General features: G+C 60.4%; 84 protein-coding genes, 6 tRNA genes, 3 rRNA genes, 1 other RNA gene and 22 pseudogenes (2 of these 116 cut by a window edge). 70 read left to right on the forward strand and 46 right to left on the reverse strand.

What is annotated here, in order from left to right; genetic code table 11:
- Positions 1–1164: the 5' portion of an argininosuccinate lyase gene (argH, locus tag ACZZZP_RS00545; RefSeq protein ID WP_463384518.1), read on the reverse strand. The gene continues 231 nt to the left of window position 1, outside the view; 1164 of the gene's 1395 nt are visible here — the first part of the coding sequence; it begins with the start codon at positions 1162–1164; the stop codon falls past the left edge of the window.
- Between the two features lie 258 nt (positions 1165–1422).
- Between argH and ACZZZP_RS00550 the strand changes: the two genes are divergently transcribed.
- The 8 genes and pseudogenes from ACZZZP_RS00550 (at position 1423) to rsd (ending at position 8897) form a co-directional block, all read left to right on the forward strand.
- Positions 1423–2508 (forward strand): sensor histidine kinase, encoded by a 1086-nt coding sequence (locus ACZZZP_RS00550; RefSeq protein ID WP_463384519.1) that lies wholly within the window; start codon positions 1423–1425, stop codon positions 2506–2508.
- Complete coding sequence (locus tag ACZZZP_RS00555) at positions 2505–3251, forward strand: LytR/AlgR family response regulator transcription factor (protein WP_122497493.1); 747 nt, start codon at positions 2505–2507, stop codon at positions 3249–3251. The genes ACZZZP_RS00550 and ACZZZP_RS00555 overlap by 4 nt, the downstream gene beginning before the upstream one ends.
- A 107-nt stretch (positions 3252–3358) precedes the next feature.
- On the forward strand, positions 3359–4300 hold the full coding sequence (gene hemC / locus ACZZZP_RS00560) for a hydroxymethylbilane synthase (protein WP_463384520.1): 942 nt from the start codon (positions 3359–3361) through the stop codon (positions 4298–4300).
- Positions 4297–5070, forward strand: a complete 774-nt coding sequence (locus ACZZZP_RS00565; protein ID WP_463384521.1) for a uroporphyrinogen-III synthase — start codon at positions 4297–4299, stop codon at positions 5068–5070. Before hemC ends, ACZZZP_RS00565 begins: the two co-directional genes overlap by 4 nt.
- A gap of 16 nt (positions 5071–5086) precedes the next feature.
- A pseudogene (locus ACZZZP_RS00570) lies at positions 5087–6254 on the forward strand (uroporphyrinogen-III C-methyltransferase).
- The gene (locus ACZZZP_RS00575) at positions 6251–7492 is read left to right on the forward strand and encodes a heme biosynthesis HemY N-terminal domain-containing protein (RefSeq protein WP_463384523.1); all 1242 of its coding nucleotides are present in this window, start codon (positions 6251–6253) and stop codon (positions 7490–7492) included. The pseudogene ACZZZP_RS00570 and the gene ACZZZP_RS00575 overlap by 4 nt, the downstream one beginning before the upstream one ends.
- Before the next feature lie 185 nt (positions 7493–7677).
- Complete coding sequence (locus tag ACZZZP_RS00580) at positions 7678–8172, forward strand: disulfide bond formation protein B (protein ID WP_122497483.1); 495 nt, start codon at positions 7678–7680, stop codon at positions 8170–8172.
- A gap of 251 nt (positions 8173–8423) precedes the next feature.
- The gene (gene rsd / locus ACZZZP_RS00585) at positions 8424–8897 is read left to right on the forward strand and encodes a sigma D regulator (RefSeq protein WP_122497481.1); all 474 of its coding nucleotides are present in this window, start codon (positions 8424–8426) and stop codon (positions 8895–8897) included.
- Between the two features lie 31 nt (positions 8898–8928).
- Here the strand turns inward: rsd and ACZZZP_RS00590 are convergent, their stop codons facing one another.
- Positions 8929–9585 carry an FKBP-type peptidyl-prolyl cis-trans isomerase gene (locus ACZZZP_RS00590; RefSeq protein ID WP_463384524.1) on the reverse strand — a complete coding sequence of 219 codons (657 nt, stop codon included), beginning with the start codon at positions 9583–9585 and terminating at the stop codon, positions 8929–8931.
- Between the two features lie 113 nt (positions 9586–9698).
- Here ACZZZP_RS00590 and ACZZZP_RS00595 point away from each other — a divergent pair, with 113 nt between their 5' ends.
- Positions 9699–10805, forward strand: coding sequence for an AlgP family protein (locus tag ACZZZP_RS00595; protein ID WP_463384525.1), 1107 nt, complete (start codon positions 9699–9701; stop codon positions 10803–10805).
- Here ACZZZP_RS00595 and ACZZZP_RS00600 read toward each other — a convergent pair.
- Entirely contained in the window at positions 10802–11251 is a 450-nt protein-coding gene (locus ACZZZP_RS00600) for a TIGR02444 family protein (RefSeq protein WP_463384526.1), read from the reverse strand. The two genes, ACZZZP_RS00595 and ACZZZP_RS00600, sit on opposite strands and share 4 nt — an antisense overlap.
- Before the next feature lie 49 nt (positions 11252–11300).
- On the opposite strand from ACZZZP_RS00600, the gene ACZZZP_RS00605 reads away from it, so the two are divergent.
- From ACZZZP_RS00605 to ACZZZP_RS00625, 5 genes are all read left to right on the forward strand, one after another.
- Positions 11301–13211: an ATP-binding cassette domain-containing protein gene (locus ACZZZP_RS00605; protein ID WP_463384527.1), complete on the forward strand. Its 1911-nt coding sequence runs from the start codon at positions 11301–11303 to the stop codon at positions 13209–13211.
- 48 nt (positions 13212–13259) lie between these two features.
- Positions 13260–14027: a TerC family protein gene (locus tag ACZZZP_RS00610; protein WP_122497473.1), complete on the forward strand. Its 768-nt coding sequence runs from the start codon at positions 13260–13262 to the stop codon at positions 14025–14027.
- Between the two features lie 97 nt (positions 14028–14124).
- Complete coding sequence (rhtB, locus tag ACZZZP_RS00615; RefSeq protein WP_122497471.1) at positions 14125–14757, forward strand: homoserine/homoserine lactone efflux protein; 633 nt, start codon at positions 14125–14127, stop codon at positions 14755–14757.
- Between the two features lie 174 nt (positions 14758–14931).
- On the forward strand, positions 14932–16848 hold the full coding sequence (locus tag ACZZZP_RS00620; protein ID WP_463384528.1) for an FTR1 family protein: 1917 nt from the start codon (positions 14932–14934) through the stop codon (positions 16846–16848).
- Between the two features lie 75 nt (positions 16849–16923).
- Positions 16924–17385 carry a YaiI/YqxD family protein gene (locus tag ACZZZP_RS00625; protein ID WP_463536186.1) on the forward strand — a complete coding sequence of 154 codons (462 nt, stop codon included), beginning with the start codon at positions 16924–16926 and terminating at the stop codon, positions 17383–17385.
- Here ACZZZP_RS00625 and ACZZZP_RS00630 read toward each other — a convergent pair.
- The 11 genes from ACZZZP_RS00630 to elbB form a co-directional block, all read right to left on the reverse strand.
- Entirely contained in the window at positions 17370–19511 is a 2142-nt protein-coding gene (locus ACZZZP_RS00630) for a putative bifunctional diguanylate cyclase/phosphodiesterase (RefSeq protein WP_463536187.1), read from the reverse strand. The genes ACZZZP_RS00625 and ACZZZP_RS00630 overlap by 16 nt on opposite strands.
- Before the next feature lie 140 nt (positions 19512–19651).
- A complete protein-coding gene (locus ACZZZP_RS00635) occupies positions 19652–20122 on the reverse strand; it encodes a thioesterase family protein (RefSeq protein ID WP_463384530.1) in 471 nt (156 codons plus the stop codon).
- 83 nt (positions 20123–20205) lie between these two features.
- The gene (locus tag ACZZZP_RS00640; protein ID WP_463384531.1) at positions 20206–20655 is read right to left on the reverse strand and encodes a type IV pilin protein; all 450 of its coding nucleotides are present in this window, start codon (positions 20653–20655) and stop codon (positions 20206–20208) included.
- A complete protein-coding gene (locus tag ACZZZP_RS00645) occupies positions 20642–22291 on the reverse strand; it encodes a pilus assembly protein (protein WP_463536188.1) in 1650 nt (549 codons plus the stop codon). The genes ACZZZP_RS00640 and ACZZZP_RS00645 overlap by 14 nt, the downstream gene beginning before the upstream one ends.
- 40 nt (positions 22292–22331) lie before the next feature.
- Complete coding sequence (locus ACZZZP_RS00650) at positions 22332–22655, reverse strand: hypothetical protein (RefSeq protein ID WP_463536189.1); 324 nt, start codon at positions 22653–22655, stop codon at positions 22332–22334.
- Positions 22652–23200, reverse strand: coding sequence for a hypothetical protein (locus ACZZZP_RS00655; RefSeq protein WP_122497458.1), 549 nt, complete (start codon positions 23198–23200; stop codon positions 22652–22654). The genes ACZZZP_RS00650 and ACZZZP_RS00655 overlap by 4 nt, the downstream gene beginning before the upstream one ends.
- Positions 23197–23751, reverse strand: a complete 555-nt coding sequence (locus tag ACZZZP_RS00660; RefSeq protein ID WP_463536190.1) for a hypothetical protein — start codon at positions 23749–23751, stop codon at positions 23197–23199. Before ACZZZP_RS00660 ends, ACZZZP_RS00655 begins: the two co-directional genes overlap by 4 nt.
- Positions 23723–23974 carry a PilW family protein gene (locus tag ACZZZP_RS00665; RefSeq protein ID WP_463536191.1) on the reverse strand — a complete coding sequence of 84 codons (252 nt, stop codon included), beginning with the start codon at positions 23972–23974 and terminating at the stop codon, positions 23723–23725. The genes ACZZZP_RS00660 and ACZZZP_RS00665 overlap by 29 nt, the downstream gene beginning before the upstream one ends.
- A 12-nt stretch (positions 23975–23986) precedes the next feature.
- Entirely contained in the window at positions 23987–24535 is a 549-nt protein-coding gene (pilV, locus tag ACZZZP_RS00670) for a type IV pilus modification protein PilV (RefSeq protein WP_463536192.1), read from the reverse strand.
- Positions 24536–24713: 178 nt separating this feature from the next.
- Positions 24714–25244, reverse strand: a complete 531-nt coding sequence (locus ACZZZP_RS00675) for a GspH/FimT family pseudopilin (protein ID WP_463384535.1) — start codon at positions 25242–25244, stop codon at positions 24714–24716.
- Positions 25245–25314: 70 nt separating this feature from the next.
- The gene (gene elbB / locus ACZZZP_RS00680; RefSeq protein WP_122497451.1) at positions 25315–25980 is read right to left on the reverse strand and encodes an isoprenoid biosynthesis glyoxalase ElbB; all 666 of its coding nucleotides are present in this window, start codon (positions 25978–25980) and stop codon (positions 25315–25317) included.
- Between the two features lie 317 nt (positions 25981–26297).
- On the opposite strand from elbB, the gene ACZZZP_RS00685 reads away from it, so the two are divergent.
- Positions 26298–27536, forward strand: a complete 1239-nt coding sequence (locus tag ACZZZP_RS00685; RefSeq protein WP_463384536.1) for a sterol desaturase family protein — start codon at positions 26298–26300, stop codon at positions 27534–27536.
- On the opposite strand, the gene ACZZZP_RS00690 is transcribed toward ACZZZP_RS00685, so the two are convergent.
- Positions 27537–28091, reverse strand: coding sequence for a DedA family protein (locus tag ACZZZP_RS00690; RefSeq protein WP_122497447.1), 555 nt, complete (start codon positions 28089–28091; stop codon positions 27537–27539). It abuts the gene before it with no gap.
- Between the two features lie 155 nt (positions 28092–28246).
- Between ACZZZP_RS00690 and hemB the strand changes: the two are divergent.
- Positions 28247–29315 (forward strand): annotated as a pseudogene (gene hemB, locus ACZZZP_RS00695) (porphobilinogen synthase).
- Positions 29316–29334: 19 nt separating this feature from the next.
- Positions 29335–31719 (forward strand): polyphosphate kinase 1, encoded by a 2385-nt coding sequence (gene ppk1 / locus ACZZZP_RS00700; protein WP_463384538.1) that lies wholly within the window; start codon positions 29335–29337, stop codon positions 31717–31719.
- A 130-nt stretch (positions 31720–31849) separates the two neighbouring features.
- Here the strand turns inward: ppk1 and ppx are convergent, their stop codons facing one another.
- Positions 31850–33352, reverse strand: coding sequence for an exopolyphosphatase (gene ppx, locus ACZZZP_RS00705; protein WP_463384539.1), 1503 nt, complete (start codon positions 33350–33352; stop codon positions 31850–31852).
- A gap of 356 nt (positions 33353–33708) precedes the next feature.
- Here ppx and trxA point away from each other — a divergent pair, with 356 nt between their 5' ends.
- The 4 genes and pseudogenes from trxA (at position 33709) to ACZZZP_RS00725 (ending at position 38115) form a co-directional block, all read left to right on the forward strand.
- Positions 33709–34035, forward strand: coding sequence for a thioredoxin TrxA (trxA, locus tag ACZZZP_RS00710; protein WP_122449690.1), 327 nt, complete (start codon positions 33709–33711; stop codon positions 34033–34035).
- A 261-nt stretch (positions 34036–34296) separates the two neighbouring features.
- Positions 34297–35557: pseudogene (gene rho, locus ACZZZP_RS00715) on the forward strand (transcription termination factor Rho).
- 123 nt (positions 35558–35680) lie between these two features.
- Entirely contained in the window at positions 35681–37147 is a 1467-nt protein-coding gene (ubiD, locus tag ACZZZP_RS00720) for a 4-hydroxy-3-polyprenylbenzoate decarboxylase (RefSeq protein WP_463536193.1), read from the forward strand.
- Complete coding sequence (locus ACZZZP_RS00725; protein ID WP_463384540.1) at positions 37147–38115, forward strand: CDP-6-deoxy-delta-3,4-glucoseen reductase; 969 nt, start codon at positions 37147–37149, stop codon at positions 38113–38115. Before ubiD ends, ACZZZP_RS00725 begins: the two co-directional genes overlap by 1 nt.
- Here the strand turns inward: ACZZZP_RS00725 and ACZZZP_RS00730 are convergent.
- Positions 38112–38588 carry a sn-glycerol-3-phosphate transporter gene (locus ACZZZP_RS00730; RefSeq protein WP_463384541.1) on the reverse strand — a complete coding sequence of 159 codons (477 nt, stop codon included), beginning with the start codon at positions 38586–38588 and terminating at the stop codon, positions 38112–38114. The genes ACZZZP_RS00725 and ACZZZP_RS00730 overlap by 4 nt on opposite strands.
- Positions 38589–38754: 166 nt before the next feature.
- Positions 38755–39733 (reverse strand): annotated as a pseudogene (locus ACZZZP_RS00735) (NADPH:quinone oxidoreductase family protein).
- Between the two features lie 142 nt (positions 39734–39875).
- On the opposite strand from ACZZZP_RS00735, the gene ACZZZP_RS00740 reads away from it, so the two are divergent.
- A complete protein-coding gene (locus tag ACZZZP_RS00740; protein WP_122497712.1) occupies positions 39876–40295 on the forward strand; it encodes a flagellar basal body-associated protein FliL in 420 nt (139 codons plus the stop codon).
- 13 nt (positions 40296–40308) lie between these two features.
- Here ACZZZP_RS00740 and ACZZZP_RS00745 read toward each other — a convergent pair whose 3' ends face one another.
- From ACZZZP_RS00745 to ACZZZP_RS00770, 6 genes are all read right to left on the reverse strand, one after another.
- A complete protein-coding gene (locus ACZZZP_RS00745) occupies positions 40309–42180 on the reverse strand; it encodes a sensor domain-containing diguanylate cyclase (protein WP_463384543.1) in 1872 nt (623 codons plus the stop codon).
- An 18-nt stretch (positions 42181–42198) separates the two neighbouring features.
- Complete coding sequence (locus ACZZZP_RS00750) at positions 42199–42648, reverse strand: EVE domain-containing protein (RefSeq protein WP_463384544.1); 450 nt, start codon at positions 42646–42648, stop codon at positions 42199–42201.
- A gap of 339 nt (positions 42649–42987) precedes the next feature.
- Positions 42988–43626, reverse strand: a complete 639-nt coding sequence (locus ACZZZP_RS00755) for a 5-formyltetrahydrofolate cyclo-ligase (RefSeq protein WP_463384545.1) — start codon at positions 43624–43626, stop codon at positions 42988–42990.
- A gap of 79 nt (positions 43627–43705) precedes the next feature.
- A non-coding RNA gene (ssrS, locus tag ACZZZP_RS00760) (6S RNA) lies at positions 43706–43884 on the reverse strand.
- Positions 43885–43917: 33 nt separating this feature from the next.
- Positions 43918–44229 (reverse strand): cell division protein ZapA, encoded by a 312-nt coding sequence (locus tag ACZZZP_RS00765; protein ID WP_108097941.1) that lies wholly within the window; start codon positions 44227–44229, stop codon positions 43918–43920.
- A complete protein-coding gene (locus ACZZZP_RS00770) occupies positions 44229–44435 on the reverse strand; it encodes a TIGR02449 family protein (RefSeq protein ID WP_122449701.1) in 207 nt (68 codons plus the stop codon). Before ACZZZP_RS00770 ends, ACZZZP_RS00765 begins: the two co-directional genes overlap by 1 nt.
- Positions 44436–44615: 180 nt before the next feature.
- On the opposite strand from ACZZZP_RS00770, the pseudogene ACZZZP_RS00775 reads away from it, so the two are divergent.
- The 8 genes and pseudogenes from ACZZZP_RS00775 to gcvH all read left to right on the forward strand — a co-directional run bounded on the left by ACZZZP_RS00775 (position 44616) and on the right by gcvH (position 53617).
- Positions 44616–45174: pseudogene (locus ACZZZP_RS00775) on the forward strand (YecA/YgfB family protein).
- A gap of 36 nt (positions 45175–45210) precedes the next feature.
- Positions 45211–46545, forward strand: a complete 1335-nt coding sequence (pepP, locus tag ACZZZP_RS00780) for a Xaa-Pro aminopeptidase (RefSeq protein WP_122497427.1) — start codon at positions 45211–45213, stop codon at positions 46543–46545.
- An 8-nt stretch (positions 46546–46553) separates the two neighbouring features.
- On the forward strand, positions 46554–47762 hold the full coding sequence (gene ubiH / locus ACZZZP_RS00785; RefSeq protein ID WP_463384547.1) for a 2-octaprenyl-6-methoxyphenyl hydroxylase: 1209 nt from the start codon (positions 46554–46556) through the stop codon (positions 47760–47762).
- Between the two features lie 52 nt (positions 47763–47814).
- On the forward strand, positions 47815–49035 hold the full coding sequence (locus ACZZZP_RS00790; protein ID WP_463384783.1) for a 2-octaprenyl-3-methyl-6-methoxy-1,4-benzoquinol hydroxylase: 1221 nt from the start codon (positions 47815–47817) through the stop codon (positions 49033–49035).
- Between the two features lie 145 nt (positions 49036–49180).
- A pseudogene (locus tag ACZZZP_RS00795) lies at positions 49181–50139 on the forward strand (extracellular solute-binding protein).
- Positions 50140–50255: 116 nt separating this feature from the next.
- Positions 50256–51869: an ABC transporter permease gene (locus ACZZZP_RS00800; protein ID WP_463384548.1), complete on the forward strand. Its 1614-nt coding sequence runs from the start codon at positions 50256–50258 to the stop codon at positions 51867–51869.
- 178 nt (positions 51870–52047) lie between these two features.
- The gene (gene gcvT, locus ACZZZP_RS00805; protein ID WP_463384549.1) at positions 52048–53130 is read left to right on the forward strand and encodes a glycine cleavage system aminomethyltransferase GcvT; all 1083 of its coding nucleotides are present in this window, start codon (positions 52048–52050) and stop codon (positions 53128–53130) included.
- A 97-nt stretch (positions 53131–53227) separates the two neighbouring features.
- A complete protein-coding gene (gene gcvH / locus ACZZZP_RS00810; RefSeq protein WP_122497420.1) occupies positions 53228–53617 on the forward strand; it encodes a glycine cleavage system protein GcvH in 390 nt (129 codons plus the stop codon).
- Between the two features lie 94 nt (positions 53618–53711).
- On the opposite strand, the gene ACZZZP_RS00815 is transcribed toward gcvH, so the two are convergent.
- The 6 genes from ACZZZP_RS00815 to ACZZZP_RS00840 all read right to left on the reverse strand — a co-directional run bounded on the left by ACZZZP_RS00815 (position 53712) and on the right by ACZZZP_RS00840 (position 59254).
- Positions 53712–53936 carry a hypothetical protein gene (locus ACZZZP_RS00815; protein WP_463384550.1) on the reverse strand — a complete coding sequence of 75 codons (225 nt, stop codon included), beginning with the start codon at positions 53934–53936 and terminating at the stop codon, positions 53712–53714.
- Positions 53937–54028: 92 nt separating this feature from the next.
- Positions 54029–54349: a DUF2388 domain-containing protein gene (locus ACZZZP_RS00820; RefSeq protein WP_463384551.1), complete on the reverse strand. Its 321-nt coding sequence runs from the start codon at positions 54347–54349 to the stop codon at positions 54029–54031.
- Between the two features lie 104 nt (positions 54350–54453).
- Positions 54454–54903 (reverse strand): NfeD family protein, encoded by a 450-nt coding sequence (locus tag ACZZZP_RS00825; RefSeq protein ID WP_463384552.1) that lies wholly within the window; start codon positions 54901–54903, stop codon positions 54454–54456.
- 13 nt (positions 54904–54916) lie between these two features.
- Positions 54917–55843, reverse strand: coding sequence for an SPFH domain-containing protein (locus tag ACZZZP_RS00830; RefSeq protein ID WP_122449711.1), 927 nt, complete (start codon positions 55841–55843; stop codon positions 54917–54919).
- Between the two features lie 41 nt (positions 55844–55884).
- Positions 55885–57669, reverse strand: coding sequence for a type IV pilus assembly ATPase TfpB (tfpB, locus tag ACZZZP_RS00835; RefSeq protein ID WP_122497404.1), 1785 nt, complete (start codon positions 57667–57669; stop codon positions 55885–55887).
- A gap of 214 nt (positions 57670–57883) precedes the next feature.
- Positions 57884–59254, reverse strand: a complete 1371-nt coding sequence (locus tag ACZZZP_RS00840; RefSeq protein WP_463384553.1) for a CYTH domain-containing protein — start codon at positions 59252–59254, stop codon at positions 57884–57886.
- Between the two features lie 184 nt (positions 59255–59438).
- On the opposite strand from ACZZZP_RS00840, the gene argE reads away from it, so the two are divergent.
- Both argE and argA read left to right on the forward strand, forming a co-directional pair.
- Positions 59439–60602 carry an acetylornithine deacetylase gene (argE, locus tag ACZZZP_RS00845; RefSeq protein WP_463536194.1) on the forward strand — a complete coding sequence of 388 codons (1164 nt, stop codon included), beginning with the start codon at positions 59439–59441 and terminating at the stop codon, positions 60600–60602.
- Positions 60603–60705: 103 nt separating this feature from the next.
- Complete coding sequence (argA, locus tag ACZZZP_RS00850; RefSeq protein ID WP_463384554.1) at positions 60706–62004, forward strand: amino-acid N-acetyltransferase; 1299 nt, start codon at positions 60706–60708, stop codon at positions 62002–62004.
- A 453-nt stretch (positions 62005–62457) separates the two neighbouring features.
- Here the strand turns inward: argA and rmf are convergent, their stop codons facing one another.
- The 4 genes and pseudogenes from rmf to ACZZZP_RS00870 all read right to left on the reverse strand — a co-directional run bounded on the left by rmf (position 62458) and on the right by ACZZZP_RS00870 (position 67256).
- The gene (gene rmf, locus ACZZZP_RS00855; RefSeq protein WP_122497397.1) at positions 62458–62670 is read right to left on the reverse strand and encodes a ribosome modulation factor; all 213 of its coding nucleotides are present in this window, start codon (positions 62668–62670) and stop codon (positions 62458–62460) included.
- Between the two features lie 109 nt (positions 62671–62779).
- Positions 62780–64363 carry a glutamate--cysteine ligase gene (gene gshA, locus ACZZZP_RS00860; protein WP_463384555.1) on the reverse strand — a complete coding sequence of 528 codons (1584 nt, stop codon included), beginning with the start codon at positions 64361–64363 and terminating at the stop codon, positions 62780–62782.
- Positions 64364–64534: 171 nt separating this feature from the next.
- A complete protein-coding gene (locus ACZZZP_RS00865) occupies positions 64535–64939 on the reverse strand; it encodes a PaaI family thioesterase (protein WP_463384556.1) in 405 nt (134 codons plus the stop codon).
- Between the two features lie 4 nt (positions 64940–64943).
- Positions 64944–67256 (reverse strand): annotated as a pseudogene (locus ACZZZP_RS00870) (Tex family protein).
- A 163-nt stretch (positions 67257–67419) separates the two neighbouring features.
- On the opposite strand from ACZZZP_RS00870, the pseudogene ompR reads away from it, so the two are divergent.
- From ompR to trpC, 17 genes and pseudogenes are all read left to right on the forward strand, one after another.
- A pseudogene (ompR, locus tag ACZZZP_RS00875) lies at positions 67420–68150 on the forward strand (osmolarity response regulator transcription factor OmpR).
- A 157-nt stretch (positions 68151–68307) separates the two neighbouring features.
- On the forward strand, positions 68308–69621 hold the full coding sequence (locus tag ACZZZP_RS00880; RefSeq protein WP_122497387.1) for an ATP-binding protein: 1314 nt from the start codon (positions 68308–68310) through the stop codon (positions 69619–69621).
- A 195-nt stretch (positions 69622–69816) separates the two neighbouring features.
- Positions 69817–71799: a PAS domain S-box protein gene (locus tag ACZZZP_RS00885; RefSeq protein ID WP_463536195.1), complete on the forward strand. Its 1983-nt coding sequence runs from the start codon at positions 69817–69819 to the stop codon at positions 71797–71799.
- Positions 71747–72430, forward strand: a pseudogene (locus ACZZZP_RS00890) (PAS domain S-box protein); the annotation flags it as partial. The gene ACZZZP_RS00885 and the pseudogene ACZZZP_RS00890, both read left to right, overlap by 53 nt.
- Positions 72431–72443: 13 nt before the next feature.
- Positions 72444–73715 carry a putative bifunctional diguanylate cyclase/phosphodiesterase gene (locus ACZZZP_RS00895; RefSeq protein ID WP_463536196.1) on the forward strand — a complete coding sequence of 424 codons (1272 nt, stop codon included), beginning with the start codon at positions 72444–72446 and terminating at the stop codon, positions 73713–73715.
- 80 nt (positions 73716–73795) lie between these two features.
- The gene (locus tag ACZZZP_RS00900) at positions 73796–75769 is read left to right on the forward strand and encodes a PAS-domain containing protein (RefSeq protein WP_463536197.1); all 1974 of its coding nucleotides are present in this window, start codon (positions 73796–73798) and stop codon (positions 75767–75769) included.
- Positions 75762–77222, forward strand: coding sequence for an ATP-binding protein (locus tag ACZZZP_RS00905; RefSeq protein WP_463536923.1), 1461 nt, complete (start codon positions 75762–75764; stop codon positions 77220–77222). The genes ACZZZP_RS00900 and ACZZZP_RS00905 overlap by 8 nt, the downstream gene beginning before the upstream one ends.
- Positions 77223–77450: 228 nt before the next feature.
- A complete protein-coding gene (locus tag ACZZZP_RS00910; RefSeq protein ID WP_463384560.1) occupies positions 77451–78563 on the forward strand; it encodes an ABC transporter ATP-binding protein in 1113 nt (370 codons plus the stop codon).
- Between the two features lie 62 nt (positions 78564–78625).
- Entirely contained in the window at positions 78626–79657 is a 1032-nt protein-coding gene (locus ACZZZP_RS00915; RefSeq protein ID WP_463384561.1) for an ABC transporter substrate-binding protein, read from the forward strand.
- A 200-nt stretch (positions 79658–79857) separates the two neighbouring features.
- Positions 79858–81090, forward strand: a pseudogene (locus tag ACZZZP_RS00920) (ABC transporter permease).
- Positions 81091–81104: 14 nt separating this feature from the next.
- A complete protein-coding gene (locus ACZZZP_RS00925) occupies positions 81105–81932 on the forward strand; it encodes an ABC transporter permease (protein WP_122497368.1) in 828 nt (275 codons plus the stop codon).
- A 193-nt stretch (positions 81933–82125) separates the two neighbouring features.
- Positions 82126–82829, forward strand: a pseudogene (rpe, locus tag ACZZZP_RS00930) (ribulose-phosphate 3-epimerase).
- Positions 82826–83662 carry a phosphoglycolate phosphatase gene (locus ACZZZP_RS00935; protein ID WP_122497364.1) on the forward strand — a complete coding sequence of 279 codons (837 nt, stop codon included), beginning with the start codon at positions 82826–82828 and terminating at the stop codon, positions 83660–83662. Before rpe ends, ACZZZP_RS00935 begins: the two are co-directional and overlap by 4 nt.
- 165 nt (positions 83663–83827) lie before the next feature.
- Positions 83828–85330: an anthranilate synthase component I gene (gene trpE, locus ACZZZP_RS00940; RefSeq protein ID WP_463384563.1), complete on the forward strand. Its 1503-nt coding sequence runs from the start codon at positions 83828–83830 to the stop codon at positions 85328–85330.
- 12 nt (positions 85331–85342) lie between these two features.
- Positions 85343–85939: pseudogene (locus tag ACZZZP_RS00945) on the forward strand (aminodeoxychorismate/anthranilate synthase component II); the annotation flags it as partial.
- Positions 85935–86987: pseudogene (gene trpD / locus ACZZZP_RS00950) on the forward strand (anthranilate phosphoribosyltransferase). The pseudogenes ACZZZP_RS00945 and trpD, both read left to right, overlap by 5 nt.
- Positions 86984–87813 (forward strand): annotated as a pseudogene (gene trpC, locus ACZZZP_RS00955) (indole-3-glycerol phosphate synthase TrpC). Before trpD ends, trpC begins: the two co-directional pseudogenes overlap by 4 nt.
- Positions 87814–87969: 156 nt before the next feature.
- Here the strand turns inward: trpC and crp are convergent.
- Entirely contained in the window at positions 87970–88614 is a 645-nt protein-coding gene (gene crp, locus ACZZZP_RS00960) for a cAMP-activated global transcriptional regulator CRP (RefSeq protein WP_108099316.1), read from the reverse strand.
- Positions 88615–88851: 237 nt separating this feature from the next.
- Between crp and ACZZZP_RS00965 the strand changes: the two genes are divergently transcribed.
- The gene (locus ACZZZP_RS00965) at positions 88852–89274 is read left to right on the forward strand and encodes an OsmC family protein (protein WP_108099318.1); all 423 of its coding nucleotides are present in this window, start codon (positions 88852–88854) and stop codon (positions 89272–89274) included.
- Between the two features lie 265 nt (positions 89275–89539).
- Positions 89540–90333, forward strand: a pseudogene (speD, locus tag ACZZZP_RS00970) (adenosylmethionine decarboxylase).
- 126 nt (positions 90334–90459) lie between these two features.
- Here the strand turns inward: speD and coq7 are convergent.
- The 3 genes from coq7 to ACZZZP_RS00985 all read right to left on the reverse strand — a co-directional run bounded on the left by coq7 (position 90460) and on the right by ACZZZP_RS00985 (position 92328).
- A complete protein-coding gene (gene coq7 / locus ACZZZP_RS00975; RefSeq protein ID WP_463384567.1) occupies positions 90460–91107 on the reverse strand; it encodes a 2-polyprenyl-3-methyl-6-methoxy-1,4-benzoquinone monooxygenase in 648 nt (215 codons plus the stop codon).
- Positions 91108–91189: 82 nt separating this feature from the next.
- Complete coding sequence (locus tag ACZZZP_RS00980) at positions 91190–91990, reverse strand: formylglycine-generating enzyme family protein (protein ID WP_463384568.1); 801 nt, start codon at positions 91988–91990, stop codon at positions 91190–91192.
- Positions 91990–92328 carry a histidine triad nucleotide-binding protein gene (locus ACZZZP_RS00985; protein WP_122497348.1) on the reverse strand — a complete coding sequence of 113 codons (339 nt, stop codon included), beginning with the start codon at positions 92326–92328 and terminating at the stop codon, positions 91990–91992. The genes ACZZZP_RS00980 and ACZZZP_RS00985 overlap by 1 nt, the downstream gene beginning before the upstream one ends.
- Positions 92329–92423: 95 nt before the next feature.
- Between ACZZZP_RS00985 and ACZZZP_RS00990 the strand changes: the two genes are divergently transcribed.
- Positions 92424–93905 carry an AAA family ATPase gene (locus ACZZZP_RS00990; protein WP_463384569.1) on the forward strand — a complete coding sequence of 494 codons (1482 nt, stop codon included), beginning with the start codon at positions 92424–92426 and terminating at the stop codon, positions 93903–93905.
- On the opposite strand, the pseudogene ACZZZP_RS00995 reads toward ACZZZP_RS00990, so the two are convergent.
- From ACZZZP_RS00995 to hemJ, 6 genes and pseudogenes are all read right to left on the reverse strand, one after another.
- Positions 93902–94694: pseudogene (locus tag ACZZZP_RS00995) on the reverse strand (SDR family NAD(P)-dependent oxidoreductase). The gene ACZZZP_RS00990 and the pseudogene ACZZZP_RS00995 sit on opposite strands and share 4 nt — an antisense overlap.
- Positions 94695–94736: 42 nt before the next feature.
- Positions 94737–95849, reverse strand: coding sequence for a DUF805 domain-containing protein (locus ACZZZP_RS01000; protein WP_463536198.1), 1113 nt, complete (start codon positions 95847–95849; stop codon positions 94737–94739).
- A gap of 93 nt (positions 95850–95942) precedes the next feature.
- Positions 95943–96278, reverse strand: coding sequence for a hypothetical protein (locus tag ACZZZP_RS01005; protein WP_463536199.1), 336 nt, complete (start codon positions 96276–96278; stop codon positions 95943–95945).
- The gene (locus ACZZZP_RS01010) at positions 96242–97207 is read right to left on the reverse strand and encodes an alanine racemase (protein WP_463536200.1); all 966 of its coding nucleotides are present in this window, start codon (positions 97205–97207) and stop codon (positions 96242–96244) included. Before ACZZZP_RS01010 ends, ACZZZP_RS01005 begins: the two co-directional genes overlap by 37 nt.
- Positions 97204–98165 (reverse strand): annotated as a pseudogene (locus ACZZZP_RS01015) (NAD(P)H-dependent flavin oxidoreductase). Before ACZZZP_RS01015 ends, ACZZZP_RS01010 begins: the two are co-directional and overlap by 4 nt.
- 65 nt (positions 98166–98230) lie before the next feature.
- Positions 98231–98656 (reverse strand): protoporphyrinogen oxidase HemJ, encoded by a 426-nt coding sequence (hemJ, locus tag ACZZZP_RS01020; protein ID WP_463384574.1) that lies wholly within the window; start codon positions 98654–98656, stop codon positions 98231–98233.
- A gap of 196 nt (positions 98657–98852) precedes the next feature.
- Between hemJ and argC the strand changes: the two are divergent.
- Positions 98853–99888 (forward strand): annotated as a pseudogene (gene argC / locus ACZZZP_RS01025) (N-acetyl-gamma-glutamyl-phosphate reductase).
- A 127-nt stretch (positions 99889–100015) separates the two neighbouring features.
- A pseudogene (gene erpA / locus ACZZZP_RS01030) lies at positions 100016–100367 on the forward strand (iron-sulfur cluster insertion protein ErpA).
- Positions 100368–100421: 54 nt separating this feature from the next.
- On the opposite strand, the pseudogene ACZZZP_RS01035 reads toward erpA, so the two are convergent.
- Positions 100422–101514, reverse strand: a pseudogene (locus tag ACZZZP_RS01035) (anhydro-N-acetylmuramic acid kinase).
- Positions 101515–101517: 3 nt separating this feature from the next.
- Positions 101518–102939 carry a peptidoglycan DD-metalloendopeptidase family protein gene (locus ACZZZP_RS01040; RefSeq protein ID WP_463536201.1) on the reverse strand — a complete coding sequence of 474 codons (1422 nt, stop codon included), beginning with the start codon at positions 102937–102939 and terminating at the stop codon, positions 101518–101520.
- Positions 102940–103151: 212 nt separating this feature from the next.
- Here ACZZZP_RS01040 and tyrS point away from each other — a divergent pair, with 212 nt between their 5' ends.
- The 16 genes and pseudogenes from tyrS to nusG all read left to right on the forward strand — a co-directional run.
- Positions 103152–104351, forward strand: coding sequence for a tyrosine--tRNA ligase (gene tyrS / locus ACZZZP_RS01045; RefSeq protein WP_463384577.1), 1200 nt, complete (start codon positions 103152–103154; stop codon positions 104349–104351).
- A gap of 544 nt (positions 104352–104895) precedes the next feature.
- Positions 104896–106431: ribosomal RNA gene (locus ACZZZP_RS01050) — 16S ribosomal RNA — on the forward strand.
- Between the two features lie 128 nt (positions 106432–106559).
- Positions 106560–106636 (forward strand) — tRNA-Ile (locus tag ACZZZP_RS01055).
- 26 nt (positions 106637–106662) lie between these two features.
- Positions 106663–106738, forward strand: a tRNA-Ala gene (locus tag ACZZZP_RS01060).
- Between the two features lie 249 nt (positions 106739–106987).
- A 23S ribosomal RNA gene (locus ACZZZP_RS01065) occupies positions 106988–109877 on the forward strand.
- A gap of 142 nt (positions 109878–110019) precedes the next feature.
- A 5S ribosomal RNA gene (rrf, locus tag ACZZZP_RS01070) occupies positions 110020–110135 on the forward strand.
- Together the 16S, 23S and 5S rRNA genes with 2 tRNA genes alongside form the textbook arrangement of a ribosomal RNA operon.
- 177 nt (positions 110136–110312) lie before the next feature.
- Positions 110313–111266: pseudogene (gene birA / locus ACZZZP_RS01075) on the forward strand (bifunctional biotin--[acetyl-CoA-carboxylase] ligase/biotin operon repressor BirA).
- A complete protein-coding gene (locus ACZZZP_RS01080; RefSeq protein ID WP_463536924.1) occupies positions 111256–111999 on the forward strand; it encodes a pantothenate kinase in 744 nt (247 codons plus the stop codon). Before birA ends, ACZZZP_RS01080 begins: the two are co-directional and overlap by 11 nt.
- Positions 112000–112006: 7 nt before the next feature.
- Positions 112007–112687, forward strand: a complete 681-nt coding sequence (locus tag ACZZZP_RS01085; RefSeq protein ID WP_463384578.1) for an SPOR domain-containing protein — start codon at positions 112007–112009, stop codon at positions 112685–112687.
- A 141-nt stretch (positions 112688–112828) separates the two neighbouring features.
- Positions 112829–112912 (forward strand) — tRNA-Tyr (locus ACZZZP_RS01090).
- 24 nt (positions 112913–112936) lie between these two features.
- Positions 112937–113010 (forward strand) — tRNA-Gly (locus tag ACZZZP_RS01095).
- 29 nt (positions 113011–113039) lie between these two features.
- A tRNA-Thr gene (locus tag ACZZZP_RS01100) sits at positions 113040–113115 on the forward strand.
- 83 nt (positions 113116–113198) lie between these two features.
- Positions 113199–114392: an elongation factor Tu gene (gene tuf, locus ACZZZP_RS01105; RefSeq protein ID WP_122453844.1), complete on the forward strand. Its 1194-nt coding sequence runs from the start codon at positions 113199–113201 to the stop codon at positions 114390–114392.
- 52 nt (positions 114393–114444) lie between these two features.
- Positions 114445–114520: transfer RNA gene (locus ACZZZP_RS01110), tRNA-Trp, on the forward strand.
- Positions 114521–114569: 49 nt separating this feature from the next.
- Positions 114570–114938, forward strand: a complete 369-nt coding sequence (secE, locus tag ACZZZP_RS01115) for a preprotein translocase subunit SecE (RefSeq protein WP_463384579.1) — start codon at positions 114570–114572, stop codon at positions 114936–114938.
- A 9-nt stretch (positions 114939–114947) separates the two neighbouring features.
- A pseudogene (nusG, locus tag ACZZZP_RS01120) lies at positions 114948–115013 on the forward strand (transcription termination/antitermination protein NusG) (it continues 467 nt past the right edge of the window).

Consider the following 115013-nt stretch of genomic DNA (forward strand, 5'->3'; position numbering starts at 1 on the left):
ATCACGGAAGGGCAGGCCCTTGCGAACCAGGTAGTCGGCGAGGTCCGTGGCCGTGGAAAAACCACGCAGGGCAGCTTCACGCATGACGGCGGTTTTCGGCTTGATCGCCGGCACCATGTCGGCGAACGCACGCAGGCTGTCGCGCAGGGTGTCGGCGGCGTCGAACAGCGGTTCTTTGTCTTCCTGGTTGTCTTTATTGTAGGCCAGCGGCTGGCCTTTCATTAAGGTCAGCAGGCCCATCAGCGCGCCGAATACGCGCCCGGATTTGCCCCGTACCAGCTCCGGCACGTCGGGGTTTTTCTTCTGCGGCATGATTGAGCTGCCGGTGCAGAAGCGGTCAGGCAAATCGATGAACTGGAACTGCGCGCTGGTCCACAGCACCAGCTCTTCGGAGAAGCGCGACAGGTGCATCATCGCCAGCGAAGCTGCTGCGCAGAATTCGATGGCGAAGTCGCGGTCAGACACGCCGTCCAGCGAGTTGCCACCTACCGCATCGAAGCCCAGCAGTTCGGCGGTGACTTCCCGCTGAATCGGGTACGTGGTGCCGGCCAATGCGGCCGAACCCAATGGCATACGGTTGGTGCGTTTGCGGCAGTCGACCAGGCGCTCATAGTCACGCGAGAGCATTTCGAACCAGGCCAGCAGGTGGTGGCCGAAGGTGACCGGCTGGGCGGTTTGCAGGTGCGTGAAGCCGGGCATGATGGTGCCGGCTTCGCGTTCGGCCTGCTCCAGCAAACCCTGTTGCAGACGGGTAATTTCGCTGAGGATCAGGTCGATTTCATCGCGCAGCCACAGGCGGATGTCGGTAGCGACTTGGTCGTTGCGCGAGCGGCCGGTGTGCAGTTTTTTACCGGTGACGCCGATGCGGTCGGTCAGCCGCGCCTCGATATTCATGTGCACGTCTTCCAGGTCCACGCGCCACTCAAAGCTGCCGGCCTCGATTTCGCCCTGAATCTGTTTCAAGCCATTTTCGATGGCGTCGCGCTCATCCGCCGTGAGCACGCCGACCTTGGCCAGCATGGTGGCGTGGGCAATGGAGCCCATGATGTCGTGGCGGTACAGACGCTGGTCGAAATTGACCGAGGCAGTAAAGCGGGCAACAAAGGCGTCGACAGGTTCGCTGAAGCGGCCGCCCCACGATTGGTTGGTCTTTTCGGTGCTCATGGCAATGACTCGGCTGGTGCGCAAAACGGGAGGCCACGGGAAGCGGCCGGCGTAAAAAGTGTGCGGATAATAGCAGGGTAAACAGCAGTTTCGCGGCAACGGTTAGTCGTGCCGGCGCGCGCGACGCCGTCAGGGAATGGCCAGAGCAATGTAGGACTGATCACAGTTTTGCCGACGCGATGGCCATTTGCTGCTTTATTTAGTCCGTGCAGCGCCCGCCCGCTTGCTGCCACGCAAGCCGCCCCGGAAACTGTGTCGATGCGTATCTCATGGCTTAAATCGAAAAAAACCGAACCCGGCGAATTCTTCTTGCCCGAGCTGTGCCTGCCCGAAGCGTTGCTGGTCCTGGTGCTGCTGGCCGAGCTGCTAGTGCTGGTGCTGGTATTGGCCGAGCCGATGCAGCCGGGCTTCAACTGGATTCGTCTGGCACTCACCTCGCTATTCGTGCAATGGATCGTGCTGCTCTCAGCGGGCCTCATGTGCCAGTTGCGGCCGCTGTTGGCGCGCTTGCCGGCAGCCCTGGCGGGGTTGCTGTGCTGCCTTTTGGTAGTAGGGCTGACGCTGACCTGCACGGCCATTGCCGACTTTTACAGCCTGGGCGGACCGTTGCCACGTACCGGCGAGGTGAACCTGTATCTGCGCCATGCGCTGATTAGTCTGATCATGTCGGCGCTGCTGCTACGCTACTTCTACCTGCAGAGCCAATGGCGGCGACAGCAGCAAGCGGAACTGTCAGCAAGAATCGAGTCATTGCAGGCACGGATCCGTCCGCATTTCCTGTTCAACAGTTTGAATAGCATCGCCAGCCTGGTCGTAATTGATCCCTATAAAGCTGAACAAGCGGTGCTGGATTTATCCGATCTGTTTCGCGCCAGCCTGGCCAAGCCCGGCAGCCTGGTGACGTGGAGTGAGGAGCTGGAGCTGAGCAAGCGCTATCTTTCTATCGAACAATATCGTCTTGGTGAGCGTCTACAGTTGCAGTGGCAGGTCGACGATGTTCCGCCCGACCTGCCAATTCCGCAGCTCACCTTGCAGCCATTGTTGGAGAACGCTTTGATCTACGGTATTCAGCCGCGCATCGAAGGGGGCGTGGTACGCATAGAAGCAGATTACAAAGACGGGGTGTTCGAGCTGAGTGTCAGCAACCCTTATGACCCGGAGAAGGAGGGCAGTGAGCACAAACCCTCTCGTGGTACACAGCAAGCGTTGGTGAATATAGATGCGCGTCTTGCGGCACTTTTTGGCCCTCGCGCGAGTCTCAGCGTGGATCGCCGTGACGGGCGCCACTTCACCTGTCTACGCTATCCTTGTGCGAGACTCACGCAGGAAGCCCGAGCAATATGAATGTCCTGATCGTCGACGATGAACCCCTAGCCCGCGAGCGCCTCAGCCGTATGGTCGGTGAGCTCGATGGTTACCGAGTGTTGGAGCCCTGTGCCAGCAATGGCGAAGAGGCGTTGACCCTGATCGATAGTCTTAAACCCGATGTGGTGTTACTCGACATTCGCATGCCGGGTCTGGATGGCTTGCAGGTGGCCGCCAAACTCTGCGAGCGCGAGGCGCCGCCGGCGGTAATTTTCTGCACCGCGCACGATGAGTTCGCCATCGATGCGTTTCAGGTCAGCGCCGTGGGTTATCTGGTCAAACCGGTGCGCCCGGAAAGCCTGATCGAAGCGCTGAAAAAAGCCGAACGTCCCAATCGCGTGCAGCTGGTGGCGCTGACCCGGCCGGCCGCCGAGAGCGGTAGCGGTCCGCGCACCCATATCAGCGCCCGCACCCGCAAAGGCATCGAGCTGATTCCCCTGGACCAAGTCATTTATTTCATCGCCGACCATAAGTACGTGACCCTGCGTCACGAGGGCGGTGAGGTGTTGCTGGACGAACCCCTTAAAGCTCTGGAAGACGAATTCGGTGACCGCTTTGTGCGCATTCACCGTAACGCGCTGGTGGCCCGTGAACGTATCGAGCGTCTGCAGCGCACCCCGCTCGGTCATTTCCAGCTGTACCTCAAAGGCTTGAATGGCGATGCCCTGATCGTCAGCCGCCGGCACGTGGCCGGTGTGCGCAAGCTAATGAACAGCCTCTGAGCTAACCCACCCGAACGGCTGCTGCGGCAGCCCGTCACCCTGACGGCGGGTGCACCACCTGCGCGGCTGCCTTACTATGCGCGGGTTAATTCCGTTCGAGAGCCGTCATGTCGTCCCGCGAAATCCGCATCGCTACCCGCAAAAGTGCCTTGGCCCTCTGGCAGGCCGAATACGTTAAAGCTCGCCTGGAAGCGGCGCACCCAGGGCTCGTCGTCAGCCTTGTGCCAATGGTGAGTCGTGGCGACAAGCTGCTTGATTCACCGCTGTCGAAAATCGGCGGAAAAGGCCTTTTCGTCAAAGAACTCGAAACCGCGTTGTTGGAAAACGAAGCCGACATCGCCGTGCATTCGATGAAGGACGTGCCGATGGATTTCCCCGAAGGCCTGGGCCTGTACTGCATTTGCGAGCGCGAAGATCCGCGTGACGCCTTCGTTTCCAACACCTACGAAAGCATCGCCGCCTTGCCGCAAGGCGCCGTGGTCGGCACCTCCAGCTTGCGCCGTCAAACCCAACTGTTGGCGATGCGCCCGGACCTGCAAATCCGCTTCCTGCGCGGCAACGTCAACACCCGTCTGGCCAAGCTTGATGCTGGCGAGTACGACGCCATCATCCTCGCGGCGGCCGGTCTTATCCGTCTGGGCTTCGCCGACCGCATCCGCTGCAGCATCAGCGTCATCGACAGCCTGCCGGCCGGTGGCCAAGGCGCGGTTGGTATTGAATGCCGCAGCGCTGACAGCGACATCCACGTGCTGCTCGCCGCCCTCCATCACCATGAAACCGCACTGCGCGTGACCGCCGAACGAGCCCTGAACAAAACCTTGAATGGCGGCTGTCAGGTGCCCATCGCCTGCTATGCCGAACTGCAGGGCGAGCACATCTGGCTGCGTGGTCTGGTCGGCCAGCCCGATGGTGGTTTGTTGCTGCGGGCCGAAGCCACGGGCACGGTGAAAGACCCTAACGCCCTGGGCGTCAGCGTCGCGCAAGACCTGCTGCAACAAGGCGCCGCCGCCATTCTGCAAGCCGTCTACGGTGAGGCTAAGCCCGAGTGACCCGCTGGCGGTTGCTGCTCACCCGCCCGGCTGAAGAGTGCGCGGCCCTGGCCGTCACGCTCGCCGAGCACGGCGTATTCAGCAGCAGCCTGCCACTGCTGGATATACAGCCGCTTGCTGAATCGCCTGAACAGCACCGCTTGATGGAACACCTGGATCGGTACTGCGCGGTTATCGTCGTGAGCAAGCCGGCTGCTCGACTGGGGCTGGCCTTGCTCAACCGCTACTGGCCGCAGCCGCCCGCGCATGTCGCGTGGTTCACTGTTGGTGCCGCCACTGGCCAGATACTGACCGAGCATGGCTTGACCGTAAGCTATCCCGCCCGGGGTGATGACAGCGAAGCCTTATTGGCGTTGCGGGAATTGCAAGCCGCATTGGCCACTAGCGCCTCACCACGCGTACTGATTCTGCGTGGAGAGGGTGGCCGTGAAGCCCTGGCTGAATGCTTGCGCGGCCAAGGCGTAGCGGTCGATTATCTGCCACTGTATCGCCGCTCGCTGCCGCACTATGCGGTGGCGGCCTTGCCAGAGCGTGTTTACGCTGAACGCTTGAATGGTCTGGTGGTCAGCAGTGGGCAGGGTTTTCAACACCTGCTGACCCTGGCTGGCGCCGAATGGCCGACACTGGCGCGGCTACCCTTGTTTGTACCGAGCCCGCGGGTTGCCGAAATGGCGACTGCCGCCGGGGCTCGTGCGGTTGTGGACTGCCGTGGTGCGAGTGCCGCGGCGTTGCTGGCAGCTTTGCGGGACCATGCCCCGGCTGCCCTCTGATGCACAGGACGGATACGTGAGCGAAGCAACCTCCCCGAAAGATGACACTCAACCTGCGCTTACTGCGCCCACTTCTCCCCGCACCGAACCGGTTGCCCCGCCGCCCGCAAAAGGACGGGGCACGGGGTTGGCAGCCCTGGCGCTGTTGATTGGTGCTGCGGGTATAGCGGCCGGCGGCTGGAGCGTCTGGCAGGTTCGAATGCTGCAAAGCCATGATCGGGAGCAACTGTCGCAACTCGAACAGGCTCGCAGCCAAACCCAATTGTTATCGCAACGTGAGCAGGGCCTGACCGACCGCGTCGCGGCGCTGCCCGACCCTCAAGAACTCGAAAGTCGCCGCCGTTTGTTGGCCCAATTGCAAGGCGATCAACAGCAGCTCAGTCAGCGCGTCGAAAGCGTGTTGGGCGCGAGTCGCCAAGATTGGCGTCTGGCCGAAGCTGAGCACTTGCTGCGTCTGGCCGCGTTGCGCCTCTCGGCATTGCAGGATGTGGGTAGCGCCGCCGTCCTGGTACAGGGCGCCGACGAGATTCTGCGTGACCAGGACGACTCCGGCTCCTATGCCGCTCGCGAACAGCTGGCCAAGGCCTTGGTGGCATTGCGCGGCATTACGGCGTTGGATCGCACCGGCCTGTTCTTGCAACTGGACGCCATGCGCGAGCAAGCGGCGGAGCTTAATTCGCTGGTGCCGGCTTTCACCAGCAAAGGCGAGCAATTCAATTTTGCCGCCGAAGGCGACGGCCAAGGGTGGTGGTCGGAGTGGCTGGAAAAACTGTCCCGCTACATCCGCATCGACTTCCACGCCGACCAGAATGTACGGCCATTGCTGGCCGGCCAGAGCCTGACCCAAGTTCGCCCTCGCCTTGACCCTCGCCCTGGAACAAGCGCAATGGGCCGCCTTGAATGGCAAACCTGAGGTTTATCGCCAAGCCATGACCCAGGCGCGCAACGTGCTCGACAGCTACTTCAATACGCAGAATCCCGACAGCCAGGCGCTGCTGGCGCGGATCGACGAGCTCATCGGTCAGCCAGTGGCGGTGACGATGCCGGACCTCACGCCGGCCACAGACGCCGTGCGCGCCTACGTGCAGAAACGTCAGAACGCGAGCCAGAAACTGCAAGAAGAGCGGCAGTCCCAGAGCGATCAGCCGGCGGCTGATAACGAGCTGGAGGAAGTCAGCCCATGAGACGTGCGCTGCTGATTCTGCTGTTGCTGGTCGCGACGGCCGTGTTGATTGGCTTGGCCGTGGTTGAAGACCCCGGCTACGTGCTGATCGCCTACAAAAACTTCCGCTATGAGTCCAGCTTGTGGGCTGCTGTTGCGCTGATCGCCGTGGTGTGGCTGGCGGTTTACCTGATTCGCTTGCTGCTGAGTTTGGTGTTTGTGTCGGGGGGTGTGGTCAACCCATGGTCGCGGCGCAACCGCAAACGCCGCGTGCAACTGGCCAGCGAACAGGGTCTGCTCGACCTCGCCGAAGGGCGCTGGGCACGCGCCGTGCGACACCTGCAACGCGCGGCCGAGGGCGAGCAACAACCGCTGATTTATTACCTCGGTGCGGCGCGTGCCGCCAACGAATTGGGCGACTACGAACAGAGCGATGGCTTCTTGGAAAAGGCCTTGGAGCGCCAGCCCCACGCCGAGCTCGCGATTGCGTTGGCCCATGCCGAGTTGCAGCAAGCGCGCGGGCAAACCGAAGCTGCATTGGAAACGCTGCAGGTCATGCGCGACCGCCACCCCCACCATCGCCAAGTGCTCAAACATCTTCAGCAGGTGCACCAGCAGCGCGGCGATTGGCCAGCGGTGATTGCCCTGTTGCCGGACCTTCGCAAAGACAAAGTGCTCGGTGATGCCGAACTCAGCGCCCTCGAACAACAAGCCTGGAGCGCGCGATTGGCCAGCGCTGCCACCGACGGTTTGAACAATGGCGAGATCGCGCTGCAGCCGCTGACCCAGGCGTGGCAGCACCTGTCCAAAGCGCAGCGCAGTGAACCGCAATTGGTGGCCGTGTACGCCGAGCAGTTGCGTGTGCTGGGTGCGCCGGAGGAAGCCGAAGAGGTTCTACGTGCGGCCATCACACGGCAATACGACAGTCGCCTGGTGGAGCTTTACGGGCAGGTCCGCGGTCGCGATGCCGCCAAGCAAGTGCAAACCGCTGAGGGCTGGTTGAAGACTAATCCGACCGACCCTGTGCTACTGCTCTGCCTGGGGCGTCTGTGTTTGCACAACAACCTGTGGGGCAAGGCTCGCGAGTACTTTGAAAGCAGCCTGAGCTTCGCCCGTACGCCGCAAACGTGCGCAGAGTTGGCGCGCCTGTTGGCGCAGCAAGGTGAGTTGCAACGCAGCAACGAGCTGTACGAAGAAGGCATGGGGCTGCTGGATCGGCGGCTCACTCCCGCTCCTGTTCCAGCCACTGCCGGCACCTGAAGCCGCGACGATTTGTCTGCGGGCAAAAACGCTTGAGGCTCGCGGCGCCGCGACGTGACTGACGCGGCGACCCGCGACTGGACGTGCGGTGCCAGCAGGGCGATGGTTGCACTGCGGTGCCGGCTTGTATCGGCGAGGCGCTTTCCACTAACGTACCGCCTTTCCTCGCCTCCTCCGGAGTTGTCATGTCGCTGGCTAGCCCGCGTTCGCTGTTCTTCCTCGCCTTTCTTGCCTGCGTCGCCATGATGGGCGGCGCGCTGTATCTGGAACATGTCGTGGGCCTGGAGCCCTGTCCGCTGTGCATCGTGCAGCGCCTGTGCGTGATGGCGTTCGGCGCCTTTGCGTTGCTGGCCGCCTTGCACAACCCCGGCCGTGGCGGGCGTCGGGTATATGCCTCGCTGACATTCTTATCCGCTGCGGCCGGCGCGGCTGCTGCCTGCCGGCAGATTTGGATTCAGAACACACCTCCCGATCCCATGGCATCGTGCATGCCGAGCAATTTCGACTACATGCTGCAAAACCTGCCCTTTCAGGAATTCGTCTCCCGCGTGCTCCACGGCACCGCCGACTGCGCCGAAGTGACCTGGACACTGTTCGGCATGAGCCTCGCCGAATGGTGCCTACTGGCGTTTGTCGGCATGGTGATCTTCTCGGCGTATCAGTTCCTGCGTCGCGCCTGACCCCACCCTTCTCAGCGGCTCAAGGCCGCTGTGTTCCCGGCCTGGGCGATTGCTCAGGCCAAGCCGCATGCGGCATTGCGATCAAACGGGCGTATGAAACTTTCTCCTGTGGCGCCTTGTAGGGCGTAGCGGGCGGGCATAATCTGGCCAGCACAAAGCGTCGGTTAAATGCCGTTGTTAAGCGCCGAATGACAAAAAACCGTCTCGGAGCAGACGTAGAAACAGCATTGAATCAAGGGGAGTGAGTCATCATGCTCGAGAGCTGTCAGAACGCCCAAGAACGCTGGGGTGGGGTGCATCTACTAATCGACCGCTGGCTGCAAGAACGCCACGAATTGGTCCGTAGTTTTGATGTATTGCACGACGAAGCCGCTTCGAAGGAAGCCAACGAACAGGCCCTGCAACGGTTTTGTGAAGTGTTGGTAGATTACGTGTCGGCTGGTCACTTCGAGGTCTACGAACAACTCACCAATGAAGCCAAGGCGTTCGGTGATGATCGCGGGCTGGAGTTGGCCAAGCAGATTTATCCACGCATTGAAGCCATTACCGAAGTGGCGCTGGCCTTCAATGATCGTTGCGACAAAGGCGACTGCAGCGACGCCGCTCTGGTGAACGCTGAATTGAAGCGTTTGGGGCAATTGCTTCACGAGCGCTTCGAGCTTGAAGACTGTTTGATTGAAGTGCTGCACAACGCGCATCAGCAACAAGCGGCGCCAGTCGTCTAAGCCGTTGTTGAGTGATTAACGGGGCCGTCGCTCAGTCGGCGGTTTCAAGCAATTCCAGTTCAAATACCAAGGGCGAATAGGGCGCAATCAAATCGCCGGCCCCTTCGGCGCCATAGGCCTGGGCAGACGGAATCACCAAACGCCACTTGCTGCCCACCGGCATTTCCCGCAGCGCAATTCGCCATCCGGTTATCACGCTGTCGAGCTTGAACCACACTGGCTGCGCACTCTCGTCAAACACGCTGCCATCGGCAAAACGCCCCACGTACTTCACTCGCACGCGACCGTTTGCATTTGGCACACGTCCCTGGCCGCGATGCAGTTCGTTGTACAGCACGCCGCCTGGTAATTCTCGTACCCCATTCTTGGCCTTTTCATTGACCATAAAACGCGTTTCCGCCTGCCGCGCTTTTTGATCATCGACAGGTGCTTCGGCGAGTTGGGTTTCGTGCTCGGCCAGTAGCTGTTCCATGCGCTTGGCATCGAGCTGCAACGGCTCGCCGCGATAGGACTGGCGCAGTCCATCGAGCAACGCTTGCAGTTGCAAATCGGGCACTTCTTCGCGCAGACGCTGACCTAGTTTTACGCCCAGGCTGTAAGCCAGGTCGTGCTGGTTTTCCTGCGCCGGTGTGGCGCTGACTGCGAGCGGCGCGAGCAGGAAAAACAGCGGTAAAAGATAACGCGACATGGGCGTTCTCCGAGCGACGAGTGCGGCGATTATGCCAGCACTCATCGCGGAACTGGCGAGCGGCGAAACGGCCGGCTAGTATGGCCGCACCAACGTTCGCCAGGAGGCGCGTCATGTCGGCCAATAAGAAATCGGTAACCACTCCTTTGCATCTGCTGCAGCAGCTTTCTCAAAGCCTGCTGGATCATCTCGAAAGTGCTTGTTCCCAGGCTTTGATCGACGCTGAAAAGCTTCTCGCCAAACTGGAAAAGCAGCGCGGCAAAGCCCAGGAAAAACTGCACGACGCGCGCAGCTTGCTGCAAGCCGCGACCACCGCAGGCAAGAACAAAGCACAGAACAAAGCCAAGCAAGCCGTCGCCGAACTGGAGACGCTGCTCGACACCCTTAAAGCCAGCCAGGCCGAAACGCGTAACTACATCGTGCAGCTCAAGCGCGATGCCCAGGAAAGCCTGAAATTGGCCCAAGGCGTTGGCAAGGTTAAAGAGTCCGTTGCCAAAGCGTTGAGCGCACGCAGCGCGGCGCCAAAACCAGTGGCCGCTAAACCCGCAGCCAAAGCGCCTGCAGCCAAAGCGGCGGCCAAGCCTGCTGCCAAACCAGCCGCCAAAGCGCCGGTAAAAGCCGCCGCCAAGCCCGCCACCAAAGCACCCGCAAAAGCCGCTGCTAAACCAGCTGCCAAAGCACCGGCCAAACCCGTTGCGAAAAAAGCGCCCGTGAAAGCTGCCGCGAAACCGGCCGCGAAGGCCGCGTCGACCGCCGCCAAACCTGCCGCCAAAGCACCGGTGAAAGCCGCCGCCAAACCGGCTGCTAAGCCAGCAGCAAAACCTGCTGCTAAAGCACCCGCCAAGGCAGCCGCCAAACCAGCGTCGAAGGCCGCCGCCAAGCCTGCCGCCGCCAAGCCTGCCGCCGCCAAGCCTGCCGCAGCTAAACCAGCAGCCAAACCGGCCGTTGCCGCTAAGCCTGCAGCTGCCAAAGTCGCCGCAAAACCGGCTGCTAAACCAGCGGTAAAAGCGCCGGCCAAAGCGGTCGCTAAACCTGCTGCGAAGCCCGCTGCCAAGGCGCCGGCGAAACCTGCCGCAGCCAAACCTGCTGCCAAGCCGGTCGCAGCCAAACCAGCGGCACCGGTAAAACCGGCCGCGGCGCCTGCGCCAGTGGCTGCTCCGGCAGCACCCGCTGCCGCAACACCTACTACCAACGGTAGCGGCGTGCCGAGCCTGTCCTAAGTGTGAGTGGCCGCGACGCGCAGCAAAGCCAGCGCGTCGCGGTCATGCTGGCCGGCCACGGCAGTCAGCCAATCGTCCTCTGTTTCCCCTGTTGGCCATTCGCTCGCTAATTGCTGCAAGCGTTCGAGCAGCTCACGCTCACTCTGCAATTCCAACTGTTTAATGTGCTCGCGCAGGTCGGCGACGGCATGATCGTGGGCGGCTGTTTCGCGCCAGCGTTGCCGTAGATGGCGCAGTGGCGTGATTACGGTTTGCTGCCAGGGCGTGGCCAGATCCGTTAACGCCCGAATACGTAATGGTGTGCAGGCGACGCGGCGTCGTTCCAGCCATGCGGCGCACAACACCAGGCACACATCGGCACCTTGCGCTTGCAAACGCAGGCACGCGGTTTCGACGCCAGCGCCGGCGTACAAGGTACTGGCAAAACTCCACAGGTCAGAGGGCATGGTCTTTCCAGGCGATGTGCGAACGAAGCTGGTAGACTCCGCCGCCATTATGATTCGACTACAAAACCTCACTTTACAGCGTGGCCCGCAGCGTTTGTTAGAAGACGCCGAGCTCACGCTGCACGCCGGCCACAAAGCCGGCTTAATCGGTGCCAACGGCGCCGGCAAATCCAGCCTGTTCGCCTTGCTGCGCGGCGAGTTGACGCCCGATTCCGGCGACTGCTTCCTACCTGCCGATTGGCGCATCGCGCACATGCGCCAAGAGGTCGATACCCTTGAGCGCATCGCCGTGGACTATGTGCTTGATGGCGATGTGCGTTTGCGCCAGGTACAAACCGACCTGGCCGCCGCCGAAGCCTCGCATGATGGCGCTGCGCAGGCGCGGCTGCACGCCGAGCTGGACGCTGCCGACGGCTACACCGCCGATGCCCGCGCGCGCAAATTGCTCGCAGGCTTAGGCTTTAGCAATGAACAGATGGATCGCCCGGTCGGCAGTTTTTCCGGCGGCTGGCGTATGCGCTTGAACCTCGCCCAGGCGCTGATGTGTCCGTCCGATTTGCTTTTGCTCGACGAGCCCACCAACCACTTGGACCTCGACGCCATTCTCTGGCTTGAAGAGTGGCTGAAGAGTTATCCCGGCACGCTGCTGCTGATTTCCCACGACCGCGACTTCCTCGACGCTGTGGTCGATCACGTTGCCCATGTCGATCAGCGCAAACTTGTGCTGTATCGCGGCGGCTATACCGCGTTCGAGCGTGCCCGGGCTGAGCGTCTGGCGCAGCAGCAACAGGCGTATGAGAAGCAGCAGGCGCAGCGCGCGCACATGGAAAAGTACATCGCCCGCTTCAAAGCGCAGGCGACCAAAGCGCGTCAGGCACAGAGCCGAATCAAAGCGTTGGAGCGCATGGAGGAGCTGTCGGCTGCCCATGTCGACTCGCCGTTCGACTTCACCTTCCGTGAGGCCGACAAAATTTCCAGCCCGCTGCTTAACCTCTCCGATGGCCGCCTGGGCTATGGCGACAAGGTAGTGCTGGAAAAAGTAAAACTCGGTCTAGTGCCGGGCGCGCGCATTGGTTTGCTCGGGCCAAACGGTGCGGGCAAGTCGACGTTGATTAAAACCCTGGTCGGCGAATTGCCGGTGATTGGTGGGCGGCTTGTGCGGGGCGAGAACCTGGTGGTTGGCTACTTCGCCCAGCACCAGTTGGACTCGCTGGACAACAAAGCCAGCCCGCTGTTGCACCTGCAACGCCTGGCACCGACTGAGCGTGAGCAAACGCTGCGCGATTTCCTCGGCGGCTTCGACTTCCGTGGCCCGCGCTGCGACGAACCGGTAGTGAATTTCTCAGGCGGCGAAAAAGCACGCTTGGCCTTGGCGCTGATCGCCTGGGAAAAGCCTAACCTGCTGCTACTCGACGAACCCACCAACCACCTCGATCTGGAAATGCGCCTGGCCTTGACCATGGCCTTGCAAGAGTTCGAGGGCGCCGTGGTGGTGGTGTCTCACGATCGCCACTTGCTCAAGAGCACCACCGATGAATTCCTGCTGGTCGCCGAAGGGCGCATTCAGGAGTTCGATGGCGATCTAGAAGATTACGCGCGTTGGCTCGTCGACTACCGTGCGCGCCAGGCGCCCGTCAGCAGCAGCGCGCCGGCCGGTGACAAGACCGACAAGCGCGCCCAACGCCAAGCCGCTGCTGCGTTGCGTCAGCAACTGGCGCCGCACAAGCGTGAAGCAGAAAAGCTGGAAAAAGAGCTGGGGCTGCTGCACGAAAAGCTCGCTAAGGTTCAAGAGCGACTCGGTGATGCGGCGATTTATGAAACATCGCGTAAAGACGAATTGCGCGATCTTCTTGCCGAACAAGCCAAAATGAAGGTCCGTGAAGGCGAGCTGGAAGAGGCTTGGATGCTGGCGCTGGAACACCTGGAAAGCCTCGAGCAACAACTGGCCCAAGTCGACTGAAAGCAAAGAACCTGACGGACCACCACTTACCCCTTTTGAGGCAACACTATGGAATGGCTAATGAGTCCAGAGATCTGGGTCGCGTTTCTGACCTTGACCGCTTTGGAAATCGTCCTTGGCATCGACAACATCATCTTCATCTCGATTTTGGTCAGCCGACTGCCGATCGAGCAACAACCCAAAGCACGCTTCTTCGGCCTGGCCCTGGCCATGGGCACCCGAATTCTGTTGCTGCTTTCGATCACCTGGGTGATGCGCCTGACCACGGATCTGTTCACCGTGTTCGAGCAAGGCATTTCCGGGCGTGACCTGATTCTGTTCTTTGGTGGTCTGTTCCTGCTGTTCAAAAGCACCGCCGAGATTTATCACGGCCTTGAAGGCGCTGAAGAAGAGGCCAAAGCCGGCGGCAAGGTGTACGGCTTTATGGGGATCATCACGCAGATCGCCATCATCGACATCATCTTCTCCCTCGACTCGGTAATCACCGCCGTCGGCCTGGTGCAGCATGTACCAGTGATGATCGCGGCCATCGTGATTTCCGTGGGCGTCATGATGCTGGCCGCCAGCACCATCAGCGAATACATCGACAAGCACCCTTCGCTGAAGATGCTCGCGCTGTCGTTCCTGATCGTGGTCGGCACCGTGCTGATCGCCGAAGCCTTCGAAGTGCATGTACCAAAAGGCTACGTCTACTTCGCCATGGCGTTCTCGCTGGCGGTAGAAGCCATCAACATCAAAATGCGCACCGCCCGGGCTCGGGCGGCCAGCAAGAATGTTGACGCCGTGCAACTGCGCAAGAACAGCCCGGACGCCTAAACGGCGCTGTGCTTCCTCAACTGTGTGGTGACTGTGCTAGTCAGTCATCACACAGCGCGTTACCGTAAGCGCCCCCCTATCTCTGAGGTTCGCAGCCATGTTGCTCGAAACCTGGTTGGCGTTTTTCGTGGCCTGTTGGTTAATCAGTCTTTCCCCTGGCGCAGGCGCAATCGCCTCGATGTCGGCCGGCCTGCAATACGGGTTTTGGCGCGGCTACTGGAACGCTTTGGGCTTGCAGCTTGGCCTGGCCGTGCAAATTGCTATTGTCGCTGCGGGCGTCGGTGCGATTCTCTCGGCATCGGAATTGGCCTTTAGCCTGATCAAATGGTTCGGCGTGATTTACCTGGTGTACCTGGGAATCAAACAGTGGCGCGCGCTGCCAAGCGACCTGGCGGATGAAGCGGCGGTGCGTCCTTCTGGTCGCCCATTGACGTTGGTGCTGCGCGGGTTTCTGGTGAACGTCAGCAACCCCAAGGCCGTCGTGTTCATGCTGGCGGTGCTGCCGCAATTCATCGACCCCAAAGCCCCGCAGCTGATGCAGTACCTGACCATGGGCGCGACCATGATTACGGTCGACCTGATTGTCATGGCGGGCTACACCGGCTTGGCGTCTCGCGTGCTGCGCTTGCTGCGCACGCCACGTCAGCAGCGGGTGATGAACCGCACGTTCGGTGCGCTGTTCATTGGCGCGGCTGGGTTGCTAGCTAGCGTCCGCCGAGCGGTGAGCTAAGGCTGTCTTATGCTTTTTGCAGGCGCGTTTCAAGCGGATCGCGCCCTTTTCGCTTCTACGTACTCGAATTCCGCAAATTCCTAATCACCGCGATTACGAAAAGCTTTGTTACAAGGCTTGAGTGAGAACGATAGGAAGGTAACAATGTCAGCCATTCTTATTTGGGATGGAATCATGTTTACCTCTTCCCGCGTGTTGTTATGCCTCCTCTCGCTGTTGTCTCTTTTGAGCCTGAACGCATTCGCTGACCCGGTGGAAGGAACCGCCCAAGCCATACATTTGCTGGATTACATCAGCGCCGACTATGCCGATTCGGTGAATGCTGGACAGGTCATCAACGCCGACGGCTACCAAAAACAACTTGATGCCCTGAGCACGCTGCAAGGCTTGATCGTCGCCCTGCCGGCGCGCCCGCAGCGCGGTGACATCGAGCAAGGCGCACAAGCCCTGCACGACGCCATGGCCAAGCAGCAAGAACCCGCCACGGTGAGCCGTCAGGCGCGTCAGCTCAGCGCCCAGGTGGCAGCGGCTTACGAAGTTAGCCAGGCACCGGTGATCACGCCGGACCCCACCCGCGGCGCACCCATTTACGCGCAGCAATGTGCGGTCTGCCACGGTGATGCCGGGCTGGGTGATGGCCCCGCCGGCATCGGCCTGGAGCCTGCGCCGTCAAACCTGACGGATGCCAAACGCCTCGGTCGCCTCAGCCTGTACGACCTTTACAGCGCCACCACCCTGGGCATCGAAGGCACCGACATGCCGGCCTTTGCTGACCAGTTGGATGAGCGCCAGCGTTGGGACTTGGCTGTGTACATCGCAAGCTTCAGCGCGGCGAAAACAGCCCCGGCTGCCGACGGCGCGAAAGGGAAAACCTTCGACCTCGCCGAACTGGCTCGCCAGACCCCCGACGAGATCGCTGCCAGCCAAGGCGAACCGGCGGCTGCTTTGTTCCGCAGTCAGCGCGCACAGCCTCCGGTGGTGCAACGTGGTCCGCAGCAACTGCTCGACTACACCAGCGTCACCCTGGACAAGAGTCTCGCCGCCTACGGCGCCGGTGATCACGACCAGGCTTACGACCTGTCGGTGGCTGCCTATTTGGAAGGTTTCGAGCTGGTAGAAAGCTCGCTCGACAACGTCGACGCGCAAGTGCGCAAAGACACCGAAAAAGCGCTCATGGCCTATCGGCAATCGCTGCAAGATGGCCTTCCACTGCCCCAGGCTGCACAGAAGCTCGAGTTCGCCAAAACCAAACTGCAGGAGTCGGCCAAGCTGTTGGGCAGCGATGGCTTGAGCCAGTCGCTGAGCTTTATCTCGGCGCTGTTGATTCTGCTGCGCGAAGGCCTGGAAGCGATTCTGGTGCTGGCTGCCATCCTCGCGTTCCTGCGCAACACCGGTCAGCAATCGGCCGAGCGTAGCGTGCACATTGGTTGGGGCTTGGCGATGTTGGCCGGCGTGTTCACCTGGGCGGCGGCGGCTTATCTGTTCGACGTCAGCGGCGCACAGCGTGAATTGCTTGAAGGCTGCACGGCGTTGTTCGCCGCCGTGATGGTGTTGTGGCTGGGCGTGTGGATGCACGACCGTCGTCACGCTGCTGCCTGGCAGGATTACATCAAGAGCAGCCTGGTGGGCGGCGGCGGGCGTTTCGGCTTTGCCATCCTGGCGTTCTTCTCGGTGTACCGCGAGCTGTTCGAAGTCATCCTGTTCTACGAAACCCTCTGGCTGCAGGCCGGTCCAGCCGGGCACACGGCGGTGTTGGCCGGTGGCGCCACGGCGTGTGTGCTGTTGGTCGGCCTGGCCTGGGTGATTTTGCGCGGTTCGGCGCGTCTGCCGCTGGGCGTGTTCTTCGGCATCAACGCCGCGTTGCTTTGCGCGCTGTCGGTAGTGTTCGCTGGCCACGGCGTAAAAGCGCTACAAGAAGCCGGCGTGTTCGGCACGCACCCGGTTCCATTTATCGAATTCGAGTGGCTGGGTATTCATGCCGATCTTTACTCGTTGTCGGCGCAGGCGATTGCTCTTATCGCCATCGCCTTGCTCTATGGCCGCAGTTTCGTCACGGCGCGCCAGCGTGAGCAGGCGGCTAGCGCCAGCTAAACGCAGCGGTTAGCGAACGGGCGAGCAGTGTCACACTGCTCGCCCGTTTTCGTTTTCGAATGGCAGGAGTGTTGTATGCGCGTATGGATCGATGCCGATGCGTGTCCCAAAGCGGCCAAAGATCAGGTGGTCAAGTTCGCCTTGAAACGCCAGTTCGAGGTGCTGATGGTTGCAGGCCAAAGCCAGACCAAGCCGGCGTTTGCCTGCGTGCGGCTGATCGTGGTGCCCAGCGGCCCGGATGCGGCCGACGACTACCTGGTCGAACACGCGGCGCCGGGTGACCTGGTTATTTGCAGCGACGTACCGCTGGCCGACCGCCTGGTGAAAAAGGGCGTGGCAGCGCTGGACCCCCGAGGCCGCGAGTTCGATGCCGGCAATATGGGCGAGCGTTTGGCCGTACGGAATCTATTCACCGACCTGCGTGAGCAAGGCCAAGTCGGCGGCGGGCAAGGCCCTTACGGCGAGCGCGAAAAGCAGGCATTCGCCAACAGCCTGGACCGCATTCTCACGCGCCTGAGTCGTCAGGCACTGAGCTGAGGCGAGGCTTGCGGCGGCGTAAGCCACAGCTGCAGCGCCTCCAGCGACAGGGGTCGGCTGAACAGGTAGCCCTGAATCAGATCGCAGTCGTTAGCGCGTAGAAAGTCCAACTGCTCCTCGGTCTCCACGCCCTCGGCGACTACTTTCAACTGGAGCTTGTGGGCCATGGCGATAATCGCTGCGGTAATTGCCATATCGTTCGGTTGTGCCGGAATTTCACGGATAAACGAGCGATCCACTTTCAAACTGTTAACCGGCAACTTGCGAAGGTAGGCCAGCGAGGAATAGCCGCTGCCAAAGTCGTCGATGGAAATTTTCACCCCGAGCCGGCGGATTTCTTCGAGAATTTCAACCGCCGTATTGAGGTTATTCATCAGCGCATTCTCGGTCACTTCCATCACTAACCCGGAGGAATCCAGTCCGGTGCGCGCCAGAATGTGCCCGATGGCGGCAGGCAGCGCCCGGTTCGACAGGTTCAGGGCGGAGCAGTTGAACGCCACGCGCAACTCGGGGAAGCCAGCCTTGCGCAACGCCATCAAATCGCGGCAAGCGCGTTCGGCCACCCACAAATCCAGTTCGACGATAAAGCCATGCTGCTCGGCCAGCGGCGCGAACACCTCCGGGCTGACAGCGCCGCGCTCCGGGTGATTCCAGCGCGCCAGTGCTTCGAGGCTCATCACCTGCCCTGTCTCGCTGGAGACGATGGGCTGATAGTGAACGTGAAGCCCGTCTTCGTTCAGCGCGCGACGCAAGTCCTGCTCCAGCGTCAGGTCCATGTGGGCGCGGCGCTCTAGATCCGGGTTAAAACGCAGGCTGCGATTGCGCCCGTTCTGCTTGCAATAGCCCACGGCCAGTCCGGCGTGTTTGAACAGGGCGTCGTAGTCGGCGCTGTCCTGCGGGAACAGGCTCAGGCCAATGCTGGCGGTTTGGGTAATCTGGCCGCAGGCCAGGCTGAACGGCGTTTGCAGTTGGTCGACGATGCGGCTGGCTAACTGTTCAGCCTGGTAGCCGTGCTCAACGCGGGCGAGCACGCAAAACTCGTCACCAGAAAAACGCGCCAGTACATCCTCTCCGCCCAACGCGGAGCGGATGCGCTGGACAACCAGTTGCAGCAAATGGTCGCCGGTGGCGTGGCCAAGGCTGTCGTTGATGCGTTTGAAATTATCCAGATCAATAAACAGCAGTGCCCAACGCTGCTGTGGCTCTACGGCGCCCAATGCGCGGTTGGCCAACTGGGTGAACGCACGGCCATTGAACAGGTTGGTCAGGGGGTCGTACTGCGTAACGGCGTTCAGTTCCTGCGCCACCTGGCGCAACTTGGCGTACTGTTCGCGCAGGCGCTGGTCGGCCCAACTGGCACCGATGCCGGCGACGATGATCATCAGCGCAATCAGGCCAATCGACACCGCCAAAACCGTTTGCTCGCCGGTTTCCGCCACGGGGCGCAGCACGTGGGCATACAGGTCTGACGGCACGGCCAGGGTCATGGCGGCCATGCCGGTGAAATGCATTGAGGCAATCGCGCCGCCCATCACCAGACTGGCAAGGATGCGCAGCCAGCGCGCGCGCTCGCCAGTTTTGCCGCGAAAATAGAACGCCAGCACCAGGGCGGCGAGCGAAGCGCCGATGGCGATCAGTATCGACACGGCAAACAGCGTGGGGTCGTAGTACAGCGTGGCGGCAGACTCAATGGCCGCCATGCCGCTGTAGTGCATGGTGGCGATGCCGACGCCCGCCGTGACGGCGGCGGCCACGTACTGCCATGGCGCCAACCGTTTGCGGCTGATCACCCACATCACCGCATACGACACGGCGACCGCGATGAGCAGCGAGAGCAGGGTGATGTGGAAGTTGTAGCCGATGTGCAGCGGCGCGCTGAAGGACAGCATGGCGATAAAGTGCATCGACCAGATACCGCCGCCCAGAGCGAAGGCGCCGATCCAGCGCCACAGTTCGCGTCCTCCCATGGTACGGCTGCTGCTGACCCGATTGGCCATGGCCAGGGCAGTGAAACCGGCGGCGCTGGCGACCAGATAGGCCAATAACACCAGGCTGGGATCGTGTCGGCAGTCGAGGAGGACCGTCTGGTTGGCCGGCATGTCCGCGAGGAAGTGCAGCAAGGGCATCACAAGCTCCAACCAAGATTAGGCGGCACGGCCATCAATAGTGGCGCATTGCCATTTTCGGCATCGTAAAGGGCGGCACGAGTGGACGCCACGCTTTTGGTCGGTTCGGGCAAGGCGCACGTAAACACTTTTCGACTCAGCTAACCGCACAGATAAGTTCCGGTACCCACCGCCACCAGCGTGCCATCGTCGGCATGCAGTTCTGAGCGTACCACCGCGACTTTGTTGCCGGAGCGCAGGAGCACGGCTTTGGCGACGAAGTGCTCACCGCGTCCCGGCCGCAGATAGTCCACGCGCAAATCGATGGTGCCGAGCTTGGACAAACGATCCATACGCTCGGCAGTGCCCAGGTTCTGATGCCGCTCAAACGCGCCGATCAAGGCCATGGCGCCACCCGTAACATCGAGCAGGGCCGAGATGACACCACCATGAAGAATGCCGTGAACAAAGTTGCCCACCAGCGCCGGCTGCATCGGTAACGACATCAACACCTGCTCGGTCGAGAGATCGTCGATACGTATCCCCAGCATTTGATTAAACGGAATGCGCTCAAAGAAGCTCTGCACGGCTTGCTTGAGTTCCGGGGTGAGTTGGAATGTCGAGTCGGACATGGCGGGTTCGCTCTTAGGGGTGTGGCTTAGCGTGCCGCAAGCAGCGGGCATCCGCTATCGCCGTGGTGGGGCCGTTTTGGCCATTACTTCCAGCATTCCTGCGGTGTCGCATTACCCGTCGCGCCGGTGACTCCGGCGCCATTGAGCAGCAGCGAGGCGCAGGCGGTGTCTGCTCGCTGCGCGCCAGTCGGTTCCGCCCGCAGCAGGTAGCCGCCGTCGCCCGGCTCGACGATTAAGCGGTACAACCCATTGGCGCTCAGCACAACGTTGCCGTCGGTGTGGGGCAATTGCAGCTCGCGCAGCGACGCAACGGTGGTGACGTACAGCTGGTTTTGCGCGTAATAGCGGGCCTGACGAGCAGCCGTGTCGACCAGCAGAGCCTGCGCCTCGGTGCGATTGGTGCGCAGCACGTATTGGCGGTACTGCGGCATTGCGAAGGTATACAGCAGGCCCATGATGGTCAGCACCACCATCAGCTCCAACAGGCTAAAGCCGGCGAAACGTCGTGCGAGGGTTGGTTCACGGTGTGACATCGGTGATCACCCTCCAGCTTTGCCGTCCGTTCGCGCGAGGGCCGAGCGAAATCGATGCACAGCCGTTATTACCCAGCACACACGGCGCGCCGGTCCCAGGGTCGACAACAATGTGCACGTTTTCGTCAACGTTGATACCAGAGGGCAGGTCACCCTCTCGCGTGTCTTGTTCGTCTACGCGGCCATCGTGATTGAGGTCAAATACGGGGAACAGCGTGCCGCTGCCGGTGCCTGAGTTGATCGCATAAAGACGGCGCTCGACGTCGCGCTGGCAGGGGGCGATGGACGGGATGCGGGTGCGCACAAACAGCAACTCGCCGTGTTTCTCTGGCGGATCAGTCAGGCGCTCGCTGCCGGCCCCTGCGGTGCCAGGTTGCAGGTCGATATACCAACCGTGTTTGTCACCAGTCGCAGCGTCAGGAAGCTGCCAGCTCACCGCATGGTTGGTTAAGCGCAGCGGTGGGCTGATCTGCTGTTCCTGAAGCGACTCGAAACGGACAGCGTCGGCAGCCGCGGTTTTTTCACCTTGGGTTTGGCGGTCCCAAACGGCATACAAGCTGTGCTGGTCGACATCTGGACTCAGGTGGTTTTGCCCTGTGCCGAACAGGATCAAGTAACCCTGCTCTGAAGGGTGACTGACTACGGACGGCGCCATCGTGATTGGCTGCGCAGCCGAGGCGCTCGTACGTGTCGGTGCGCTGAACAGCGGGGTGCCGGCGAACGCCAGGCGGAAATTGTCGGGGCTGACGGCGTGTGGCGGCGCAGGCTTGTCCAGCCCGCCCACGCTTGTATCGAATAAGTCGAAACGCCACAGGTTGCCGAGGTTATCTCCGGCGTACGCGTAATCAGCGTTGCCATCGCCATTGGTGTCGACCACTCGCGGCATGGCCAGACCGGGCGCTGGTCGGGGTGTGACGATTCGGCGGATAAGCGCTCCAGTGCGAATGTCGAGCAGCAGCAGGGCAGCCGTATCGGTTGGCACGTCGACCCCGTTGCCCAGAACGACGGCCCACTGTCCGGTATGCAGGCGGGCGATCGTCGGTGCGGTCAACACATGGCCCAGGTGCGGGTCGTTACTGGCGGTGTATTCCCACAGGTGAGCAGGCTGGTCCGGATCGCTGACATCCAGCGCCAGCAACCCGCGTCCACCGGCGCCAAAGCTAACGAGCAGAACGGTGTGCCAGGCGCCGTCGTAATAAACGTCCTGGCTAAGTAATGGGCCGTCAACGAAGAAGCGGTGGGGGTCACCGTGGTGGCTGCCGTAGGTGGCCGCCGTCAGTGTTACGAGCTTGGGCAAGAGCGCCGAGGGCACAACGCTCCAGCGTTCTTCGCCCGTCGCGGCATCGAATGCGTGCAGCCGGCCGTCATTCGCGCCCACATACACCTGAGCTCGGCGCGGCGTGGCCCTGAACGCGGCATATGCGCCGAGCGATCCGTCGTAGGTGTCCATGACCTTGGCTACACGATCAGGCGAGCCGACCAACAGCGGGACTGAATTTATGATGTCGCCAAGTTCGGGTAAACCCGGACGCAGCAGCGCGCAACCGTCCAGCCCCTCGCATGATTCGCCGCTCAGCAACGCCACGCGGGCGGCGCCGTATCCGTCGGGCTCGCCATCGGCGCCACGATTTAGCACCGCACGTTCCTCCTCATTAAGCGCTGACCAACGAAAGTCTTTAAGTCCAGATTGTCCATGGCTGCCGGCGAGTAGTAGGCGGCGCGGCCGAGGCACGTGTTCGCTGGCGCGCCACAGTGTCGTGCTCTGGCGTCGCCGCGGCGAGCCGCTCTTTGCTCAGCTCGCCCGACCAGTTCAGAGGGTTGAAGTGCGTCCAGTAGCGGACGCTGGGTTCGAGCGAGGTCACCATGCTGGTGGACGTGGGCGGACGGATACATAACCGGTTCCGGAAATAGTCGTCACCGTTGCCCAGGGTTTTGGAGGCAAACAGACCGCTGAGCCCGGCAAGTACCCATGCGGTAAATCGCAGATGAAAAGTGCTCATGGTCGGCCGTCCAGAAAGGTGCGCGCCACGACGGAACGCAAACAAATGGCCGCAACCGCGCAGTTGTTATGAAGGGGCAGGTTGGGCGATACCAAGTGCGCAAAAAACGCCTGGCTGCTGACTTCGTAGTAATACGTACCGCCGGCCTTGGCGGCGTCGCCATACGAAACTTCGGCCAGCTGCTGGCTAGCCGAAGGTATTTGGCGGATATACCAGCGTGCAGTGGCCCCGGTGCGTGTCGGACCCAGCGCCGCGTGATAGGGAGTGGCTGCTGAAAAATCTACGCCGTTATGACTGGCAATTCCTTGCAAGCATGGCTGCGTGCCGCACGTTGGTAGGGGGCCGAGTGCCTGGTTAATGTGGCGCTCGGCTTCGCGCAACCCGGCTTCGGCGGCGTTGAGCAAGCGCTGCTGCTCCAGATCGCGAGTGAGGGTGCGTGTTTCCATGGCGATATCGTGAACGCCGGACACCGCTAACGTGGTAACCACCACCATTAAAATCAGCGTTATCAACAGCACGCTGCCTCGCTCGTCGGTGGGGTTCATGGCAGGACGTTCATTAAGGTGGCGGTGCCTTTCACCACTTGGTAAAGCCGCAGTGTGGGCGCTGCGGGGAAGTCTTTTTCGTACCAATAGCGCCAGGCCAGAGCGTTGCTGGCTGCCGTGCCACCGGGCACTGCTGCGCTCATGAGCGCCGCGTAGCGAATGCTGCGAACCAAGTCGTTAGACGCAGGCGTGGCGGTGTAGGCCAGAACGTCGAGCGCGCCGGGTGCTGCTACACCGAAATCAAAGCGAGCATCGGTGATGCCTTCGATCAGCGTGGCGGTGCCGTCTTTGCTGGTGCACATCAGTTGCTGGGTGGCATTGATGGACAGTTTCTCGACATACGCTTCCACCGGTTCGGCATACGGAATGGCCAGGCTCGCCGTGTTGGCTGGCCGGCTATTGCCCAGGCAATCGAGTTCCTGCCGGTCGCTGGGTTGATAGCGGATGCACAGGGTTTTGGCGTTTACCGAAACGACCACCTGGCCGGCGGCGAATACGCAGCCTGGCACGCCGGAACCTGCTTCATCGAGTGCCGGGAAAGCCGCCGCCATGGTCTGCTCCGGCCGACGCTTGAACCCGGTTCTGGCCAGTTGCCTCGTCCAGCCATTGCATGGTGAAACGGGCGTTGTTCTGGTTGTCGGCCTGGGCCCGTTGGAAGAGGTAGCTGAGTTTGTTGTCGATCACGACCTGGGCGGAGGTGAGCATCAAAAACGAGCCGATAGCCAGGGCTACCAACAGCTCAACCAGGGACAGTCCGCGCTGCATTGTTCTCATGCTGCGCACCTCCTACAATTGGCTGCGAATGCGGTGGTGGCAGTACGTTTCGGCGCCCAGACATTCACCGTGCGAGCCCTTCCACGCCACCTGCACTTCGATGACCGAGCTGCTCGCGGCGCATGTGCCGGGAGTTGGGGCGCGGCATACATGTGAGGTGCCGTTGGGCAAATCGGCGGAACTGGGCAAGAGCGTGGCCACTTCGTTTAGCCAACATGCTAATTGCGCGGCCGGTTGGGCCGGCGTTGGGCGGCACGCTGAGGCGTTCCCCGGTTGCGGTAGGCCCGCTTGCAAGTAGCGGGTCCAGTGGTCAGGGGTGGCGCGCACCAGTTCCAGCATGTCGTTGGCCAGCATGGCCGCCGTGGTGCGCTTGACGGTCTCGGTGGTGTAGGCAATCGCTCGGCCTTGCAGGGCGGCCATGCCAAGCATGCCGATGCCGATCAGTAAGGCGGTTATCAGCACTTCCACCAGGCTGAAGCCTGATGCGTTAAACCCAAGAAGTGGGGATAGGCGAGGTGGTGAGTTGCGAGTGGCTGCTGAAACCTTCCATGGACTGTTCATCGTGGCGCTCCCTGTGCCAGTGGTAATCGAGGTGTAGCTCCTTGCTGCACCGATGCTGGTCAGCTCCGGCGGGCGTCTCGATTGTTTACCAATGGCTGAGCGGAAATGCCGGCTGGTTGCATTTCCTCCGTAGGAAGCCTCTTAGCGATTGCTCAGGTCTTGGGCAGCCAAGGTGCATTCAGCGGCACAGCGCGCCGTCGTTCTGACCCGCTTCCAAACCGCTGTTATGGCGGACGCGACCCTGACGGTTGATGACCAGTTGCCAGACCACTGTGTCGTCGCCAGCGCACAGAATGAAGCGCCCGTTGCTGGCGGCGGTGGTGCCGTTGGCCTGATACAGAATGGTTTGGCTGGAGGCGCCCGTTCCGGCCCAGCGTAGGCGGCCGCCGCCTTTTGCGGGCTCGGCTTGGCGGGTGTAGGCGAGCGTGGAGCCGGTCGCTACGTCGCGGATCAACCAGCCTTGGTTCCAGGCGTGATCGCATTGCTGGCCAGTGCTGGACCCGCACAGATCAACGCGGCGCATCAGGCTGATGGCTTCGCTTCGCGTAGTCTTCAGGTGGCTTTGCAGGCTGTGGCGCAGATTGTCGTGGCGGTTGTTCTGCACATATTGATTGAGGTTGGGCAAGGCCAGGCTGCTAACGATTGCCACCAGGCAAAGAATGATCAGCAGCTCGGTCAGGGAAAAACCACGGGCGTGGAAAGGTTGCATAGCGAAACGTCCTTGTTTCAGGGGGCCGTCCTGGCCGTTTAGAGAGAGGGTGCAACGTAGTGCCGCCGTGTCAGGCCTCGCTGTTGCTGAGTTCAAGCACACGGTCTACGAGCTTATTGATGCCCGATGCGGCCTCGCTTATCGATTGCGCGCGCATGTAGGCGGGGGTGGTCACGAGCTTGTACTGCGGGTCTTCGACGATGTCATCAACGGCGCATTCTTCATGCTGAGCGCCCATCGTGGTGAGCGCGGCTGCGGTGTCGGCATCGTTGCCAATGGTGCAGACCACGCCGGGGCCGAAGATTTTCGCGGCCATCGCCGGTGCAATACAGATCAGCCCGACCGGTTTGTTCGCGGCGGCGAAGGCTTGCGCCAAGGCCAGCACGTCGGGCTGCACGGTCAGCTGCGCACCATTGACGGCGAAGTCACTAAGGTTTTTCGCAGCGCCGAAGCCGCCAGGAACGATCAGCGCATCGAACTCATCGGCGCTGGCTTCGCGCACGTCTTTGATTTCGCCGCGCACGATGCGGGCCGCTTCCACCAGCACGTTGCGTGTTTCCGGCATTTCGTCGCCGGTCAGGTGGTTGATGACATGGTGTTGAGTGATGTTGGGCGCGAAGCATTGAACGTCGACGCCGCGCTGGTCCAATCGCAGCAGGGTAATCACGCTTTCGTAGATTTCCGCGCCGTCGTAGACGCCGCAGCCAGAAAGAATTACAGCGACTTTTTTGTGCATGGCGATTCCCCTTCCTCGATGGGTGGGCCGAGCGTGCGGCCCTTAGCCCGTGGCGCAGCGGCCGGTTCCGGGCGCCTGTTAATGCTTGGCGCCCTCGACCTGCCGTCGCTGCCCGGCTGGTAAAAGTTTGGACCGCAGTTTGCCGGAAACGGCGTTATGAAATTGTCATTTTTGCCGAGCGCCAACCGGTTTCAGAGGCGTCTGTCGTCAAATGCCGCTCGTGTTGTCACCCGACGGTACGAGGTACTACGAGCCTCGGCGCTAGCATCACCCCCTGGTCGCGTAAGTGACCGAACAACAATAAAGACGGGTGAGTCATGAATTACGTCCTCTATGCAGTGCCTTTTTTCTTTCTGCTGATTGCCCTTGAACTGCTGGCTGATCGTTGGCACGGCGTTCGCACCTATCGCCTGGCCGATGCCATTAACAGTCTTAGCGCGGGTGTGTTGTCGACGACCGTTGGCTTGCTCACCAAAGTGGTGGGGTTGCTGACGTATACGTTTGCCTGGCAACACTGGGGATTTCTGGAGCTGTCGGCGCAGCAACTGTGGGTGTGGTTGTTCGCGTTTGTGTTCTACGATTTTTGCTACTACTGGAATCACCGCTTGGGTCACGAGCGCAACGTGCTGTGGGCGGCGCACTCGGTGCATCACCAGAGCGAGGAATACAACCTTTCCACCGCATTGCGGCAGACCAGTACGGGCTGGATTTTCGGCTGGATCTTTTATCTGCCGATGGCGTTGTTGGGCATTCCACCGGTAGTGTTTCTGACGGTCGCCGCGCTGAATCTGCTGTATCAATTTTGGGTTCACACGCGGCACGTTCCCAAGCTTGGCTGGTTCGAGTGGGTGTTTATCTCGCCGTCGAACCATCGCGTGCATCATGCTCAGAACGCGGTGTACATGGACCGCAACTACGGTGGCGTTTTCATCGTGTGGGACCGTCTGTTCGGCACATTCCAGGAAGAATTGGATGAGGAACCGGTGGTGTTCGGCGTGACCACGCCGCTGGCGAGCTGGAATCCGCTGTGGGCCAATCTGCAGTTCTATGCGGTGCTCTGGCGTGACGCGGTTAGGGCCGGGTCGTGGTGGGACAAAGGCCGCATCTGGTTTATGCGCACCGGTTGGCGACCGGCCGATGTGGCGGCGAACTATCCACTGGTTAAGGCGGATCTCGCCCGCTTCGAGAAATTCCACGTGCCGCTGCGTCGAATCGAGCAGGTGTATGTCGCGCTGCAATTTGTCGGGTATGTCGCGGCGGGCAGCTTCTTGCTGGCGAATGGCGAGACGCAGGCGCTGGGCGTGCTGCTCGGCAGTTGCACCTGGATGGCGTTTGGCTTGTATGTGCTGGGTGTCTGGCTGGAAAACCGTCCGTACGCGATGGGCCTGGAGGCGCTTCGCTTGCTGCTCAATGCGCCGGCTCTATGGCTGGCGGAGGAGGCGGGTTTGCTGCCGATGAGTGCATGGGGCTGGGGCGTGCTGTTGGGGTACAGCGCTGTCAGTGCTGTGGCATTGCTGATGATAAGTCGTCGGCCGGCTCGCGCCGTGGCGGCGTAATCAGCCCTTGCGGGATTTGAGGTAGCGGCGCAACCACAGCGCCGCACCGAGCAGCAGCAGCGCACCGAGCACCCACAGCTCGTATTTCTTCACGTTGCCTAGAATGCTTTCCATCACCGAGCCGAAATGGAACGAGGCGTAGCCCAGCGCCATGGCCCAGACGATGGCGCCGATACCGTTGAGGATGAGGTAGCGCAGCGGCGGGTAGCCGGACAAACCGATCGCCACCGGCATCACCGTGCGCATGCCGTACACAAAGCGGAAGCTCAGCACCCAGAGGTCTGGATGACGTTGGATATAGCCCAGCGCTTTATCACCCATTTTCTGCAGTCGCGGTTTGCGCGCCAGTAAACGGCGCCCATGTTTGCGGCCCAGGTAGTACCAGAGTTGGTCGCCGGCATAACTGCCGAAGAAGGCTGTGACCACCACCGCGTTGATGTCCATGTAGCCACGGAACGCGAGGAAGCCGGCCAAGACCAGAATGGTTTCGCCTTCGAAAAAGGTGCCAAGAAATAAGGCGAGGTAACCGAAGTCCTGCAGGAATTGTTGGAGCATCGTCAGCGTGCACGGCGAAATGAACGCGCAGCCTAACCTGACGGCGCGTCAGGGGAAAGCGTGACGCGTAAGCCCTTAGTCTATTCATAGGCTCATGGCCGTCGGCTGCGGCGCGCGGTCACATAGCTGCCAGCAAGTGTCATTCTTTGGTCATAATGGACGCCTATAACTGTCACGCTAGCCCGCCTGTGCGGGCCCAGGAGTCTGCCGTGAGCTTTACCCCCGCCAATCGTTTGTTTCCCGCCACTCGCCTGCGCCGTAATCGCCGCGACGATTTTTCCCGCCGCCTGGTGCGCGAAAATGTGCTGACCGTTGATGACCTGATTCTGCCGGTGTTTGTGCTCGATGGCGAAAACGCCCGCGAGGAAGTCAGCTCGATGCCCGGCGTGGCGCGCTTGTCTATCGATTTGCTGCTCAAGGAAGCTGAAGAGTGGGTGGCCTTGGGTATTCCAGCGGTGGCGCTGTTTCCGGTGACGCCTGCCGAGAAGAAAACCCTCGACGGCCGTGAAGCCTGGAACCCTGACGGTATCGCCCAGCGCGCCATTCGCGCGCTGCGCGAAAAATTTCCAGAGCTGGGCGTGATCGCCGACGTCGCCCTCGACCCGTTCACCACCCACGGCCAGGACGGCATTCTCGACGAGCATGGCTACGTGCAGAACGACATCACCGTCGATGCGCTGGTGCGCCAGGCGTTGTCCCACGCTGACGCGGGCGCGCAGGTCGTTGCGCCCTCGGACATGATGGATGGCCGCATTCAGGCGATCCGTGAAGCGCTGGAGCTGGCCGACCACACCAACGTGCGAATCATGGCCTACTCGGCCAAGTACGCCAGCGCCTACTACGGCCCGTTCCGCGATGCGGTCGGCTCGTCTCTTAAATCTGGGTAAGGCCAACAAGGCGTCTTACCAGATGGACCCGGCCAACAGCGACGAAGCGCTGCACGAGGTGGCCGCCGACCTGGCTGAAGGCGCCGACATGGTCATGGTTAAACCAGGCATGCCGTACCTCGATATTCTTTACCGGGTGAAGGCGGAATTCCGCGTACCCACCTTTGTCTACCAGGTCAGCGGCGAGTACGCGATGCACATGGCCGCGATTCAGAACGGCTGGCTCAGCGAGGCCGTGATTCTGGAATCACTCACCGCCTTCAAACGTGCCGGTGCTGATGGCATCCTGACCTACTTCGCCGTGCGTGCGGCGCAACTATTAAAACAAGGGCAGTGAGCCCGTTCGGGAATACGTAATGAACAGCGAAGGACTCAGCAAAGCGGATGAGCTGAAAGACTCAGCCGTTGCGGGACAGGCAGTGATCGAGAAGGCCGCGAGCGGCAAGGCGGCGGAAAAAGCGGTCGTTGAAAAAGTCAGCGTCGACAAGGCCAGTGCCGAAAAGGCGGCCGAGCCCAAGGCAGCAGCTGAAAAAGCCAGCGCCGATAAATCGGGCACTGACAAATCGTCCACTGACAAGCCCGTCGCTGAGCCAGCGCACGAACCGGCTCACGAAGAGCCGATTGCCGCTGCTCCTGAGCCCGCACCAGCGCCGCCGCCGATTCCAGGGTTGGATGACAGCAGCTTGTATATCCATCGCGAGCTGTCGCAGCTGCAGTTCAATATCCGCGTGCTGGAGCAGGCGCTGGATGAGTCGTACCCGTTGCTGGAGCGGCTGAAGTTTCTGCTGATCTTCTCTAGCAATCTCGACGAATTTTTCGAAATTCGCGTGGCCGGGCTGAAGAAACAAATCACCTTCGCCCGCGAACAAGCCGGTGCCGATGGCTTGCAGCCGCACCAAGTGCTTTCGCAGATCAGCACGCTGGTGCACGACCAAGTGCACCGCCAGTACGCGATTCTTAACGACGTGCTGTTCCCCGAGTTGGCCAAGCACAACATCACCTTTATTCGTCGCCGCTACTGGACGACCAAAATCAAAGCGTGGGTGCGCCGTTATTTCCGCGACGAGATCGCGCCGATCATCACGCCCATCGGCCTTGACCCGACGCACCCGTTCCCGTTGTTGGTGAACAAGAGCCTGAACTTCATTGTTGAGCTGGAAGGTATCGATGCCTTCGGCCGCGACTCCGGTCTGGCGATTATTCCGGCACCGCGCCTGTTGCCGCGCGTGATCAAGGTGCCTGAAGAGGTCGGCGGGCCTGGCGATAACCACGTGTTCCTGTCGTCGATGATTCACGCCCACGCGGACGACCTGTTCCAAGGCATGAAAGTGAAGGGCTGCTATCAGTTCCGGCTGACGCGAAACGCCGACCTTTCCCTCGATTCCGAAGACGTAGAAGACCTGGCGCGCGCACTGCGCGGCGAGCTGTTTTCCCGTCGCTACGGTGACGCGGTGCGCCTTGAAGTGGCGGATACCTGCCCGGCGCATCTGGCCGACTACCTGCTCAAACAATTCAGCCTTAGCGAAAGCGAGCTGTACCGCGTTAACGGCCCGGTCAACCTGACCCGGTTGTTCAGCATCACCGGTCTGGACAGCCACCCGGAGCTGCAATACGCGCCCTTTACGCCGGTCATTCCCAAGCTGCTGCAAAACAGCGACAACCTGTTCAACGTGGTCAGCAAGCAAGACATTTTGCTGCTGCACCCGTTTGAATCGTTTACCCCGGTGGTCGACGTGCTGCGCCAAGCCGCCAAAGACCCGCACGTGCTGGCTATCAAACAGACGCTGTACCGCAGCGGCGCCAACTCGGAAATCGTCGATGCGCTGGTCGATGCCGCGCGCAACGGTAAGGAAGTCACGGCGGTAATTGAGCTGCGTGCGCGGTTCGACGAGGAATCCAACCTGCAATTGGCCAGCCGGTTACAGGCCGCTGGTGCGGTAGTGATTTACGGTGTGGTGGGCTTTAAAACCCACGCCAAAATGATGCTGATATTGCGCCGCGAAGCCGGCGAGATCGTGCGTTACGCTCATTTGGGCACCGGTAACTACCACGCCGGTAACGCCCGCTTGTACACCGACTACAGCTTGATCACCTCTGACGATGCGCTGTGTGAAGACGTGTCCAAACTGTTCAGTCAGCTGATCGGCATGGGTAAAACCTTGCGCATGAAAAAGCTCCTGCATGCGCCGTTCACCCTGAAGAAAACCTTACTGGACATGATCGCCCGCGAAACCGCGCTGGCCGCTGAAGGCAAACCGGCGCACATCATTGCCAAATTCAACTCGCTGACCGATCCGAAGATCATTCGCGCGTTGTACAAAGCCAGCCAGACCGGCGTGCGTATCGATTTGGTGGTGCGCGGCATGTGCTGCCTACGTCCGGGCATTGCTGGGGTGTCGCACAACATTCATGTGCGCTCGATCATCGGCCGCTTCCTTGAGCACACGCGGGTGTTCTACTTCCTCAACGATTTCGACGAGAAAATTTACCTGTCGAGCGCGGACTGGATGGAGCGCAACTTGGATAAGCGCGTGGAAACCTGCTTCCCGGTGGAAGGGAAAAAGTTGGTTACGCGGGTGAAGAAAGAGCTGGAGTCGTACCTGACCGACAACACCCATAGCTGGGTGCTGCAACCGGATGGGCGTTACGTTCGCTCCAGCCCCACCGGCAACCAGAACCCGCGCAGCGCGCAGGCTGGGCTGTTGGAAAAGCTGACCAATCCGCCGCTTAGTGTGCGTTGACACTGGCCGTAAACATCGAGGCTGAAGCCTCTCCCACAGGAGCCTGCTTTTTTTGGGAGGGGCCTTAGCCTCGATAATTTTGAACAAGAAAAAGCCGCTCAATTGAGCGGCTTTTTCGTGGCTTAACTCCTCAGCGCACGCTGAGCGTTAGCCCGATGCGTTTGAGCCACTCGGCTTCGGCTTCAAAGTCCGCTTGGGTAAGCGGGTTGGCGGCTAGCCAGCCATCCGGGAACTCAAGGTCGAGGGTGTCGTCGCTAGCCCGCAGCTTCACCTTGGGCATTTCCTGCGTTCCGCGAATGTGGTGGAACAGGATGGCAAAGCGCAGCAGCACGCACAGGCGCATCAGCTTGACGCCGTGGTCACCGAATTCTCCGAACTTGTCTTTGGGAATATTGCGGCGATGGCCGCGTACCAGCAGGGCGAGCATCTGTTGGTCCTGGCGCGAGAAGCCGCCGAGGTCCGAGTGCTCGACCAGATAAGCGCCGTGCTTGTGGTAGGAGTAGTGGGCGATATCCAGCCCCACTTCGTGCACTTTACTGGCCCAGCTCAACAGCTCGCGGTGCCACTCATCTTCAAGCCCCCAGGAGGCCGCGACGTCATCAAGCGCTTCCAGTGCCTTGGCCTCGACGCGTTGCGCCTGTTCCAGATCGACGTGGTAACGCTCCATCAGCGCGCTCAGGGTGCGCTCGCGAACATCTTCGTGGTGATGGCGACCCAGCAGGTCATACAGCACACCTTCACGCAGCGCGCCCTCGGAGTGGGTCATGGTGTGCAGGTCCATGGCATCGAAGATGGCTTCGAGAATCGCCAAGCCCGCAGGGAAAATGGCGCGGCGGTCGGGCTTGATGCCGTCCATGTCGAGCTTGTCGGCTTCGCCCAGTTTCAACACGCGTCGCTTCAGCCACGCCAGGCCTTCGGCGGTCACTTCGCCATTGCCGTGGCCGCCGGCTTTGATGGCCAGGCCAACCGCGCGAATGGTGCCCGAGGCGCCCACGGCTTCATCCCAGCCGAGGCGGCGCAGACTGTGTTCAATGCCCATCAACTCCAGGCGCGCGGCGGTGTAAGCCTGGGCGTAGCGGGCAGGGGTAATTTTGCCGTCGCGGAAATATCGTTGGGTGAAGCTGACGCAACCCATCTGCAGGCTTTCGCGCAGCAGCGGTTCGAAACGCTGACCGATGATGAACTCGGTGCTGCCGCCGCCGATGTCGGCCACCAGGCGTTTACCGGGGGTGTCGGCCAGGGTGTGGGAGACGCCGAGATAAATAAGCCGCGCTTCTTCGCGCCCGGAAATCACCTCCACCGGATGGCCGAGAATTTCCTCTGCGCGGCGGATAAACACCGAACGGTTGCGAGCTTCGCGCAAGGCGTTGGTGCCCACTACGCGCACCGCGCCGGGCGGCAGGCTGTTGGTCAGTTGGGCGAAGCGGCGCAGGCAGTCGAGGCCGCGTTGCATGGCCTCTTCATTCAGCTCGCGTTGTTCATCGATCCCGGCGGCCAGCTGCACCTTTTCGCCCATGCGCTCCAGAATGCGGATCTCGCCGTGATCGGCTTTTGCCAGAACGATATGGAAGCTGTTCGAGCCAAGGTCGATGGCAGCGATCATGGAGAAGTGCTTGGCAGGGCTTTGCGGCATGGTGTGATGGTCTCAGAGCTGTAGCGCGACATCGTGCCACGATCAGGCGATTGCGCCAACGCGACGGGCAATTCGGCAGTGTGTGATGTCGATGCTGGAGTTGTTCTTTATAGCCGCAGGTCGGGCGGTGACAAGGTTTTGGCTGCGCAGTATGCCGGTGCTGTACGTCGTATTTATGACCAATGTCATGCGCTAGGCGTACAGAAACGGAGCAACGGCGGCAGTTTTAAGTTCAATGGGCGATCAGTATTTGCGCGTAGCATCATAGCGAAGCTCAATCGGTAGGCGCTTTCGGTGTTGGCAAAGCCGGGCTATGATGGCGCCACTTTACATCCTTGCGACCCTGGAGAGTTTCCATGAGCGAATTCATCACCCACGTCAGCGACGCCAGCTTTGAACAGGATGTGCTCCAGGCTGATGGCCCGGTTCTGGTCGATTATTGGGCTGAATGGTGCGGCCCGTGCAAAATGATCGCCCCGGTTCTGGACGAGATCGCCCAGACTTACCAAGGCAAACTGAAAATCTGCAAACTGAACATCGACGAAAATCAGGACACCCCGCCTAAATATAACGTGCGTGGTATTCCGACCCTGATGCTGTTCAAGAATGGCGCGGTCGAAGCGACGAAAGTAGGCGCCTTGTCGAAATCGCAGCTGGCTGCGTTCCTCGACAGCAACATCTAAGTCGTAAGGATTTTCTCCTTTGCGCCTGAAAGCCCCGTCCTATGCGGGGCTTTTTCATTGCGCCAGCACTAGACGCTCCGTAAAGCCGATGGTACATTCGGCCTCGCAACGGTTCCTCCGTTGCTCTCTGTAAGCCGTCGCCGACGCATTCCTACTCGATACCTATCGATAAACAAGCAGGCGATCATGCTGCGTTCTCCGCAGTCCGGCCTCATAAGCTAAGCGCTTATTTCCCCTCCTTTTCGAATACGTCATTCCTATATGAATCTGACTGAACTCAAGCAAAAGCCGATTACCGAACTGCTAGAAATGGCCGAACAGATGGGCATAGAAAATATGGCCCGTTCGCGCAAGCAGGACGTGATTTTCTCCCTGTTGAAAAAGCACGCTAAGAGCGGCGAGGAAATCTCCGGTGATGGCGTGCTGGAGATCCTCCAGGACGGCTTCGGCTTCCTTCGTTCCGCCGATGCCTCTTATCTGGCCGGTCCGGACGACATCTACGTTTCACCGAGCCAGATCCGCCGTTTTAACTTGCGCACTGGCGACACCATCGTTGGCAAGATTCGCCCGCCCAAAGAAGGCGAGCGTTACTTCGCGTTGCTCAAGGTCGACACCATCAACTTCGACCGTCCCGAGAACGCCAAGAACAAAATTCTGTTCGAGAACCTCACGCCCTTGTTCCCCAACAAGCGCCTGATCATGGAAGCCGGCAACGGCTCCACTGAAGACTTGACCGGCCGTGTTATTGACCTTTGTGCCCCTATCGGCAAGGGTCAACGCGGTCTGATCGTGGCACCGCCGAAAGCCGGTAAAACGATCATGCTGCAGAACATCGCGGCCAACATCACCCGCAACAACCCTGAGTGCCACCCTGATCGTTCTGCTGATCGATGAGCGCCCGGAAGAAGTGACGGAAATGCAGCGCACCGTGCGCGGCGAAGTGGTTGCTTCCACCTTCGATGAGCCGCCAACCCGCCACGTGCAGGTTGCCGAAATGGTGATCGAGAAGGCCAAGCGCCTGGTTGAGCACAAGAAAGACGTGGTCATCCTGCTCGACTCCATCACCCGTCTGGCGCGCGCCTACAACACCGTGATTCCAAGCTCCGGCAAAGTGCTCACCGGTGGTGTCGATGCTCACGCTCTTGAGAAACCGAAACGTTTCTTCGGCGCGGCACGAAACATTGAAGAAGGCGGTTCGCTGACCATCATCGCCACCGCGCTGGTTGAAACCGGTTCGAAGATGGATGAAGTGATTTACGAAGAGTTCAAAGGCACCGGCAACATGGAGCTGCCGCTGGACCGTCGCATTGCCGAGAAGCGTGTTTTCCCAGCCATCAACATCAACCGCTCCGGCACGCGCCGCGAAGAGTTGCTGACGGCCGAAGACGAGCTGCAACGCATGTGGATTCTGCGTAAGTTGCTGCACCCGATGGATGAAATCGCCGCTATCGAGTTCTTGCTTGATCGCCTGAAGGCGACCAAAACCAACGACGAGTTCTTCCAGTCGATGAAGCGCAAGTAACATTGTGAAGACAGGCAAAAGCCGGGGAAACCCGGCTTTTTGCTACCTGCGCGCCGCGCATTGTGCGGTGCCAACAGGCTAAAATTTTCACCCTCTCTCGAGCGCCCTAAACGAGGCTCAAGCATGCAGTATCGCGATCTGCGCGACTTTATCCGTGGCCTGGAACAACGTGGCGAGCTCAAACGCATCACCGTGCCCGTCTCGCCCGTGCTGGAAATGACCGAAATCTGCGACCGCACCCTGCGGCGCAAAGGGCCAGCGCTGTTGTTCGAAAACCCGACCGGCTTCGATATGCCGGTACTCGGAAACCTGTTTGGCACGCCTGAGCGTGTGGCGCTCGGCATGGGCGCAGAGGCGGTAAGCGAGCTGCGCGAGATCGGCAAATTGCTGGCATTTCTCAAAGAGCCCGAGCCGCCTAAGGGCCTGAAAGACGCTTGGTCGAAGCTGCCGATTTTCAAAAAAATCATTTCCATGGCGCCCAAGGTGGTGAAAGACGCACCTTGTCAGGAAGTGATCGAAGAAGGCGACGCGGTCGATCTCGGTAACCTGCCGGTGCAAACCTGCTGGCCGGGCGACGTCGGTCCGTTGATCACGTGGGGCCTCACCGTCACCAAAGGGCCGAATAAAGATCGGCAGAACCTCGGCATCTACCGCCAGCAAGTAATCGGCCGCAACAAGGTGATCATGCGCTGGCTCAGCCACCGCGGCGGCGCGCTGGATTTCAAGGAGTGGTGCGACAAACACCCTGGCCAGCCATTCCCGGTGGCCGTGGCGTTGGGCGCCGATCCGGCGACCATTCTCGGCGCCGTTACGCCGGTTCCCGACAGCCTTTCCGAATACGCCTTCGCTGGGCTGCTGCGCGGTAATCGCACCGAGTTGATCAAGTGCCGTGGAAGCGAACTGCAAGTGCCGGCCAGTGCCGAAATCGTGCTGGAAGGCGTGATCCATCCGGGCGAAATGGCTGACGAAGGCCCGTATGGCGACCACACCGGCTATTACAACGAGGTGGATCGTTTCCCGGTGTTCACCGTCGAACGTATTACCCGGCGACAAAAACCGATCTACCACAGCACCTACACCGGTCGCCCGCCGGATGAACCGGCCATTCTTGGCGTGGCGCTGAATGAAGTGTTTGTGCCGATTCTGCAAAAGCAGTTTCCAGAAATCGCCGATTTCTACCTGCCGCCTGAAGGCTGTTCGTACCGCATGGCGGTGGTGACCATGAAGAAGCAGTACCCGGGGCATGCCAAGCGCGTAATGCTCGGTGTGTGGTCGTTTTTGCGCCAGTTCATGTACACCAAATTCGTTATCGTGACCGACGACGACATCAATGCGCGGGACTGGAACGACGTGATCTGGGCCATTACCACACGCATGGACCCCAAGCGTGACACGGTATTGATCGACAACACACCGATCGACTACCTCGACTTCGCCTCGCCGGTTTCCGGTTTGGGTTCGAAGATGGGCCTGGACGCCACGCACAAATGGCCCGGCGAAACCACGCGCGAATGGGGCCGGGTGATCGTCAAGGATGACGCCGTTACCCAGCGCGTCGATGCGATGTGGAAGGACCTTGGAATAGAGTGATGAAAGTAACCCTGCAACCCTCCGGCGCGGTGCTCGACGTAAACCCCGGCGAGCGCATTCTGGATGCCGCCCGGCGTCTGGGCTACGACTGCCCGCAGGCCTGTCGCAACGGCAACTGCCACATCTGCGCGGCGCTGCTGGTGGAGGGCACCGTGCAGCAGAACGGCGAGGCGCGCACCCAGGGGGAACTGTTCACCTGCCTGGCCGAGCCGCTTGAAGACTGCGTCTTGCATTGGGATGGCGTATTGGCGCCCGGCGAATTGCCGGTGCGCACGCTGCGCTGTCAGGTGGTGGCGTGCACGCCTGTTGGCGGCGATGTGTGGCGGGTGAACCTGCGTGCGCCGGCCGGCAAAGTGCCGCGTTATCACGCGGGGCAATACGTGATGGTGCGCCGGGATGACGGCGAGCAATCGGCGTTTTCCCTCGCTTCGGCGCCTTCTCAAGGGCGCGAGCTGGAGCTGCACATTCTCGGGCGTGAAGACAGTGCGCTGAGCTTGCTGGAACAGCTGCAGCGAGAGCCGATGGTGGAAATCCAGATGCCGTTTGGTGACGCGCACCTCGCCGAGTTGCCCGCTGGGCCTTTGATTCTGATTGCCGCTGGCACCGGAATGGCGCAAATGCACAGCCTGATCGAGCATTGCCGAGCCACCGGCTTTGACTACCCCGTGCATTTGTATTGGGGCGCACGTCGTCCGGAAGATTTTTATCAGTTGCCGCATTGGGCGGATTGGCAGGCGATGCCCAATTTGCACCTGCACCAAGTGGTGAGCGACGTGTGTGGTTGGCAAGGCCGCTGCGGCTTGCTGCACGAAGCCGTACGTGAAGATTTCGCCGATCTGAAACCACTGCATGTTTACGCCAGCGGTTCGCCGATGATGGTGTACGCCACGCTGGACGCGTTGGTGGAAGCAGGAATGGACGCGCACCAGATGCGCGCCGACGTGTTCGCTTACGCGCCGCGCGGTTAGAAGACGCGCCAGCCGATGTTCAGCATCAATGCCGCTGCGCCGAGGATATTTAGCTCGGCGGTGGCGGGGCCGAGATGCATGCCCAGCGCGGGAACGACCGCAGGCGCGACGCCGAAGCGGTTAAGCGGGATTTTGTCGCGATACTCCCCTCGATAGCCATGCAGCAGACCGCCCGTTATTTTCAAGTAGATCGGTAGGCGATCGCTTTCAAAGCGTTTGCCGAAATACGCGTATTGCGTCGGTTGATTAAACGAGTTGCGGAAAAGCCCCACGCCATAGAGCCATGCGTGCGCATCGTCGTATTCGATGCCTATCAGTTTTTGATGATTGGTGTGGTCAGGATCGTCGTGGTAGTGCCGCGTATAGGCGCTGGTCTGGAACTGCCAAAAACTCCGCTGGGACGTTTCCCCGGCGTGCACACATAGAGAAGGAAGCAGCATTAAAGCGGCGAGTAAGGGAATGAATGATTTCATGCTGTGCTCGGGAGGCGTGATGGGCATCGGCGGACGCCGAAAGCCTTTGTACCCGAGGTCGCAGAGCCGATGAGTCAGCTCGTTTTGTGTGGCGTGTGGCGCCACTCAGCTTTTGATGTGAGACAGAGCGCCGCTTTTGGCGGCGATCTGCCCGACGGTGGGGTGCTTAACGCACCTGCACCACCACTTTGCCAACGGCCTTGCGCTGTCCAAGCGCATTGATCGCGCCGGCCGCATCGGTCAGCGGGAAGGTTTGCGAGACCAGCGGCTTCACTTTGCCTTCCGCGAACCACGTGAAGAGCTGCTCGAAGTTGGCGGCGTTATCGGCTGGTTGACGCTGCGCGAACGCGCCCCAGAACACACCCACCAGGGATGCGCCCTTAAGCAACGTCAGGTTGGCCGGCAGTGAGGGGATAGTGCCGCTGGCGAAACCGACCACCAGGAAGCGACCGTTCCAGGCGATGGAGCGGAAGGCTTCTTCGAACAGGTCGCCGCCGACCGGGTCGTAGATCACGTCCACGCCCTGGCCGCCGGTCAATTCGCTTGAGTTTTTCTTTCAGGCCGCCTTCGCTGTAGTTGATCAGCTCGTCGGCGCCGGCCGCTTTGGCCACTTCCAACTTCTCGGCGCTGCTGGCGGCGGCGATGACGCGGGCGCCCATGGCTTTACCGATTTCCACGGCGGCCAGGCCAACGCCACCGGACGCGCCCAATACCAGCAGGGTTTCGCCGGGTTGCAGGTTGGCGCGTTGTTTCAGGGCGTGGATTGAGGTGCCGTACGTCATGCCGAATGCCGCAGCGCTGGCGAAGTCCATGCCGGCCGGAATCGGCATCACGCTGTAGCCTGCCACCGCCACTTGCTCGGCAAAGCTGCCCCAGCCGGTGAGCGCCATGACGCGGTCGCCGGGTTTTACGTGGGTGACTTTTTCGCCAACGGCCGCGACAACGCCCGCCGCTTCGCCGCCCGGCGAGAACGGGAACGGCGGTTTGAATTGGTACTTGCCTTCAATGATCAGCGTGTCCGGGAAGTTCACGCCGGCGGCATGAACGTCGAGCAGCACTTCGTTCTTTTTCGGTTCCGGGCTGGCGATTTCTTCCAGGACCAGGTTTTCGGCAGGGCCGAAGGCTTTGCACAACACGGCTTTCATTGGAGTGTTCCTCGCAGAGTTATGGCTTGGCAGTGTAGGTGCGTGGTCGCGAGGGTCAACGAGCATGGCCTGGCCTGATAAAGGTGTATAAGCGCCGGGCTATCGCTATGCTAGAGCACATACCCAGTCGAGGATGCGCACTGTGAAAGCTTGGTTTGTAGTGGTGATGGCTCTGTCTCTCCCGTTTGCGGCGTTGGCCAACGAGGAGGGCGGCGGTGAAGGTGAGAAAGAGGGAAAAGAGCCCGCAGTGGCTTATATCAGCCTGGTGCCCGCGTTGGTGGGCAACTACGGCACAGGGCCGCGGCTGAAAGTGTTTAAAGCCGACATTGCGCTGCAAGTAAAAGGGAGCGAGGCGGAGGCCAAGGTCGAACACCACGAGCCGCTGATCCGCAATCAGCTGGTGATGCTGTTTTCTCAGCAGACCGACGATGCCATGGGCAACGTCGAGTCAAAAGAAAAGCTGCGCCAGGAAGCCTTGAAGCAAGTGCAGGACGTGCTGACTCAGGAAGAGGGCAAGCCGTTGGTGGACGACCTGCTCTTCAATAACCTCATCGTTCAATAGCACCGCAAGCCGTTCAGGTGGTGGACCACACGCACGTGCAGTTGCGCCCCTGATGCTTGGCCTGGTACAGCGCCTGATCGCTGTGGGCCACCAAACTATCGGGGTGGCCGTCACGGTTCGGCGTAACGGTACTCAGGCCGATACTCGCGGTTAAGCGCGACAGCGGGCTGCCGGGATGCGGCAGCTGCAGCTCGGCCAGCGCCGCATGGATACGTGCAGTGATTACCTCGGCTCCGGCCTGGTCGGTGTTGGCCAGAATCACCGCAAACTCTTCGCCGCCGTACCGGCACACCGCATCGCCATCGCGCAGCAAACAGCCCTGCAACGCCGCCGCCACTTTGCGTAGCGCATCGTCGCCGGCCAGGTGCCCGAGTTGGTCGTTGTAGGCTTTGAAGTGATCGACATCCAACATCAGCAAACTCATCGGCGCACCGATGCGCTGCAAGCGGCGCCATTCGCTGTGCAATTGATGGTCGAAGAAACGGCGGTTATACAGACCCGTGAGGCCGTCGCGCTGGGACAAATGCTGAAGCTGCGCTTCCAGTTGCAGGCGCTCGTTGTTATCGCGCGAAACACCGATCAGGTATTCGTGGCCATTGACCTGCACCAGTTGTGCGCTGATTTCGGCGGGCTGCAGCGTGCCGTTACGCCGGCGCATTTCGCGTTGGAAGATTTTGCCTTGGTTGTCTTGCTGCGCCTGACGCACTAAATCCACCCATGCGTGAAAGCCCAGCAGCAGATTTTCCGGCTGATCGAGCAACTGCTGGCGAAACTCGTCGGCGCTGTAGCCCAGGCTGCTGTAGGTGGCCTTGTTCATGTGCAGAATGTTGCGGTTGTGCGGATCGATGATAAACAACCCGTCGCGGCTGGAGTCGGTGAGGTCGACCACGAGCTGCAAGCGCTCGCGGCTTTCGCGCAGCACTTGCTCGATCAGCTCCCGATTGCCGACTTCTTCGTTTAATCGGCTGTTGCTGGCCAGCAACGCCGAGGCGCGCCGGGCGTTTTCCAATGCCAGCCATAACGCCGCGACCAGCAGGAACGTGGTTGTCAGTCCTGCGATCAACACCACCAGCGGCAGCGGGCTGGCGAGCTGCTGCGCTAATTGCCGCGTGGGATTGAGTTGCAGGGTGAAGTTGCGATTGTTGAGCAGGTGCAGCGGCAGTTCCTGTTGCAGGCCCGCGCTGAAGTCAGCTTGCTCACGGCTGTATAACGGATGGCCGAACTCGGAAAGGCGTACGTTGAAGCCAGCGCTGTCGACCGTGTCGAGCAGCTCATCCATCAGCGGTTGTACGCGGAAGATGGCTTGAACGAAGCCATCGAAGGCGCGGTTTCCCTGTTCGTCGATCACATACAACGGCGTGTACAACGCAAAGCCACGGCCGCCCTGCACCAGTTCGAAACTGTTGGAAAACACCGCCGTGCCCTGGGTCTTGGCCTGCATGGCGAGCAGGTAGTTGGGATGGCCAGGTGTGAGCTGGAAGTTCAACGCCGCTTCATTGCCGGCGATAGGCAGGATCCAGCGCAGCCGTAGGGTGCTGTCTGCCCATTGAATGGCTTGGTAGCCGCGGAAATGGTCGAGCGAAAATCGCGCCTCAAGCTCCCATTCTTCGCGGCTCAAACGACCCCGATGATTCCAGCGCTCGGCAAGACGATAGAGATCCTGCGCCTGGGTGTTCAGGCTGCTTTCCAATTGTCGCGTCAGCAGCCGAGCTTGCGCGGCAACGCGTTCGTTGGCGTGGGCGCGCTCAATGGTAAGCATTTTTTGCCACAGCAGCAGGCTCGCGCCCAATAACGATATGGCCAAAACCACCAACGCCAAGCGAGCACGCCAGGCGGGGCGCACGGTCGGGGGCGACGTGGCGACGTGCAAGCTATGTTGTTCCATGCACCGGGTCCGTGTTGCTTAATGCAGAGCGCAGATTGCCGCCCATTCGCTAGCACTGACTGGCATCACCGAGAGCCGGCTGCCTTTTTTGACCAAGGGTAAATCAACCAGGCCTGGCAGTTCACGCAAAGTGGCCAACGGGATCACCTTGGCGAACGCCTCTACAAACTCGACGTCCAGCGCGCTCCATGGATTTTTCTCGGTGCTGGCTTTTGCATCGAAGTAATGGCTGTTCGGGTCGAGCGCGGTTGGGTCTGGGTAGGCTGAAGCAATTATCCGGCCGATACCCGCGATACCCGGCTCTGGGCAACTGGAGTGATAGAAGAAGAACAGATCGCCGACCGCCATGCTGCGCACGAAGTTGCGAGCCTGGTAATTGCGCACGCCATCCCACCGGGCGTGACCGAGGCGCTGCAGGTCGTGAATGGAAAGTTCTTCAGGTTCGGATTTCATCAGCCAGTGAGGCATGAACTTTGCTCTTCGCTCGTGGGTTACAACATTGTGGGCATTTGCCCACGTCTACGCGACCGCCGGTTGGCGTCGTAATTGCACATGCAGACACCATGCAGGACAATGCCGCCCTGCTGAATGTACCGCTGCCGGACGGCCTAAGAACAAGAAATGCCGCCGGCCATCGTGTGAAATTTGCCTGGAAGGGGGAGGCAATCGATGAAGAAACGTAAACCAGATTTGTTGTGGGTATTAGTCATTTTATTTGGCCTGGGCGTCGTGACCAACGGTTACACCCAGAGTCTTTGGGACCGTCAGAACGAGGCTCCCGTCACGCTATCGCAGCAGCCTTAACCGCTACTCGCCAGGGTTTGTGGACGTCGCAGTGAGTGCGGCGCCCGCATACCACGCTTTATCCGTCACCGTCGCATGCAGCTTCACATCCCAACTGGCCAGCGCCAGGCGATCCACCTTCTGACACTCGTGGGCCAGGCCCAATAATGTCGGCTTGTGCCAATTTTTGCGCCTCTGCAAATACGCCAGACTGCGGTCGTAAAAGCCGCCGCCCATTCCCAAGCGTCCGCCTTCAACATCAAAGCCCACCAACGGCAGCATCACGACGTCCAGCGCCCACAGCTGGCGTTGGCGATTTCGGTTGGCCGTAGGCTCGGCGATGCGGAAACGATTGGGGCGCAAACGCTCATTCGGGCGCACCCGTTGAAACACCATTTTGGTTCGCGGCCATGCACTGAGAACGGGCAAGTACGTGGCTTTGCCGCGCCGTTGTGCGGCGCGCATTAACGGCCGTGGATCAATTTCGCCGTCGGCCGGCAAGTACAAGGCGATATGCCGCGCGCGACGAAACAACCGATGCTGAGCCAACTGGCGATAAAGATTTTCGCTGGCGGCGCGTTGAGCGCTGGCGCTGAGGGCGCGACGAGTTTTGCGCAGTAAGCGACGAAGTTGCGGACGGGAAAGAGAAGCGGCGCTCAGCATGGGATGCTGGCTGCGGTACGCAGGCGCGAACCGGTAGAAGCGGCGTGGCTCAAGGGCGTGAGCACAACGCTAAAAAATAAGACCCCCCGGCGTGCCGCTGTCGGTTTAGCCCTTGAACCCGAAAGTTCAAGGTGGAGGTTGCAGGGAGCGTTAAGGCTTTCCGTCAGGCGGACATGCACACCGGCTCCAACTTGCAACCCCCGGGTTTGTGCGTATCGGCTCAGGGACATCACCGACTGGCGCACACTCCAGGGAGCGGCGGCCAGTATACCCCAATCCGCCGCTCTGCAATCAGCTATGGCTGCTGTCCTGATCGGTGGCCAGGGCGCCGTCGACTCGCTCGAGCAAGTCACGCACGTGGGCGCGGGTGGAGCTGACGTCCTGATCAAGGCGCTGCTGTTTATGCAGCAGGTCGTGGGTAATGTTGAGTGCGGCCATGACGGCAACGCGGTCGGCGCCGATGACTTTGCCGCCGCTGCGGATCTCACGCATCTTGCCGTCCAGGTAGCGCGCGGCGCTCTCAAGGTTGGCGCGTTCGTCCGCCGGGCAGGCGATGCAATAGTCTTTGTCGAGGATGTGAACGGTAACGGTGTTCGAGGTCATTAGTCCTGCTCCAGGGCTTTGAGGCGCGAAATCATCGATTCGACCTTATGCCGGGCCATTTCGTTCTTTTCGATCAGATGGGCGCGCTCTTCGCGCCACGCCTGCTCGCTTGCGCGTAAGGCGCGGTTGTCCGCTTTGAGCTGCTCGACGCGTTGAATAAGCAGTTCCAGCTTGATGGTCAGCGCGTGCAGATCGGCGTCTTCCATGGGCTCTCGCTAGGGCGTGTGTGATGCATGGGGTGGAGTGTCGAAGCGGCGAAACTATATCGGAAGGCGCCGACGTTGGTACAAACCTGTTGATAGCCGCCAATGGTTTTGGCGCGCTTGCCGGTGCTAGGATACAAGGCCTCCATTCTAGTCATTGCGCCCTCTGGCGCCTAGTTGCCAATGCCCACTCAAAATTCCCCGTATAGCGCTTTCGCCACCCTGCTTGCCAGCAGCGGTCAACCTGTTTCGCCTGCCGAATTGCATGGCCTGTTGCTCGGTCGCAGCTGCGCCGGTGCCGGCTTCGAAACGGACGCCTGGCTGGTCGATGCTGCCGACCTGTTCACCGCCGAGCCGCAAGACAACATCAAGGCCGCGCTGATCGGTTTGCAGGAAATGGTCAAAGCCGAGCTCACTGGCGAAGACATCGCCGTGGTTCTGCTGCTGCCCTCCGACGACGCGCCGCTGGCCGAACGTGCCGCCGCCATGGGCCAGTGGTGCCAAGGCTTTCTCGCTGGTTTCGGCCTGACCGCACGTGATGCCGCGCTGAGCAGCGAAGCCATGGAAGTGCTGCAAGACCTCGCCGCCATCGCCCAGGTGCAAGAAGCGCTGGAAGAGTCCGAAGACGGCGAAAACGACTATATGGAAGTGATGGAATACCTGCGCGTTGCGCCTTTGCTGCTGTTCACCGAATGCGTGAAACCCTGCTGCGCCCGCCGCTGCAAAACCGTCGCTGCACTGATTTTCGTCCCAGACTTTTGACCAGATGAGTCCGTCCATGATCAGCATCCCCAAGTCGGAATACGCTCGTCGGCGCAAGGCGCTGATGGCGCAGATGGAACCCAACAGCATCGCCATTCTGCCGGCCGCGCCGGTGTACATCCGCAATCGCGATGTCGAGCATGTGTACCGTCAGGACAGCGACTTCCAATACCTCAGCGGCTTCCCTGAACCGGAAGCGGTGATTGCCCTGATCCCCGGCCGCGAACACGGCGAGTACGTGTTGTTCTGCCGCGAGCGCGATCCTGAGCGCGAATTGTGGGACGGCTTGCGTGCCGGGCAGGACGGCGCCATCAGCGCTTATGGCGCAGACGATGCGTTCCCCATCGGTGACATCGACGAAATTCTGCCCGGGCTGATCGAAGGCCGTGATCGCGTGTATTACGCCATGGGCACCAACCAGGAATTCGACCGGCACCTGATGGAGTGGATCAACGTGATCCGCTCCAAAGCCCGCCAGGGCGCTCAGCCGCCAAACGAATTCGTGGCCCTGACCCATCTGCTGCACGACATGCGTTTGTACAAGTCCGCCAACGAAGTGAAGGTGATGCGCGAAGCCGCGCAAATCTCGTCCCGCGCGCACATCCGCGCCATGCAGGCCAGCCGCGCCGGCTTGAGCGAGTACCACCTTGAAGCCGAGCTGGATTACGAATTCCGCAAAGGCGGCGCGAAAATGCCCGCGTACGGCTCCATCGTTGCCGCTGGCCGCAACGCCTGCATCCTGCACTACCGCGAAAACGACGCGCCGCTGAAAGACGGCGATCTGGTGCTGATTGATGCCGGCTGCGAAATCGACTGCTACGCCAGCGATATCACACGCACCTTCCCGGTGAGCGGCAAGTTCTCCCCCGAACAGAAAGCCATCTACGAGTTGGTGCTGAAATCTCAGGAAGCGGCCTTCGCCGCCATCGGCCCCGACAAGCATTGGAACGAAGCCCACGAAGCGACCGTGCGGGTCATCACTGCCGGCTTGGTCGAACTCGGTCTGCTGGAAGGCGATGTTGATGAGCTGATCGCCAGCGAAGCCTACAAACCTTTCTATATGCACCGCGCCGGCCACTGGCTGGGCATGGACGTTCACGACGTCGGCGATTACAAAGTCGGCGGCGAATGGCGCGTGCTGGAGCCCGGCATGGCGCTGACCGTTGAGCCGGGCATTTATATCGCCGTGGACAACCAGAACGTGGCCAAGAAATGGCGCGGCATTGGCGTGCGCATTGAAGACGACGTGGTGGTGACCAAAACCGGCTGCGAAATTATCACCAAAGACGCGCCGAAAACTGTGGCCGAAATCGAAGCCTTGATGGCCGCTGCTCGCGTGCAGGCGGCGTGAGCGCGTCGATGACTGGCGGCCGCGCCCAACTCGCAATAATCGGTGGCGGCCTGGTGGGCGCCAGCCTGGCGCTGGCCCTGCAAGCCGGCGCCAAGGCGCGCGGGTGGTCCATTGTGCTGATCGAGCCGTTCGCCCCCGGCGACACCTATCAACCGAGTTACGACGCCCGTTCTACGGCGTTGTCCTACGGCACCCAGCAAATCTACCAACGCCTCGGCATCTGGCCGAAAGTGGCCGAACGCGCCGAGGCCATCCGGCACATTCACGTCTCCGACCGCGGGCGCTTCGCCGCCGCACGATTGAGCGCGGAAGAAGAGGGTGTTCCGGCGCTGGGTTATGTGGCGGAAAACGCCTGGCTCGGCCATTGCCTCTGGCAAGCGCTGGATCCAGATGTGGTGAGCTGGCGCTGCCCGGCCGAAGTGGTGGCCATGCAAGCGGTTGATCTCGAAGAAGGCCGCAGCGGTTATCGCCTGACCCTGAACGATGACACCTTATTGGACTGCGACCTCGCCGTGCTGGCCGACGGCGGCCGTTCCCGCTTGCGCGAGCAGTTGGGCATCACCGTCAAAACCACCAACTATGAGCAAAACGCGCTGATCGCCAACGTCAGCATCAGCCAGCCCCATGGCGGTCAGGCGTTCGAGCGTTTCACCGACGAAGGCCCCATGGCCTTGCTGCCGCTTTCGGACAACCGCAGCGCCCTGGTCTGGACCCGCCCTGGCGACGATGCTCAGCGCTTGTTGGCTCTGGACGACCGGGCGTTTCTCGCCGAGCTGCAAACCACCTTTGGCTACCGACTCGGCGCGTTGCGTAAAGTCGGTGCGCGGCATGTTTACCCGTTGGCGCTGGTCGAAGCGCAGGAACAAGTGCGCCCGCATCTGGTCATTCTTGGCAACGCCGCGCACAGCCTGCACCCCATCGCCGGTCAGGGTTACAACCTGGCGTTGCGTGACGTACAAGCACTGGCTGAGGTGCTGCTCGCCGGGCCGTCAATACCGGGCGACTTCGCCTCGTTGCAGCAGTACTACACCCGGCAGCAACTGGACCAAAGCCTGACCGTCGGCTTTTCCGACCGCGTTACGCGCCTGTTCAGTACCGCCGAACCGCTGCTGGCCACCGGCCGCAATCTGGGCCTGTTGGGCCTCGACATGCTGCCGCCCGCCAAGCGTTGGTTTGCCCGGCAAGCCATGGGCATTGGCACTCGCAGCAACGGTTGACTCTTTTTTCTGGCGGCCAATAGCCGCCCACGCATAGGCCCACAGCATGGAAATGCGAGCAGATTTGGTAATAGTCGGGGCCGGTATGGTCGGCAGTGCGCTGGGTTTGGCGCTGCAACATAGCGGTCTGGATATTCTGTTGATCGATGGCAGTCCCCTGAGCGTTAAGCCTTTCGACCACACCGCCGCGTTCGAGCCTCGCGTCAGCGCGTTGTCCATGGCCAGCCAGCGCATTCTTGAGCGCGTCGGCGCCTGGTCCGGGATCGAAGCCCGGCGCAGCAGCCCTTACGGTGACATGCAGGTGTGGGACGGTTCCGGAACGGGCCAGATCCATTTCTCCGCAGCCAGCGTGCACGCCGACGTGCTTGGCCATATCGTCGAAAACCGCGTGATTCAGGATGCGTTGCTTGAGTGCCTGCACGATGCCGATATTGGCTTGCTGGCCGATGCCCGCCTCGAACAACTGCGCCATTCCGGCGACGATTGGCTGCTCACCCTGGCCGACGGACGCACGGTGCGCACGCCGCTGGTTATCGCTGCTGACGGCGCCAATTCGGCGGTACGGCGGCTGGCCGGTTGCGCCACCCGAGAATGGAATTACCTGCACCATGCCATCGTCACCAGCGTGCGCTGCAGCCAGCCGCACCAACGCACCGCCTGGCAACGCTTCACCGATGACGGCCCGTTGGCCTTCTTGCCGCTGGCCCGTGACGGCGCGGCTGAGGAGTGGTGCTCCATCGTCTGGTCGACCACGCCGGCACAAGCCGAACGCTTGATGGCGTTGGACGACGAAGCCTTCCGAACTGAACTTGGCAAAGCCTTCGAATGGCGCTTGGGCGAGGTGCTGGAAGTTGATCCGCGTCTGTGCATTCCGCTGCGCCAGCGTCACGCCAAGCGATACGTGGAGCCCGGCTTGGCGCTGATCGGCGATGCCGCGCACACGATCCACCCGCTGGCGGGACAGGGCGTCAACCTCGGCTTTCTCGACGCCGCCGTGCTGGCCGAAGTGCTGCTGCATGCGGTTGAGCGTGGCGAAAGCCTGGCGGACACGCGCGTGCTCAGCCGTTTCGAGCGCCGGCGCATGCCGCATAACCTGGCGATGATGGCGGCAATGGAAGGCTTCCAGCGCTTGTTCCAAGCCGATCCGCTGCCCCTGCGCTGGCTGCGCAATAGCGGCTTGAATCTGGTGGACGGCTTAGCCGAAGGCAAAGCGCTGTTCGTGCGCCAGGCGCTGGGCTTGTCGGGTGACCTTCCGGCGTTAGCCAAGGCTTGAGGCGGCTGAGCGGCGCATCGCAACATTCCGACACACGTCGATCGCCGGTCGCCAACTGAGGTTAACTATCATTTGCGACCTTCTGGTTTTTACGAGGACGTTGTCCGTGCAGATTCGCCGCACCTGTTTTTCCCTGCTGGTACTGATGGCCGCAGCGACCGCGCAAGCCGCCGACGAAGTGGTGGTGTATTCCTCCCGTATCGATGAACTGATCAAACCGGTCTTCGACGCGTACACCGCCAAAACCGGTGTGAAGGTCAAGTTCATCACCGACAAGGAAGCGCCGCTGATGCAGCGCATCAAGGCCGAAGGGAGCAACGCAACCGCCGACCTGCTGCTCACTGTCGACGCCGGCAACCTCTGGCAAGCCGAGAATATGGGCATTTTGCAGCCCTTCGACTCGCCGGTTATCGACGCCAATATTCCCAGCCAATATCGTTCTTCCACCGACAGCTGGACCGGCCTGTCGCTGCGCGCGCGCACCATCGCCTACGCCACCGACCGGGTGAAGCCCGAAGAGCTTTCCACCTACGAAGCGCTGGCGGGCAAAGAGTGGGAAGGGCGTTTGTGCCTGCGCACGGCGAAAAAGGTCTACAACCAATCGCTGACCGCCACGCTGATCGAAACCCATGGCGCGGCCAAAACCGAAGAGATTCTCAAGGGCTGGGTGAACAACCTGTCCACCGACGTGTTCTCCGATGACATCGCCGTGCTGCAAGCCATCAATGCCGGGCAGTGCGATGTCGGCATCGTCAACACCTACTACTACGGCCGCCTGCACAAGCAAGACCCGAGTCTGGCCGTGAAGCTGTTCTGGCCGAACCAGGGCGACCGTGGCGTGCACGTCAATTTGTCCGGCATTGGCCTGACCCAGCACGCGCCGCACCCGGCTGCCGCCAAGGCGCTGGTTGAGTGGATGACGGCCCCGAAGCGCAGGCGATTTTTGCCGGTGTGAACCAGGAATACCCGGCCAATCCCAGCGTGAAACCGTCGGATGAAGTGGCGAGTTGGGGAGCGTTCAAGGCCGATACCATTCCAGTTGAGGTCGCGGGAAAGCGCCAGGCCGAAGCCATTAAGTTGATGGACCGCGCTGGCTGGTATTAACAGCATCGCGGCTAAAGCCGCTCCTACAGGGTTTGCGTCGTCTGTAGGAGCGGCTTTAGCCGCGATCCCTGCAAACGTATAGTTGCGCCCTTACTCCATTCCAACCAGGCTCACCCGTGGTTCACCAACGTCGCTGGTACCTCATCTCTTTCGCCATCGCCGCGCTGGTGTTGTTGCCGCTCTCCGTTCTGCTGCTCTCCTGGCAAACCATTGACCACGAAATCTGGGCCCACCTCTGGGATACCCAGATGCCACGCCTGCTCGGCAACACGCTGGTGCTGGTCATCGGCGTTGGCGTTGGCGTCACGCTGCTCGGCGTGAGTCTGGCCTGGCTCACCAGCCTGTGTGAGTTCCCCGGTCGGCGCTGGCTCGACTGGGCGCTGATGCTACCGTTTGCCATTCCCGCTTACGTCCTGGCCTTTGTGTTCGTCGGCTTGCTGGATTTCGCCGGGCCGCTGCAAACGCTGTTGCGCGAGTGGTTCGGCACAGGTGTGCGCTTGCCGCGGGTGCGCTCCACCGGTGGCGTGATTGTGGTGCTGGTGCTGGTTTTCTACCCCTATGTTTACCTGCTCGCGCGCAGCGCGTTTCTGGCTCAGGGCAAAGGGCTGATGGAGGCCGCGCGCATCCTCGGGCAAACGCCGTGGCAAGCGTTCTGGCGGGTGGCGATGCCTGTGGCGCGGCCGGCCATTGGCGCAGGCATCGCCTTGGCGTTGATGGAAACCCTGGCGGATTTCGGCGCCGTGTCGGTGTTCAATTTCGACACCTTCACCACCGCCATCTACAAAACCTGGTACGGCTTTTACAGCCTGGCCAGCGCGACGCAGCTCGCCAGCCTGTTGCTACTGGCGGTAATGCTGGTGGTGTACGGCGAACGCCGCGCCCGGGGCGCTAGCCGTCCGGCCAGTGAACGGCCGCGCGGGTATGCGCTTTATCACCTGCGCGGCTGGAAAGCCTTGGCGGCCAGCAGTTGGTGTGGCGTGGTATTCGCCTGCGCGTTTGTGGTGCCGCTGTTGCAGTTGATGGTGTGGTGCTGGCAGCGCGGGCGCTTCGACCTCGACGAGCGCTACATCGGCCTGATTCTCCACACGCTCTACTTGGGCGCCATCGCTGCGGCGGTGACGGTTGCGGTGGCGATGCTGCTGGTGTTTGCCCGCCGCCTGGTGCCGACGCGGCCGATCCGCAGCGCCGTGAGCCTGGCCAATCTCGGTTACGCCTTGCCCGGCTCGGTGCTCGCCGTGTCGATCATGCTGGTGTTCAGCTACCTGGACCGCGCGTGGGTGGTGCCGTTGTCGGCCTGGCTGGGCGGTGCCGGTAAACCGTTGCTTTTGGGCAGTTTGTCGGCGCTGGTACTGGCCTATCTCATCCGCTTTATTACCGTGGCGTACGGGCCGCTCGAAGGCGCACTGGCGCGCATTCGTCCGTCGCTGCCAGAAGCGTCTCGCAGCCTGGGCGTGTCCGGTTATGGATTGTTCTTCCGCGTTTACCTGCCGCTGCTGGTGCCGGGTGCGCTGAGCGCGGCGCTATTGGTATTTGTCGATGTGTTGAAAGAAATGCCCGCCACCTTGCTGATGCGCCCGTTCGGCTGGGACACCCTCGCCGTGCGTATTTTCGAGATGACCAGCGAGGGCGAATGGGCGCGTGCCGCATTGCCGGCGCTGACGCTGGTACTGGTCGGCCTGCTGCCCGTGATCGGCCTGATCCGTCGTTCGGCGCGACGCTTCGGGCATTGAACGCCTGGTCTGTAAGGCGTGTGTGCAGGCGGGAGTCTTGCGGCTACAATGCGCGCCATTCGGTGTAGGACGTCATCCAGACCGTCGTGTTGAAACCTCGTGCAAGTGCCTGTTTCCGTAGGCCCAGCCGCGTTTCACGCTTCGCCCGCACCTTCGCCAAGCCCGGAAGGAGAAACCCATGGGACAGCGCACGCCCCTCTATGATCTGCACCTTGCATTGGGTGCCAAGATGGTCGATTTCGGTGGTTGGGATATGCCACTGCACTACGGCTCGCAAGTTGAGGAGCACCATGAAGTGCGTCGCGACTGCGGCGTCTTCGATGTGTCGCACATGACGGTGGTCGACGTCAGCGGCGCCCAGGCCAAGGCCTATCTTCAGCACTTGCTGGCCAACGATGTCGAGCGCCTGCAAGACCTCGGTAAAGCCCTCTACAGCGCCATGCTCAACCATGAGGGCGGCGTGATCGACGACCTGATCGTCTACCTCACCGCTGACGGCTACCGCGTGGTGGTCAACGCCGCCACCCGCGACAAAGACATCGCCTGGATGCAAGCGCAAACCGCTGGCTTCGACGTGCAGCTCAACGAGCGCAGCGAACTGGCGATGTTGGCGATTCAAGGCCCCCACGCCCGCGCCAAGGTGGCGGAGCTGGTGTCTTCCAGCCGCGCCACGTTGATTGCCGACCTCAAACCGTTCCAGGGCTTCGCCGATGGCGAATGGTTTATCGCGCGCACCGGCTATACCGGTGAAGACGGCCTGGAAATTGTGTTGCCGGTCGAGGACGCGTCGAGCTTCTTCAACGAACTGGTCGGCGCCGGCATCGCCCCGATTGGCTTGGGTGCACGGGACACGCTGCGCCTGGAAGCGGGCATGAATCTCTATGGTCAGGACATGGACGAAAGCGTTTCGCCCCTGGCCGCCAACATGGCCTGGACCATCGCCTGGGAACCGACCACTCGCCAGTTCGTCGGCCGTGAGGCGTTGCAAGCCCAGCGCGACGCCGGCGACCAGCCCAAACTGGTGGGCCTGGTGCTTGAAGAACGTGGCGTGTTACGTGCTCATCAAGTGGTGCGGGTCGAAGGCGTTGGCGAGGGCGAAATCACCAGCGGCAGCTTTTCGCCTACGCTGGGGAAATCCATTGCCCTGGCGCGGGTTCCGGCGAGCACTGGCGAACGAGCCGAGGTGGAAATTCGCGGCAAGTGGTATCCCGTGCGGGTGGTTCGGCCTAATTTCGTGCGCCACGGCAAGGCGTTGATCTGATCGGTTGTGATGCAGTGCTACGCCAGTTTCGGCGACGCGCCACAACCTGCTAAATTTTCCAGGCGGACGTTCCGCCTCCCGACTTGAGGACCAAGACATGAGCAATATCCCCAGCGACCTGCGTTACGCCGCCAGCCACGAATGGGCCCGCCTTGAAGCCGATGGCAGCGTGACCGTGGGCATCTCCGACCACGCGCAGGAAGCGCTGGGCGACGTGGTATTCGTCGAGCTGCCGGAAGTCGGCAAGCAACTGGCCGCAGGCCAAGAAGCCGGTGTAGTGGAATCGGTTAAAGCCGCCTCCGACATCTACTCGCCGGTCAGTGGCACCGTCACCGCCGTTAACGACGCCCTGGCCGACGCGCCAGAAAGCGTGAATGGCGACCCCTACGGCACTTGGTTCTACAAGCTGCAGCCGAGCGATGTGAGCGAATTGGACAAGCTGCTCGATGCGGGCGCTTACCAAGCTGTCGCCGACGCTGACGCTTAAGCGATCCGCGCTATGCAAAAAGCCCCGACATGGTCGGGGCTTTTTTGTGTGTGGCTTATGTTGGGCTTCGCGTTGCTCAACCAATCCAAACGGCTTACTCGTCCTTGAGCTGAAGCCTTGACAGCAACCCAAGCAGCAACACGTTGAAGATGATCAGCAAGCCGCTGCTAAAGGCGCTCAGCAATTGCCAAACGGCGGTCGGCAGGTACGTCAAAATGTCGAGGCCGATCAGTGACACCAAACGGTCGGTGAACCAGATGGCGTTCACAGCAATGATCAGGATCAGAATGACCTTGAGGGTCGGGATGGGATTGCCCATGGCAACGGTCCTTGTCGATAGAAGTGAAGCGCGATGCTCGCATATTCACCGCGTCCGCAACCGGACGCGGTAGGCAATCCAGCCCTATCAGCTTACTGCGCGCTGCTTGCCGGTTCGGCAGTCAGAATGGCCTGGGCCAATTCGTCGTCCGAGGCTTTCAGGCCTGGGTGCTCAGCACGAACTTTCTGCAGTGCTGCTTCCAGGTACGGGCCACGGATGGCGCCGTTGCTGGCGATGTAGCTGCCGGCGTCTTCCTGGGCGTTAACGATCACTTTGTGGTCGTCGCGCGAGGTCAGATAAAACGAGCCGGTGGTGGCGCCAGATGACAGCACATTGCGCCAGAACGTGTCGGCCGTGGCCGAAGCAACCGGGACGATCAGCAACAAGGACGCAATAGCGAGTTTGCGGTGCATGGTGGTTCTCCTGCGATAACTGGCTGATAACGCGTGGGTGTGTGGAGCCTGAAGTTACGACTCCAAGCCCAACGCGCGAGTTCCAATTGCTTCGCAGGGCGCGTTCAGCCGCAGCCTTTTATTTTCAGCACCACGCCGTCCTGGCCGACTACTTCCACCGGTGTACCGACGGGCAAGTCGGGCCCGCTGACTAGCCACAGTGTGTCGCCTGCTTTGATCTTGCCGCGTCCCCCGACGATGGCCTCATGCAGCGCAAACGTACGGCCGAGAAATTCCTGGCCGCGTTGGTTCAAGCCCGATTGCTGTGAGGTTTTATTGCCGGCACGCAGCCGTTGCCACCAGAGCACGGCGGTGGCCAGCGAAAGCACGGCAAACAGCAGAAATTGCCACGGCCACGGCAAGGCCGGGAACAGGTAACTGATGACACCGACCGCCGCAGCGGCCATGCCCGTCCAGAGCAAATAACCGCCAGCGCCGAACACTTCCAGAATCAGCAGCAAGGTGCCCAGCGCGAGCCAGTCCCAGAAGGACAGGTGTTGTAGAAAATCCATCATCTGACGCGCGTCCTCAGGCCTTTTTATTGTTTTGATCAAACGTGGCTTTGACGATTTCGCCAATACCGCCGATCGCGCCGATCACCTGGCTCGCTTCCAGCGGCATCAGGATCACCTTGCTGTTGTTGGCCGAGGCCAGCTTGCCCAAGGCATCGACGTACTTTTGCGCAACGAAATAGTTGATGGCCTGCACGTTGCCGGTGGCGATGGCCTCGGATACCACTTGCGTGGCCCGCGCTTCCGCTTCGGCCTGACGCTCCCGCGCTTCAGACTCCAGAAACGCCGCCTGACGTTCGCCTTCGGCCTCAAGAATTTGCGCCTGTTTTTTCCCTTCGGCAGTAAGAATCGCCGCCGCGCGCAGGCCTTCGGCTTCCAGAATTTGCGCGCGCTTTACCCGCTCGGCTTTCATTTGCCCGGACATGGCGGCCATAAGGTCGGCGGGTGGGCTGATGTCTTTGATTTCGATGCGCGTGATCTTGATGCCCCATGGCGCCGTGGCTTCGTCAACGGTGCGCAGCAGCCGTTCGTTGATCACGTCGCGCTGGCCGAGCATGGCGTCCAGCTCCATGGAGCCCAGCACGGTGCGGATATTGGTTTGCAGCAGGTTGCGAATGGCGTGTTCGAGGTTGTTGACCTCGTAAGCCGCCTGGGCGGTGTTCACCACCTGGAAGAAGCACACGGCATCGATTTGTACGGTGGCGTTGTCGGAGGTGATGACTTCTTGCGGCGGAATATCCAGCACGTTTTCCATCACGTTGATGCGCCGCCCGATGCGGTCCATCACCGGCACGATAATGTTCAGGCCTGGGCGCAGCGTGTTGGTGTAGCGACCAAAGCGCTCCACCGTCCACTCGAAACCTTGCGGCACCACTTTGAAACCCATGAAAAGAATGGCGACCGCGAGGCCGACGAAAAGGAAAAGCACACTGCCGATTTGCATAACGGATCCTTGTTGTTGGGGGGGATGTTCCGCGTCGAACCTTACTTTTGTTCACTCTGCGGCGTCACCCGCAACACTTCCTCGATGGTGGTGAGCCCGGCCGCAACCTTCTGTGCGCCGGAGAGACGCAAACTGCGCATTCCCTCTTTAAACGCCTGGCGACGCAGCGACAGCAAATCGGTGTCGGCGCTGATAAAGGGTTTCAGGCTGTCGCTCAGTTGCATGATTTCGTACACGCCCGCACGGCCACGGTAGCCGGTGTCGCGGCATTCCAGACAACCGACGGCCTTGTGCGCCCCGGTGGGTAGCGGCGCGCTCCACGGGCGTGTCAGTGATTGCCAGTCTTCTTCACTGATCTCGACCGGCTCTTTGCAGTGCGGACACAGCGTTCGCACCAGGCGCTGTGCCATCACGCCCAGCAACGTGGCCTTGAGCAGGTAATACGGCACGCCCAATTCCAGCAAGCGCGTAATCGCGCTCGGCGCGTCGTTGGTGTGCAAGGTGGACAGCACCAAGTGGCCGGTGAGCGCGGCCTGGATGGCCATTTCGGCGGTTTCCAGGTCGCGAATCTCGCCGACCATGATGATGTCCGGGTCTTGCCGCATGAGCGCGCGCACGCCGCTGGCGAACGTGAGGTCGATGTTGTGCTGCACCTGCATCTGGTTGAAGGCCGGCTCGATCATCTCGATCGGGTCTTCGATGGTGCACAGGTTCACTTCGGAGGTGGCGAGCTTTTTCAGCGACGTATACAGCGTGGTGGTTTTGCCCGATCCGGTGGGGCCGGTGACCAGGATGATGCCGTTGGGTTGGCCGGTCATTTCCAGCCAGCGGCGCAAGTCATCCGGCGAAAAACCGAGTTGGTCGAAGTTCTTCAGCAGCACTTCCGGGTCGAAAATCCGCATCACCATCTTTTCGCCAAACGCGGTGGGCAGTGTCGACAGGCGCAACTCCACTTCGCCGCCGTCCGGGGTCTTGGTCTTCACCCGGCCGTCTTGCGGTTTGCGTTTTTCTGCCACGTTCATGCGGCCCAGGGTTTTCAGGCGGCTGACGATGGCCATGGTGACCTGGGGCGGAAATTGATAGACGTTGTGCAGCACGCCGTCGATGCGAAAGCGCACGGTGCCTTGCTCGCGGCGCGGCTCGATATGAATGTCGCTGGCGCGCTGCTGATAGGCGTACTGGAACAGCCAGTCGACGATATTGACGATGTGCGAGTCGTTGGCGTCCGGCTCCTGATCGCTGGCGCCGAGGTTGAGCAATTGTTCGAAGTTGCCAATGTTGGTGCTTTTGGTGTCGACAGCCGAGGCGCCGCTGACCGACTTGGCCAGGCGGAAAAACTCCACGGTGAAGCGCTGGATATCTGCCGGATTGGCCACCACGCGCTTGATCGGGCGCTTGAGCACGTGGGTCAGGTTGGCTTCCCAACTGGCCACAAACGGCTGGGCACTGGCGATGGTGACGGCTTCGTTATCCGCCGCCACGGCGAGAATTTTATGTCGCTGGGCGAAGGCATACGACATCAGCGGCGTGACCGCAGCCACGTTGATCTTCAGCGGGTCGATGCGCAAATACGGCTGGCCAGCGAGGGCGGCCAGCCAGATGGTCAAGCTTTCGAGGTCGAGCTTTTTGCCGGGGCGGGTGAGGTCGTCGACTTGCTGCGCGGCAATGAATTCGAGGGGATGCAGTTGCGTGTTGCTGGAGCTGCGGCGAATCGCCATTAACTGCTCGGCGGTGTCTTGGCCGACGCGGCCTTGGGCCACCAGCTCGCGCAGCAGATCATTGAGATCCAGCGTGCGATCCTGGGCCTGAGAAGCGAAGGCAGACATGCAAACTCCTGTTAAACGCGGTGCCGGAGTAGATCAAGAATAGTCGCAAGCATGCCCGAATGCGTGGGCTGGCGCCAAACCGAGTCCACAGGTTTTGCGCGCTATTGGCATTTGCAGGGAAGAGCCCCTCTCCCGCCCTTCGGGCACCCTCTCCCGCAAGCGGGCGAGGGGAACGGGTCGAGAGCGGTGGGGGGGCAGAATGTCGGAGGGGGCTTCAACCGCGCAGCAGGGTTTTCCACGCTTTGGTGGTGAGCACGGTCTGCGCTTGCTGGCTGCGCGCATCGAGGCAGTCGTCTTCGATGGGGCGGTGGGCGAGGTCGCGCAGTTTGTTCAGCTCGCCGTACAGGCGGTCCACTTCTGGCACTTCAACCAGCACCTGACGGGCCAGGCGCAGCCACACTTGAATGCGCTCGATACGCGGCAGTTGCTCAGCTAAATCTTCCGGCTGTTGCTGGTAACGACCCAATTGCAGACTGCGCGCTTCTTCGGCCAATAAGGTCGGCAGCCAGTTGCCCAGCGGCGCCGCGCCTTGGCGGTTGCCACGGTTGTTGCGCTCGGCAGTCCAGGCGTTGGTCATCAGCCATAGCGAGGTGTTGAGCGAGAATTGGCCCCAACGCGTGCCTTGCAGCTCGGCTTGGAACAGCGCCGGCGCGGCTTGACGGGCGTCATCGTCGCTCAAACCGGCGACCACACGCGGGCGCCAGTCGTTCAGCAAGGCGTCCAGACGCTCGCGCAGGTCATGGCTGCTGGTACGCGGCGCGGCCTGGCCCAGGCTGCTGAGCAGCGCGCGCAGGTCCACCAGGTTTTCCAGCCATTCCACCAGCAAACGCCAGTGGCCGTTGAAGCGGTATTGCTCAGCCAGGCGCTGGCTGCTGCCCAGCAGGTTCCAGGCCAGCGCGGCGAAAGCCGAGTCCAGCGGCTGCTCAACGGTCAGTTCAGGCTGCGGCAGGTTCAGCGAGTAGCTGCCGGCATCGAACAGGCGATAGCCGCGTTCGGCTTTGCTGATGTCGCATGGCATCAGCGCGACGTCGGCGGCCAGCTCGGCGGCCAGTTCCAGAAGCGCTTGCGGCTCGCCCTGGCGCAGCTCGAGTTCGAGCTCGCAAATTTCTTCTTCTTGCCCATCGGCGACTACTTTGCCGAGGTCCAGCGCCGCTTCTACCACGACCTTGGCCTTGCCACGGCCCCAGGCGATTTCGGCGCGTTGACGGGTGAAGTCGGTGGTGAAAATGACTTGCAGGGTCTTCTTGTCCAGCTCAGCCAGGGCGGCGGGCCAGCAGCTGTCGTCGAGTTTTTTCAGGTCGAGCTTGGGTTTGGTCAGGTACCAGTCGTACTCGTTGCGCTCAGACAAACCGGCCACGCTTTGGCCACGGGTTTTCAGGGTCTGAATAAATTGATCGCCATCACGGCGAATGCGCAGGGCGATGCGGGCCTTGGCCAGGTCGCGCTCGGGGGTATCGAAATATTGATTCAACAGTTCGCGCTGCTCCCAACCGGCTTTGTTGCGCTTTTTCAGCAGCGGGTGGTCGCGCAGGGCAGTGAGGGTTTCGCGGCTGACGCGGAGTTTGATTTCGGTTTCTTTCTGCATGGCCGGGGAATCCAAACGCGGTGAGCTTAAGAGAGCGCGCAGTGTACCGCACTGTGGGAGCGGCTTTAGCCGCGATGCCTGGAAACTTCGGTTTCAGGCCCGGCCAATCGCGGCTCAAGCCGCTCCCACAGTTTATTCCGTCGCTGTTATAGCCCTATGATGGGCCTCGCTTTGGAGACCCGGCATGCCATTACCGACTTTAAAAGAGCAATTCGCCGCGCTGATCGCCGCGCCTTCGGTGAGCTGTACGCAGCCGAGCCTGGACCTGTCGAACAAGGCGGTGATCGATCTGCTCAGCACCTGGCTGGGCGACCTCGGCTTTCGCTGCGACGTGCAGCAAGTCTCTCCCGGCAAATTCAACCTGCTCGCCAGCTTCGGTACCGGCCCTGGCGGCCTGGTGCTGGCCGGGCACAGCGATACCGTGCCGTTCGACGAAGCGCTGTGGAAAAGTGATCCGCTGAAGCTCACGGAGGTGGACGGCACCTGGGTCGGCCTGGGCGTGTGCGACATGAAGAGTTTTTTCGCGCTGGTCATCGAAGCGGTGCTGCCGCTACTCGCCCACCCGTTCAAGCAGCCATTGCTGGTGCTGGCCACCTGCGATGAAGAAAGCTCCATGGCCGGCGCCCGTGCCTTGGCCGCTGCTGGCCAGCCGCTCGGGCGGGCGGCGGTGATTGGCGAGCCGACAGGGCTGCGGCCGATTCGCTTGCACAAGGGCGTGATGATGGAGCGCATCGATATTCTCGGCCAGAGCGGCCACTCCTCCGACCCAAGCCTGGGCCACAGTGCCCTTGAAGCCATGCACGCGACCATGGCCGAGCTGATGACGCTGCGCCAGAAGTGGCAACGGCTGTACCGCAACGAGCAATTCAGCGTGCCGCAGCCGACCCTGAATTTCGGCTGCATCCATGGCGGCGACAACCCCAACCGTATCTGCGGCCAATGCTCATTGGAGTTCGACCTGCGGCCGTTGCCGGGCATGGATGCCGAACACCTGCGCGCTGCCATTCGCGAGAAGCTGCAACCGATTGCCGAGCGCCATCAGGTGAAAATCGACTTCGCCCCATTGTTTCCCCACGTGCCGGCCTTCGAACAAGCCGCCGATGCCGAGCTGGTGCGCGTGGCTGAGCGGCTGACCGGGCATCGCGCCGAGGCAGTGGCATTCGGCACCGAAGCACCTTATCTTCAGCAACTTGGTTGCGAGACCATTGTGCTCGGCCCCGGCGACATCAGTTGTGCGCACCAGCCGGGCGAATTCTTGGAATTGTCACGTTTGCAGCCCACCGTGAAAGTGCTGCGCGAACTGATCCAGCATTACTGCCTGACCCCCACCGCCCCGTTACCCCAATGACAAGGAGCACCCGCGTGTTGCAGCCCCGATTCCGACGATAAAGCTGACTGAACCGCTGTACCTGCACTGGCTTTCTCATCACGAATAAAAGGCTCTTCGCGCTATGCCCGAATACGTCAATTGGCTTCGCCACGCTTCGCCCTATATCAACGCTCACCGGGACCGGACCTTTGTGGTCATGCTGCCCGGCGACGGCGTTGCGCACATTAACTTCGGCAACATCGTTCACGACCTGGTGTTGCTGCACAGCCTGGGCGTGCGCCTGGTGCTGGTGCATGGCTCGCGCCCGCAAATTGAAGCGCGCCTGGCAGCCCGAGGCCTGACCCCGCATTACCACCGCGACATGCGCATCACCGACGGCCCCACGCTGGAATGCGTGATCGACGCCGTTGGCCAGCTGCGTATCGCCATCGAAGCGCGTTTGTCGATGGACATGGCCGCCTCGCCCATGCAGGGCTCGCGCCTGCGCGTGTCCGGCGGCAACTTCGTCACGGCGCGGCCTATTGGCGTGGTTGAAGGCGTGGACTACCACCACACTGGCGAAGTGCGGCGGGTCGACCGCAAAGGCATTGGCCGCTTGCTCGACGAGCGCTCCATCGTGCTGCTGTCGCCGCTGGGCTATTCGCCCACCGGCGAGATTTTCAACCTCGCCTGCGAAGACGTGGCCATGCGCGCCGCCATCGACCTGGGCGCCGACAAACTCATTCTGTTCGGCAATGAACAAGGCCTGATGGACGACGCTGGCAAGCTGGTGCGTGAACTGCGCCCGCAGCAAGTGCCGACCCATTTGCAGCGCCTGGGCAACAGCTACCAGGCCGAGCTTCTGGATGCGGCGGCTCAAGCGTGCCGGGGCGGTGTGAAGCGTGCCCATATCGTCAGCTACAGCGAAGACGGCTCGCTGCTCACCGAACTGTTCACCCGCGACGGCGGCGGCACGCTGGTTGACCAGGAGCAGTTCGAGCAACTGCGTGAAGCGAGCATTGAAGACGTCGGCGGCCTGATCGACCTGATCAGCCCGCTGGAAGAGCAGGGCATTCTGGTGCGCCGTTCGCGCGAGGTACTGGAGCGCGAGATTGAGCAATTCACCATCGTCGAGCGCGACGGCTTGATCATCGCCTGTGCCGCGCTGTATCAGATCGCCGATTCGGACAGTGGCGAGTTAGCGTGCTTGGCGGTCAACCCCGAATACCGCCATGGCGGACGCGGCGACGAACTGCTCGAACGCATCGAAGAGCGGGCACGGGCGCAGGGATTGAAAACCTTGTTCGTGCTCACAACCCGCACCGCCCATTGGTTTCGCGAGCGCGGCTTTGAGCCAAGTGGTGTAGAGCGCCTGCCAGCGGCGAGGGCTTCGCTTTATAACTATCAGCGTAATTCGCAGATATTTGAGAAGCAGCTGTAAGGCCATATTCGGCGATTGCCGATTTCGCGTTTCACTTGTAGGAGCCAGCTTGCTGGCGAAGATTTTTCGCCAGCAAGCTGGCTCCTACAAGTGAGCGTTGATGAGGCGAATACCGGATGCCGCTCTCCCGCAAGTGGGCGAGGGGAGAAAGGCCGAGCGCGGTGGTGAAATTTCCCCTCGCCCGCATGCGGGAGAGGGTGCCCGAAGGGCGGGAGAGGGGCTTTAGATAGGGCGGACCGAATAAAGCCCGGCCCTCACCCCCGGCCCCTCTCCCACAAGTGGGCGAGGGGTGAAAGCCGAGCGCGGTGGTGAAATTTCCCCTCGCCCGCTTGCGGGAGAGGGTGCCCGAAGGGCGGGAGAGGGGCTTTAGAAGGGCTGATCGAGTAAAGCCCGGCCCCTCACCCCCGGCCCCTCTCCCACAAGTGGGCGAGGGGTGAAAGGCATTTGAATTTGTCAGGCCGTCTTCTGCACAAGCAGCTGATACTGCTCTTCCCCATCATCCCAACCCGCTTCCCAGGCAGCTGCCAATACATCGGCGGCGTGGGGTTGGTTGGTGATCGGGTTGCCAGTTAAACCGGCCATGTAGCCCTGTTGGTAGGCCTTGTTCAGGCTTTCCAGGCTCCATTGCGGTTCGTCTTCCTTGGGAATGGCCTCGGGCGGCGCCATGGGTGAACTCACGTTGGGGAACTGGGCTAATGCTAGCCGTGCCCGGCCAGGAGCGACTGACCGTCGGTCCCGGCTTTTACCCCGCTGGCTTTTTTTGTGACGGTATCGACTAAACCGCCAGGGCCAGAATACTGGCCTGGTAAGCGGCCACGAACGTGTCGAAATCACCGCTCTGTTCGGCTTCCGTTGCGGCCTGATCGGCCAGCGACTGCTGCACCGATTGCTCAAACGCTGCGCGTTGTTCATCGCTCAGCGGCTTGCTGCGGAAGTACTCGGCGTGGGCCTGGCTCTGGCGGAACGAGAACTGCGCAAACGTTTCGTTGTTGGCCTTGAGGCTCGCCAGTACCTGCGCCGAGGGCGTCAGGGCCGGGTCGGCAACTTTCGCGCGCTGGGCTTCAAGCGCCTGAACATGCAAGTCGCTGCCATGGCTTTGGTCGAGCAAAACGCTGATCTGGCCGATCTGGTCCAGCAGATCGCTGGCCCAGTCTTGCAGGCTGATGGTTTGGCCGTTGCGGCACAGTTGCAGGCCCGGCTTGCGGCCTTCTTTCACCACGGTCAGGAAGTTGTCGGTACAGCCGCTGCACTCGCCGCCGCCCAATTCCGGGCTGTGTTGCAGGGCGCAGAACAGCACGAAGGCGTCGATGAAGCGCGCGCTGGTCAGGTCGATGCCCATGGGCAGGAACGGGTTGATGTCCAGGCAGCGCACTTCCACGTATTGCACGCCGCGCGCCATCAACGCCTGAATCGGACGCTCGCCGCTGTAGGTCACGCGCTTGGGGCGGATGTTCGAGTAGTACTCGTTTTCGATCTGCAGGATGTTGGTGTTCAGCTGCTGCCATTCGCCGTCTTTCTTGGTGCCCGCTTCGGCATAAGCCGGGTAAGGCGTCGACACCGCCTGGCGCAGGCTGTCGGTGTAGCTGGCCAGGTCGTTGTAGCACGGAGTAAGGCCGGCCTGGGCGCTGCTCTGGTAGCCCAGGTCGCTCATGCGCAGGCTGGTGGCGTAAGGCAGGTAGAGGCTGTCGGCGTCCAGCTGCTCGAGCTTGTGCGGCCGGCCGCGCAGGAAGCCCGCGTCCAGAGCCGGCGAGGCGCCGAACAGGTACATGAGCAGCCAGCTGTAGCGGCGGAAGTTACGGATCAGGGCGATGTAACGCTCTGACTGGTAGTCGCGCAGGCTTTGCGTGTCGTCTTCAGCCACTTGCAGCACCGGCCACAGCGCTTCGGGCAGGGAGAAGTTGTAATGGATGCCGGCGATGCACTGCATGGTCTTGCCGTACCGCAGCGCCAAGCCTTTGCGGTACACGTATTTCAGTCGGCCAATGTTCGAGTTGCCGTAGCGGGCAATCGGAATCACCTCTTCTTCCGGCAGCGGACACGGCATCGACGGGCTCCACAGGTACTCATTGTCGAGCTTGCTGTAGGCGAAGCGATGGATCTGTTCCAGATCATCCAGCGTGACGGCCGGGTCGGTTTCAGCCGGGGTGATGAACTCCAGCAGCGACTCGGAATAGTCCGTGGTGATTTGCGGATGGGTGAGCGCCGAGCCCAGCGCGATGGGGTGCGGCGTCAGGGCGAGTTGGCCCTGGCTGTCGACACGCAAGCATTCGCGCTCGATCCCGTGCAGGCACTGGGTAAGCAAATTCAGGTGGGCGGGATTGCTGAGCAGTGCCAAGCGGCGGGAGAGGAGGTCGCTCAATTTTGTGTTCCTTCGCGTCAGTCGGCCCTATATGGGGGCTAGATCAACGGTCTGCAAGGGCAATGGGAAACAACTGGCGTGGTCGCCTGGTTTACGCAATTTCGCAACAGATTACCCGCACCGCCGGCGGAACTCACCTAGCCGCTATCAGCCGGTCGTTGAGCGGGGCGTTTACAGGCAGGCGAACGTCGCTTGGGCTTTGGCCACCAACTTGTCGCCTTGATGCACCTCGGCTTCGATCACTTGCGTGCGCCGACCAGCGTGCACCACCCACGCGCGGCAGAGGATGTCGCCCTCGTCTACTGGGCGGATGTAGTTGATCTTGCTCTCCAGCGTCACCGTGCCCGGCCCGCCAACCACGCTGTGGCTGGCTTGGCCCATGGCCGTGTCGATCAACGAGAACAGCGCGCCGCCGTGCAGCTTGCCGTGCAGGTTGCGCAGGCCGTCGTGCATGCTCAGGCGAATGATCGCCTCGCCGCCGTCGGCCTTGAGAATGTGTAAACCCAGCAAGCGGGCAAAAGCGCTTGTGCTGCCGATTTCTTCGGCGTTGGAAGGTGTGTCCGCTGGCTGGGTCATGGTGTTACTTCCGTAGTTGCTTGGCGTTGGCGAACAGCGACGCCATGGCGTTGTTGCTTGGCGCCGGCTGTGTGGTCGGTTGCGCCTGCGGGCGAGGCTTGCCGCCGCCACGTTTGTCGCCGCCGCGCGGGCCGTCGATTTTCTCGCCCGGGGTGTCGCCCATGCGCATGGACAAGGCGATGCGGTTACGCGGAATGTCCACTTCCATCACCTTGACCTTCACCACGTCGCCGGCCTTCACCGCTTCGCGCGGGTCTTTGACGAATTTCTCCGACAGCGCCGAGATATGCACCAGACCGTCCTGGTGCACGCCGATGTCCACGAACGCGCCGAAGTTGGTGACGTTGGTCACCACGCCTTCGAGGATCATGCCCAACTGCAAGTCTTGCAGGGTTTCCAACGCCGTCTTGGAATTCAGCGGTTTTGAACTCCGGACGCGGGTCACGGCCCGGCTTTTCGAGCTCGGCAAGAATGTCGCTGACGGTCACCAGACCAAAGGTTTCGTCGGTGAACTTCTTCGGGTCCAGGCGCTTGAGGAAGCCGGCATCGCCAATCAGCGAGCGCAGATCGCGGCCGGTGTCGGCGGCAATGCGTTCCACCAGCGGGTACGTTTCCGGGTGCACGGCGGAAGCGTCGAGCGGGTTGTCGCCGTTCATTACGCGCAGGAAACCGGCCGCTTGCTCGAAGGTTTTATCGCCGAGGCGCGGCACCTTTTTCAGCGCATCGCGGGTTTTGAACGCGCCGTGGGCATCACGGTGGTTAACGATGTTTTGCGCCAGCGTAGTGTTCAGCCCGGAGATACGCGCCAGCAGCGGCACCGAGGCGGTGTTGACGTCCACGCCCACGGCGTTCACGCAGTCTTCCACCACGGCGTCGAGGCTGCGCGCCAGTTTCAGCTGCGACACGTCGTGCTGGTATTGGCCTACGCCGATGGATTTCGGGTCGATTTTCACCAGCTCGGCCAGCGGGTCTTGCAGGCGACGGGCAATCGACACGGCGCCGCGAATCGAGACGTCAAGATCGGGGAATTCTTTGGCGGCCAGTTCAGAGGCGGAATACACCGAAGCGCCGGCTTCGCTGACCATGATTTTGGTCATTTTCAGCTCGGGCAGTTTTTTGATCAGTTCGGCGGCCAGTTTGTCGCTCTCGCGGCTGGCGGTGCCGTTGCCGATGGAGATCAGGTCGACGCGGTGTTTGATGCACAGCGCGCCGAGGATGGCCAAGGTCTGGTCCCACTGCTTTTGCGGCACGTGGGGGTACACGGTGGCGTATTCCAGCAGCTTGCCGGTGGCATCGACCACGGCAATTTTGCAGCCGGTGCGCAGGCCCGGGTCCAGGCCCAGGTGGCGCGCGGGCCTGCCGGTGCGGCCAACAGCAGGTCGTGCAGGTTGTGGGCGAATACGTTGATCGCCTCGGTTTCCGCACCGTCGCGCAGCTCGCCGAGCAGGTCGGTTTCCAGATGGGTGTAGAGCTTGACCTTCCAGGTCCAGCGCACCACTTCGCCGAGCCATTTGTCGGCGGCGCGGTTTTCGTTACGAATGCTGAAATGCTCGCCGATCATGCCTTCGCACGGGTGCAGGGCGCCGGGCGTCTCGTCGCCAACTTTCAATGCGGAGCTCGAAATGCCTTCGTTGCGGCCACGGAAAATGGCCAGCGCGCGGTGCGACGGCATGCTTTTCAGCGGCTCGTCGTGTTCGAAGTAGTCGCGGAATTTCGCCCCTTCTTCCTCTTTGCCGGCGACGACGCGGGCGCTGAGGATGGCTTCGTGCTTGAGGAAGCTGCGCAGTTTGTCGAGCAGCTTGGCGTCTTCGGCGAAGCGCTCCATGAGGATGTACTTGGCACCTTCGAGCACGGCTTTTACATCGGCGAAGCCTTTCTCTGCGTCAACGAAACGGGCGGCTTCGGTTTCAGGTGTCAGCGTTGGGTCGTTGAACAGGCCGTCGGCCAACTCGCCGATGCCGGCTTCCAGGGCGATCTGCCCTTTGGTGCGGCGCTTCTGCTTATAAGGCAGGTACAGGTCTTCGAGGCGGGTTTTGGTGTCGGCGAGGTTGATCTCGCGGGTCAGCTCCGGGGTGAGCTTGCCTTGTTCTTCAATGCTGGCCAGGATGCTGGCGCGGCGCTCGTCGAGTTCGCGCAGGTAGCGCAGGCGCTCTTCGAGGTTGCGCAGTTGGGTGTCATCAAGGCTGCCGGTGACTTCTTTACGGTAACGGGCGATAAAGGGAACCGTGGAACCTTCATCCAGCAAAGCGACTGCAGCGGCGACTTGCTGCGGGCGAACACCCAGTTCCTGGGCGATACGGTTGTTGATGCTATCCATTAATAAAAGACCCACTTTAATAAGACGAGCTGACATGAAAACGTGAAGGGCCGGCATTATACCCAGGCCCTTTTGTTGCAACCGGGAAAAATCTGCTAACGAATGGTGCGCAACTGCTGCGCGGTCTCTGCGCCATAATGCGCGACGATTTGAAGGAGCACCTATGAGCAATACGGCCCCGCTGGAAGGCGAAAAATCCTGATCGTCGATGACGATCCCGGTCTGCGACGCCTGTTGGAACGTTTCCTGGAAGAGCAAGGCTACCGCGTTCGGGCGGTGGAAAATGTGGAGCAGATGGACCGTCTGCTCTCGCGCGAACTCTTCCAGCTGTTGGTTCTGGACCTGATGCTCCCCGGCGAAGACGGCCTTTCGGCTTGCAAACGCTTGCGCGAAGCCAACAACCAGATGCCGATCATCATGCTCACCGCCAAAGGCGATGAGAGCAGCCGAATTCAAGGCCTCGAACAGGGCGCCGACGACTACTTGGCCAAACCCTTCAACCCTCGCGAATTGCTTGCACGCATCAAAGCTGTGCTGCGCCGCCAGACCGTTTCCGTTCCTGGCGCGCCGGGTAGCGAAGACGAAACCGTGACCTTCGGCGACTACGAACTGTTCCTCGCCACCCGCGAACTCAAACGCGGCGAAGAAGTACACATGCTCACCACCGGCGAGTTCGCCGTGCTCAAAGCTTTGGTGCAGCACGCTCGCGAACCGCTGACCCGCGACAAACTGATGAACCTGGCTCGCGGCCGCGAGTGGGATGCGCTGGAGCGTTCCATCGACGTACAAATTTCCCGCCTGCGCCGGTTGATCGAGCCGGACCCGTCCAAGCCACGGTATATCCAGACCGTGTGGGGCGTGGGTTATGTGTTTGTGCCGGATGGTAATAAGTAAGTCGTTTGAGACCCGTCATTCCGCCGGTGCGGAATGCAGGAGCGGTGATCGTCAGATGAACGCCGCTATCCTGCGCAATTCTGGATTCCCGCCTTCGCGGGAATGACGGTGTTAAGGCTTTAACTCTCTTCGATGAGTCTGGAACCCGCAGTCCCCCATGAAAACCCCCGTCTGGTTCCCCCAAAGCTTCTTCGCCCGCACCCTGTGGTTGGTGTTGGTCGTGGTGCTGTTTTCCAAAGCGCTGACCCTGGTTTATCTGATGATGAACGAGGACGTGCTGGTGGACCGCCAGTACAGCCATGGCGCCGCCCTGACGCTGCGCGCCTATTGGGCGACCGAGGAAGACAAACGCGCCGTTATCGAAAAAGCCGCCGGCCTGCGCTGGACCTCCGACGCTGAAGAGCCGCCCGGCGAGCAGCATTGGCCGTACACCGGCATCTTCCAGCGGCAAATGCGCATGGAGCTGGGGCCGGATACTGAAGTGCGGCTGCGCATTCATCAGCCGTCGGCGCTGTGGGTGCGGGCGCCGGCGTTGGGCGATGGGTGGGTGGAAGTGCCGCTGTACCCGCATCCGCTGCGCGGGCAGAAAATCTGGGGCGTGCTGGGCTGGTTTCTGGCCATCGGCGTGCTGTCGACGGCAGCGGCGTGGATCTTCGTGCGTCAACTCAACCAGCCGCTGCAACGCTTGGTATCGGCGACGCGCCAGTTGGGGCAGGGCCGAAGCGTACGCTTGCCGATCAGCGACACGCCGAGCGAAATGACCGAGGTCTACAGCGCCTTCAACCAGATGGCCGATGGCCTGGAGCAAGCCGCCCGCGAGCGTGAGCTGATGCTGGCTGGCGTTTCCCACGATTTGCGTACGCCGCTGACGCGCTTGCGTTTGGGCCTGGAGTTGCTTAACAGCGACACCGAGCTGGTCGAAGACATGGTGCGCGACATCGAAGACATGGACGCCATCCTCGACCAGTTCCTGGCCTTTATCCGCGACGGTCGCGACGAGCGCCTGGAAGAGGTGGACCTGGCCGATCTGGTCGCCGACGCCGTGGCGCCGTTCAACCACGACAAAGAAAACGTGCGTCTGTGCCTTGAGCCCGTGCCGCCGTTTCCGCTGCGTCGGGTGTCGATGAAGCGATTGCTTAATAACCTGATCGAAAATGCCCTGCACCACGGCGGCAATGCTGTGGAAGTGGCGGCGTATGTGTCGGGCGATAGCAGCGCGCCGTATGTGGTGCTCAGCGTGCTCGACCGGGGCAACGGTATTGATCCGGCCGAACTGGGCGACATCTTCAACCCCTTCATCCGTGGCGACCGCGCCCGTGGCGGCAAAGGCACCGGCCTGGGCCTGGCCATCGTCAAACGCATCGCCGCCCAGCACGGCGGCAGCGTAGAGCTGCGCAACCGCTCGGGTGGCGGGCTGGAGGCGCGGGTGTGTTTGCCCCTGGGTTTGCTGCTGCCGCGCGACGCGGTGTAACACCGACGCGGCCTGCCCTGTAGGAGCCAGCTTGCTGGCGAACCCTGCAAACCACGGCGGCCAGACCTCCGTGCGCACGGTTCGCGACCAAGGTCGCTCCTACACGACTATCGGACGTAGCGGTACTGGCAAAACAGCACCACGCCTTTCGTGGCGCTGTTCTATGCTATGGCAGCGTCTTGTCCCGAGGTCCGCATGCCGGCTGTTTTCAATCATCCCCCGAAGTGGACCTGGTGGCTGCCGCTGCCACTGTTACACCTGGCGACCTGGTGTTCGCTCTCGACCCAATTCACCCCGGGTTTGGCGCTTTGGTATCTGCCGTTTGCCCTTGGCCTGGCGTTCACCTACTGGTGGGGCCCGCGGGTGCTGCTGGCGGTTTACATCAACTCCGCCGTCAGTGCGCCGCTGTGGGGCGTGGCGTGGCAATGGGGGCCGGTGTTTGGTCTGCCCGAGGTGCTCGCCGTCGCCTGCGGCTGGTGGTTGCTGAGCCGGCGCCCCTTCGATTTCGCCTTGCCCGACCTCAGTCATGTCATTCGCTATTTGCTGCTGGGCGTTCTGGTGCCGGTGTCACTGCTTGCGCTGCTCAAACAGGCGGCCTTGTTTGTCTGCTTCCACGCGCCGAAAACCGACTGGGCGATGGACAGCCTGAACATGTGGCTGGCCGACAGCTTCAGCACGCTGGTTATCGTCACGCCAATGCTCAGTTACCTCACGCTGTACCTGCGCCGGCTCGGCTGGGTGGCGCCGTTCGGCACGGGCAGCGATCACCGCGTGGAACTGCTGGCCGAACCGCTGCGCCGGTCGCCGCCCTGGTGGCTGCTGGTGAGTCTGATGTTCGGCTTGCCGTTACTGCTCGACGATTTTGCCGACTCCCCTGCAACTGCCTTTGCTCGGCGTGGTGATGCTCAGCCTGGCCATGCTCTGGGGTTATCCCGGCGCTTTGTGCGGCGCGATCATGAGCAGCTTGGTGGTGCTCGCCCTGCCGCTGCTGCAAGAGCGCCCCGTTCCCGCCGCCCTGTTGAACGCGCCGCTCACCGAGTGCATCTGAGCGTGCTGCTGTTGATGGTCGCCACCTTGTTGATCGGCCGCAGCCTGAGCGACTTGCGCCTGGCCCTCAGCCGCAGCGCCCATATGCAGCAGCAACTGGCCCTGGCCAACCTGGCACTGGAAGCCAGCCCGTTGGGCATCACCATCGCCGATGCGCGCCAACCCGATTTTCCGATGATCTACTGCAACCCCATGTTCGAGCGCATCACCGGCTACAGCAGCAGTGAAGCGTTAGGACAAAACTGCCGGTTCCTGCAAGGCACAGACCGTAATCAGGCCGACCTTCACCGCGTGCGCGCTGCGCTGCAACGCGGCGAGGCCACGCAGGTGACGCTGCGCAACTACCGCAAAAACGGCACGCTGTTTTGGAACGAAATCACCCTGTCGCCGTTGCGCGACGACCAGGGCATCAGCCATTACATCTCCCTGCAAAACGACGTGACCTCGCGCGAGCGCCTGGCCAGCGAGGTGTCGGCACGCCGCGAAGAACTGCTGCGCCAAACCCATCTGCTGTCGCAAACCGAAGCCATCGCCGACATCGGCGGCTGGGTGCTCGAAGTGCCGGGCCTGGACATGTTCTGGAGCGAAGGCTGCTTTCGCCTCTATGAACTCGACCCCACCGGCGCCACGCCGAACTTCGACCAAGCCATCAGCTACCTCGACAAAGAAGGCCAGGCGATCGCGCGGCGCACAGTCGCCGACACCCTCAGCGATGGCCGATCGTTCGATGTGGAAGTGCGGCTGATAACCGCCAAAGGAAACTCGCGGTTCTTGCGCGTGATGGGCCTGGCGGAAATGGACGAAGGCCAGGTGATCCGCATCTATGGCGCCATTCAGGACATCTCCGCCCGCAAGCTCACCGAACAACAGCTGCGCGAACGGGACGAATGGCTGCGCCTGTTCTTCGAAGCGCCGCTGATCGGCATGGCCATGATCAGCCCGCAAGGCATGTGGCTGGAGGTCAACAGCAAGCTTTGCCAGATACTCGGGCGCGGGCGCGATTACCTGCGCAACTGCAGGTTGGGCGCAAATCACCCACAGCGACGATTTGCTTATCGAGCAACCGCTGTTCGAAAGCGTGGCCCTGGGCGAGCGCGACGATTACGAATTGGAAAAACGCTTCCTGCGTGAAGACGGCAGCGTGATTTACACCCGCCTGAGCCTGCGTGCGGTGCGTGATCCACAAGGGCAACTGGAAGCCTGCCTGGCGCTGATTGAAGACATCACCGCCCGCTACGAAGCCGAAGCCCGCTACCGCACATTGGTTGAGCACGCGCCGGAAGCCATCTTGCTGTTCACCGAAGACGGCGGCCTGGTTGATGTAAACGAAAACGCCGAGCGCCTGTTCAAGCTCAGCCGCAACGAGTTGATTGGCCGTCGTCCCGTAGAACTGAGCCCGGCCCGCCAGGCCGATGGGCGCCTATCGGTACAAGCGGGCAATGGCTACACCACGGCAGCGCTGGAAGGCGCGGCGCCGGTATTCGAGTGGTTGCACCGCGACAGCGCCGGGCGCCAATTGCCATGCGAGGTGCGCTTGGTGCGCATGCCCGGCGAGCAGAAACTGATACGTGCCAGCGTCACCGATATTTCCGAACGCCAGCGTTATCAGCGGGAAATCGAACGCTTGGCATACAGCGACGAGCTGACCGGCTTGCCCAACCGCCGCTTGCTGCTCGACCGTCTGCAACACGCCATGACCCGCGAGATTCGCGACAGCTCGTTTGGCGCGCTGCTGTTTATCGACCTCGACCACTTTAAAACCGTCAACGACAGCCTTGGTCACCCGGTCGGCGATGCGCTGCTGCGCGAAGTCACCACGCGGCCTGGCCGGCTGCCTGCGCGCCGAAGACACCCTGGCGCGCCTGGGCGGCGACGAGTTTGTGGTGCTGCTGGAAAGCATCGGCGACAACCCGGAAATCGCCGGCGAACACGCGGCCGACGTCGGCGAAAAGCTGCTGCAAAGCTTGCTCGGCAGCTACCACATCGACGGCCACGAACTGTCCATCAGCGCCAGCATCGGCATTGCCCTGCACCCGGTGGGCGACCAGGGCGCCGCCGATGTGCTGAAACAGGCCGACACCGCCATGTACCGCGCCAAGCGCGGCGGACGCAACGCGCTGCACTTCTTTGCCCCGGCCATGCAGGCGGCCATCGACCAGCGCCTGCAACTGCAAGGCGAACTGCGCCAAGCGATTGCCCGCGACCAACTGCACCTGGCGTTTCAGCCGCAGCTGGACCTGAAGACCGGCAAGGTGGTGGGCGCCGAAGTCCTGCTGCGCTGGACTCATCCCGAACGCGGCGAAATTCCGCCCGCGCAGTTCATTCCCCTGGCCGAAGAAACCGGACTGATTCTGGACATCGGCGCCTGGGTACTTGATGAAGCGTGCGCCGCGCTCGCGCGTTGGCACTGGCGATTGCCGGAGCTGGTGCTGGCCGTCAACCTCAGCCCCCATGAACTGCGTCAGTTCGACGTGGTGCAACGCGTGGCCGACTGCCTCAATCGCTACGACCTGCCCGCCAGCGTGCTGGAGCTGGAAATTACCGAAGGCGTGCTGCTCGAAGACGTCGACCAATGCATCGCCGCCATGCAGGCGTTGAAAGCGCTCGGCGTGCGCTTCGCCATCGACGACTTCGGCACCGGCTATTCCTCGCTCACCTACCTCAAACGGTTGCCGCTGGACCGACTGAAAGTGGACCGCAGCTTCGTCAACGACCTGCCCGACGATGCCAGCGGAATGATGCTGGTCGAAACCATCCTGATGATCGCCCGCAACCTCGGCCTGGAATGCGTGGCCGAAGGCATCGAAAACTCCGCACAGTTCGAGAGCCTGCGCGGGCTCGATTGCGCGTTGGGTCAGGGCTTCTTTTTCAGCCAACCATTGAGTGAGGAAGAGTTTCTGACGCGTGGTTGCAGCAGCGGGGTAGCTAGCCAAAAGCGCGATCTGTTTTGTAGGAGCCAGCTTGCTGGCGAACCCTGCAAATGCCGGTCGCGAATGGTGTTTGCAGGGTTCGCGACCAAGGTCGCTCCTACAATAATCCGTGCCTAACACGCTGCTATCAATTTGCCTCCATTCACGCTTTTGCGTAGCGTGCATTCCCTCTACATCCCCCACGCTGCGAGGCCTCCGTGGCTGCTCTTCGTCTGCTGCTGTTGTCGCTGTTGCTGGCGTGTTCTGCCTCTGCGTGGGCGGGGTATCCGGGGTCGGTGGATTTGCGTGCCTGGTCGCCAGACGCCGAGCCGATGCGCATCATGAATGGCCAATGGCTGCTGACCTGGCGCGACGGTGCCCATGCGCCGCAGCGGGTGACGTTGCCGTTTACCTGGCACAACGGCACGCCGACCTGGTGGGGCGAGGTTGGGTTCGGCCGGGTGGAGTTCAGCACGCAGCTGTTGCTGCCGGTCTCCAACGAACCGCTGGCGTTGTATATCGATGCGCTGAAATCCGCCGGGCGCGTGTGGGTCGATGGGCAATTGGTGGCCACGGCCGGCCGTGTCGGTGAGGCCGATGTCGAGCAGGCGCGTATCCGCCCGCTGTTGATTCCTCTGCCCATCGGTGCCGACAGCGTGTTGGTGCGCATCGAGGTGTCGAACCACTTCCACCGCGAAGGCGGCATCGACATGCCGATTCTGGTGGGCGCTCGCAATTACCTCGAACACCGCGCCGCTATTGGCCAGGGCGTGCAGTTGTTCACGCTGGGTGGCTGCATTCTGATGGCGTTCTATCTGTTGCTGCTGGGCAGTTGGAACAGTCAGCAAATGCTCAGCGGCCCGTTCAGTTTGATGCTCGGTTTGGCGGCGATGAGCGCGGCGGCCAACAGCAGCTTGATGGACAGCCTCGACCTGCCCACCAGCCTGATCTATCACATCAAATACATCTGCCAGATTCTCTACCCGGCGATATATGCGCTGCTGCTGCGCCGGCTGTTTCCGGAAGAGTCGAGCCTGATTGTGGCGCGCGCGCTGTTGGCGATTGCGGTGGTGATCACGCTGCTGATTCTGCTCACCCCGCCCGCGCTGTTCACCGGCACGCGCGAGTTGGCGGCGGTGTTGGTGGTGGGCTCGTGTATCTACTTTCTCAGCAACATCATTCACGCCGTGCTGCGCCATCGCGACGGTGCGCAGAGCATTTTGCTGGGCATGTTGGTGGTCACCGCAGCGGTGTGCAACGACGTGCTGCTGTACACCGAAGGCCTGGTGACGGTTAGCGTATTTCCCCTGGGCGTGCTCGGTTTGCTGTTGTCCCACGGCGTGGTGCTGGGGCAGCGGATGCTGGCGGCGCTGCGGCACAACGTGGAGCTGTCGGACCACCTTCAGCGCCTGAACACGTCGCTGGAGCAGCGTGTAGAACAGCGCACCGCCGTGCTGCGACAGAACCGCGACTTGCTCGACCGCACCCTCGAACACATGGACGCCGCGCTGCTGTCGGTGGACGGCCAGGGCACCATTCTGGCGATCAATCAGCGCTTTCGGCGGCTGTTCGGTATGTCGGCCGAGGTCACCACGCGCGAGCAGTTGCTGGAGCGCTTGCAGCAAGCCGAGCTGGCGCTGGACCCGTGCGAGTGCGCGTTGCTGTTGCCGGCGATTGGTCAGGAGTTGCGCGCCCGTGAAGACCTGCCGCTGGCCAACCGGCTGATTATCGATGTGCGCCGACGCTCGCTGGCGGATGGCGGCTGGGTATCGACCTTTGAAGATGTCACCAGCCAGCGCCTGGCCGAACTCGGCGTGCAGGGCGGCGACATTGGCCATTGGAAATTTGATGTGCACAAGCGTCAGCTGGAAGGCACGGAGCGCTGCTGGAGCATGTTGGGGTATCACAGCGAAGCCATCGGCACGCCCAACTTGCTCAGCCTCAGCCACCCGCAAGATCGCAGCCGGTTACTGAGCGGAAGTGCTGCGTGCACGGCGCGGCAAAGGCGAGCTGCAATGCACCTTGCGCCTGGCCCACAGCAATGGCGACTGGCTGTGGGTGTCGCTGCGCGGGCGCTGCATTCTCGACCGTGCGCAGCGGCCGCGGTATTGGATTGGCGTGATCGAAGACATCGACCGCGAGGTGTGCGCGCAACTCGCGCTGGAGCAGGCACGCGACCAAGCGGTGCGTGAGGCGCGGCAGAACGAAGAACTGCTCGCCACCCTCAGCCACGAATTGCGCACGCCGCTGGTGGCGATTCAAGGGCACATTTCCCTGCTGCTTGATCAGCATGAACTGCAAGTGGCGATGCGCCGACGGCTCGACACCGTGCAGAACGCCTCGCGTAACCTCACCGATGTGCTAGACGGCTTACTGGCGCTGGCCCGCAGCGAAACCGCCAAGTTGCCGCTGCGCGTGCCGTTCGACCTGGCCGCGCTGGTGCGCGAGTGCGTCGAGGTGATGCGCCTGCAAGCCGGGGCCAAACAGCTGGCGCTCAGTTTGCACATGGATTTGGGCGAGCGCTGCTGGGTGGAAGGCAGCCCGGTGGGCGTGCGGCAGGTGCTCTACAACCTGCTGGGCAACGCCATCAAGTTCACCCAGCAGGGCGGCATCAATGTGCGGGTGCAGGCCGACGCCCAAGGCGAAGGTTTTATTCTGGTGGTCACCGACACCGGCATGGGCATTCCCGATGACTTGCAGTCGCAGGTGTTCGCCGCCTTCACCCGGCTCGACCAGCACAGCCACCAGCCGGGCGTGGGCCTCGGTTTGTACATCGTGCGGCGGCTGGTGCAGCTGCTCGGTGGCGAAATCAGCCTGCAAAGCAGCGTCGGCGTCGGCTCGTGTTTCCGCCTGGCGTTGCCGTGGCCGCCGTTGCTGCGCCACCAGCCGGAGCTGAATCTGGACGTGCCGCTGGACGGCCTGTACGTGTTGCTGGTGGAAGACGTGCCGGTCAGCCGCGAAGTAACCCGCGAGCTGCTGCTGAGCTGGGGCTGCCTGGTGGACACCGCCGTCGACGGCGAAGGCGCCATCGCCAGTTGCCAAGAGCACGACTACGACCTGGTGCTGATGGACATGCGCCTGCCCGACATGGACGGCCTGGAAGCCAGCCGCATCATTCGTCAGCAACAAGGCGATGTCGGCCCGCTGATGGTGGCGCTCACCGCCAACGCCACCGATCTGGACCGCCAGGCCTGCCTGCAAGCCGGGCTTGATGGCGTGCTGGCCAAGCCGCTGCAACGTCGTCACCTACAGGCACTGCTGAGCGGTGAAGACATGTTCGCGCCCTCTGCCGCGGACCTTGCCAGTGGCGACGAACGCGCCCTGGCCGCGCCGCGCTTCGAGCAGTTGCGCCAGTGGCTGGGCGCCAATTTGTTCGACCGCTTGTTGCCCTCGTTTCTGGCATCGCTGGAGGAAGTGCGTGAAGGCGTGCAGGAGTTATTAACCGCGCCGAGCAGTGAGGCGGTGCAGGCACGGCGCAGTGCACTGCTGCACCGTTTGCAGGGCAGCGCGGCTAACTTCGGCTTGCACGGTTTGGCGCGTCAGAGCCTGGCGGCGCAGCGCGGCGACATTGCGCTCGAGGTGCTGCGCGATGTGCTGGACGACCACCTGCGCGTGCTGCGCGCCGAATTGGAACGGGTGGGGTAGGGCGCGCTTTCGCACGGTTTACCTGTTTGCGACCTCAGCAAACCGCGCCGCCGCTCTGGCGCCTGGCGCGTGCGTTTGGCAATACTCAAACGCGCCACGGGGGTAGGGCAATCCTTACCCTCAGACTTCCGCTGCGCTTATAGCAATCTCTCATAGCCGCCGATTTGCGCGCGCGCCAGGCTTCTCTAGCCTTAAGGCACGACGTACAAAATCAAAAAAGGTGGGGTCATGGGCGAGTCGCAAGTGAACGATGTGCTGGTCAGCTTTCGTGGCGTTCAGAAAAGCTACGACGGCGAAAACCTCATCGTCAAAGACCTCAACCTGGACATTCGCAAAGGCGAATTTCTCACCCTGCTGGGGCCGTCCGGCTCGGGCAAAACCACCAGCCTGATGATGCTTGCCGGCTTTGAAACGCCCACCAGTGGCGAAATTCTTCTGGCCGGCCGCGCCATCAATAACGTGCCGCCGCACAAGCGCGACATCGGCATGGTGTTCCAGAACTACGCCTTGTTCCCGCACATGACCGTGGCGGAAAACCTGGCGTTTCCTCTGACCGTGCGTGGCATGAACAAGACCGACGTCAGCGAGCGCGTGAAGCGTGCGTTGTCGATGGTGCAGCTCGACACCTTCCGCAATCGCTACCCCGGCCAGTTGTCCGGCGGCCAGCAGCAACGCGTGGCACTGGCCCGCGCGCTGGTGTTCGAGCCGCAGTTGGTGCTGATGGATGAACCGCTGGGCGCGTTGGATAAACAGCTGCGCGAGCACATGCAGATGGAGATCAAACACCTGCACCAGCGCCTGGGCGTCACTGTGGTGTACGTGACACACGACCAGGGCGAAGCGCTGACCATGTCCGACCGCGTGGCGGTATTCCACCAGGGCGAGATCCAGCAGATCGCGCCGCCGCGCGAACTCTACGAAGAGCCGAAGAACACCTTTGTCGCCAACTTCATCGGCGAGAACAACCGCCTCAATGGCCGCCTGGTCAGCAGCGACGGTGACCGGTGCGTGGTCGAGCTGGCACGTGGCGAGAAGGTCAATGCGCTGGCGGTCAACGTCGGTCAGCCGGGCGAGCCGGTGACCTTGTCGGTGCGCCCCGAGCGCGTGCTGATCAACAGCGCCAGCGACGTGTGCAGCAACCGTTTCTCCGGCCGCGTGGCCGAATTTATCTACCTAGGCGACCACGTGCGTGTGCGCCTGGAGGTGTGTGGCAAGGCCGACTTCTACGTCAAGCAACCCATCGCCGATCTCGATCCGGCGCTGGCGGTGGGCGACGTGGTTCCGCTCGGTTGGCAGGTGGAGCACGTCAGGGCGTTGGATCCGCTATTGGAAACAGCCTGACCGCTTTGAAGTTCGCAGTTTGATAACGCGTCATTCAACCCAGCACTGTGGAGAAAACAACAATGAAACAAGCACTGAAACTCGTCAGCGTGGCACTCGGGTTGGCCGTTGCCAGCCAGGCCATAGCGGCCGATCTGACCGTGATCTCGTTCGGGGGAGCGAACAAGGCCGCGCAAGTCAAAGCGTTCTATGAGCCATGGGAAGCGGCTGGCAAAGGCAAGATCGTGGCCGGTGAGTACAACGGCGAAATGGCCAAGGTCAAAGCCATGGTCGACACCAACAGCGTGTCCTGGGACTTGGTAGAAGTGGAGTCGCCGGAACTGTCGCGCGGCTGCGATGAAGACATGTTCGAAACCCTCGACCCTGCGCTGTTCGGCAACAAGGCCGACTACGTGCCGGGCGCCATTCAAAGCTGCGGCGTGGGCTTCTTCGTATGGTCCACCGTGCTGGCCTACAACGCCGACAAACTGAAAACCGCGCCCACCAGCTGGGCCGATTTCTGGGACACGACAAAATTCCCCGGCAAACGTGGCCTGCGTAAAGGCGCGAAGTACACCCTGGAATTCGCCCTGATGGCCGACGGCGTTGCGCCGAAAGACGTCTACAAAGTACTGGCCAGCAAAGACGGCCAGAACCGCGCCTTCAAAAAACTCGACGAGCTGAAACCGAGCATTCAGTGGTGGGAAGCCGGCGCTCAGCCGCCGCAATACCTGGCCTCCGGCGACGTGGTAATGAGCTCGGCCTACAACGGTCGCATCGCCGCCGTGCAGAAAGAAAGCAACCTGAAAGTGGTCTGGACCGGTGGCATCTACGACTTCGATGCCTGGGCCATTCCGAAGGGTTCGAAGAACGTCGAAGAAGCGAAGAAATTTATCGCCTACTCCGTGCAGCCTGAGCAGCAAAAAATCTACTCGGAAAATATCGCCTACGGCCCGGCCAACTCCAAAGCCGTTGCCCTGCTGGACAAAGGCATCCTGAAAGACATGCCGACCACACCGGAAAACATCGCCGATCAAGTGCAGATCGACGTGACCTTCTGGGCCGACAACGGCGAGCAGTTGGAGCAGCGCTTCAACTCGTGGGCTGCCAAGTAATCTGCTGGGTATGAGCAAGCACGCCGCCTGCATTTATGCAGGTGGCGCTTAAGCGATGCTCGCGAAACGTAGCGAGCGAAGGATAGGCAAGGCAAAAACAGGCGAGTAAGCGGAGTTGGCTGTAGCCAATGAGCATTGCGAGTCTGTTTTTAACGCCGCATAGCCGAGCGCAGTAGTTTCATTTCTCTGGAGTAGCCCATATGGCCGTCGCCATTCCTGAAACCACCTTAAAGCAACGCCTCGCGCGTGCCGAGCGGGTCAATCGCCTCAAGGCGCAAGCGCTGATCGCGCCGCTGGTGCTGTTTCTGCTCCTGGTGTTTCTGGTGCCGATTGTTGCGCTGCTCTACAAAAGCGTCGCCAACCCCGAAGTGGTCAACGGCTTGCCGCGCACCGTGGTGGCGGTGGCAGAGTGGGATGGCAAAGGCTTGCCGGCTGAGCCGGTGTACAAAGCCATCAGTGAAGACCTGGGCGAAGCCCGGAAAAACCAAGTCTTGGGCGATTTGTCCAAGCGTCTGAATATGGAATCGGCCGGCTACCGCAGCCTGCTGATGAAAACTGCCCGAGCGCTGCCGTTCGCCGAAGCGCCGGCTTCTTACAAAGAAGCGCTGGAAGGATTGGATGAGCGCTGGGGCGATCCGGCCTACTGGCAGGTGATTCGCCGCAACACCTCAAGCGTCACGCCGTACTACTTGCTGGCGGCCGTGGATCACCGCATCGACGACGTCGGCGAAGTGGCTCCCGCCACGCCGGACCGAGTTAGTTTACCTCGATATTTTTGCCCGCACCTTCTGGATGGGCCTGGTGATCACCGCCATCTGCCTGGTGCTGGCCTATCCGCTGGCGTATCTGTTGGCCAACCTGCCGTCGCGCCAGAGCAACCTGTTGATGATTCTGGTGCTGCTGCCGTTCTGGACGTCGATTCTGGTGCGCGTGGCTGCGTGGATTGTGCTGCTGCAATCGGGCGGCCTGATCAACAGCGCGCTGATGGCGGTCGGCATTATCGATAAGCCGTTGGAGTTGGTGTTCAACCGTTCCGGTGTGTACATCGCCATGGTGCATATCATGCTGCCGTTTATGATTTTGCCGATCTACAGCGTGATGAAGGGCATCTCGCCCACCTACATGCGTGCGGCAATTTCCTCGGCTGCCACCCGTTTGCCAGCTTCTGGCGCGTGTACTTCCCGCAAACCCTGGCCGGTGTCGGCGCCGGTTGCCTGCTGGTGTTCATTCTCGCCATTGGCTACTACATCACCCCGGCGCTGCTGGGCAGCCCGAGCGATCAGATGGTCAGCTATTTCGTGGCCTTCTACACCAACACCAGCATCAACTGGGGCATGGCCACGGCGCTCGGCGGCTTGCTGCTGTTCGCGACCCTGGCCCTTTACGTGGTGTATAGCTGGCTGGTGGGCGCAAGCCGCCTGCGCCTGAGCTGATTAGGAGAACTCTGATGCAAAGCCCTTATATGTCTCCGATCGAGCGCGTTTGGTACTACGCCCTTCGTGGCCTGTGCGCGCTGGTGCTGCTGTTTCTGATTCTGCCGGTGCTGGTGATCGTGCCGCTGTCGTTTAACTCCGGCAGTTTTCTGGTGTACCCGCTGCAAGGGTTCTCGCTGCATTGGTACCAAGACTTCTTCGCCTCGGCCGACTGGATGCGTTCGCTGAAAAACAGCCTGATCGTGGCACCGGCCGCCACCGTGCTGGCCATGGTGTTCGGCACCCTCGCTGCCATTGGGCTAACCCGTGGCGAATTTCGCGGCAAGGCGCTGGTGATGAGCCTGGTGATTTCACCGATGGTGGTGCCGGTGGTGATTGTCGGCGTCGCCAGTTATCTGTTCTTCGCGCCGCTGGGCTTGGGCAACAGCTACCTGTCGCTGATCGTGGTGCATGCGGTGTTGGGCGTGCCGTTCGTGATCATCACCGTGTCGGCGACCTTGCAAGGCTTCAACTACAACCTGGTGCGCGCAGCGGCCAGCCTCGGGGCGTCGCCGCTCACCGCCTTTCGCCGAGTGACCTTGCCGCTGATTGCACCGGGCGTGATCTCCGGCGCCTTGTTCGCCTTTGCCACCTCGTTTGACGAAGTGGTGGTGACGCTGTTCCTCGCCGGGCCTGGCCAGGCGACCTTGCCTCGGCAGATGTTCAGCGGCATCCGCGAAAACCTCAGCCCCACCATTGCGGCGGCGGCGACGTTGCTGATTGGGTTTTCGATTGTGTTGTTGCTGACGTTGGAGTGGTTGCGGGGGCGGAGTGAGAAGTTGCGGACTTCGGCTAGTGAGTAGGAAGGTTGGGTTTGCCTGTTCCAGGAAATCGAGGCTAAAGCCTCTCCCACAGGGGGCGGTCGTTCGCCGTGGGGAAACTGAAAACTGAAAACTGAAAGCTGCAGGAGCGGCTTCAGCCGCGATGCTGTTGAGGTTGCCTGTTAAGCCTGCATGGCCGACGCCCAGGAGGTCGGTTGGTAAAACCTCGGGTACAATGCGCGCCTTGATTTTGTCCGAGGTGCGCCATGCAACCTTCGCTATTGCCCCATCCATTCTCTCCGCCGACTTCGCCCGCCTGGGCGAGGAGGTGGACAACGTTCTGGCCGCTGGCGCCGACATCGTGCACTTCGATGTCATGGACAACCACTACGTGCCCAACCTCACCATCGGCCCGATGGTCTGCTCGGCGCTGCGCAAGTACGGCGTTACAGCTCCTATCGATGTGCACCTGATGGTCTCGCCGGTTGATCGCATCATTGGCGACTTTATCGAAGCCGGCGCCACGTACATCACCTTTCACCCTGAAGCCAGTCAGCACATCGACCGCTCGTTGCAGTTGATCAAGGCGGGCGGCTGCAAGGCGGGCCTGGTGTTCAACCCCGCCACCTCGCTGGACAGCCTCAAGTACGTGATGGACAAGGTCGACATGATCCTGCTCATGAGCGTGAACCCAGGCTTTGGTGGGCAGAAGTTCATCCCCGGCACGCTGGATAAACTGCGCGAAGCCCGCGCCCTGATCGAAGCCTCTGGCCGCGACATTCGCCTGGAAATCGACGGTCGTGAACGTTCAGAACATTCGCGAAATCGCAGCGGCAGGTGCCGACACCTTTGTAGCCGGTTCGGCCATTTTCAACACACCGGATTAGCGCGGCCGTCATCGCCCAGATGCGCGCCGAACTGGCGCTCGCGCGCCCATGAGTGGCTTTGCGCAGGTGCTCGGCGGGCGCTTACCGCGCCTGGTGATGTTCGACCTGGACGGCACCCTGATCGACTCGGTGCCCGACCTTGCCGCCGCCGTTGACCACATGCTTATTCAGCTCAACCGCCCGACAGCGGGCGCCGAGCAGGTTCGTACCTGGGTCGGCAACGGCGTGCGGGTGCTGGTGCGTCGCGCCCTGGCTGGCAGCATCGACCACGCAGCGGTGAGCGATGAAGACACCGAGCAGGCGCTGGCGATTTTCATGGAGCTGTACGCCGACAACCACTCGCTGTCCAAGCTTTACCCAGGCGTGCGCGAAACGCTGAAATGGCTGAAAAGCCAAGGCATCGAGATGGCGCTGATCACCAACAAACCGGAGCGCTTTGTCGGTCCGCTGTTGGATGAAATGCGCATTGGCCGTTACTTCCGCTGGATCATTGGCGGCGACACGCTGCCTCAGCAAAAGCCCGATCCGGCTGCGCTGAATGTGGTCATGCAAATGGCCGAAGTGTCGCCGGGCGAAGCGGTGTTTGTTGGCGACTCGCGCACCGATGTGCAAGCCGCCAAAGCCGCCGGTGTGCTGTGTGTGGCGCTGAGTTATGGCTACAACCATGGTCGGCCGATTGCCGAGGAAGAACCGGCACTGGTGATCGACGATCTGCGCGAACTGCTGCCCGATTGCGCCGAATCGGCCGCTGAGATAATGTTGCCCGACGCCGTCAAATCCCCCCGCCAAAGAGATGCCATCGTGGTGGTCACCCGCAAACACTGGTTCGTCAAATCCGGGATGAAAATCCTCAAGGCCCTGGCCCGCTGGCGTTGGCGCGCCTGATCCGAGCCTGGCCGCAAGGCCTGCGTGTTTGCCATTACGACCCTAAACCTGAGCAAGACGGACGCGAGTACCCCCCTACAGGGCGCGCAGTGAGTAACTGCCAATAGCCCGAGCGGCTCGCGATCCCGGCCAGGTTTTTACCCCTCAAGCCATGAGGCTGTTTACATGATCCGCGAAGAATTCCTGCGCCTGGCCGCTGACGGCTACAACCGCATTCCCCTTGCCTGTGAAACCCTGGCCGACTTCGACACACCGCTGTCGATCTACCTCAAGCTGGCCGACCAGCCCAACTCCTATTTGCTCGAGTCCGTACAGGGCGGCGAGAAGTGGGGGCGTTACTCGATCATCGGCCTGCCGTGCCGTACCGTGTTGCGAGTGCATGGCCATCACATTAGCGTGACCCACGACGGCGTCGAAATCGAAAGCCTGGAAAGTGAAGACCCGCTGGCCTTTGTCGAAACCTTTAAAGCCCGCTACAACGTGCCGACCATCGCTGGCCTGCCGCGCTTCAACGGCGGCCTCGTCGGTTACTTCGGCTACGACTGCGTGCGCTATGTGGAAAAACGCCTGGGCGCCTGCCCAAACCCGGACCCGATTGGCGTGCCGGACATTCTGCTGATGGTCTCCGACGCCGTGGTGGTGTTCGACAACCTGGCCGGCAAGATGCACGCGATTGTGCTGGCCGACCCGGCGCAAGCCGACGCTTACGAAAACGGTCTGGCGCGCCTGGAAGAGTTGCTGGAAAAGCTGCGCCAGCCGATCACCCCGCGTCGCGGTTTGGACTTCACCAAAGAGTCCGGCATCGAGCCCAATTTCCGCTCCAGTTTTACCCGCGAGGACTACGAGCGTTCGGTCGACACCATCAAGGAATACATCCTGGCTGGCGACTGCATGCAGGTGGTGCCGTCGCAGCGCATGTCCATCGACTTCAAAGCCGCGCCTATCGACTTGTACCGGGCGCTACGCTGCTTTAACCCGACGCCCTACATGTACTTCTTCAACTTCGGCGATTTCCATGTCGTCGGCAGTTCGCCCGAAGTGCTGGTGCGCGTTGAAGACAACCTGATCACCGTGCGCCCCATCGCCGGCACGCGTCCGCGCGGCGCCACCGAAGAGGCCGACCGCGCGCTGGAAGAAGACCTGCTGGCCGACGCCAAGGAGATTGCCGAGCACCTGATGCTGATCGACCTTGGGCGCAACGATACCGGTCGGGTTTCCGAAATCGGTACGGTTAAGCTCACCGAAAAGATGGTGATCGAGCGCTATTCCAACGTGATGCACATCGTCTCCAACGTCACCGGCCAACTGAAAAACGGGCTGACGGCCATGGACGCGCTGCGGGCGATTTTGCCGGCGGGCACGTTGTCTGGTGCGCCGAAGATTCGCGCCATGGAAATCATCGACGAACTGGAGCCAGTCAAGCGCGGCGTGTACGGCGGCGCGGTGGGTTACCTGGCCTGGAACGGCAACATGGACACCGCCATTGCCATTCGTACCGCCGTGATCAAAAACGGTGAGCTGCATGTGCAAGCCGGTGGCGGCATCGTCGCCGATTCGGTGCCGGCGCTGGAGTGGGAAGAAACCCTGAACAAGCGCCGCGCCATGTTCCGCGCGGTCGCCCTGGCTGAACAGACCGTCCCCACTTCTTCCACCGCCACCGACGCCTAAGGAGCACTTGCCATGCTGTTAATGATCGACAACTACGACTCCTTTACCTACAACGTCGTGCAGTACCTGGGCGAGTTGGGCGCGGACGTGAAAGTGGTGCGCAACGATGAGCTCAGCGTGGCTGACGTCGAAGCGTTGAAGCCGGAACGCATCGTGGTATCGCCCGGCCCGTGCACGCCGAGCGAAGCCGGTATTTCCATCGAAGCCATCGAGGACTTCGGCGGCAAACTGCCGATTCTGGGCGTGTGCCTGGGCCATCAAAGCATTGGCCAGGCCTTCGGCGGCGATGTGGTACGCGCCCGCCAGGTAATGCACGGAAAGACCAGCGCGGTGTACCACAACAACACCGGCGTGTTCGAAGGTTTGAAAAACCCACTGACCGTCACCCGCTACCACTCGTTGGTGGTCAAGCTGGACACCTTGCCCGACTGCCCGGAAGTCACGGCCTGGACCCAGCACGAAGACGGCTCGGTGGACGAAATTATGGGCTTGCGCCACAAGACCCTGAACATCGAAGGCGTGCAGTTTCACCCTGAATCGATTCTGTCGGAGCAGGGCCACGAGCTGTTTGCCAACTTCCTCAAACAAAGCGGGGCGTGCGCGCATGAACATCAAAGAAGCCCTCAACCGTGTGGTTGCTCAGCTCGACCTGACCACCGAAGAAATGCAGGACGTCATGCGCGAAATCATGACCGTGACAGTGCACCGACGCGCAGATCGGTGCCTTTCTGATGGGCATGCGCATGAAGAGCGAAACCATCGACGAGATCGTCGGTGCCGTCGCGGTGATGCGCGAACTGGCGGCTCAGGTTGAACTGCCCACGCTCAAACATGTGGTCGACGTAGTCGGCACCGGCGGCGATGGCGCCAACATTTTCAACGTCTCCACGGCAGCGGCTTTTGTCGTTGCGGCGGCCGGCGGCAAGGTGGCCAAGCATGGCAACCGCGCGGTATCGGGGAAAAGCGGCAGCGCCGATCTGCTCGAAGCGGCCGGCATTTATCTGGAACTGACGCCCGTGCAGAGTGGCGCGCCGCATCGACAGCGTTGGGGTTGGTTTTAGTGTTCGCGCAGGTGCACCACAAGGCCATGAAATACGCCGCAGGCCCACGCCGTGAAATGGGCCTGCGCACCTTGTTCAACATGCTCGGCCCGCTGACCAACCCGGCCGGTGTGAAGCACCAGGTGGTCGGCGTGTTCAGTCAGGAACTGTGCCGTCCGCTGGCCGAAGTGCTCAAGCGTCTGGGCAGCGAGCACATTCTGGTGGTGCATTCGCGTGATGGGCTGGACGAATTCAGCCTGGCCGCGCCCACCCATGTGGCGGAACTTAAAGACGGTCAGATCAGCGAATACGATGTGCGTCCGGAAGATTTCGGTATCACCAGCCAAACGCTGATGGGGCTGGAAGTCGCCAGCCCGGCGGCGTCGCTGGAGTTGATTCGCGATGCCCTGGGGCGCCGTAAAACCGAGGCAGGCAGGAAAGCCGGCGACTTGATCGTGCTTAACGCGGGCGCCGCCCTGTATGCCGCCGATTTAGCGACTAGCCTGCATGAAGGGGTGCAGTTGGCCCACGACGCGCTGCACACCGGTTTGGCGCGGGAAAAAATGGAAGAGTTGGCCTCGTTTACGGCGGTGTTCCGCCAGGAGAATCAAGCGTGAGTGTGCCTACCGTCCTGGAAAAAAATTCTGGCCCGTAAAGTCGAAGAAGTCGCCGCGCGTCGTGCAGTGGTGAGCCTGGCCGAGCTGGAGCAACAGGCCCGTACGGCCGATGCACCGCGCGGTTTTGCGGCGGCGTTGCTGGATGCAGCCAAGCGCAAAGAACCCGGCGTAATTGCCGAAATCAAAAAAGCGTCGCCCAGCAAAGGCGTGCTGCGCGAAGACTTCGACCCCGTGGCCACCGCCCAGGAGTTACGAAGCGGGCGGCGCGGCCTGTTTGTCGGTGCTCACCGATATCGACTTCTTTCAGGGCGCTGATCATTACCTGCAGCAAGCTCGCGCGGCCTGTGGCCTGCCGGTGATTCGCAAAGATTTCATGATCGACCCGTATCAGATTGTCGAAGCGCGCGCGCTGGGGGCGGATTGCATTCTGCTGATCGTTTCGGCGCTGGACGACGTGCGCATGGCCGAGCTGGCGGCGGTGGCCAAGTCGGTCAACCTCGACGTTCTGGTGGAAGTGCACGACGGCGAAGAACTCGACCGCGCCTTGAAGGTGCTCGACACGCCACTGGTGGGCGTGAACAACCGCAACCTGCACACCTTTGAAGTGAGCCTGGAAACCACGCTGGATTTACTGCCGCGCATTCCCCGTGACCGCATGGTGATAACCGAGAGCGGCATTCTGAACCGCGCCGACGTGGAGCTGATGGAAATCAGCAACGTGTACGGCTTCCTGGTAGGCGAGGCGTTTATGCGCGCGGCCAATCCGGGGCAGGAATTGCAGCGCTTGTTCTTCCCGGAGCGTAAGGGGCCGGTCAGCATCGATTGATCGTGGCGTTTGTAGAGACGGCTTTAGCCGCGATGCTCTTGAAGTCAAAAAGCATCGCGGCTAAAGCCGCTCCCACAGACATAAAACCGGACAATAAAAAGGCCAGCTCGCAGCTGGCCTTTTTATTGTCCGGTTTTTTATCCGAGCCTTATGGGCTTAGCGGGTGCCGAACACCACCATGGTTTTACCTTTGACGTTGACCAGGCCTTGTTCTTCAAGCGCCTTGAGGACACGTCCGACCATTTCCCGCGAGCAACCGACGATACGGCCGATTTCCTGACGGGTGATTTTGATTTGCATACCGTCCGGGTGCGTCATGGCGTCGGGCTGTTTGCACAGGTCCAACAAGGTGCGTGCCACGCGGCCAGTGACATCAAGAAACGCCAGGTCGCCCACTTTGCGGGTGGTGTTGCGCAGACGCTCAGCCATTTGGCTGCCGAGGGCGTAGAGGATGTCTGGGTCTTGCTGGGTCAGTTCGCGGAACTTGGCGTAGCTCAGTTCAGCCACTTCGCATTCGGTTTTCGCCCGCACCCAGGCGCTGCGTTCTTTCTCGATGCCGTCTTTTTCGAACAGACCCATTTCGCCGAAGAAGTCGCCCGAGTTGAGATAGGCGATGATCATTTCGCGACCGTCATCATCCTCGATAAGAATGGTGACCGAGCCTTTAACAATAAAGAACAACGTCTCGCCGCGATCGCCTGCGTAGATGATGGTGCTTTTGGCGGTGTAACGACGGCGATGACAATGCGCGAGCAGTTTGTCGATGTTCTTGATTTTTGGTGTGAGAGTTATAGCCACCATGCCCTAGCCCCGAAGAAAAAATAAGATGCAACCCTTTGTCTAGCAGCAATTTTTTTATAAGTTATTCGAGCAAGTGTGCCATTAAATTGTCGCCAGCTTAACAGACACTCATGGCCGTTGATCGGTTTTGAGACGTGGCTAACAGTGGCAGCTATCTATCAGCGTTTCTGGCTTGAACTAGTTGGTCTATGAGCTTGTGATAAGCTCCCCGTCCCTTTTAACAGCGGAGGCGTGGCAATGAAAGCGCGGATTCAGTGGGCTGGCGAAGCTCTTTTCCTCGGTGAGTCTGGCAGCGGCCATGTTGTTGTCATGGACGGCCCGCCCGAGAGCGGCGGACGCAACCTGGGCGTGCGTCCCATGGAGATGGTGCTCATCGGCTTAGGCGGCTGCACCAACTACGACGTCGTCAGCATCCTGAAGAAATCCCGACAACCGGTTGAAAGCTGCGAGGCGTTTCTTGAAGCCGAACGCGCGAGCGAAGAGCCAAAAGTGTTCACCAAGATTCACGTGCACTTTGTGGTGAAGGGCCGCGGTTTGAAGGAAGCGCAGGTCAAGCGCGCGGTTGAACTCTCCGCTGAAAAATACTGCTCGGCCTCGATCATGCTCAGCCGCGGTGGCGTGGAAATTACCCACGACTACGAAATCATCGAACTGGGCTGAAAGCCGACACCGAGCGTTCACACAACCAGCGCACACTGGTCCGCATTGCGCGGGTCACACGGTGCTGGCAGCCGGTAACCGACCTCTGCATAATGGCGCCCCTTTTTCCGGGGCGTCGTCTATTGGACACGGCGCCGCGCACCCATACCCAAAATCGCCAAAGCGAAGAGGTGTTAACCGTCCTACGCAGCTGTGTTGTTCACAACTGACGGGCATGCTCGATCACGCGGCCACGCCGCATCGTTAAAAAAGAGAGTTCCTAACGGTGAAAAGCAAACTCAAGCTCCACGGGTTCAATAACCTGACGAAGACCTTGAGCTTCAACATTTATGACATCTGCTACGCGGAAACGCCGGAAGACCAGCAGGCCTACGTTCAGTACATCAATACCGAGTACGACGCAGCGCGGCTGACGCAGATTCTCACGGATGTTGTCGACATTATTGGTGCCAATATCCTCAACATCGCCCGCCAGGATTACGATCCGCAAGGCGCGAGCGTGACCATTCTGATCTCCGAGCAACCGGTCACACCGACTGACAGCCAGATCGAAGAATCCCCGGCCCGCTGCCCGATACCATCCTTGCGCACTTGGATAAAAGCCACATCACCGTGCACACCTACCCGGAAATTCATCCGGTAGATGGCATCGCGACTTTCCGTGTGGACATTGACGTGTCGACCTGCGGCGTAATTTCACCGCTCAAGGCGCTCAACTACCTGATCCACCAGTTCGACTCCGACATCGTCACCGTCGACTACCGCGTGCGCGGTTTTACCCGCGACGTGCAGGGCAAAAAGCACTTCATCGACCACGAGATCAACTCGATCCAGAACTACCTCTCGGACGACACGCAAGCGGCCTATCAAATGACCGACGTGAACGTGTACCAAGAGAACCTGTTCCACACCAAGATGCTGCTCAAAGAGTTCGAGCTGGATAACTACCTGTTTGGCGACGCCACGCAGAACTTGTCGGTCGAACAGCGCGAGACGGTTACCAAGCGCGTGAAGCACGAGATGCTGGAGATCTTCTACGCCAGGAATGTTCCGGTCTGAAGGTCGATCGCGGCTAAAGCCGCTCCCACAGAACCTGTGAGCCTGTGGGAGCGGCTTTAGCCGCGATGCTTTTCAACGCAATAAAAAAGGCGCCCCTGGAGGCGCCTTTTTATTGCTCGGCAAAACCTAGATCCGATACGTACTTTTGGTCATCACCTTCGACAACAAGCTCATCCCGAACTTCACCGGCGTCGGAAAACGGAAGCCACCGGCATCGAGTGCGCTGGCGGAGTGTTGGGCTTCGTCGGTGAGCATCTGCTCCAGAATCGCCCGCGACTTTTCGTCTTCGGCGGGAATCTGCGTCAGGTGCTCGTCCAGGTGTTTGCACACTTGATCTTCGGTGGCGGCAACAAAACCGAGGCTGACTTTGTCGCTGATCAAGCCGGCCACCGCGCCAACACCAAACGACAAACCGTAGAATACCGGATTGAGAATGCTGGTGTGGCTGCCCAGTTCGCGGATGCGTTGTTCGCACCAGGCGAGGTGGTCGATCTCTTCTTCGGCGGCGTGTTCCATGGCTTTGCGTACATGGGGCAACTTGGCGGTCAGCGCCTGGCCTTGGTACAGCGCCTGGGCGCATACCTCGCCGGTGTGGTTGACGCGCATGAGGCCGGCAACGTGGCGGGTGTCGTCGCGGCTCAGTTCGGTATCAGGCTGGGTCAGGCCTGGCGAGGGGCGATACGGATGGCCGCTAAACGGCAGCAAGGTGCGCAGGGCAGCGTCGGCTTGCAGCAACAGGCGGTCGACAGGGGAGTAGTGGCGTTCGGTAGTCATAGGATTACCTCCGGAAAAGTCTGAGGGCAGTTTACTCCAATTCCTCTGCTAGACGGGCGGCTGGCAAGGCGCGCCGTCTTACTTAGGGCAGTTCGCGGAGCACGCGAAAACCTAGAGCATAGTCGTCGGTGCCCGGCTGCTTCAGGTCACGGAAGCTACTGCGCAGATACGTGGGCCCGCTGTTCCACGCGCCGCCACGGACCACGCGAGGGCTTTGGTCCAGCGGCCCGGCAGCCTGTTGCTCGCTGCCGTCAAAGGGTGTGACAAACCGCGAGGCGGTCCATTCCCACACATTGCCGGCCGTGTCGTACAGGCCAAAGGCGTTGGACGCGAACTGGCCGACCTCGCTGGTTTTGTATTGCTCAGAACGCGGCGAACCGCAGCCGCGGCAATGAGCGCGCGGTTGGTCTTCCGGGCTGTCGAGCTGCTCGCCCCACCAGTAAAACGTGCTGCTGCCGCCCCGGGCCGCGTATTCCCATTCGGCTTCGGTGGGCAAGCGATAGCGGTGGCCGGTACTTTTCGACAGCCATTGCAGGTAACTCTGCACATCAAACCAGGACACATGAATCACCGGCCGCTGCTCAGACAAGCCCCAGCCCTCGTTATCCGGCAGCGCTTTGCCAGTCGCGCTGGCGTAGCGCTGCCAGTCAGCAAAGGTCAGCTCGAAGCGGCCGATGGCGAAAGGCTTGGCGATGGTGACCGATTGCGCGGGGTGCTCGTTGTAGTTACCGCGCCCGCTGCTGTCGCCAAATACGAAATCGCCGGCCGGCACCACCACCAGCTCGGGCCCCGGTTCGTTGTTGGCGAGGGTGTCGTGAAACACTTCAACGGCATGAGCATGGCCGGCGACCAGCGCCGCCAGCCCGAGTAGAAAACCCCGCATCAGCCCGGCGGCCAAGCCAGTTGGCGTTTACCCAACACATGCATGTGGATGTGAAAGACGGTTTGCCCGCCATCCTCATTGCAATTCATCACCACGCGAAAGCCTTGCTCGCAGCCCTGTTCTTTCGCCAGGCGCTGGGCGGTGAACAGCATGTGGCCGGTCAGGGCGCTGTCGTCTTCGGTGAGGTGATTGAGCGTGGCGATGTGTTTTTTCGGAATCACCAGAAAGTGCACGGGCGCTTGTGGGCCGATATCGTGAAACGCGACAACATGGTCGTCTTCATAGAGCTTGCGCGCGGGAATGTCCCCGGCGACGATCTTGCAGAACAGACAGTCCACGGACAGGTCTCCAGCTGGCGATAGGAAGCCGGAGTTTAACCAGGCGGGTGCGGCACCGCGAGTGCGCGTGCGGCGGGCATCGATAGGGAGCAGGTGTGAAGAACGATATCCATGACTTGGGGCTGGTGCTCGATTCCAAGGTGAAGCTGGTGGTGATCGAGTCGTGGGATGAGCAGCGGGTGATGGAAACCCTCACCAGTCTCGCGGTGAAACGCGGGCTGGGTTTGTTCACCTGGGCGGTCACCGAGGGCATGCAGAAGCTCGGTTTTGGCGGTGATCCGCAGGGCGACGCGCCAAGCTTCGAGCCGGAAGCGGCGCTGCGCCTGATCAAGCACGACCCTATGCCGAATCTGTACGTGCTGTGCGACCTGCATCCATTTATGGAAGACAACCCCAAGCTGGTGCGGCTGCTTAAAGAAATTGCCATGGCCGAGGGCGCGCACAAACCCACGGTGGTGTTGGTGTCTCACGCCTTGAAGTTGCCACCGGAAGTTCAGCGCTACGCCGCGCGCTTCAGTCTGGCGTTGCCATCGGAAGACGAGTTGCTGGCCATCGTGCGCGAAGAAGCCGGCCGCTGGAGCGAGCGCAACCGCGGCGCACGCGTGCGCACCGATAACCGCACGTTGCAGCAGGTGGTGAAAAACCTTCGCGGCATGAGTCACGCCGAGGCGCGAGTGCTGGCGCGCGGGGTGATTTGCAACGACGGCGCGATTACTCAGGAAGACCTGCCCGAGCTGAACAAAACCAAATTCAAACTGCTCGACCTGGAAGGCGTACTCAGTTTCGAACACGACACGGCACGCTTCGCCGAGGTCGGCGGCTTGCTCAACCTCAAGCGTTGGCTGGCTGAGCGGCAAGACATTTTCCTCGCCGGCAAGGCCGCCGATTTGCCCAAAGGCATGCTCCTGGTCGGCGTGCAAGGCGGCGGTAAAAGCCTGGCGGCCAAAGCGGTTGCCGGGCTGTGGGGGTTGCCGTTGCTGCGTTTGGACTTCGCCTGCCTGTACAACAAATTCTTCGGGGAAACCGAGCGCAACCTGCGCGAAGCGCTGCGCCTGGCTGAGCAGATGGCGCCATGCGTGCTGTGGATGGATGAAGTGGAGAAAGGCCTGGCTAGCGGTGATCAGGACGGCGGCGTCAGCCAACGCGTGCTCGGCACCTTGCTGACCTGGATGGCCGAACGCAAAGCGCCGGTGTTTATGGTTGCCACCGCCAATGCCATCGATCGTCTGCCGCCGGAGCTGGTGCGCAAGGGGCGTTTCGATGAGCTGTTTTTCGTCGACCTGCCCGACGCCGAGACCCGTGCCGACATTTTCCGCATCCACCTGCTGCGTCGGGAGCTGGACCCTAACGCCTTCGACTTGCCGCAACTGGCGACCGTGAGCGACGGGTTTACCGGCGCTGAAATCGAGCAAGTGGTGGTCAGTGCGCTGTACGCCGGTCAGGCGCAACAGCAGGCGGTTGATCAAGGTTTGCTGCTGCGCAATATCAGCAGCACGGCGCCGCTTTCGGTGGTGATGGCCGAAGACTTGGCGGCGCTTCGCGCGTGGGCGGCGGGGCGTACAGTTTCAGCGGGTTAAGGCTGGCGACTGAAGCGCTTGTTGACCACGCCGGCCAGCTTGCGCACCAGCCAGCGCGGGGCGAACCGTGAGCTTCTGGCGATCAGTCGGTTGCGCCAGCCGGGAATGATCAGCGCGCGGTTTTTTTCCAGCGCCCGCACGGTGTAGAGCGCCAGTTCCTCTGGGTTCATCATCAGCTTGCTGTTGGCCAGCTTGCTCACCTCCATGTCGGCGCCGCGAAAAAACGCAGTGCGCGTGGGACCGGGGCAGAGCACCGACACCTTGATGCCCCGTCCTTTCATTTCCTCACGCAGGCCCTCGGAAAAATGCAGCACGAACGCCTTGCTGGCGTAGTAGCTGCTCATCCAGGGGCCAGGCTGAAATGCGGCGATCGACGCTACGTTGAGAATTTGCCCACCGCCTAGCGCGGCCATGCTGTTGCCAAGGGCGTGACTGAGGCGGGTGAGGGCCAGCACGTTGACTTCCAATTGCTGCTGCTCGCGGCCCCAGTCGCTGTCCAGGAATGGGCCTGGATGTGCCGAGGCCGGCGTTGTTGACCAAGAGGTCGATAGGCAGCTCGCCCTGTTCCAGTTCAAAGATCAGGCCGGTGAGTTGGGTGGGGTGGGCCAGGTTGCAGGTGCGAAATAGCACCTCGACGCCAAAGCGCTGGGTGAACTCGCAGGCGACGCTTTCAAGTACGTCGCGCTGGCGGGCCACCAGAATCAGGTTCCGACCGCGTCTGGCCAGGGCTTCCGCCAAGGCCAGACCGATGCCGCTGGAGGCCCCGGTTACCAATGCATAACGGGGCATAACGTTCTCCGCGCGGCGAGTGGGATGTGCAACGGTGCGTGCTTACTCTTCGCCAGACTCAGCGTCTTCGGCTGGCTCGACCGGTACTTCGACCGGCTCGGCAGGTTCGGCGTAATCGGCAGACGGCTCGGCGCTTTCTTCGCTGTCTTCGTCGGAGTAAGGCTGCGCGTAGCTGGAATCCTCAGTGCCCTGGATATAGTTCTGGTACTGCGGAATGGCGATCGCGGCCAGGATGCCGATTACTACTGGCAACACCAGCATCGACCAAGCCATCAGCACCACGCCTTTGCTGTTTGGCGGGGGCGGGGAGCCGTAACGGTTGGCGCCAGGCGTGCCGGGCAGAATCAGCATGAGCAATGGGAAAACGCTGCCGACAATCGGGACCAGCAGCAGCAAGAGCAACCAGGCCGACCAGCCCAGGTCGTGCAAACGTTTGGCGCCGAAACCGACGCTGACCACCATCAAGGCGATCCAGCCGATCACCATCAGGGCGATGGCGAGCACTTGCGAGATCATCATGGCGCCGGCGAAGACGAGGCCGAGCACCGGCAGAGCCAGCAAGGTCAGGCCCATGCTCCAGCCCAGATAGCGCACGCGGCCGATTCGCCCTTCGATGCCGAACAGGTTCAGCTCGCAATACTCCGGCAGGGTTTCGCCCACCTGAGCCTGCGGCGTGGCGTAAGGCGACGCGGTGGCGACGGCTGCTGCGCCCACGCTGGGCGCTGGCACAACGGGAGCGGTTTCGGCCAGTTGGGTCTGACGGGCAACGTATTTGTCGATGACGATGCCGCACGCGCTGCACTCGATGGCCTTGGCTTGCTCATGGCCACACTTGGGGCAGGTCATGCGCGTGGTTTCTTCGGTGGGCTCGGCAGGCGTGGTGCGGTGGTCGTCGGTTTCCACCAGGCTGAGGCTGGAAGCCAGGTCAGCCTCTTTGTAAACCTTGGCGCCCACGTTCTGCAGCGCCGTGACGTATTTGTCCGCTTCGGCTTTGGTGAGGTCGCGCTTGAGCGCCACCGGGTTGCCGGTGAATAGCGCGTCAATTTTGTCGCGGTCGCTCTTGAACAGGCGGGCCAGGTTGTCTTTGACGGCATCCAATGCCGCCGCCGGCATCAGTTCGCCGGTGAACACGATTTTGAAGCGTGGATCGGTCATTCGTACGTCCCTGTCAGCACTAGAGATGAAGTGGGCACAGCGTACTGGCCCGAGTGATGTTCAGACAAGCGCGCGCGTGATGCGCATCACGCTTCAGCCCATGTTTTCTGGCAACCAGCGCCCCACGAAGCGGTTATTGCGCAGCAGACGCAGGGCGCTGAAGTCGTCCATGAGGCCTTCGCTGAGTTGCGGACGCAGGAACACCCAGTCGTCGACGTGCAGGTCTGTGGCCCGCGAACCGTTCACCCGCTCTTGGTTGGCGCTGCGACCGAACAAGCTGTCGTAGCTCAGCCCGGCGGGGGCAAGCGGTTCGGCTGGCCAGCGACCGCCGTATAAGTAGTAGGCCTGTTGGCGATTACGGTCCCAGGTCTGCAACGCCGTTTGCACGCCGCTCAGGTACGGCAATTCGCCGGTCTGCGCTTTGAGCACCGGGGTGGCGATCCACAGGGCCGGCGTGTGAGGCTGAGCAAGTCGGTGTCGAACTCGCTGGGTTTCAGCAATGCCGAACCGACGGCCACCTCGTTCAGCGGCGTATCGCCGCGCGCGTGCAGCGCGTACGTCAGGCTGCCGCCGCCGTTGAGCAGGGGTTGTGCGGGCCAGAGGTCGGTGAAGGTTTGCGCGGCGGCGAGAAAGGCGCGGTAGCGGGCATTGCTGTCGGCGAACGCGCGGTCGCGGCCGACCCACGGCGGCGAATGAGCGACGTGGGCGTCATAGCCCATCAGGCCGCGCAGGCGTACATCAGTGTTGCGGGTCCGCAGCGCGGCGAGCGCCTCGCCAAGGGCTTGCGGGGTCGAGAAGCCGCCGCGGGCCAGGCCAAGGTCAATTTCCAAAGCAATCTGCACGGGTTGTTTCAGGGCTGCGGCCAGGTCCGCGTATTGCTGCAGGCGCTGCGGCGTGTCGATAAGCCAGGTGACTTGGCGGGCCGGGTCGAACGAGGAGGCCGCGCCCAGTTGCTGATAAAAACTCAGGGCGGCGTTTACCGGCAGCGGTTTGCCGACGAGCAAATCGGCATCCGCAAACAGCCGCGCCAGGCCATTGAGCTGCGGCTGGTGGAAGACCATAAAGCGCCGCGTGGCGAGTTTTTGCGCGAGATAGCCGAGCAAACCGTCGCTGGCCAGTGACTTGGCGACCAGTCGCAATGGCAGCGCCGAGCCTAACCGCTGGGCCAGCAACTCGGCGTTGACGTCCAGGCGTTGCATGTCGACTACCAGCTGCGGCACGCCGCCGCCGTCCTGTTTCAATAGGCGGTTGAGCGTGGCGAAGTAGTCGTCGTAAGGGCGGCCGTTGTCGCCTGGACGGGCAGCCCAGGCACCCAGCAGGCCCAGCGCGCCCAGGCCCAGCAGGTGGCGCCGGTTCATCGCGGCCAGCGCTGACCCAGTTGCGCGGTGCGTTGCTGGGCGGCGCGGTATTCGCTGTCCAGGCGCTGAATCAACTCGGCGACGCTGGGCAGGTCGGTGATGTCGCCCACGCCTTGGCCGGCCGACCACACGGTTTTCCAGGCTTTGGCTTCGTCGTTGATGGGTTTGAGCTTCTCGCCGTAGTTCACCGCGCCTTTATCCTGCAGCTTGGCCAGGTCAAAGCCGCCTTGCTCCAGGCTCTGGCGCATAAAGCTCGCGGGCACGCCGGAGACGGCGGGCGTGTGCACGATGTCGGCGGCTTTGGCGCCGAGAATCATGTCTTTGTAGGCCTGCGGTGCGTCGTTTTCCTTCACGGCGATCATGCGGGTGCCGAGATAGGCGAGGTCGGCCCCGAGCATTTGCGCAGCGAGAATTTCATGGCCGTGGTTGAGGCAGCCGGCCAGCAACACGGTTTTGTGGAAGAACTGACGAATTTCCGCGACCAGAGCGAACGGACTCAGGTTCCGGCATGCCCGCCCGCGCCGGCCGCCACGGCAATCAGACCGTCGACGCCGGCCTCGGCCGCTTTCTCGGCGTGTCGGCGCGTGGTCACGTCGTGGAACACCAGGCCGCCGTAGCTGTGCACCGCGTCGACCACTTCCTTCACAGCGCCAAGGCTGGTGATGACGATGGGCACGCGCTGCTCTACGCAGATGGCCAAGTCGGCCTGCAGGCGCGGGTTGGTGTTGTGCACGATGAGGTTGACGGCGTAAGGCGCGGCGTCGCTGCTCAAGCCCGCATTGATCTCGTCCAGCCACGCCTTGAAAGCGCTGCTTTCGCGCTGATTCAGTGCCGGAAAGCTGCCGACGATGCCGTTGTTACAGCACGCCAATACCAACTGCGGGTTGGAGACCAGAAACATGGGTGCAGCAACTACCGGTAAACGCAGGCGTTGTTCGAGCAGGGCGGGCAAAGACATGGGCATTCTCCAAATCGGTCGCAGGAATGCTGCGGCAGCAGCGGTGGCAGTTAGAGCGGAGGCAGTTAGAACGGACGCACGACCACCAGAATTACGATGGCCAGCAAGGCCAGTACCGGCGCTTCGTTAAACCAGCGATAAAACACGTGGCTGCGGCTTTGCTGCCCGGCGGCGAAGCGTTTGCGCATGGCGCCGCACATATGGTGGTAACCAATCAACAGCACCACCAAGGTCAGTTTGGCGTGCATCCAGCCCTGGCTGAGCAGGCTGGGATTGAGCCACAGCAGCCAGATGCCAAGGCCAACGGTGGCGAGCATGGAGGGCGTCATGATGCCGCGATACAACTTGCGCTCCATCACGCAGAAGCGCTCTTTGCTGACGTTGTCTTCGCTCATGGCGTGATAGACGAACAGGCGGGGAAGGTAGAACAGCCCGGCGAACCAACAAACCATGGCGATGATGTGAAAGGCCTTGATCCAGAGGTAGAGCATTCGGGGGTTTCCTGAGCGGCGGAATGAGGGGCGGTCGGACGCCTGAATTGGCCGTATTAAACAGGTTATCCCGGTCATACGTCACCAAGGCGGTTGGCCGTTGACGGATGCAGCCGTATCATCGGCAGCTTTCCCCGACTCGGGGAGACTGCTGCGCTTTCCCGCAGCGGGCATTCAGTTTTGCAGGGGGTTCGTGATGGTCAAGGTCGGTATCGTCGGCGGCACAGGCTACACCGGGGTCGAGCTGCTGCGCCTGTTGGCACAGCATCCACAGGCTGAGGTGGTGGTTATCACCTCGCGCTCGGAAGCGGGCACACGCGTCGATGAGATGTACCCGAACCTGCGCGGTCATTACGACAACCTCAGCTTTACCGTTCCGGACACCGCCACTCTGGGCGCGTGCGATGTGGTGTTCTTCGCCACCCCGCACGGCGTCGCCCATGCGCTGGCCGGCGAATTGCTGGCGGCAGGCACCAAGGTGATCGACCTGTCGGCTGACTTCCGTTTGCAAGATGCCGAGGAATGGGCCCAGTGGTACGGCCAGCCCCACGGCGCGCCGGATCTGTTGGGCGAAGCGGTGTACGGGCTGCCGGAAGTAAACCGTGAGCAAATCAAAGCAGCTCGCCTGATTGCAGTGCCCGGTTGCTACCCAACCGCCACGCAGCTCGGTTTTCTTCCGTTGCTGGAAGCCGGTTTGGCCGATAACAGCCGCTTGATCGCTGACTGCAAATCCGGCGTTAGCGGTGCCGGACGCGGCGCGAAAGTGGGTTCACTCTTCTCGCGAAGCGGGCGAAAGTATGATGGCGTATTCGGTGAAAGGTCATCGCCATTTGCCGGAAATCAGCCAAGGCCTGCGTCGCGCTGCGGGCGGTGAAGTGGGTCTGACCTTCGTGCCGCACCTGACGCCGATGATTCGTGGCATCCACTCCACGCTGTACGCCACGGTGACGGATAAGTCCGTCAATCTGCAGGAATTGTTTGAAAAGCGTTACGCCAACGAGCCATTTGTGGATGTGATGCCGGCCGGTAGTCACCCGGAAACGCGCAGCGTACGCGGTGCTAACGTCTGCCGTATCGCAGTGCACCGCCCACAAGGCGGTGATTTGGTGGTGGTGCTGTCGGTGATCGACAACCTGGTCAAAGGTGCGTCGGGCCAGGCCGTACAGAACATGAACATTCTGTTTGGGCTGGACGAGCGTTTGGGCCTGTCCCACGCTGCGTTGCTGCCGTAATAGACCAAGCGACCGCACGGCATGCAGCTGGCGGTCGCCGTTCAATAGTTGACCATTTTGGTAGGGGAAGCGGATAATGCCGCTGTCCCCAAGTAACACGTCGGCCACTGGCCGGGAGAAAGACAGCATGAGCGTCGAATCCTTCACCCCCACTCCGCTGCAATTCACGCACGGCGCGGCGAACAAGGTCAAAAACCTGGTCGATGAGGAAGGCAATCCACGTCTGAAATTGCGTGTGTTCGTCACAGGTGGCGGTTGCTCCGGCTTCCAATACGGCTTCACCTTCGATGAAGAAGTTGCCGATGACGACACCATCGTTGAGCGCGAAGGCGTGAGCTTGGTGGTCGACCCGATGAGCTTTCAGTACCTGGCAGGTGCGGAAGTGGATTATCAGGAAGGCCTGGAGGGTTCGCGTTTCGTGATCAAGAACCCGAACGCAACGACCATCATGCGGCTGCGGATCTTCATTCTCGATCTGAGTGATGGTTGCTACAACGACGCCGCGCGATTGCGCGGCGTTTTCGTTTCTGCAATTAGGCTGGGTAGATGGCGCCGAGAACTCGCAGGCCTTTAGCTCCGGTGACGCTTGGGCGATTGCTGGGAATGTTTTCCATGCAGCAATGCGCAAGCCAGGCGAACGCCATGGCTTCTACCCAGTCGGCTGGCACGCCGTGCTCATCCGTGCTCTGCACGCTGCAGCCCGGCAGCAGTTCGCCGAGTCGTTTCATCAACGTAAGGTTGCGGGCTCCGCCGCCGCAGACCAGAAGCCGTTCCGTATCCTGCTGGGCATTGGTCAGCGCGCCGATGATGCTCTGTGCCGTCATCTCTAACAGCGTGGCCTGCACATCCGACGGGCTGATGGTTGGGCGCTCGCTCAGGTGCCGGTCCAGCCACGGCAGGTTGAATAACTCACGGCCCGTGCTCTTCGGGCCTTTGGTCGTGAAGAACGGGTCGCTCAAGAGCGCACCGAGTAGCTCATTCTGACACCGTGCCGCTTGCCGCCCAGTCGCCGTTGCGGTCGTAGCTAACACCCTGGTGACGATGAATCCAGGCGTCCATCAGCACGTTTCCGGGGCCGGAGTCGAAGCCGTGCACCGGCTGCAGCGGATCAAGCAGGCTGAGGTTGCTGAAGCCGCCGACATTGAGGATGGCCTGGCGGCTGGCTCCGTCGCTGAACAGCGCATCGTGGAATGCCGGCACCAGTGGCGCGCCTTGGCCGCCAGCGGCAACGTCGCGGCGGCGGAAATCGGCCACCACGGTAACGCCGGTCAATTCAGTGAGGAGGGCCGGGTTGCCAATCTGAATAGTGAAGCCGCGTGCCGGCTCATGCCGAACAGTCTGGCCGTGGCTGCCGATGGCGCGGATATCCTTGGGTTCGAGTTGCTGTTCGCTAAGCATCGCGTGGATGCCTTCAGCTGCCAGGCGCGCCCATTGCTGTTCAGCGATTGCGCTTCTTGCAAGCTCGTCCGGGCCAGAGCTGCACAGCGCGAGCAAGTCGGCATGCAGGTCATCCGGCATGGGCAAGTAGCGGGTAGCGAGAAGGGTGGTGGTGTTGCTTTGTTCGATTAGAGCGATGTCCAGCCCATCAAGGCTGGTGCCGGACATCACTCCTATATAGCGCGGCACGGCTTAACGCTTGTTCAAGGCCAGCATGGTGGCCTTTTCTTGATCCATCTGCGCCATCAGCGGTTTGCTCATTTGCATGAAGCGCGCTTTGTCTGGCCCGGAAATGGGGTCTGCCATAGCCAGCTTCTGGCTCAGCGGATCGACATGTTGGCCATTCACCTGAAACTCATAGTGCAGGTGCGGGCCGGTCGACAGGCCAGTGGTGCCGATGTAACCGATCACTTGACCCTGTTTGACCATGCTTCCGGTTTTGATGCCTTTGGCGAAGCCCTGCATATGGCCGTACAGCGTGGTGTAGGTTTTGTTGTGCTGAATGATGATGGTGTTGCCGTAACCACCACGGCGGCCCGCCAGCTGCACGCGACCGTCGCCGGCTGCTTTGATCGGCGTACCGCGCGGCGCGGCGTAATCGACACCTTTGTGGGCGCGAATCTTGTTCAGAATCGGATGGAACCGACCCATCGAAAAACGCGAGCTGATGCGGGCGAAGTCCACCGGCGTGCGGATAAACGCTTTGCGCATGCTGTTGCCGTCAGCGGTGTAGTAGCTGGTGGAGCCTTGTTTGCTGGTGTAACGGACCGCGGTGAAGGGTTTGCCACGGTTTACGAAGCGAGCAGCGAGGATGTTGCCGTCGCCGACCTTCTTGTCATTCACCACCTTCTGCTCGTAGATCACTTCGAATTCGTCGCCTTCACGAAGGTCCTGCGCGAAATCGATGTCGTAGCCGAACACGTTCGCCAAATCCATCGTCATGTTATGCGACAGGCCGGCGCGCTTGGCCGATACGAAAAGGGAGCTGTCGATGACGCCATGCGCGTAGGCGGTGCGGATGGTCGGCTTGGTCAGCTCGCGTTTGAACTCAAAGCCCTTGTCTGTTTTTGCCAGCGTGATTGTTTCCAGGTCGCTGAGTTTGCTTTGCAGGTGCTGCAAGCCGCCGTCTTGGGTGAGCTTGACCTCAAGCACTTGGCCGATCTTCAGCTGGCCGAAACGCTTGGCGTTGTTGCTGCTGCTCAGCGCTTCGTGGAGGTGAGCGGGTGTCAGACCGGCTTTCTGGAAAACGGTCGATAGTGTGTCCCCGTTCGCCACGGTGATGAGCTTGGTGTAGGGATCTACCGGCGCGGCCTCCGCAACTGGAGCTTGCAGTTTTTCTGTAGGCTGCTCGGCTTGTTGTGTCTCGGAGTTCTGTGGATCAATTTGAGCAAAAGGCGACGCCGACGTCTCGCCTGGCAAGCGTGGCAGCTGTTCGCTTGGATTGGTTTGAAGTTGTTCACTAGCGTTGAGGTCGAGATTGAGCGTGGTCTTTTTTGCTTCAACTTCTCGAGACGGAAACACCAGCAACGCCAGGCTTAGAAGGGCGGCAATGCCGCTGGCCGCAAGCAGATGACTTTTCGGATACGGCGGAGGCGCTTTAGAAATAGAGGTCATAAGGTGATTTTGACTTTGAAAAGATGAAAAGAAGAGATGAAGAAAATCATGAATATGAAATAACTGTATAAAATATAACCAAAATCACCCCGAGGCAAGCCTATGGTTTTCCGGGTTTTGGCGTAGGGACAAGCGGCAGGCACAAACTTGTAATTAGTTGGTGATCTTGTATGGTTGGTTCCCTTCGAAAATCAGGTGGTAGCGGGGCGGGTATGAAGTCGGTTGAAGAGCAGCTGGCGCTGATCAAGCGCGGCGCAGAAGAGGTATTGGTCGAGGCCGAGTTGGTCGAGAAACTCAAGCGCGGCCAGCCGCTACGCATTAAGGCTGGTTTCGACCCGACCGCGCCGGACCTGCACCTTGGCCATACCGTGCTTATTAATAAGCTGCGCCAGTTTCAGGAGTTGGGGCATCAGGTCGTTTTCCTCATTGGTGACTTCACCGGCATGATCGGTGACCCCAGCGGCAAGAGCGCCACTCGTCCACCGCTCACCCGTGCGCAAGTGCTGGATAACGCTGAAACCTACAAGGCTCAGGTCTTCAAAATTCTCGATCCGGCGAAAACCGAGGTGGCGTTCAATTCCACCTGGATGGATCAGTTGACCCCGGCCGACTTCATCCGCCTTGCTTCGCAATACACCGTGGCGCGGATGCTTGAGCGTGATGACTTCAGTAAGCGCTATTCCACCAATCAGCCGATTGCTATTCATGAATTTCTCTACCCCCTTGTGCAGGGGTATGACTCGGTTGCGCTGAAAGCAGACGTTGAGCTCGGCGGTACTGATCAGAAATTCAACCTGCTCATGGGGCGCGAATTGCAACGTGCTTATGGGCAAGAAGCGCAAACCATCCTGACCATGCCGTTGCTGGAAGGGTTGGATGGCGTGAAGAAGATGTCCAAATCGCTGGGCAACTACGTCGGCATCCAGGAAGCGCCGGGGGTTATGTACAACAAGCTGGTATCCATTCCTGACGCGCTGATGTGGCGTTATTTCGAGCTGCTGAGCTTCCGGTCTATGGCGGAGATTGAGGTCTTTAAGGCGGATGTTGCTGCGGGTGCGAATCCGCGTGACATCAAGATCAAGCTTGCGGAAGAGATCGTTGCGCGTTTTCACGGTGACGAGGCAGCTGCGAGTGCGCATCGCTCTGCCGGCAATCGCATGAAAGAAGGTGAGCTGCCAGACGATTTGCCTGAGGTTGAGGTGTTATCGGCCGAGGATTTACCAATTGCTTCTCTACTTAATAGAGCAGGGCTGGTAAAGAACGCTGCGGGTGCGCGTGATTTGCTGAGCGCTGGCAGCGTACGTATAGATGGTGAGGTTGTGGATCGCACCTTTATATACAAGCTCGGCAGTACCCATGTTTGTCAGGCGGGTAAGAAGGCTTTTGCGCGGGTTACGTTAAAAGCTGAGTAAAAGGTCAATTAATGCCTTGACGGCGTTTTCCAGGTGCTTATAATGCGCACCTCTTCCGGCGCGGAAGGCTCCTAAAAGTTCTTTCTAATCAATAGGTTAGGTTGAAATTGAAGGTTGCAAAGCAGAGCGATCTGCGTAGAATGCGCCGGGCTGACAAGGTTGAAGGTTGGTCTTGTTGGTCGGTCGAGTAAGTTGATCGAAAAGCGGTAAATGAGGTGGTTGACAGCGGTTTGAAACGCTGTAGAATTCGCCTCCCGCTTACGAGAGACTGAAGTTGATCTGAAGCGCAAGCGGTTGAGTTTGAAAAGAAATTTTCGAAATCGCTTGACGGAATAAGAGGCTGCTGTAGAATGCGCGCCTCGGTTGAGACAAAAGGCTTAACCAACTGTTCTTTAACAACTGAATCAAGCAATTCGTGTGGGTGCTTGTGAGGTAAGACTGATAGTCACCAGATTATCAGCATCACAAGTAACACTCGTTAATTTGAGAGTTTTTTGCGATTGCTGAGCCAAGTTTAGGGTTTTCACAAAACCCAGATATGTTTGAACTGAAGAGTTTGATCATGGCTCAGATTGAACGCTGGCGGCAGGCCTAACACATGCAAGTCGAGCGGATGAGAGGAGCTTGCTCCTTGATTCAGCGGCGGACGGGTGAGTAATGCCTAGAATCTGCCTATTAGTGGGGGACAACGTTTCGAAAGGAACGCTAATACCGCATACGTCCTACGGGAGAAAGCAGGGGACCTTCGGGCCTTGCGCTAATAGATGAGCCTAGGTCGGATTAGCTAGTTGGTGAGGTAATGGCTCACCAAGGCGACGATCCGTAACTGGTCTGAGAGGATGATCAGTCACACTGGAACTGAGACACGGTCCAGACTCCTACGGGAGGCAGCAGTGGGGAATATTGGACAATGGGCGAAAGCCTGATCCAGCCATGCCGCGTGTGTGAAGAAGGTCTTCGGATTGTAAAGCACTTTAAGTTGGGAGGAAGGGTTGTAGATTAATACTCTGCAATTTTGACGTTACCGACAGAATAAGCACCGGCTAACTCTGTGCCAGCAGCCGCGGTAATACAGAGGGTGCAAGCGTTAATCGGAATTACTGGGCGTAAAGCGCGCGTAGGTGGTTCGTTAAGTTGGATGTGAAATCCCCGGGCTCAACCTGGGAACTGCATTCAAAACTGTCGAGCTAGAGTATGGTAGAGGGTGGTGGAATTTCCTGTGTAGCGGTGAAATGCGTAGATATAGGAAGGAACACCAGTGGCGAAGGCGACCACCTGGACTGATACTGACACTGAGGTGCGAAAGCGTGGGGAGCAAACAGGATTAGATACCCTGGTAGTCCACGCCGTAAACGATGTCGACTAGCCGTTGGGGTCCTTGAGACTTTAGTGGCGCAGCTAACGCATTAAGTCGACCGCCTGGGGAGTACGGCCGCAAGGTTAAAACTCAAATGAATTGACGGGGGCCCGCACAAGCGGTGGAGCATGTGGTTTAATTCGAAGCAACGCGAAGAACCTTACCTGGCCTTGACATGCTGAGAACTTTCCAGAGATGGATTGGTGCCTTCGGGAACTCAGACACAGGTGCTGCATGGCTGTCGTCAGCTCGTGTCGTGAGATGTTGGGTTAAGTCCCGTAACGAGCGCAACCCTTGTCCTTAGTTACCAGCACGTTATGGTGGGCACTCTAAGGAGACTGCCGGTGACAAACCGGAGGAAGGTGGGGATGACGTCAAGTCATCATGGCCCTTACGGCCAGGGCTACACACGTGCTACAATGGTCGGTACAAAGGGTTGCCAAGCCGCGAGGTGGAGCTAATCCCATAAAACCGATCGTAGTCCGGATCGCAGTCTGCAACTCGACTGCGTGAAGTCGGAATCGCTAGTAATCGTGAATCAGAACGTCACGGTGAATACGTTCCCGGGCCTTGTACACACCGCCCGTCACACCATGGGAGTGGGTTGCACCAGAAGTAGCTAGTCTAACCTTCGGGAGGACGGTTACCACGGTGTGATTCATGACTGGGGTGAAGTCGTAACAAGGTAGCCGTAGGGGAACCTGCGGCTGGATCACCTCCTTAATCGACGACATCAGCTTCCTTATAAGCTCCCACACGAATTGCTTGATTCATTGCGAAAGACGATAGGGTCGTCCTAGAGGTTTTGGGAGGATCAGTGACGAGTTGTCAGCCTAGTAGCCCGAACAATTGGGTCTGTAGCTCAGTTGGTTAGAGCGCACCCCTGATAAGGGTGAGGTCGGCAGTTCGAATCTGCCCAGACCCACCAATTGTTGTGGAAGAAGCCTCAGATACGGGGCCATAGCTCAGCTGGGAGAGCGCCTGCCTTGCACGCAGGAGGTCAACGGTTCGATCCCGTTTGGCTCCACCACGACGACACGTAAAGTTCAGAATTGAGTATTCGCCTGTTGGCTGAATATTGAATTCTGGTCTTTGACTAGAAAGTATTATCGTTCTTTAAAAATTTGGGTATGTGATAGAAAGATAGACTGGATAGCACTTTCACTGGTGTTTATTCAGGCTAAGGTAAAATTTGTGAGTTCTCTTGAGAGATCAAGAGTATTTCGAATTTTCGGCGAATGTCGTCTTCATAGTATAACCAGATTGCTTGGGGTTATATGGTCAAGTGAAGAAGCGCATACGGTGGATGCCTTGGCAGTCAGAGGCGATGAAAGACGTGGTAGCCTGCGAAAAGCTTCGGGGAGTCGGCAAACAGACTTTGATCCGGAGATGTCTGAATGGGGGAACCCACTTAACATAAGTTAAGTATCTTGCACTGAATACATAGGTGTAAGAAGCGAACCAGGGGAACTGAAACATCTAAGTACCCTGAGGAAAAGAAATCAACCGAGATTCCCTTAGTAGTGGCGAGCGAACGGGGACTAGCCCTTAAGTTGATTTGAGATTAGCGGAACGCTCTGGAAAGTGCGGCCATAGTGGGTGATAGCCCTGTACGCGAAAATCTCTTATCAATGAAATCGAGTAGGACGGAGCACGAGAAACTTTGTCTGAATATGGGGGGACCATCCTCCAAGGCTAAATACTACTGACTGACCGATAGTGAACTAGTACCGTGAGGGAAAGGCGAAAAGAACCCCGGAGAGGGGAGTGAAATAGATCCTGAAACCGTATGCGTACAAGCAGTGGGAGCCCACTTTGTTGGGTGACTGCGTACCTTTTGTATAATGGGTCAGCGACTTATATTCAGTGGCGAGCTTAACCGAATAGGGAGGCGTAGCGAAAGCGAGTCTTAATAGGGCGTTTAGTCGCTGGGTATAGACCCGAAACCGGGCGATCTATCCATGGGCAGGTTGAAGGTTGGGTAACACTAACTGGAGGACCGAACCGACTACCGTTGAAAAGTTAGCGGATGACCTGTGGATCGGAGTGAAAGGCTAATCAAGCTCGGAGATAGCTGGTTCTCCTCGAAAGCTATTTAGGTAGCGCCTCGTGTATCACTGCTGGGGGTAGAGCACTGTTTCGGCTAGGGGGTCATCCCGACTTACCAAACCGATGCAAACTCCGAATACCAGCAAGTGCGAGCACGGGAGACACACGGCGGGTGCTAACGTCCGTCGTGAAAAGGGAAACAACCCAGACCGTCAGCTAAGGTCCCAAAGTCATGGTTAAGTGGGAAACGATGTGGGAAGGCTTAGACAGCTAGGAGGTTGGCTTAGAAGCAGCCACCCTTTAAAGAAAGCGTAATAGCTCACTAGTCGAGTCGGCCTGCGCGGAAGATGTAACGGGGCTCAAACCATGCACCGAAGCTACGGGTATCACTTAGGTGATGCGGTAGAGGAGCGTTCTGTAAGCCTGTGAAGGTGAGTTGAGAAGCTTGCTGGAGGTATCAGAAGTGCGAATGCTGACATGAGTAACGACAATGGAGTGTGAAAAACACCCACGCCGAAAGACCAAGGTTTCCTGCGCAACGTTAATCGACGCAGGGTTAGTCGGTCCCTAAGGCGAGGCTGAAAAGCGTAGTCGATGGAAAACAGGTTAATATTCCTGTACTTCTAGTTATTGCGATGGGGGGACGGAGAAGGCTAGGCCAGCTTGGCGTTGGTTGTCCAAGTTTAAGGTTGTAGGCTGACTGCTTAGGTAAATCCGGGCGGTTAAGGCTGAGAACTGATGACGAGTGCTCATTAGAGCGCGAAGTGGTTGATGCCATGCTTCCAAGAAAAGCCTCTAAGCTTCAGATAACTAGGAACCGTACCCCAAACCGACACAGGTGGTTGGGTAGAGAATACCAAGGCGCTTGAGAGAACTCGGGTGAAGGAACTAGGCAAAATGGCACCGTAACTTCGGGAGAAGGTGCGCCGGTGAGGGTGAAGCATTTACTGCGTAAGCTCATGCCGGTCGAAGATACCAGGCCGCTGCGACTGTTTATTAAAAACACAGCACTCTGCAAACACGAAAGTGGACGTATAGGGTGTGACGCCTGCCCGGTGCCGGAAGGTTAATTGATGGGGTTAGCTAACGCGAAGCTCTTGATCGAAGCCCCGGTAAACGGCGGCCGTAACTATAACGGTCCTAAGGTAGCGAAATTCCTTGTCGGGTAAGTTCCGACCTGCACGAATGGCGTAACGATGGCGGCGCTGTCTCCACCCGAGACTCAGTGAAATTGAAATCGCTGTGAAGATGCAGTGTATCCGCGGCTAGACGGAAAGACCCCGTGAACCTTTACTATAGCTTTGCACTGGACTTTGAATTTGCTTGTGTAGGATAGGTGGGAGGCTTTGAAGCGTGGACGCCAGTTCGCGTGGAGCCAATCTTGAAATACCACCCTGGCAACTTTGAGGTTCTAACTCTGGTCCGTTATCCGGATCGAGGACAGTGTATGGTGGGTAGTTTGACTGGGGCGGTCTCCTCCTAAAGAGTAACGGAGGAGTACGAAGGTGCGCTCAGACCGGTCGGAAATCGGTCGTAGAGTATAAAGGCAAAAGCGCGCTTGACTGCGAGACAGACACGTCGAGCAGGTACGAAAGTAGGTCTTAGTGATCCGGTGGTTCTGTATGGAAGGGCCATCGCTCAACGGATAAAAGGTACTCCGGGGATAACAGGCTGATACCGCCCAAGAGTTCATATCGACGGCGGTGTTTGGCACCTCGATGTCGGCTCATCACATCCTGGGGCTGAAGCCGGTCCCAAGGGTATGGCTGTTCGCCATTTAAAGTGGTACGCGAGCTGGGTTTAGAACGTCGTGAGACAGTTCGGTCCCTATCTGCCGTGGACGTTTGAGATTTGAGAGGGGCTGCTCCTAGTACGAGAGGACCGGAGTGGACGAACCTCTGGTGTTCCGGTTGTCACGCCAGTGGCATCGCCGGGTAGCTATGTTCGGAATAGATAACCGCTGAAAGCATCTAAGCGGGAAACTAGCCTCAAGATGAGATCTCACTGGGATCTTGAATCCCCTAAAGGGCCGTCGAAGACTACGACGTTGATAGGTGGGGTGTGTAAGCGTTGTGAGGCGTTGAGCTAACCCATACTAATTGCCCGTGAGGCTTGACCATATAACACCCAAGCAATTTGCTTAGCGCAAATTGATGGTGTGAAGACGATACAAACCGAAAATTCGGCAAACACACAAATTACCCGCAACACCATCACATACCCAATTTGGAGCTGCGCTAACGCGACGCTCCACCCGAATTGCTTGACGACCATAGAGCGTTGGAACCACCTGATCCCATCCCGAACTCAGTAGTGAAACGACGCATCGCCGATGGTAGTGTGGGGTCTCCCCATGTGAGAGTAGGTCATCGTCAAGCTTAAATTCCAAACCCCTACTCGTGAAAACGGGTAGGGGGTTTGTTTTTGGGCGCAGAAAAGTGAAGCGCGCCCGGCGAGGCTGTCTCGAGTGTCCTGATCACTAGCTTCCTATGCTTTCTATGCAATCCCCAAGTGCATCGATATGATGCGTGCACTTTCAGTTGGGCTTACTGCAAATGCCGGATTTACTGACGCTTCTGCAAGATGGTCGCTTTCATTCGGGCGAGGCTCTTGGCCGGGCCCTAGGTATAAGTCGTGCGGCTGTCTGGAAACAGCTTAAAGAGTTGGAGTCAGCGCACGGTCTCCTTATCCACAAAGTGCGCGGGCGAGGATATTCCCTCGAAAGCCCTATCTCTCTATTGGAGCGTGATCATCTGCTGCCCAATCCAGGGGGGTGGTCCCCCTATGTGGTTGAAAGCATTGATTCGACTAATGCTGAAGCGTTCAGATGCCTCGAAAGAGGATTTTCACCCCCATTTTTTGTAGTCGCCGAGCGGCAGACCGCTGGGCGCGGCCGGCGCGGCCGGCAATGGGTTAGTCCCTTTGCAGAAAATGTTTATTACAGTCTTCTCTTGCGCGCCGAGGGTGGGGCGGCTCAGTTTGAGGGACTGAGTCTGGTCGTTGGTCTAGCGGTGCTGGGTGCAGTACGCGAACTGGGCGTCGCAGGTGGTGGGCTTAAGTGGCCAAACGATATCTTGGTGCGCGGAAAAAGATCGCCGGCATATTGCTGGAGTTGTCTGGTGATCCAGCGGATGTTTGCCATGTAGTGATCGGTGTTGGGATCAACGTCAATATGCGCAGTCAGAATGTGATCGACCAGCCTTGGACGTCCATGCGCCTTGAAAGCGGCAAAATGATCGACCGCAGTGTGCTTATTAATAAGCTTGAACGTGCATTTAAGTCGCTACTTGCGGACGCACCTCAAAGAAGGGTTTAAAGCGATTCGGGAGGAGTGGGAGGTCGAGCATTTGTGGCAAGGCCAAAAGGTTCGCCTTTCTGCGGGGAGTCAGAGCATTGATGGGGTTGTGCTTGGAGTAAATGCCCAGGGCGCCTTGCGCCTCTTGGTTGCTGGAACTGAGCACCAATATAGTGGCGGTGAGCTTAGTTTGAGGTTGCGTGATGATTCTTGAGCTTGACTGCGGCAACAGCTTTATTAAGTGGCGCGTGCTGGATCAAGCGGCAGTTTTCAATAGTGGTGTAGTGGGGAGCGCTGATGAGCTTCTTGCTGCACTCTGGGCGTTACCAGGCGTAGTGTTCAGCGCGGCGAGATTGGTAAGTGTTAGGAGTGATGAGGAGACAGCATCGATTGTGGAGCTCTTGTCTCAACAGTTTGGTGTGTTGGCATTGTGCGCGCGCCCGGCGCCGTCCGCTGCCGGTGTCAAGAACGGCTACAGCGATTACGAGCGGTTAGGGTTGGATCGATGGATGGCGGTGCTTGGCGCGTATCGTCTTGCTGGTGGTGCCTGTCTGGTTCTGGATCTCGGCACTGCCGTGACGTCAGACTTTGTTGATGCCGGCGGGGAGCACCTGGGTGGGTTTATTTGCCCGGGACTGCCGCTGATGCGAAATCAGCTGCGGACGCACACTCGCCGGATTCGTTACGAAGATGACGCTGCTGAAGAGGCTATGCAGGTCCTAGTTCCGGGGCGCTCCACGGTTGAGGCTGTGGAGCGAGGTTGTTCGTTGATGCTGCGAGGGTTCGTTCAAACTCAGCTTGAGCTGGCTCGCAGATATTGGGGTGACTCCTTTTCTGTATTTCTTACAGGGGGGGATGCGGGATCCGTCAAAGAAATTCTGCCTGCTGCGCGTGTAATGCCCGACCTGATTTTTGTCGGCCTTGCTATCGCATGTCCGTTGCCTTGAGGTCCATATGCGTTGGTTGTTTCTGTTTCTGCTGGTCTTGAATCTTTTCTACTACGTCTGGCATCAGCAGCAGGCCCCGCTTCGTGCCAAGGAAATCGCGCCTTTATCTTTGCATCAGGAGGTGCGTCGTGACATTCGCTTGCTTAGCGAGTCCGACAGCGCGCAGCGTCGCCGCGAGCGTTCAGACGACGAGCCTGCTGAGGCTGCCGAGGTGTGTATGTATCTCGGTGGTTTCGATCACGAAGAATCCGCAAGGCTGGTGGAGCAGCGTCTGATTACGTTGGATATTCAGTCTAGCGTCCAGGTTGTGGATGCTCCGGCAGGGCTCGATTATTGGGTTTACTTGCCGCCGCTCGCCTCGCGCCAGGCATCCTTGCGTCAGTTAAAAGAGCTGCAGGCAAGAAAAATAGACAGCTACATCATCACTCAAGGCGATCTTTCGAACGGTATTTCGCTAGGCATGTTTCCTCGTAATGAGTCTGCAGAAAGCGTGATGCAGAGGCTGCGTGAGGTGGGGTACGAGCCTCAGATGCGTGAGTTGCCTCGTGCGCATCGCAATTTCTGGGTGCGAATTGCTCCGGGTAGTCGCCGGTTGGTTGATGATGGATTGCTGCAACTGTTGGCAAGAGATTTTGGCGGCCTGCAACATCAATTAATGCCTTGCGAAAGCGTTGCATCGCCCAATTAGTTTGAATAGAATGGCGCCCGCTTTGCAGGGTTGCCTTTCGGGGTGTTCTGAAAAGTTGCTGTCGATTGCGCTAACCTCAAGTTTTTTATGAGGAATTGCTTGACAGTAGGGTGGCATGCGAAGAGAATGCCGCCTCACTTTGGAGGGGTTCCCGAGTGGCCAAAGGGATCAGACTGTAAATCTGACACGCGAGTTTCGAAGGTTCGAATCCTTCCCCCTCCACCATATTTAGCGAGAGCTGCAGGCTCCGCGGGTATAGTTCAACGGTAGAACCTCAGCCTTCCAAGCTGATGGTGCGGGTTCGATTCCCGCTACCCGCTCCATGTTTGCAGTAATTTGTTTTAAAGAGTTCGCTCTTGTAGCTCAGTTGGTAGAGCACACCCTTGGTAAGGGTGAGGTCAGCGGTTCGAATCCGCTCAAGAGCTCCATTATTAAAAGGCAGATATGCAGATATCTGCCTTTGTTTTAATGGTTGCGTGGTTCGCGCACTTAATCGATGGGAGACGCTCTGATGGCTAAAGAAAAGTTTGAACGGAACAAACCGCACGTCAACGTTGGCACCATCGGTCACGTTGACCACGGTAAAACCACTCTGACCGCTGCTCTGACTCGTGTTTGCTCCGAGGTTTTCGGTTCGGCTCGCGTTGACTTCGACAAAATCGACAGCGCTCCAGAAGAAAAAGCTCGTGGTATCACCATCAACACCGCTCACGTTGAATACGATTCGGCCGTGCGTCACTACGCACACGTTGACTGCCCAGGTCACGCCGACTACGTAAAAAACATGATCACCGGTGCTGCGCAGATGGACGGCGCGATCCTGGTTTGCTCGGCCGCTGATGGTCCGATGCCGCAAACTCGCGAGCACATCCTGCTGTCCCGTCAGGTAGGCGTTCCTTACATCGTTGTCTTCCTGAACAAGGCTGACATGGTGGACGACGCTGAGCTGCTGGAACTGGTAGAGATGGAAGTTCGTGATCTGCTGAGCACTTACGAGTTCCCAGGCGACGACACTCCGATCATCATCGGTTCGGCTCTGATGGCTTTGAACGGCCAAGACGACAACGAAATGGGCACCAGCGCTGTTAAGAAGCTGGTTGAGACTCTGGATAGCTACATTCCTGAGCCAGTTCGTGTTATCGACAAGCCATTCCTGATGCCAATCGAAGACGTATTCTCGATCTCGGGTCGCGGTACTGTAGTTACCGGTCGTATCGAGCGCGGTATCGTCAAGGTTCAAGAGCCTCTGGAAATTGTTGGTCTGCGTGACACCACTCAGACTACCTGCACCGGCGTTGAAATGTTCCGCAAACTGCTCGACGAAGGTCGTGCTGGCGAGAACTGCGGCGTTCTGCTGCGTGGTACCAAGCGTGAAGACGTTGAGCGTGGTCAAGTACTGGCCAAGCCGGGTTCGGTTAAGCCGCACACCAAGTTCGAAGCTGAGGTTTACATCCTGAGCAAAGACGAAGGTGGTCGTCACACTCCGTTCTTCAAAGGCTACCGTCCTCAGTTCTACTTCCGTACTACCGACGTTACTGGTAGCTGCGAACTGCCGGAAGGCGTTGAGATGGTAATGCCGGGCGACAACATCAAGATGGTTGTTACCTTGATCAAGTCGATCGCCATGGAAGATGGTCTGCGTTTCGCGATTCGCGAAGGCGGCCGTACCGTTGGCGCTGGCGTAGTTGCCAAAATCATCGAGTAATCGTTGATTAGTCCCCATCAGGCCGGCATAATGGTCGGCCTGATTTTGTTTTAGGTCAGTAGCTCAATTGGCAGAGCGACGGTCTCCAAAACCGTAGGTTGGGGGTTCGATTCCCTCCTGACCTGCCAGTTTTATCAAGAAATTGAAACTGGCACTCCTTTCACAGGATCCTCGTAAATGACTGTTAAGGCTGAAGCCAAAGAATCGCGCTTTGATCTGCTCAAGTGGCTCGTTGTAGTTGCTTTGGTGGTGGTTGGCGTGGTTGGCAATCAGTTCTTCTCTGGTGAGCCGATTCTGTACCGTGTCCTGGGTTTGTTGGCGATTGCAGCGGTTGCCGCTGCAATCGCGCTGCAAACAGCTAAAGGGCAGGCATTTTTCGGGCTGGCTAAAGAAGCTCGGGTTGAAATTCGCAAAGTCGTTTGGCCGACTCGCCAGGAAACCATGCAGACCACACTCATCGTAGTGGCGGTTGTGCTGGTGATGGCGCTGTTGCTATGGGGGCTTGACTCCCTGCTAGGCTGGCTTGTTTCCATGATTGTTGGTTAAAGGTGTCCCGTGGCTAAGCGTTGGTACGTTGTGCATGCTTACTCGGGTTACGAGAGCATGTAATGCGCTCTCTGA

The organism is Pseudomonas sp. AC211, from assembly GCF_979258055.1.

Coding starts and splice junctions, on each gene's coding strand:
- ACZZZP_RS00550 (WP_463384519.1), top strand. CDS start 1,423: ATGCGTATCTCATGGCTTAAATCGAAAAAAACCGAACCCGGCGAATTC.
- ACZZZP_RS00555 (WP_122497493.1), top strand. CDS start 2,505: ATGAATGTCCTGATCGTCGACGATGAACCCCTAGCCCGCGAGCGCCTC.
- hemC (WP_463384520.1), top strand. CDS start 3,359: ATGTCGTCCCGCGAAATCCGCATCGCTACCCGCAAAAGTGCCTTGGCC.
- ACZZZP_RS00575 (WP_463384523.1), top strand. CDS start 6,251: ATGAGACGTGCGCTGCTGATTCTGCTGTTGCTGGTCGCGACGGCCGTG.
- ACZZZP_RS00580 (WP_122497483.1), top strand. CDS start 7,678: ATGTCGCTGGCTAGCCCGCGTTCGCTGTTCTTCCTCGCCTTTCTTGCC.
- rsd (WP_122497481.1), top strand. CDS start 8,424: ATGCTCGAGAGCTGTCAGAACGCCCAAGAACGCTGGGGTGGGGTGCAT.
- ACZZZP_RS00590 (WP_463384524.1), bottom strand. CDS start 9,585: ATGTCGCGTTATCTTTTACCGCTGTTTTTCCTGCTCGCGCCGCTCGCA.
- ACZZZP_RS00595 (WP_463384525.1), top strand. CDS start 9,699: ATGTCGGCCAATAAGAAATCGGTAACCACTCCTTTGCATCTGCTGCAG.
- ACZZZP_RS00600 (WP_463384526.1), bottom strand. CDS start 11,251: ATGCCCTCTGACCTGTGGAGTTTTGCCAGTACCTTGTACGCCGGCGCT.
- ACZZZP_RS00605 (WP_463384527.1), top strand. CDS start 11,301: ATGATTCGACTACAAAACCTCACTTTACAGCGTGGCCCGCAGCGTTTG.
- ACZZZP_RS00610 (WP_122497473.1), top strand. CDS start 13,260: ATGGAATGGCTAATGAGTCCAGAGATCTGGGTCGCGTTTCTGACCTTG.
- rhtB (WP_122497471.1), top strand. CDS start 14,125: ATGTTGCTCGAAACCTGGTTGGCGTTTTTCGTGGCCTGTTGGTTAATC.
- ACZZZP_RS00620 (WP_463384528.1), top strand. CDS start 14,932: ATGTTTACCTCTTCCCGCGTGTTGTTATGCCTCCTCTCGCTGTTGTCT.
- ACZZZP_RS00625 (WP_463536186.1), top strand. CDS start 16,924: ATGCGCGTATGGATCGATGCCGATGCGTGTCCCAAAGCGGCCAAAGAT.
- ACZZZP_RS00630 (WP_463536187.1), bottom strand. CDS start 19,511: ATGCCCTTGCTGCACTTCCTCGCGGACATGCCGGCCAACCAGACGGTC.
- ACZZZP_RS00635 (WP_463384530.1), bottom strand. CDS start 20,122: ATGTCCGACTCGACATTCCAACTCACCCCGGAACTCAAGCAAGCCGTG.
- ACZZZP_RS00640 (WP_463384531.1), bottom strand. CDS start 20,655: ATGTCACACCGTGAACCAACCCTCGCACGACGTTTCGCCGGCTTTAGC.
- ACZZZP_RS00650 (WP_463536189.1), bottom strand. CDS start 22,655: ATGAGCACTTTTCATCTGCGATTTACCGCATGGGTACTTGCCGGGCTC.
- ACZZZP_RS00655 (WP_122497458.1), bottom strand. CDS start 23,200: ATGAACCCCACCGACGAGCGAGGCAGCGTGCTGTTGATAACGCTGATT.
- ACZZZP_RS00660 (WP_463536190.1), bottom strand. CDS start 23,751: ATGGCGGCGGCTTTCCCGGCACTCGATGAAGCAGGTTCCGGCGTGCCA.
- ACZZZP_RS00665 (WP_463536191.1), bottom strand. CDS start 23,974: ATGAGAACAATGCAGCGCGGACTGTCCCTGGTTGAGCTGTTGGTAGCC.
- pilV (WP_463536192.1), bottom strand. CDS start 24,535: ATGAACAGTCCATGGAAGGTTTCAGCAGCCACTCGCAACTCACCACCT.
- ACZZZP_RS00675 (WP_463384535.1), bottom strand. CDS start 25,244: ATGCAACCTTTCCACGCCCGTGGTTTTTCCCTGACCGAGCTGCTGATC.
- elbB (WP_122497451.1), bottom strand. CDS start 25,980: ATGCACAAAAAAGTCGCTGTAATTCTTTCTGGCTGCGGCGTCTACGAC.
- ACZZZP_RS00685 (WP_463384536.1), top strand. CDS start 26,298: ATGAATTACGTCCTCTATGCAGTGCCTTTTTTCTTTCTGCTGATTGCC.
- ACZZZP_RS00690 (WP_122497447.1), bottom strand. CDS start 28,091: ATGCTCCAACAATTCCTGCAGGACTTCGGTTACCTCGCCTTATTTCTT.
- ppk1 (WP_463384538.1), top strand. CDS start 29,335: ATGAACAGCGAAGGACTCAGCAAAGCGGATGAGCTGAAAGACTCAGCC.
- ppx (WP_463384539.1), bottom strand. CDS start 33,352: ATGCCGCAAAGCCCTGCCAAGCACTTCTCCATGATCGCTGCCATCGAC.
- trxA (WP_122449690.1), top strand. CDS start 33,709: ATGAGCGAATTCATCACCCACGTCAGCGACGCCAGCTTTGAACAGGAT.
- ubiD (WP_463536193.1), top strand. CDS start 35,681: ATGCAGTATCGCGATCTGCGCGACTTTATCCGTGGCCTGGAACAACGT.
- ACZZZP_RS00725 (WP_463384540.1), top strand. CDS start 37,147: ATGAAAGTAACCCTGCAACCCTCCGGCGCGGTGCTCGACGTAAACCCC.
- ACZZZP_RS00730 (WP_463384541.1), bottom strand. CDS start 38,588: ATGAAATCATTCATTCCCTTACTCGCCGCTTTAATGCTGCTTCCTTCT.
- ACZZZP_RS00745 (WP_463384543.1), bottom strand. CDS start 42,180: ATGGAACAACATAGCTTGCACGTCGCCACGTCGCCCCCGACCGTGCGC.
- ACZZZP_RS00750 (WP_463384544.1), bottom strand. CDS start 42,648: ATGCCTCACTGGCTGATGAAATCCGAACCTGAAGAACTTTCCATTCAC.
- ACZZZP_RS00755 (WP_463384545.1), bottom strand. CDS start 43,626: ATGCTGAGCGCCGCTTCTCTTTCCCGTCCGCAACTTCGTCGCTTACTG.
- ACZZZP_RS00765 (WP_108097941.1), bottom strand. CDS start 44,229: ATGACCTCGAACACCGTTACCGTTCACATCCTCGACAAAGACTATTGC.
- ACZZZP_RS00770 (WP_122449701.1), bottom strand. CDS start 44,435: ATGGAAGACGCCGATCTGCACGCGCTGACCATCAAGCTGGAACTGCTT.
- pepP (WP_122497427.1), top strand. CDS start 45,211: ATGATCAGCATCCCCAAGTCGGAATACGCTCGTCGGCGCAAGGCGCTG.
- ubiH (WP_463384547.1), top strand. CDS start 46,554: ATGACTGGCGGCCGCGCCCAACTCGCAATAATCGGTGGCGGCCTGGTG.
- ACZZZP_RS00790 (WP_463384783.1), top strand. CDS start 47,815: ATGCGAGCAGATTTGGTAATAGTCGGGGCCGGTATGGTCGGCAGTGCG.
- gcvT (WP_463384549.1), top strand. CDS start 52,048: ATGGGACAGCGCACGCCCCTCTATGATCTGCACCTTGCATTGGGTGCC.
- gcvH (WP_122497420.1), top strand. CDS start 53,228: ATGAGCAATATCCCCAGCGACCTGCGTTACGCCGCCAGCCACGAATGG.
- ACZZZP_RS00815 (WP_463384550.1), bottom strand. CDS start 53,936: ATGGGCAATCCCATCCCGACCCTCAAGGTCATTCTGATCCTGATCATT.
- ACZZZP_RS00820 (WP_463384551.1), bottom strand. CDS start 54,349: ATGCACCGCAAACTCGCTATTGCGTCCTTGTTGCTGATCGTCCCGGTT.
- ACZZZP_RS00825 (WP_463384552.1), bottom strand. CDS start 54,903: ATGATGGATTTTCTACAACACCTGTCCTTCTGGGACTGGCTCGCGCTG.
- ACZZZP_RS00830 (WP_122449711.1), bottom strand. CDS start 55,843: ATGCAAATCGGCAGTGTGCTTTTCCTTTTCGTCGGCCTCGCGGTCGCC.
- tfpB (WP_122497404.1), bottom strand. CDS start 57,669: ATGTCTGCCTTCGCTTCTCAGGCCCAGGATCGCACGCTGGATCTCAAT.
- ACZZZP_RS00840 (WP_463384553.1), bottom strand. CDS start 59,254: ATGCAGAAAGAAACCGAAATCAAACTCCGCGTCAGCCGCGAAACCCTC.
- argE (WP_463536194.1), top strand. CDS start 59,439: ATGCCATTACCGACTTTAAAAGAGCAATTCGCCGCGCTGATCGCCGCG.
- argA (WP_463384554.1), top strand. CDS start 60,706: ATGCCCGAATACGTCAATTGGCTTCGCCACGCTTCGCCCTATATCAAC.
- rmf (WP_122497397.1), bottom strand. CDS start 62,670: ATGGCGCCGCCCGAGGCCATTCCCAAGGAAGACGAACCGCAATGGAGC.
- ACZZZP_RS00865 (WP_463384556.1), bottom strand. CDS start 64,939: ATGACCCAGCCAGCGGACACACCTTCCAACGCCGAAGAAATCGGCAGC.
- ACZZZP_RS00880 (WP_122497387.1), top strand. CDS start 68,308: ATGAAAACCCCCGTCTGGTTCCCCCAAAGCTTCTTCGCCCGCACCCTG.
- ACZZZP_RS00885 (WP_463536195.1), top strand. CDS start 69,817: ATGCCGGCTGTTTTCAATCATCCCCCGAAGTGGACCTGGTGGCTGCCG.
- ACZZZP_RS00910 (WP_463384560.1), top strand. CDS start 77,451: ATGGGCGAGTCGCAAGTGAACGATGTGCTGGTCAGCTTTCGTGGCGTT.
- ACZZZP_RS00915 (WP_463384561.1), top strand. CDS start 78,626: ATGAAACAAGCACTGAAACTCGTCAGCGTGGCACTCGGGTTGGCCGTT.
- ACZZZP_RS00925 (WP_122497368.1), top strand. CDS start 81,105: ATGCAAAGCCCTTATATGTCTCCGATCGAGCGCGTTTGGTACTACGCC.
- ACZZZP_RS00935 (WP_122497364.1), top strand. CDS start 82,826: ATGAGTGGCTTTGCGCAGGTGCTCGGCGGGCGCTTACCGCGCCTGGTG.
- trpE (WP_463384563.1), top strand. CDS start 83,828: ATGATCCGCGAAGAATTCCTGCGCCTGGCCGCTGACGGCTACAACCGC.
- crp (WP_108099316.1), bottom strand. CDS start 88,614: ATGGTGGCTATAACTCTCACACCAAAAATCAAGAACATCGACAAACTG.
- ACZZZP_RS00965 (WP_108099318.1), top strand. CDS start 88,852: ATGAAAGCGCGGATTCAGTGGGCTGGCGAAGCTCTTTTCCTCGGTGAG.
- coq7 (WP_463384567.1), bottom strand. CDS start 91,107: ATGACTACCGAACGCCACTACTCCCCTGTCGACCGCCTGTTGCTGCAA.
- ACZZZP_RS00980 (WP_463384568.1), bottom strand. CDS start 91,990: ATGCGGGGTTTTCTACTCGGGCTGGCGGCGCTGGTCGCCGGCCATGCT.
- ACZZZP_RS01000 (WP_463536198.1), bottom strand. CDS start 95,849: ATGACCGATCCACGCTTCAAAATCGTGTTCACCGGCGAACTGATGCCG.
- ACZZZP_RS01010 (WP_463536200.1), bottom strand. CDS start 97,207: ATGAACCGGCGCCACCTGCTGGGCCTGGGCGCGCTGGGCCTGCTGGGT.
- hemJ (WP_463384574.1), bottom strand. CDS start 98,656: ATGCTCTACCTCTGGATCAAGGCCTTTCACATCATCGCCATGGTTTGT.
- ACZZZP_RS01040 (WP_463536201.1), bottom strand. CDS start 102,939: ATGACCTCTATTTCTAAAGCGCCTCCGCCGTATCCGAAAAGTCATCTG.
- tyrS (WP_463384577.1), top strand. CDS start 103,152: ATGAAGTCGGTTGAAGAGCAGCTGGCGCTGATCAAGCGCGGCGCAGAA.
- ACZZZP_RS01080 (WP_463536924.1), top strand. CDS start 111,256: ATGATTCTTGAGCTTGACTGCGGCAACAGCTTTATTAAGTGGCGCGTG.
- ACZZZP_RS01085 (WP_463384578.1), top strand. CDS start 112,007: ATGCGTTGGTTGTTTCTGTTTCTGCTGGTCTTGAATCTTTTCTACTAC.
- tuf (WP_122453844.1), top strand. CDS start 113,199: ATGGCTAAAGAAAAGTTTGAACGGAACAAACCGCACGTCAACGTTGGC.
- secE (WP_463384579.1), top strand. CDS start 114,570: ATGACTGTTAAGGCTGAAGCCAAAGAATCGCGCTTTGATCTGCTCAAG.